Annotated in this window: 100 protein-coding genes and 5 pseudogenes (2 of these 105 running past the window's edge); 58 read left to right on the top strand and 47 right to left on the bottom strand. The window is 34.7% G+C overall.

Translation table 11 applies throughout. The features are described 5' to 3' along the window. The 13 genes from QWY91_RS05990 to QWY91_RS05930 all read left to right on the top strand — a co-directional run. Nucleotides 1-1126 carry the 3' portion of a glycoside hydrolase family 43 protein gene (locus tag QWY91_RS05990; RefSeq protein WP_290232579.1) on the top strand. The gene continues 431 nt to the left of window position 1, outside the view, so the window shows 1126 of its 1557 coding nt (coding positions 432-1557); its start codon lies off the left edge, out of view; it ends in the stop codon at nt 1124-1126. Between the two features lie 1634 nt (nt 1127-2760). Then, on the top strand, nt 2761-5937 hold the full coding sequence (locus tag QWY91_RS05985; RefSeq protein WP_290232577.1) for a SusC/RagA family TonB-linked outer membrane protein: 3177 nt from the start codon (nt 2761-2763) through the stop codon (nt 5935-5937). 11 nt (nt 5938-5948) lie between these two features. Further along, nucleotides 5949-7847: a RagB/SusD family nutrient uptake outer membrane protein gene (locus tag QWY91_RS05980; protein ID WP_290232575.1), complete on the top strand. Its 1899-nt coding sequence runs from the start codon at nt 5949-5951 to the stop codon at nt 7845-7847. A gap of 31 nt (nt 7848-7878) precedes the next feature. After that, a complete protein-coding gene (locus tag QWY91_RS05975; RefSeq protein ID WP_290232573.1) occupies nt 7879-10905 on the top strand; it encodes a SusC/RagA family TonB-linked outer membrane protein in 3027 nt (1008 codons plus the stop codon). Between the two features lie 20 nt (nt 10906-10925). Then, a complete protein-coding gene (locus QWY91_RS05970; RefSeq protein WP_290232571.1) occupies nt 10926-12659 on the top strand; it encodes a RagB/SusD family nutrient uptake outer membrane protein in 1734 nt (577 codons plus the stop codon). Between the two features lie 26 nt (nt 12660-12685). Then, on the top strand, nt 12686-13717 hold the full coding sequence (locus QWY91_RS05965) for a DUF5627 domain-containing protein (RefSeq protein WP_290232569.1): 1032 nt from the start codon (nt 12686-12688) through the stop codon (nt 13715-13717). Between the two features lie 19 nt (nt 13718-13736). Next, the gene (locus QWY91_RS05960; protein WP_290232568.1) at nt 13737-15872 is read left to right on the top strand and encodes an endo-1,4-beta-xylanase; all 2136 of its coding nucleotides are present in this window, start codon (nt 13737-13739) and stop codon (nt 15870-15872) included. Nucleotides 15873-16130: 258 nt separating this feature from the next. Next, complete coding sequence (locus QWY91_RS05955; RefSeq protein WP_290232565.1) at nt 16131-17267, top strand: endo-1,4-beta-xylanase; 1137 nt, start codon at nt 16131-16133, stop codon at nt 17265-17267. 117 nt (nt 17268-17384) lie between these two features. Next, a complete protein-coding gene (locus QWY91_RS05950) occupies nt 17385-18710 on the top strand; it encodes a glucuronyl esterase domain-containing protein (protein WP_290232563.1) in 1326 nt (441 codons plus the stop codon). 239 nt (nt 18711-18949) lie between these two features. After that, a complete protein-coding gene (locus QWY91_RS05945) occupies nt 18950-20218 on the top strand; it encodes a family 43 glycosylhydrolase (protein ID WP_290232561.1) in 1269 nt (422 codons plus the stop codon). A 6-nt stretch (nt 20219-20224) separates the two neighbouring features. Beyond that, a complete protein-coding gene (locus QWY91_RS05940; protein ID WP_290232559.1) occupies nt 20225-20446 on the top strand; it encodes a hypothetical protein in 222 nt (73 codons plus the stop codon). 71 nt (nt 20447-20517) lie between these two features. After that, on the top strand, nt 20518-20769 hold the full coding sequence (locus QWY91_RS05935; protein ID WP_290232557.1) for a hypothetical protein: 252 nt from the start codon (nt 20518-20520) through the stop codon (nt 20767-20769). Nucleotides 20770-21669: 900 nt separating this feature from the next. Further along, nucleotides 21670-22977, top strand: a complete 1308-nt coding sequence (locus QWY91_RS05930; RefSeq protein WP_290232556.1) for a family 8 glycosyl hydrolase — start codon at nt 21670-21672, stop codon at nt 22975-22977. Nucleotides 22978-23409: 432 nt separating this feature from the next. On the opposite strand, the gene QWY91_RS05925 is transcribed toward QWY91_RS05930, so the two are convergent. From QWY91_RS05925 to QWY91_RS05915, 3 genes are all read right to left on the bottom strand, one after another. After that, complete coding sequence (locus QWY91_RS05925) at nt 23410-27471, bottom strand: two-component regulator propeller domain-containing protein (protein ID WP_290232553.1); 4062 nt, start codon at nt 27469-27471, stop codon at nt 23410-23412. 188 nt (nt 27472-27659) lie between these two features. After that, nucleotides 27660-27743: a JAB domain-containing protein gene (locus QWY91_RS05920; RefSeq protein WP_290237064.1), complete on the bottom strand. Its 84-nt coding sequence runs from the start codon at nt 27741-27743 to the stop codon at nt 27660-27662. A gap of 26 nt (nt 27744-27769) precedes the next feature. Beyond that, entirely contained in the window at nt 27770-28018 is a 249-nt protein-coding gene (locus QWY91_RS05915; RefSeq protein ID WP_290232551.1) for a hypothetical protein, read from the bottom strand. Between the two features lie 198 nt (nt 28019-28216). On the opposite strand from QWY91_RS05915, the pseudogene QWY91_RS05910 reads away from it, so the two are divergent. Together QWY91_RS05910 and QWY91_RS05905 are read left to right on the top strand one after the other, a co-directional pair. Then, nucleotides 28217-29166: pseudogene (locus QWY91_RS05910) on the top strand (IS3 family transposase); the annotation flags it as partial. A gap of 294 nt (nt 29167-29460) precedes the next feature. Beyond that, on the top strand, nt 29461-30108 hold the full coding sequence (locus tag QWY91_RS05905; RefSeq protein ID WP_290232549.1) for an OmpW/AlkL family protein: 648 nt from the start codon (nt 29461-29463) through the stop codon (nt 30106-30108). Nucleotides 30109-30300: 192 nt separating this feature from the next. Here the strand turns inward: QWY91_RS05905 and QWY91_RS05900 are convergent, their stop codons facing one another. Together QWY91_RS05900 and QWY91_RS05895 are read right to left on the bottom strand one after the other, a co-directional pair. After that, nucleotides 30301-30552 (bottom strand): SDR family NAD(P)-dependent oxidoreductase, encoded by a 252-nt coding sequence (locus QWY91_RS05900; RefSeq protein ID WP_290232547.1) that lies wholly within the window; start codon nt 30550-30552, stop codon nt 30301-30303. Nucleotides 30553-30758: 206 nt separating this feature from the next. Further along, entirely contained in the window at nt 30759-31322 is a 564-nt protein-coding gene (locus QWY91_RS05895) for a Crp/Fnr family transcriptional regulator (protein ID WP_290232545.1), read from the bottom strand. A gap of 237 nt (nt 31323-31559) precedes the next feature. Here QWY91_RS05895 and QWY91_RS05890 point away from each other — a divergent pair, with 237 nt between their 5' ends. The 3 genes from QWY91_RS05890 (at nt 31560) to QWY91_RS05880 (ending at nt 33546) form a co-directional block, all read left to right on the top strand. After that, nucleotides 31560-32174: a TetR/AcrR family transcriptional regulator gene (locus QWY91_RS05890; RefSeq protein ID WP_290232543.1), complete on the top strand. Its 615-nt coding sequence runs from the start codon at nt 31560-31562 to the stop codon at nt 32172-32174. A 224-nt stretch (nt 32175-32398) separates the two neighbouring features. Beyond that, the gene (locus QWY91_RS05885; protein ID WP_290232541.1) at nt 32399-32590 is read left to right on the top strand and encodes a TolC family protein; all 192 of its coding nucleotides are present in this window, start codon (nt 32399-32401) and stop codon (nt 32588-32590) included. Nucleotides 32591-32676: 86 nt separating this feature from the next. Continuing rightward, on the top strand, nt 32677-33546 hold the full coding sequence (locus tag QWY91_RS05880) for an SDR family oxidoreductase (RefSeq protein WP_290232539.1): 870 nt from the start codon (nt 32677-32679) through the stop codon (nt 33544-33546). A gap of 150 nt (nt 33547-33696) precedes the next feature. On the opposite strand, the gene QWY91_RS05875 is transcribed toward QWY91_RS05880, so the two are convergent. The 4 genes from QWY91_RS05875 to QWY91_RS05860 all read right to left on the bottom strand — a co-directional run bounded on the left by QWY91_RS05875 (nt 33697) and on the right by QWY91_RS05860 (nt 37043). Further along, a complete protein-coding gene (locus QWY91_RS05875) occupies nt 33697-34608 on the bottom strand; it encodes an alpha/beta fold hydrolase (RefSeq protein WP_290232537.1) in 912 nt (303 codons plus the stop codon). 6 nt (nt 34609-34614) lie between these two features. Continuing rightward, on the bottom strand, nt 34615-35505 hold the full coding sequence (locus tag QWY91_RS05870) for an NmrA family NAD(P)-binding protein (protein ID WP_290232536.1): 891 nt from the start codon (nt 35503-35505) through the stop codon (nt 34615-34617). 850 nt (nt 35506-36355) lie between these two features. Beyond that, a complete protein-coding gene (locus tag QWY91_RS05865; RefSeq protein ID WP_290232534.1) occupies nt 36356-36748 on the bottom strand; it encodes a DUF4138 domain-containing protein in 393 nt (130 codons plus the stop codon). A 7-nt stretch (nt 36749-36755) separates the two neighbouring features. Then, entirely contained in the window at nt 36756-37043 is a 288-nt protein-coding gene (locus QWY91_RS05860) for a hypothetical protein (protein ID WP_290232532.1), read from the bottom strand. Between the two features lie 355 nt (nt 37044-37398). Here QWY91_RS05860 and QWY91_RS05855 point away from each other — a divergent pair, with 355 nt between their 5' ends. The 4 genes and pseudogenes from QWY91_RS05855 to QWY91_RS05835 all read left to right on the top strand — a co-directional run bounded on the left by QWY91_RS05855 (nt 37399) and on the right by QWY91_RS05835 (nt 40805). Beyond that, nucleotides 37399-38235 (top strand): DUF932 domain-containing protein, encoded by an 837-nt coding sequence (locus QWY91_RS05855; protein WP_290232530.1) that lies wholly within the window; start codon nt 37399-37401, stop codon nt 38233-38235. Nucleotides 38236-38438: 203 nt separating this feature from the next. Beyond that, nucleotides 38439-38638, top strand: a pseudogene (locus QWY91_RS05850) (IS110 family transposase); the annotation flags it as partial. A 258-nt stretch (nt 38639-38896) separates the two neighbouring features. Beyond that, nucleotides 38897-39648: pseudogene (locus QWY91_RS19365) on the top strand (tyrosine-type recombinase/integrase). Between the two features lie 2 nt (nt 39649-39650). Then, a pseudogene (locus tag QWY91_RS05835) lies at nt 39651-40805 on the top strand (IS91 family transposase). Between the two features lie 270 nt (nt 40806-41075). On the opposite strand, the gene QWY91_RS05830 reads toward QWY91_RS05835, so the two are convergent. The 3 genes from QWY91_RS05830 to QWY91_RS05820 all read right to left on the bottom strand — a co-directional run bounded on the left by QWY91_RS05830 (nt 41076) and on the right by QWY91_RS05820 (nt 43034). Next, nucleotides 41076-41690 (bottom strand): hypothetical protein, encoded by a 615-nt coding sequence (locus tag QWY91_RS05830; RefSeq protein WP_290232527.1) that lies wholly within the window; start codon nt 41688-41690, stop codon nt 41076-41078. Nucleotides 41691-41853: 163 nt separating this feature from the next. Next, on the bottom strand, nt 41854-42519 hold the full coding sequence (locus QWY91_RS05825; protein ID WP_290232525.1) for a hypothetical protein: 666 nt from the start codon (nt 42517-42519) through the stop codon (nt 41854-41856). A 122-nt stretch (nt 42520-42641) separates the two neighbouring features. Beyond that, the gene (locus QWY91_RS05820) at nt 42642-43034 is read right to left on the bottom strand and encodes a hypothetical protein (protein WP_290232523.1); all 393 of its coding nucleotides are present in this window, start codon (nt 43032-43034) and stop codon (nt 42642-42644) included. A 177-nt stretch (nt 43035-43211) separates the two neighbouring features. On the opposite strand from QWY91_RS05820, the gene dndC reads away from it, so the two are divergent. The 5 genes from dndC to QWY91_RS05795 are packed head-to-tail and all read left to right on the top strand — an operon-like array spanning nt 43212 to nt 49725. Beyond that, nucleotides 43212-44576, top strand: coding sequence for a DNA phosphorothioation system sulfurtransferase DndC (gene dndC / locus QWY91_RS05815; RefSeq protein ID WP_290232521.1), 1365 nt, complete (start codon nt 43212-43214; stop codon nt 44574-44576). Beyond that, the gene (gene dndD / locus QWY91_RS05810; protein WP_290232520.1) at nt 44577-46643 is read left to right on the top strand and encodes a DNA sulfur modification protein DndD; all 2067 of its coding nucleotides are present in this window, start codon (nt 44577-44579) and stop codon (nt 46641-46643) included. It begins immediately after the preceding gene. Between the two features lie 10 nt (nt 46644-46653). Further along, nucleotides 46654-47055 (top strand): DndE family protein, encoded by a 402-nt coding sequence (locus QWY91_RS05805; RefSeq protein WP_290232518.1) that lies wholly within the window; start codon nt 46654-46656, stop codon nt 47053-47055. A gap of 1 nt (nt 47056) precedes the next feature. Continuing rightward, entirely contained in the window at nt 47057-48559 is a 1503-nt protein-coding gene (locus tag QWY91_RS05800; protein ID WP_290232516.1) for a RelA/SpoT-related domain-containing protein, read from the top strand. Beyond that, on the top strand, nt 48556-49725 hold the full coding sequence (locus QWY91_RS05795) for a DGQHR domain-containing protein (protein WP_290232514.1): 1170 nt from the start codon (nt 48556-48558) through the stop codon (nt 49723-49725). Before QWY91_RS05800 ends, QWY91_RS05795 begins: the two co-directional genes overlap by 4 nt. Nucleotides 49726-49767: 42 nt before the next feature. On the opposite strand, the gene QWY91_RS05790 is transcribed toward QWY91_RS05795, so the two are convergent. After that, on the bottom strand, nt 49768-50121 hold the full coding sequence (locus QWY91_RS05790) for a helix-turn-helix domain-containing protein (protein ID WP_290232512.1): 354 nt from the start codon (nt 50119-50121) through the stop codon (nt 49768-49770). 949 nt (nt 50122-51070) lie between these two features. On the opposite strand from QWY91_RS05790, the gene QWY91_RS05785 reads away from it, so the two are divergent. The 3 genes from QWY91_RS05785 to QWY91_RS05775 are packed head-to-tail and all read left to right on the top strand — an operon-like array spanning nt 51071 to nt 58330. Then, entirely contained in the window at nt 51071-54082 is a 3012-nt protein-coding gene (locus QWY91_RS05785) for a SusC/RagA family TonB-linked outer membrane protein (protein ID WP_290232510.1), read from the top strand. 5 nt (nt 54083-54087) lie between these two features. Beyond that, nucleotides 54088-55482, top strand: coding sequence for a RagB/SusD family nutrient uptake outer membrane protein (locus QWY91_RS05780; RefSeq protein WP_290232509.1), 1395 nt, complete (start codon nt 54088-54090; stop codon nt 55480-55482). A 49-nt stretch (nt 55483-55531) separates the two neighbouring features. Continuing rightward, the gene (locus tag QWY91_RS05775; RefSeq protein ID WP_290232507.1) at nt 55532-58330 is read left to right on the top strand and encodes a M16 family metallopeptidase; all 2799 of its coding nucleotides are present in this window, start codon (nt 55532-55534) and stop codon (nt 58328-58330) included. 58 nt (nt 58331-58388) lie between these two features. On the opposite strand, the gene QWY91_RS05770 is transcribed toward QWY91_RS05775, so the two are convergent. The 4 genes from QWY91_RS05770 to QWY91_RS05755 all read right to left on the bottom strand — a co-directional run bounded on the left by QWY91_RS05770 (nt 58389) and on the right by QWY91_RS05755 (nt 60658). Further along, a complete protein-coding gene (locus QWY91_RS05770; protein ID WP_290232505.1) occupies nt 58389-58643 on the bottom strand; it encodes a DUF6520 family protein in 255 nt (84 codons plus the stop codon). Nucleotides 58644-58768: 125 nt separating this feature from the next. Further along, nucleotides 58769-59236, bottom strand: coding sequence for a MauE/DoxX family redox-associated membrane protein (locus QWY91_RS05765; RefSeq protein WP_290232503.1), 468 nt, complete (start codon nt 59234-59236; stop codon nt 58769-58771). Nucleotides 59237-59384: 148 nt separating this feature from the next. Beyond that, entirely contained in the window at nt 59385-60275 is an 891-nt protein-coding gene (locus QWY91_RS05760) for a helix-turn-helix domain-containing protein (RefSeq protein WP_290232502.1), read from the bottom strand. Beyond that, complete coding sequence (locus QWY91_RS05755; protein ID WP_290232500.1) at nt 60272-60658, bottom strand: DUF7793 family protein; 387 nt, start codon at nt 60656-60658, stop codon at nt 60272-60274. Before QWY91_RS05755 ends, QWY91_RS05760 begins: the two co-directional genes overlap by 4 nt. A 186-nt stretch (nt 60659-60844) precedes the next feature. Here QWY91_RS05755 and QWY91_RS05750 point away from each other — a divergent pair, with 186 nt between their 5' ends. Together QWY91_RS05750 and QWY91_RS05745 are read left to right on the top strand one after the other, a co-directional pair. Beyond that, a complete protein-coding gene (locus QWY91_RS05750; RefSeq protein ID WP_290232498.1) occupies nt 60845-63307 on the top strand; it encodes an aminotransferase class I/II-fold pyridoxal phosphate-dependent enzyme in 2463 nt (820 codons plus the stop codon). A gap of 15 nt (nt 63308-63322) precedes the next feature. Further along, nucleotides 63323-64156: an RteC domain-containing protein gene (locus QWY91_RS05745; RefSeq protein ID WP_290232496.1), complete on the top strand. Its 834-nt coding sequence runs from the start codon at nt 63323-63325 to the stop codon at nt 64154-64156. 21 nt (nt 64157-64177) lie between these two features. Here the strand turns inward: QWY91_RS05745 and QWY91_RS05740 are convergent, their stop codons facing one another. Together QWY91_RS05740 and QWY91_RS05735 are read right to left on the bottom strand one after the other, a co-directional pair. Next, the gene (locus tag QWY91_RS05740) at nt 64178-64609 is read right to left on the bottom strand and encodes a hypothetical protein (RefSeq protein ID WP_290232494.1); all 432 of its coding nucleotides are present in this window, start codon (nt 64607-64609) and stop codon (nt 64178-64180) included. An 11-nt stretch (nt 64610-64620) separates the two neighbouring features. Next, the gene (locus QWY91_RS05735) at nt 64621-65349 is read right to left on the bottom strand and encodes an SOS response-associated peptidase (protein ID WP_290232493.1); all 729 of its coding nucleotides are present in this window, start codon (nt 65347-65349) and stop codon (nt 64621-64623) included. A 71-nt stretch (nt 65350-65420) separates the two neighbouring features. Here QWY91_RS05735 and QWY91_RS05730 point away from each other — a divergent pair, with 71 nt between their 5' ends. The 5 genes from QWY91_RS05730 (at nt 65421) to QWY91_RS05710 (ending at nt 69176) form a co-directional block, all read left to right on the top strand. Continuing rightward, entirely contained in the window at nt 65421-65837 is a 417-nt protein-coding gene (locus tag QWY91_RS05730; protein WP_290232492.1) for a LexA family protein, read from the top strand. A 19-nt stretch (nt 65838-65856) separates the two neighbouring features. Next, a complete protein-coding gene (locus QWY91_RS05725; RefSeq protein WP_290232490.1) occupies nt 65857-67113 on the top strand; it encodes a Y-family DNA polymerase in 1257 nt (418 codons plus the stop codon). Nucleotides 67114-67565: 452 nt separating this feature from the next. Continuing rightward, nucleotides 67566-67856, top strand: coding sequence for a helix-turn-helix domain-containing protein (locus QWY91_RS05720; protein WP_290232489.1), 291 nt, complete (start codon nt 67566-67568; stop codon nt 67854-67856). Further along, a complete protein-coding gene (locus QWY91_RS05715; RefSeq protein WP_290232487.1) occupies nt 67853-68530 on the top strand; it encodes a hypothetical protein in 678 nt (225 codons plus the stop codon). Before QWY91_RS05720 ends, QWY91_RS05715 begins: the two co-directional genes overlap by 4 nt. Beyond that, entirely contained in the window at nt 68514-69176 is a 663-nt protein-coding gene (locus QWY91_RS05710) for an ATPase (RefSeq protein ID WP_290232485.1), read from the top strand. Before QWY91_RS05715 ends, QWY91_RS05710 begins: the two co-directional genes overlap by 17 nt. A 12-nt stretch (nt 69177-69188) precedes the next feature. Here QWY91_RS05710 and QWY91_RS05705 read toward each other — a convergent pair whose 3' ends face one another. Further along, nucleotides 69189-69671, bottom strand: a complete 483-nt coding sequence (locus QWY91_RS05705; protein WP_290232483.1) for a hypothetical protein — start codon at nt 69669-69671, stop codon at nt 69189-69191. Nucleotides 69672-70223: 552 nt separating this feature from the next. Between QWY91_RS05705 and QWY91_RS05700 the strand changes: the two genes are divergently transcribed. The 9 genes from QWY91_RS05700 (at nt 70224) to QWY91_RS19405 (ending at nt 78000) form a co-directional block, all read left to right on the top strand. Then, nucleotides 70224-70517 (top strand): hypothetical protein, encoded by a 294-nt coding sequence (locus tag QWY91_RS05700; protein WP_290232482.1) that lies wholly within the window; start codon nt 70224-70226, stop codon nt 70515-70517. Further along, complete coding sequence (locus tag QWY91_RS05695; protein ID WP_290232480.1) at nt 70517-70819, top strand: hypothetical protein; 303 nt, start codon at nt 70517-70519, stop codon at nt 70817-70819. Before QWY91_RS05700 ends, QWY91_RS05695 begins: the two co-directional genes overlap by 1 nt. Continuing rightward, nucleotides 70806-73208 carry a TraG family conjugative transposon ATPase gene (locus QWY91_RS05690; RefSeq protein WP_290232479.1) on the top strand — a complete coding sequence of 801 codons (2403 nt, stop codon included), beginning with the start codon at nt 70806-70808 and terminating at the stop codon, nt 73206-73208. Before QWY91_RS05695 ends, QWY91_RS05690 begins: the two co-directional genes overlap by 14 nt. A gap of 123 nt (nt 73209-73331) precedes the next feature. Further along, complete coding sequence (locus QWY91_RS05685) at nt 73332-74009, top strand: conjugal transfer protein (protein WP_290232477.1); 678 nt, start codon at nt 73332-73334, stop codon at nt 74007-74009. Between the two features lie 50 nt (nt 74010-74059). After that, nucleotides 74060-74884 (top strand): hypothetical protein, encoded by an 825-nt coding sequence (locus tag QWY91_RS05680; protein ID WP_290232475.1) that lies wholly within the window; start codon nt 74060-74062, stop codon nt 74882-74884. A 22-nt stretch (nt 74885-74906) separates the two neighbouring features. Then, the gene (locus QWY91_RS05675; protein ID WP_290232473.1) at nt 74907-75539 is read left to right on the top strand and encodes a conjugal transfer protein TraK; all 633 of its coding nucleotides are present in this window, start codon (nt 74907-74909) and stop codon (nt 75537-75539) included. Between the two features lie 18 nt (nt 75540-75557). Then, nucleotides 75558-76538 (top strand): conjugative transposon protein TraM, encoded by a 981-nt coding sequence (gene traM / locus QWY91_RS05670; RefSeq protein WP_290232471.1) that lies wholly within the window; start codon nt 75558-75560, stop codon nt 76536-76538. Between the two features lie 19 nt (nt 76539-76557). Then, the gene (locus tag QWY91_RS05665; protein ID WP_290232469.1) at nt 76558-77421 is read left to right on the top strand and encodes a DUF4138 domain-containing protein; all 864 of its coding nucleotides are present in this window, start codon (nt 76558-76560) and stop codon (nt 77419-77421) included. A 318-nt stretch (nt 77422-77739) separates the two neighbouring features. After that, nucleotides 77740-78000, top strand: a complete 261-nt coding sequence (locus tag QWY91_RS19405) for a CBU_0592 family membrane protein (RefSeq protein WP_435433330.1) — start codon at nt 77740-77742, stop codon at nt 77998-78000. On the opposite strand, the gene QWY91_RS05660 is transcribed toward QWY91_RS19405, so the two are convergent. Next, on the bottom strand, nt 77963-78574 hold the full coding sequence (locus tag QWY91_RS05660) for a TetR family transcriptional regulator (protein WP_290232467.1): 612 nt from the start codon (nt 78572-78574) through the stop codon (nt 77963-77965). The genes QWY91_RS19405 and QWY91_RS05660 overlap by 38 nt on opposite strands. 165 nt (nt 78575-78739) lie before the next feature. Between QWY91_RS05660 and QWY91_RS05655 the strand changes: the two genes are divergently transcribed. From QWY91_RS05655 to QWY91_RS05645, 3 genes are read left to right on the top strand one after another with little or no spacing between them, the layout of a single operon-like run. Further along, complete coding sequence (locus QWY91_RS05655; RefSeq protein WP_290232465.1) at nt 78740-79996, top strand: alkaline phosphatase family protein; 1257 nt, start codon at nt 78740-78742, stop codon at nt 79994-79996. Between the two features lie 4 nt (nt 79997-80000). Next, a complete protein-coding gene (locus QWY91_RS05650) occupies nt 80001-83102 on the top strand; it encodes a SusC/RagA family TonB-linked outer membrane protein (protein ID WP_290232463.1) in 3102 nt (1033 codons plus the stop codon). Between the two features lie 3 nt (nt 83103-83105). Continuing rightward, complete coding sequence (locus QWY91_RS05645) at nt 83106-84557, top strand: SusD/RagB family nutrient-binding outer membrane lipoprotein (protein WP_290232462.1); 1452 nt, start codon at nt 83106-83108, stop codon at nt 84555-84557. A 195-nt stretch (nt 84558-84752) separates the two neighbouring features. Here QWY91_RS05645 and QWY91_RS05640 read toward each other — a convergent pair whose 3' ends face one another. Then, the gene (locus QWY91_RS05640; RefSeq protein WP_290232460.1) at nt 84753-86099 is read right to left on the bottom strand and encodes an alpha/beta fold hydrolase; all 1347 of its coding nucleotides are present in this window, start codon (nt 86097-86099) and stop codon (nt 84753-84755) included. A 661-nt stretch (nt 86100-86760) separates the two neighbouring features. On the opposite strand from QWY91_RS05640, the gene QWY91_RS05635 reads away from it, so the two are divergent. The 6 genes and pseudogenes from QWY91_RS05635 to QWY91_RS05610 all read left to right on the top strand — a co-directional run bounded on the left by QWY91_RS05635 (nt 86761) and on the right by QWY91_RS05610 (nt 91669). Continuing rightward, entirely contained in the window at nt 86761-87096 is a 336-nt protein-coding gene (locus tag QWY91_RS05635; protein ID WP_290232458.1) for a single-stranded DNA-binding protein, read from the top strand. A gap of 67 nt (nt 87097-87163) precedes the next feature. Beyond that, nucleotides 87164-87607 carry a JAB domain-containing protein gene (locus QWY91_RS05630; protein WP_290232456.1) on the top strand — a complete coding sequence of 148 codons (444 nt, stop codon included), beginning with the start codon at nt 87164-87166 and terminating at the stop codon, nt 87605-87607. Between the two features lie 375 nt (nt 87608-87982). Further along, nucleotides 87983-88162, top strand: coding sequence for a hypothetical protein (locus tag QWY91_RS05625; RefSeq protein ID WP_290232454.1), 180 nt, complete (start codon nt 87983-87985; stop codon nt 88160-88162). A 439-nt stretch (nt 88163-88601) separates the two neighbouring features. Further along, on the top strand, nt 88602-88976 hold the full coding sequence (locus QWY91_RS05620; RefSeq protein ID WP_290232452.1) for a BfmA/BtgA family mobilization protein: 375 nt from the start codon (nt 88602-88604) through the stop codon (nt 88974-88976). A 45-nt stretch (nt 88977-89021) separates the two neighbouring features. After that, a pseudogene (mobB, locus tag QWY91_RS05615) lies at nt 89022-90046 on the top strand (MobB family relaxase). Nucleotides 90047-90076: 30 nt separating this feature from the next. Continuing rightward, complete coding sequence (locus QWY91_RS05610) at nt 90077-91669, top strand: type IV secretory system conjugative DNA transfer family protein (RefSeq protein WP_386270436.1); 1593 nt, start codon at nt 90077-90079, stop codon at nt 91667-91669. 210 nt (nt 91670-91879) lie between these two features. On the opposite strand, the gene QWY91_RS05605 is transcribed toward QWY91_RS05610, so the two are convergent. Next, a complete protein-coding gene (locus QWY91_RS05605) occupies nt 91880-92788 on the bottom strand; it encodes an AraC family transcriptional regulator (protein WP_290232450.1) in 909 nt (302 codons plus the stop codon). Nucleotides 92789-92884: 96 nt separating this feature from the next. Here QWY91_RS05605 and QWY91_RS05600 point away from each other — a divergent pair, with 96 nt between their 5' ends. Then, a complete protein-coding gene (locus QWY91_RS05600) occupies nt 92885-93235 on the top strand; it encodes a DUF983 domain-containing protein (RefSeq protein ID WP_290232448.1) in 351 nt (116 codons plus the stop codon). Between the two features lie 116 nt (nt 93236-93351). Here QWY91_RS05600 and QWY91_RS05595 read toward each other — a convergent pair whose 3' ends face one another. The 6 genes from QWY91_RS05595 to QWY91_RS05570 all read right to left on the bottom strand — a co-directional run bounded on the left by QWY91_RS05595 (nt 93352) and on the right by QWY91_RS05570 (nt 97784). Further along, on the bottom strand, nt 93352-93660 hold the full coding sequence (locus tag QWY91_RS05595) for an antibiotic biosynthesis monooxygenase family protein (protein ID WP_290232446.1): 309 nt from the start codon (nt 93658-93660) through the stop codon (nt 93352-93354). Nucleotides 93661-93819: 159 nt separating this feature from the next. Further along, entirely contained in the window at nt 93820-94257 is a 438-nt protein-coding gene (locus QWY91_RS05590) for an integrase core domain-containing protein (RefSeq protein WP_290237061.1), read from the bottom strand. 406 nt (nt 94258-94663) lie between these two features. After that, complete coding sequence (locus tag QWY91_RS05585) at nt 94664-95050, bottom strand: transposase (protein ID WP_290232445.1); 387 nt, start codon at nt 95048-95050, stop codon at nt 94664-94666. Nucleotides 95051-95220: 170 nt separating this feature from the next. Then, entirely contained in the window at nt 95221-96033 is an 813-nt protein-coding gene (locus QWY91_RS05580) for a helix-turn-helix domain-containing protein (protein WP_290232443.1), read from the bottom strand. 6 nt (nt 96034-96039) lie between these two features. Next, nucleotides 96040-96852 carry an oxidoreductase gene (locus QWY91_RS05575; protein ID WP_290232441.1) on the bottom strand — a complete coding sequence of 271 codons (813 nt, stop codon included), beginning with the start codon at nt 96850-96852 and terminating at the stop codon, nt 96040-96042. A 203-nt stretch (nt 96853-97055) separates the two neighbouring features. After that, on the bottom strand, nt 97056-97784 hold the full coding sequence (locus QWY91_RS05570; protein WP_290232439.1) for an IS3 family transposase: 729 nt from the start codon (nt 97782-97784) through the stop codon (nt 97056-97058). 43 nt (nt 97785-97827) lie between these two features. Here QWY91_RS05570 and QWY91_RS05565 point away from each other — a divergent pair, with 43 nt between their 5' ends. Further along, complete coding sequence (locus tag QWY91_RS05565; protein WP_290232437.1) at nt 97828-97989, top strand: hypothetical protein; 162 nt, start codon at nt 97828-97830, stop codon at nt 97987-97989. A 364-nt stretch (nt 97990-98353) separates the two neighbouring features. Then, nucleotides 98354-99583: an EthD family reductase gene (locus tag QWY91_RS05560; protein WP_290232435.1), complete on the top strand. Its 1230-nt coding sequence runs from the start codon at nt 98354-98356 to the stop codon at nt 99581-99583. A gap of 12 nt (nt 99584-99595) precedes the next feature. Here the strand turns inward: QWY91_RS05560 and QWY91_RS05555 are convergent, their stop codons facing one another. From QWY91_RS05555 to QWY91_RS05470, 18 genes are all read right to left on the bottom strand, one after another. Beyond that, the gene (locus QWY91_RS05555) at nt 99596-100465 is read right to left on the bottom strand and encodes a helix-turn-helix domain-containing protein (protein ID WP_290232433.1); all 870 of its coding nucleotides are present in this window, start codon (nt 100463-100465) and stop codon (nt 99596-99598) included. 151 nt (nt 100466-100616) lie between these two features. Next, nucleotides 100617-101471, bottom strand: a complete 855-nt coding sequence (locus tag QWY91_RS05550; RefSeq protein WP_290232431.1) for an IS3 family transposase — start codon at nt 101469-101471, stop codon at nt 100617-100619. After that, complete coding sequence (locus tag QWY91_RS05545) at nt 101468-101839, bottom strand: transposase (protein ID WP_290232429.1); 372 nt, start codon at nt 101837-101839, stop codon at nt 101468-101470. Before QWY91_RS05545 ends, QWY91_RS05550 begins: the two co-directional genes overlap by 4 nt. A 482-nt stretch (nt 101840-102321) precedes the next feature. Next, the gene (locus tag QWY91_RS05540) at nt 102322-103188 is read right to left on the bottom strand and encodes an IS3 family transposase (protein WP_290232401.1); all 867 of its coding nucleotides are present in this window, start codon (nt 103186-103188) and stop codon (nt 102322-102324) included. Beyond that, complete coding sequence (locus tag QWY91_RS05535; protein ID WP_290232399.1) at nt 103185-103574, bottom strand: DNA-binding protein; 390 nt, start codon at nt 103572-103574, stop codon at nt 103185-103187. Before QWY91_RS05535 ends, QWY91_RS05540 begins: the two co-directional genes overlap by 4 nt. A gap of 270 nt (nt 103575-103844) precedes the next feature. Further along, nucleotides 103845-104381 (bottom strand): hypothetical protein, encoded by a 537-nt coding sequence (locus QWY91_RS05530; RefSeq protein ID WP_290232427.1) that lies wholly within the window; start codon nt 104379-104381, stop codon nt 103845-103847. A 222-nt stretch (nt 104382-104603) separates the two neighbouring features. Then, nucleotides 104604-105161: a DUF1572 family protein gene (locus tag QWY91_RS05525; protein WP_290232425.1), complete on the bottom strand. Its 558-nt coding sequence runs from the start codon at nt 105159-105161 to the stop codon at nt 104604-104606. A 1070-nt stretch (nt 105162-106231) separates the two neighbouring features. Then, nucleotides 106232-106414, bottom strand: coding sequence for a hypothetical protein (locus QWY91_RS05520; RefSeq protein ID WP_290232423.1), 183 nt, complete (start codon nt 106412-106414; stop codon nt 106232-106234). A gap of 168 nt (nt 106415-106582) precedes the next feature. Further along, nucleotides 106583-107449: an IS3 family transposase gene (locus tag QWY91_RS05515; RefSeq protein WP_290232401.1), complete on the bottom strand. Its 867-nt coding sequence runs from the start codon at nt 107447-107449 to the stop codon at nt 106583-106585. After that, entirely contained in the window at nt 107446-107835 is a 390-nt protein-coding gene (locus QWY91_RS05510; protein ID WP_290232399.1) for a DNA-binding protein, read from the bottom strand. Before QWY91_RS05510 ends, QWY91_RS05515 begins: the two co-directional genes overlap by 4 nt. 237 nt (nt 107836-108072) lie before the next feature. Further along, complete coding sequence (locus QWY91_RS05505) at nt 108073-108654, bottom strand: hypothetical protein (protein ID WP_290232421.1); 582 nt, start codon at nt 108652-108654, stop codon at nt 108073-108075. 185 nt (nt 108655-108839) lie between these two features. Beyond that, a complete protein-coding gene (locus QWY91_RS05500; RefSeq protein WP_290232419.1) occupies nt 108840-109289 on the bottom strand; it encodes a hypothetical protein in 450 nt (149 codons plus the stop codon). A 155-nt stretch (nt 109290-109444) separates the two neighbouring features. After that, nucleotides 109445-110140: a hypothetical protein gene (locus QWY91_RS05495; protein ID WP_290232416.1), complete on the bottom strand. Its 696-nt coding sequence runs from the start codon at nt 110138-110140 to the stop codon at nt 109445-109447. 169 nt (nt 110141-110309) lie between these two features. After that, on the bottom strand, nt 110310-111227 hold the full coding sequence (locus tag QWY91_RS05490; RefSeq protein WP_290232413.1) for a helix-turn-helix domain-containing protein: 918 nt from the start codon (nt 111225-111227) through the stop codon (nt 110310-110312). 82 nt (nt 111228-111309) lie between these two features. Continuing rightward, nucleotides 111310-112032, bottom strand: a complete 723-nt coding sequence (locus tag QWY91_RS05485; protein ID WP_290232411.1) for an SDR family NAD(P)-dependent oxidoreductase — start codon at nt 112030-112032, stop codon at nt 111310-111312. A 267-nt stretch (nt 112033-112299) separates the two neighbouring features. Then, nucleotides 112300-113172 (bottom strand): XAC2610-related protein, encoded by an 873-nt coding sequence (locus tag QWY91_RS05480; RefSeq protein WP_290232409.1) that lies wholly within the window; start codon nt 113170-113172, stop codon nt 112300-112302. A 240-nt stretch (nt 113173-113412) separates the two neighbouring features. Continuing rightward, complete coding sequence (locus tag QWY91_RS05475; RefSeq protein ID WP_290232407.1) at nt 113413-114321, bottom strand: hypothetical protein; 909 nt, start codon at nt 114319-114321, stop codon at nt 113413-113415. Between the two features lie 199 nt (nt 114322-114520). Next, nucleotides 114521-115343, bottom strand: the 3' portion of a protein-coding gene (locus QWY91_RS05470) for a hypothetical protein (protein ID WP_290232405.1). It continues 158 nt past the right edge of the window; 823 of the gene's 981 nt are visible here — the last part of the coding sequence; its start codon lies off the right edge, out of view — the gene reads right to left on this strand; the stop codon is at nt 114521-114523.

The raw sequence follows: 115343 nt of genomic DNA, 5'->3' as shown, positions 1-115343 counted from the left end.
AAGTTTGCATGATAATACGCTGTTTTTTGATGATGATGGTAAAATTTATATGATCTATGCCGCGGGTGAACTTAGAATTGTCCAATTAAAAAATGACCTTTCTGGTATTGTATCTGGCAGCGGTAAAGTTTTGATTGAAAATGCGAGTGCGCCTGCGGGAGAAAATATCATGTTAAAGGCAGAAGGTTCTCAGCTCTTTAAAATAGATGGTAAATATTACTTATTTAATATAACCTGGCCACAGGGAATCATGCGAACTGTTGTTATTCATCGTGCTGACAATATTATGGGACCTTACAAAGGGAAACTGGCTTTACAAGATAAAGGTGTGGCACAAGGAGGTTTAATAGATACCCCTTCAGGTGACTGGTATGCGTATTTATTCCGGGATAATGGAGCGGTAGGCAGAATTCCTTACCTCGTTCCGGTTAAATGGAAAAATGACTGGCCTATTTTGGGTGAAGATGGTAAAGTCCCTATGGAACTTGATCTTCCTGCTAACACAAGTCTTATTCCAGATATTGTAAATTCAGATAATTTCAGTAGAAACAAAAATGATAAAAAATTGCCGTTGGTTTGGCAATGGAACCATAATCCAAAAAATGATTTATGGAGTCTTGATGAGCGTGAAGGTTATCTAAGGCTTACCACTGGTAGGATTGATACTTCCTTTATAACCACCAGAAATACGTTGACTCAACGTACCATTGGCCCTAAGAGTACAGGAGAAACTTCGTTAGATCTTACTGGATTAAAAGATGGCGATATTGCTGGTTTTGGTGTGCTTCAGGATAAATATGCTTATGTGGCAGTCAAGTTAGAAAATGATAAAAAAAGCATTCAAATGGTTAAGGGACGTGATGGAAAAGTGATAGAAGAAATTCCCTATAACGGAAACGATATATGCTTTAAAATTACCTGTGATTTTAAAAATAGGAAAGACATCGCACGCTTTTATTATTCTGAAAATGGCAAAAACTGGAAAGAAATTGGAGAACCTTTAAAAATGGAGTATAGTTTAGGCCAATTTATGGGATATCGATATGCACTTTTTAACTATGCTACCAAAACTTCCGGAGGTTATGCCGATTTTGATTATTTCAGGATCGATGATGAGTTATATTAAAAAAATTGGAATATAATTATAAGTTTTTGTTGCCTTTTGGTATCTAATTTGGTGTATTCAAAACCCATTTTAAATTTGATTTCTTAATTTTTACGCATTAATTTGAAAGAAATAAAAAGAGCATTGAAGTTATATACGATTCTCAACTTAAGATTTTGTAAATAGTTGAAATTCCCTCTCTTTTCTACTTAAATGTCGTTTAGTTTAATGAGCCCTGCATTTCGTTTTTAAATAGATGAAAAACAGAGTAGCAGTTCGTTCTTAAACATTCTTAATTCAAAACCATGTTTACAGGCTTCAAAGACTTTTAAAGAGTTTAGGTAAAGAAAATTTGGTGGACATAGAAGCCCAGAGTTGTAACATTATCAACTTGCAAAGTTTCTTTACAAAAATGGTTTATCGGTAGTAAACCCTTTGTCATTCAAGAGGGTAATAACTGAAGTAAAAGTATATTTAAATAGCCTTTTTCTAACAGAAGGTTTATAAATGCTATCCGTTCAATAATTATCACAGCAGTGCTTACTTCGCTTTTAGCATATCTTCAATTACTCCTAAAACATATTTGGTAATGCTCTCAAATCAAACTCGACCTTAGAAGATATGATTTATCTACATTGAATATGTTTTCAGAACCAAGAATAAATTCGACCATTAGACCCTTCAAATGAATATAATTTTTGCTGAATTAAATGAAGGTAAATATTTTTTAAAACTTAGAATCCAAAATTGAAATTTAAAATAAGGAAGTCGATTAGATACATTTCTCTAAAAAGGCTAATTTATTTTTGATAATTTTTCAATGTTGATTTTATATAAATATCAAAACAAATAATCTTCAATTTCTTCCCATTTGATTGAATAAACCCAATAATTGTTCTCAATCACTTGACTTACTAAATTGGGAATAAATTTTATAGAAATAAAAATTGATAAAATTCAGTTAAGAATTCGCGATATTTTGTTTTAAAAACTCTTTAGGAAACAACGAATTTTAAATGATTTCTACAAAATAATCATGTAAGAATGGTTTCTGATACCACTTCTTTAGAAAATAGACATTTCTTCATAACTGATCATAGTCAAAGTTACAATAATTCGATCAGTATAGGTTTTATAGGGGTTCGCATTAGTAAATTAGCTTGAAATATGTACTGTATTAAGCCAGTTAACAATCATTTTACCATAATTTTTTCATCATGTAACATAACGTAAAGTATTTGTAACACCACAATTATCTATAAGATGAAATAACGGATATATTTGGCAGAGATTTTTTAATGAATAATTCACAATTAGAGGTATTATAACTTATCAAAATCTTAAAATTACTGGGTTTTTAATTATAAGTTAATAAAAATCGAAGTCCTGTTTCTGAAAAATATCCTAAGCAATAACAGTGAATAACGTTCTATTCTAAAATTTCAAATAATACTGAAAATGAAATATTAATTGAGGAATGAAAAACTATTACCAAAAAGAAAGAAAGCGATGCCTGCCTATTATGGTTAGGAGGTTTTATTCAAGAGATATGGTACTTCAAATGTTACTTTTTTTATTCTTAAACACGAAAACGTTATCGAGTATGAATGGCAAGCCAACTAGAATGATTATGAATCATTTTAAAATATTTTAATATGAAAATAAATTTACTAAATCATCCTTTCTCAACTAGAATAGTGTTTATTCTACTATTGATTCATCTAGTTTTTTTTTCTTCGGCTTACGCTAGTTATAATAACCCAAACAGTGGAAGTGAACAACAAACAATTAGTGGAACGGTTACTTCATCAGAAGATAACCTTAGCATACCGGGAGTGAATATTCTTGTGAAGGAAGTACCAAATCTTGGTGCTGTTACCGATATGGATGGAAATTTTACCATAAAGGCTCCAGCAAATGCTACCCTGGTTTTTAGTTTTATAGGTTATAAAACTATCGAAAGAAAAGTTAATGATCTATCTGAAATTAATGTGATAATGGATCCAGACCAAGATGCCCTTGAAGAAGTGGTTATTGTAGGTTACGGTAAACAAAAAAGAGAGACAGTTGTAGCCTCTATTGCAGAAGTTAGTGGTGACGTTTTGGAGAGAGCAGGAGGGGTAACCAATATTGGTTCAGCACTAACAGGAAACGTACCTGGCGTTATAACCAGTGCCAGTACTGGGATGCCAGGAGAAGAAGATCCTAGGATTTTAATTCGAGGACAAAGTACTTGGAACGATTCTTCTCCACTTATCTTGGTAGATGGGGTGGAGCGCCCAATGTCTAGTGTTGCAATAAGCTCTGTAGAATCAATTTCTGTATTAAAAGATGCTTCTGCAACTGCAGTTTACGGGGTTAGAGGTGCAAATGGAGTTATTCTTATAACTACCAAAAGAGGTGAGAAAGGTAAAGCCACAATAAGGGCACGAGTAAACACTACCATGAAAAGACCATCAAAATTGCCAGGAAAATATGATGCTTATGATGCCTTAAAAGTTCGTAACCAAGCTATTGAAAATGAACTTGCTTTAAATCCCAATGCGTGGAGCGATTATATGCCATTAGATATTATTGATAAATATAGAAATCCAGCAAACCAATCAGAGCGAGAGCGATATCCAAATGTTGACTGGGCGAATACACTTTTTCGTGATTATACAATGTCCTATAATGCTAACTTAAATGTTAGTGGAGGAACCGATTTTGTAAAATACTTTGCAACTGCGGACTTTCTTAGAGAAGGTGACTTAATGGAGCAATATGATAATGACAGAGGCTATGAACCTGGATATGGTTTCAATAGACTAAATGTTAGGGGGAATTTGGATTTTCAAATAACACCAACCACATTATTTCAGGTCAATTTGGCTGGATCTCATGGCGTAAAGAAAAGTCCTTGGGGAGCTACCGGTAACGAATATACCATGTGGCTAGCAGCATATACAACAGCACCTGATGTCTTTTTACCGCAATATTCTGATGGTACTTGGGGATATTACGCACCTAATGAAGGTGTGGCCACCAACTCTGTAAGATCTTTAGCTATTAGTGGTATACAGTATATGACAACTACTCGCTTAACTACTAATTTCACAATAAACCAAAAACTTGATATGATTCTTGATGGTCTTAATTTTAACGGTACCATTGCTCTGGATAATACCTTTGTTGAAGCTGATCGTGGAGTTAACGATTTAAATAACGGAACACAAGAAAAGTGGATCGACCCAGATACAGGAACTGTTTTATATCAGCAAGCTTATGATCCTAATAGTAGATTTGATTTTCAAGAGGGTGTTAGATGGACTACAAGTCCAGGAGCTGTTCAAAATTGGTCATCTTACAGAAAATTATTTTATCAACTCCAATTAGGGTATAATCAAACTTTTGATGGTAGACATGATGTCTCATTAATGGGTCTTATGAATAGGAATGAGAATGCAACAGGAAGTCAATTACCACAATATCGTGAAGATTGGGTGTTTAGGACAACTTATACGTTGGATGATAAGTATACCTTCGAGTATAATGGTGCCTATAATGGGTCTGAAAAATTTAGTTCCGAAAATCGTTTTGCATTTTTCTCTTCAGGTGGTATTGGCTGGATTTTGTCCAGAGAGAATTTGATGAAAAATCTTTCCTTCCTTGATATGCTTAAGATTAGAGCGAACTACGGAGAAATAGGTGATGATAATGTAAATGGTCGTTTCCTTTACATGACGCAATGGGGTTATGGGGGTGCATCGAGAATGGGGGTTACTGGAGTTAATGCTGAAGAGAGTCCATATACCTGGTATTTAGAGGATTCCGTAGGTAACCCTGAAGTAAGCTGGGAGAAGGTTAAGAAAACTAATTTGGGGCTTGACTTCGGTTTTTTTGATGGATTTATAAAAGGTAGCTTTGATTATTTTAGAGATGAAAGAACTGATATTCTCATCAATGGAGGGGATCGTGCGATACCTTCCTATTTTGGGACAGAAGCACCAGTAGCTAATTTGGGGCGTGTTAAAAACGAAGGTTTTGAATTTGATTTAAACCTAAGTTATAGGTTTGAAAATGGCTTAAGATTATGGTCAAATATCAATATGACTCATGCTCAAAACGAAGTTATAAATGCGGATGATCCTACTTTATTGCCAGATTATCAACAAAGAGCGGGATTACAAATAGGCCAGGCTTATTCGCATGTTACGCCAGGTTATTATAATACTTGGGATGATCTCTATGCTAGTACAATTCACAATGCGAATGATGGTCAGAAACTACCTGGAAATTATCATATTATCGATTTTAATGGTGATGGAGTTATAGATTCCTATGATAATATTCCATTTGGTTTTACTGGTTCACCACAAAATACCTATAACACTACCGTGGGATTTGATTGGAAAGGTTTCAGTAGTTATGTGCAGTTCTATGGGGTAAATAATGTAACCCGTCAGGTAGTATTAGGTAGCTTGGGAAGTCAAAATAACGTGGTGTACGAAGAAGGTAGTTATTGGTCTAAGGATAATTTTAATGCAGACTCCCCGGTGCCACGCTGGTTGACTACACCATCAGAGTATAATGATGCTAATAGATATATGTACGATGGGTCTTACTTAAGACTAAAAAATGCAGAAATAGCTTATACTTTCGATGCAAACTCAGGTTTATCGGAAAACCTGGGTATAAAAAACCTGAGAATATTCTTAAATGGTAACAACCTTTTCCTATGGTCTGATATGCCAGATGACAGGGAGTCTAATTTTGCTGGCACGGGTTGGGCTTCTCAGGGAGCATACCCTACTGTGAAACGATACAATTTAGGAGTAAATATTACTTTTTAAAAAATAGCATTATGAAAAATTGTTTCAAAAACATAATAAAATTCAATTTAGCAATCAGTCTTTTAATGATAGTTTCTTCCTGTGAAGATTATCTAGACAGGGAAGCCGATTCCATTGTCTCTGAAGAAGAAGCATTTAAAAACTTCACTAATTTTCAGGGTTTTACCGAAGAGCTTTACCATTGTATACCTAATTTTACCAACGCATATTGGACCAATTCTTGGAATTGGGGAGACGATGAAATTCAATCTACGGCACGAGATTTTCACATTTTACCAAAGTTTGAAAACGGAAACTTTTGGGCCTGGCAACACGAATTTGATGGTTGGGATGCTGGCTGGATGAACAGAAATGATGCTTCTACTAATGATCCTAATGATCAACGTATGAGCAAGGATTTATGGACATTAGGCTGGTATGGAATACGAAAGGTCAACTTAGGACTTGCCAATATGGATAAGCTTACCGACGCCACTCAGGAAGAAAAAGATTTAATTAAAGGGCAACTTTTATTTTTTAGAGGATGGTTTCACTTTCAGTTTATACAATATTTTGGTGGCTTACCTTATATAGACGAAGTATTGCCCAGTGATGAACAGCTCCAGCTTCCTCGTCTTAGCTATCATGAAGCTGCAGATCTGGCAGCAAAGGATCTAAGGGCCGCAGCAGATTTACTTCCAGTAGATTGGGACGATACGGAAGCCGGTACCGCTACTTTAGGGAAAAATCAATTACGTATTAATAAAATTATGGCTTTAGGCTATCTAGGGAAAAATTATTTATGGGCAGCTAGCCCACTTATGAATCAGGAATCTACTGGTAGTTCTCAGTTTAATACCAACTACGCAGAGCAAGCTGCAAATTCTTTTGCAGAATTGTTGAACCTTACAGAATCGGGAGAAGCAGACTATTCGTTATTACCATTTTCAGATTATTATTTAAATTTTTACACCAGTGGCCAAAACTGGCAAATGCCAGGAAGTAACGAAGCAATTTTTAGGGGACCCTACTTTGATGCACATGGTTCTAGTTATGGAACAGCAAAGCAATATCAACCGGCTCCTATTTTAACCGATGGCGATGTTAAGTTCTTACCTACTGCCAATTACGTAGATTTTTATGGGATGGCTAACGGCATGCCTATAGAAGACATAACTCAAGCAGATCCAGAATCTGGTTATGATCCCGAGTACCCATGGAGGAATAGAGATCCCCGGTTCTATAATGATATAGTTTATGATGGAGTACAAACGGTACAGGGGTCTATGCCTGAAGATGAAGAATATAATCGTTATGCTAATCTATTTACCGATGGAAGTTACAGAAATATAAGAACCGGTAGTAGAACTGGTTATTTACTATACAAATTTATTCCAAGGACTGCCAATAAATATGATGAAGGATATGGCTATGGTAATAGCCTAAATATTCATATTCCATGGATGCGGTTGGCTGATGTATATCTAATGTATGCTGAAGCAGCGGCACAAGCTTACGGTTCAGCAACCGGGCAGGCTCCAGGATACAGTAAAACTGCGGTTGATGCTATTAATGTTGTAAGAGAAAGAGCTGGCGTTGGTCAGGTAGCAGATGAATTTTTAGGATCTCTAGAAGGTTTTATGAGTGAAGTACGCCGGGAGCGATCAGTAGAGCTGGCTTTTGAAAGACACAGGTTTAACGATTTAAGAAGATGGTTATTATTAACCGAAAGCCCATACACTTTAAAGAAATCTGTAGAGTTTGATCGCGCAGGAGAACTGAATACCGATGATCCTTCCCAAAACAGGGTTTTAAATTTAAGGGAGGAAATAATTCTGGAAAGAAATTACAGTAGTAAACACTATTGGCTTCCTTTAAAAAATGTGGATGTAAACATGTATTTGGAATTTAGTCAGAATCCTGGCTGGTAACCACATTGTGTTCAATTTAAACCTATAAAGAATGAATTATATAAAATTTAAATTAGTTTTTTGTGCACTAATTGGCTTTTTGCCTTTTGCAGGTGTTTCACAAACATCTGAGAATATACAGGTGGAAGCTACTGTTCGAGGTAAGGATAACAACCCTATAATAGGTGCTAGCGTTAGCTCAGCGGATAATAGTGTTTTTACCGATTCAGTAGGTAGTTTCTCTATTTCAATAGACTTGTATTCCATACTTAAAATAGAAGCTCCTGAATATAGCGCAAAGACGGTAATTGCTAACCCAGAAGTGAATACGATTAAACTAGATCCATTAGAGGATTATAAGAATGTAAATGTTGCTTTCCGAAAAGTCGAAAAAAGAAATTTAATAAACGGAGTTTCTTCTGTGGATCTGGAATCTTTGATGAAAAAAAATTACAATATTGCGACTTTGCAGAATATGGAAGGCTTCGCAAATGGTTTTCACGGTAACATTTGGGGAATGGATGAGTATCTAGTACTTATTGACGGAGTGCCAAGAGATGTTGGTAGTGTGATGCCCACTGAAATTGAACAAATAACTTTTTTAAAAGGAGTTTCAGCTGTGGCTTTATATGGTAGTCAAGCTGCAAAAGGGGTAGTTCAAATTACCACAAAAAGGGGAGAAATTCAGAAACAGGAAATAGACGTTAGGATAAATGCCGGATTGAATGTTCCTAAAAGTTACCCAAAATATCTTGGATCTGCAGAATACATGAGTCTTTATAATGAAGCTAGAGCTAACGATGGTTTAAGTCAACTGTATGACGAGGAAACTATTTACAACTATGCTTCTGGGGATAATCCTTATAGATATCCTGACGTTAATTATTATTCTTCAGATTACTTACAGCGAACCTATAATCGTTATGATGCTACAGCTCAAATTACCGGTGGTAATGAAACTGCTCAATATTATACTAATCTTGGTTTTTTTACTGCAGGCTCACTTCTTGATTTTGGAGAAGCTGAAAATAACAGAACTCAAAGATTTAATATTCGCGGAAATGTTGATATCGATATCACCGATTTTCTTTATGCTACTGTCAATGCATCAGCCGTTTATTATAATGGTTGGGGCGTGAATCAAGCAAATGATACCGATTACTGGGGAAATGCTGCAAGTTTAAGACCAAACCGATTTTCCCCACTCATTCCAACAAACATGATTGAGGAAAATGATGAGAACTCTATGCAGTTTGTAGAAAATAGTAGCTTCCTTATTGATGGAAAATATCTTCTGGGAGGTACTCAATTAGACCAGACAAATCCTTTTGCAGCAATTTATGCGGGAGGAAGAACTAATTTCACCAATCGAGAATTTCAGTTTAATACAGGGATTGGTGCAGATTTGGGAGGTATAATCAAAGGCTTAAGTTTTCATTCCAATTTTGGGGTAGATTATTCAACATCCTATAATCAGTCATATAACAATGAATACGCTGTATATCAACCTAGTTGGACAAATTACAATGGCTCTGACATGATTTCAGGTCTTACTCAGTTTGGTCAAGATGCTAGATCGGGAGTCCAAAATATAAGTGATAGTTGGTACAGGCAGACACTATCATTTTCAGGACAGTTTGATTACGAAACCAAAATAGAAGAAGATCATAATATATCTGCAATGCTTATTGCTAACGGTTTTCAGCAATCTATTTCTCAGGAATATCATCGTACTAGTAATGCTAACCTTGGTATATATTTGGGTTATGATTACTTAGATAAATATTTTGCAAACTTTAGTGGTGCCTTTGTCCATTCGGCCAAATTGCCTGAAGGAAATCGACAGGCTTTTTCTCCAACTCTTACCTTCGGATGGCGTTTAAGTGAAGAAAATTTTCTTCGAAATTCTAATGTAATAGATAATTTAAAACTTACCGCTTCTGCAGGAATTTTGCATACCGATATAGATATACAGGATTACTTTCTTTACCAAAGTATCTATACTCAAACAGATGGAGCTTGGTTTAACTGGCGAGATGGTGCTTTAAGCCGTTCGATAGATTCAAGAAGAGGACAAAATGATGATTTAACTTTTGCTAAGAGAGAAGAAATTAATTTTGGAGTAGAGGCGTCGTTATTTGATAAGCTTTTTCAGATTCAGGGATCATTTTTTGCGAACAGGATGACAGGAGGTATCGTACAGGCTTCTATCTTATACCCAAACTATTTCAGTACAGGTTGGCCAAACTCTTCTTTTATTCCTTATGTCAACTATAATGATGACCAAAGGATCGGATTTGATTTCCGAGCAGATTGGAATCAACAATTTGGAAATATAGAGACTAAACTTGGAATAGTGGGGACCTACTATGAAACTAAGGCCACAAAAAGAGCTGAATTGTTTGAGGATGCCTATCAAAATAGACAGGGAAATCCTTTAGACGCTATTTGGGGATTGGAGAGTGAAGGCTTGTTTAGTAATGATGAAGAAATCGATAACTCAGCATCGCAAAGTTTTGGTGAGGTTGCACCGGGAGATATAAAATATGTCGATCAAAATGGAGATGGAGTTATAGATAATCAAGATGAGGTATACCTAGGCAAAGGTGGTTGGTATGGTGCTCCTTTTACCTTAGGTGTTAACTTTACTGCAAAATGGAAGAATCTTACTTTCTTTGCACTGGGTATAGGACGATTTGGAGCTCATGCCATGAAAAATAACTCTTATTTTTGGATGGATGGCGAAGATAAATATTCAGTAATAGCTCGAGATCGTTGGACACCGGAAACCAGTGAAACGGCAACATATCCAAGATTAACAACAACCAATAGCAATAATAATTTTAGGTCTTCAGATTTCTGGCTTTATAGTACAGATCGTTTTGATCTGGCAAAAGTTCAAATATCCTATAACTTGCCAAAAGCGTTATTTCGTAAGTCTTTTGTAGAGGAGTTGGGTGTATATGTTAATGGGGCTAATCTTTTAACCATATCTCCTGAAAGAGAAATTTTGGAGTTAAACGTTGGAAGTGCGCCTCAAAACAGGTTTTATAATCTGGGTTTAAAAGCAATATTTTAAAAAATTTAAACATAAAGGAAATGAAAAGTAAATTACTACTTCTTTTATTTATAGGCTTTACAATTGTAAGTTGTGATGATCTTATAGAGCCTGCCATAGAAAATAACCGTAGTCTGGAAGATATGTATTCTGAGGCCGAGTTTGCCCAGGGTATTTTACTAAATGGATATACACGGCTTCCTAATAATAATTATACCTTTAGTGATGTAGCTACCGATGATGCCGTGAGCAACGTGAATGACAATCCTTACCGTGAGATTGCTACCGGACAATGGACTGCTCAAAACAATCCGTTTGATCAATGGCAAAATGCTAATGCAGCCATACAGTACCTCAATATTTTTCTGCGAGAAGCCGATAAAGTGACTTGGGCTGAAGATGAGGAAGTTAGTGAAATGTTTAATAACAGACTTAAAGGAGAGGCTTATGGGCTAAGAGCTTTATTTATGTACTATCTTTTACGCCAGCATGCAGGCTGGGCAAATGGAGAACTCTTGGGCGTTCCAATTTTATTAGAACCAGAGGAAACAGGTTCTGAATTTAACCAACCACGAGCAACTTTTGAAGCTTGCATGCAACAACTATATGCAGATGTCGGAGAAGCTGAAGCATTATTACCATTAGACTATGAAACACTTTCCAATTTGCCAGAAGGCTATACAGATTTGGCAGATTATAATAGAGTTTTTGGAGAATATGCCAAGCAAAGGATGACTGGACGTATAGCTAAAACCATAAGAGCAAAAGCTGCTTTATTGGCTGCCAGTCCTGCTTATGCCGATGGGAATAGTACTACCTGGACTGATGTTGCAAACTATGCGGGTGAGGTTCTTGCACAAAATGGTGGTGTAGATGGAATAGCTGAAAACGGTCATACCTGGTATAAAAATGATTCCCAAATAAGCAGTATTGGGGGAGGGGACAATCCACCCGAAATTATTTGGAGGACAGATGTAGTTCAAACAAGCGATTTGGAACAACAACATTTTCCGCCCACGTTATTTGGAGATGGGCAGCTAAATCCATCACAGAACCTAGTAAATTCATTTCCTATGGCTAATGGTTATCCAATTTCAGATCCTGCAAGCGGTTATGATCCGTCAAACCCTTACACAAACAGAGATCCAAGACTAGACCATTATGTAGTAGTCAATCAAAGTACAGTAGGACCAAATAATTCTACGATAATAACAGCGGTAGATGGTACTACTAATGATGCCTTAAATGCCGCAGAAACTTCTACTAGAACAGGATTTTATTTAAGAAAATTATTGAGACAGGATGTCAACTTGGATCCTGTTATTAATAATACTCAGCAGCATTATACGGCACGCATGAGGTATACTGAATTATATCTGATTTATGCGGAAGCGGCTAACGAAGCTTGGGGCCCCCGTGGTAACGGAACAGTTGGCTTTTCAGCCTACGATGTTATTTCTGGAATACGTGAACGAGCCGGGATAACGCAACCCGATCAATATTTAGAAACTATAGGTTCAGATAAAAATGCGATGCAGGAGTTAATAAGAAATGAACGCCGATTAGAACTTTGTTTTGAAGGATTCCGATTTTGGGATTTACGTCGATGGGATAGTGATTTAACAGTGCCAGCAAAAGGGGTAAGTATTCTTAATGGCAGTCATGAAACTATAAATGTTGAAAGTAGACTTTATGAAGAATATATGCGCTATGGTCCAATTCCTTTTAGTGAAGTTCTAAAATATGATGCCCTTGTCCAAAACCAGGGTTGGTAATTAATTTAATTCCTAAAAAATAGAAAATGAAAAACAAAATATATGTAGTGGCCGTAATTATTTTCTCAATGCTTACTTCCTGTGAAAATAATAGTTGGGAGTTTGATGATTATGAATTTCAGACGGTTTATTTTGCTTACCAATATCCAGTTAGGACAATTACTCTTGGAGAAGATATTTTTGATACCTCATTGGATAATGAAGGTAAAGCGAAAATCATGGCGACTACGGGAGGTACTTATGATAATGATCAGGATGTCTTTATAGATATCGTTGTCAATAATTCATTAACTGATGGTCTTATATTTGATGATAATAATATGCCTATTCAAGCTATGCCAGAGAGTTATTATACTTTAGAATCTAATGAAATTATAATTCCAAAAGGAGAACTTACAGGTGGGGTGGAATTTCAGTTAACCGATGCATTTTTCGAGGATACTCTTGCTATTGGTAGAAATTATGTTATACCAGTTCAAATGACCAATGTTGTTAGTGCAGATTCTATTCTTTCTGGCATTCCGCTCGCAACAAATCCAAGAAGACCATTGCCACAAGACTGGGATGTATTACCTAAAGACTTTATTTTATATGCAGTAAAGTATGTAAACCCCTGGCATGGTAATTACTTAAGACGGGGAGTGGATATAATAGAAGGAACTGCGGGTAATGAAAATCTGGATGAGACAGTAAATAGGCGAGAGGAATATGTAGTAGATGACGAAGTAGTTTCTTTAGAAACTAATGCTCTGGATCAAGTACTATTGGATTTAGTGTTTAGAAATAGTGATGGTTATGAAGTGAACTGTACACTTATCCTAAGTTTTGATGATTCCGGTAATTGTACCGTAAGTGCTGCATCTGATGATTATACCGCAAGTGGAAGTGGTAAATTTATAAAAGATGGAGAAGAAAATAGTTGGGGGGGGAAAGACCGTGACGCACTTTACTTAGATTATGAAGTTAATCTGGACGAAGTAAATGTTAGTACTATAGACACGCTAGTACTTAGGGATCGCGGTGTTACTATGGAAACTTTCTCTCCAATACTAGAATAAATTATAAAATAAATCGATTATGAAATATTTAGATCGTTTACTTTTTTGTGGTGGATTGTTTGCTCTGGTTTCTTCCTGCGCAGATCCAGATCCATTAGAATTTAATGTTCAAAAACCTGAAGGCATAGAGGCCCAGGAAAAAATTAATGAATATGCACCTCTAAAAAGCTATTTAGATAGTACTTCTAACTCAAATTTCAAATTAGGAGGGGCTGTTTCAATTTCCGACTATATTAATAAAGGATTGATGTATAGGTTGATCAATAGAAATTTTGATGAATTTACTGTGGGTTACGGTATGAAGCATGGCGCAATTGTACAGGCAGATGGTTCTATGGCACTTTCTCAGCTTAAAGAGCTTATTACAGCTGCAAAAGAAGCAGGTACTTCTATTTACGGCCATACCCTCACCTGGCATGCCAATCAAAATGCTAGTTATTTAAATAGTTTGCTTCAACCACTAATTATTGAATCACCATCCATTCCCAATGATTTAAATAAAACAGGATTAATAGATAGCACTTTTACAGGTTTTTCAACTAATCCTGAAAATGCTTTAACAATTATTGAAAATGAAGGAATAGGAGAAGGTAGTCACGCTATTAAATTAACGGCACCTTCAACCGCAACCGAACCCGAAGATCTTCGATTTTCTACTTCGCAAATACCAATAGTAGAAGGTCACGAGTATGAAGTTATCTTTTATATAAAGTCAGATAAGCAGGGAGAAGGACGGATATCTTTTGAAGGCTTAAATGAAAATTTACCACTGATAGATTATACAGGAGAAGGAACCAGTACAGAAACGTTCCAAACCGATTTTTCTTGGAAAGAAGTTAGATTTAGGGTAAGTGATTTCGTAGGAGAATCTTTCAGCTTAAATTTTGATTTAGGCTATCAGCCTGGAGTAACTTATTACATAGATATTAATAACCTATACATTTATGATACGCAGGGAGATCCAATAGTAAGTAATCTTGTAGAAAATGGAGATTTTGAAACCGGCACCGGTTGGGGAGGCTGGGGAAATGGTTCATCGAGAGGAGTAACCGAAGATGGACTTGGTTTTGGAAATGAAGGAAGCGCTTTTTTCGTTACTAATCCAACGCTTGCAGATTACTATTTAGTGCAATCAGTTTATGAATTTTCAGAAAATTTAGATAATGCCGAAACTTATACGCTTAGTTTTTGGGTAAAGGGTGATGCAGAAGGTATCATTAGACCAGAATTGCAGAGTCCCGATTATAGTGCTGACAGTTTTGGTCAAATCACAGTAAATCAGGATTGGAAAAGAGTGGAATTAGAAACCACAGTTACTGCTGATGATCGTGGTCGGCTACTCTTTAGTTATGGAGAATTTGCAGGTACGGTTTATATAGATAATGTTAGTCTTGTTAGTGCTTCTGGAGGTGGTGGTTCTACTACTATTTTAAATAGAGAACCGGCCGTAAAACAAGCTATTATTGAAGAAGAATTAGAACGTTGGATTTCTACAATGGTAACTACCGCTTCCTATATAGATGCTTGGGATGTGGTAAACGAACCGATGGACGATGGGAACCCATACGAATTAAAAAGTAGAGAAAACGATTCAGATATTACTAGTGACGAATTCTATTGGCAAGATTATCTTGGTAAAGATTATGCTGTTAAAGCTTTTAAACTAGCTAGACAATATGGGAAACCCGAAGATCTCTTATTTATAAATGATTATAATCTGGAATATAATTTAGATAAGACCAAAGGACTTATTGAATATGTAGAATACATAGAAAGCAATGGTGCCACAGTAGATGGTATTGGTACACAGATGCATATAAGCATAGATTCTGAAAGAAGTAATATAGCTGAAATGTTTCAGCTTCTTGCTGAAACCGGTAAACTCATAAAAGTTTCCGAGTTGGATGTTAAAACCAACGTTTCTGAACCAACAGCTGACGTTTTGCAACAGCAAGCCGAGATGTATAGATATGTTGTAGAGGCTTACAAAGAACATGTTCCACATTCTCAAAGATATGGAATAACCATCTGGGGAATATCTGATAGTGGCGAAGATGCAAGTTGGTTGCCGGGAGAATTTCAGGGTTTGTGGGATGAGAATTTTAATCGAAAGCCCGCTTATAAAAGTTTTGCTGAAGCTCTGGAAGAATTATAAAATTGCTATAAATAAGTACTAAAAATTTTTCAAGAATGATTGCGTTGCTATCCGTTTTGATTTATAAGTGTTTGAATTTTACTGATTAGTTCTCCTAACAAAAAAAGTCTGTATACCGGCTGGATGGCAACGCTTATCCGGTGTGAATTAGCCTTTTTTAGAAGTTAGGGGAACTTTTTTTTATTAAGAAATTATAAATTATTGAAAACTAATTTTTTGAAGTTTTAAAATATTACTGCTATGTGCAAAAGAAAAAAAATGTCTATTTTTATATTAATTTTAAGTGTGTTTTTTACATTTTACAGCTGTAATTCTCATAAAAATGCAGTTGATAATAGTGGTAAGTACAAATTGAGCCTAAAAAATGCCTTTAAGGATAATTTTTATATTGGAACAGCGCTTAATGCATGGCAAATTACGGGACGGCAGCCTGAAGAACTTAAGGTTGCCACACAGAATTTTAATTCTATAGTTGCCGAGAATATAATGAAAAGTGCACAAATTCAACCAAAGGAAGGGAAATTCAATTTTGAACTTGCAGATAAATTTGTGAAGCTCGGCGAAGAAAACGATATGCATATTCACGGACATACCCTAATATGGCACTCCCAGGCTCCCGATTGGTTTTTTACCGGTAAAGATGGGAATACGGTTTCAGAAGAAGTGCTTATTCAAAGAATAAGAGATCATATTCATACAGTTGTGGGTAGGTACAAAGGGAGAGTTCACTCTTGGGATGTGGTCAATGAGGCTATTGAAGACGATGGGAGTTATAGAGATAGTAAGTTCTATCAAATATTAGGTGAAGATTTTATCAAATTGGCATTTGAATTTGCGCATGAAGCCGATCCAGAAGCCAAGCTTTATTACAATGATTATTCTATGGCGGTACCGGAAAAACGCCGCGGAGTAGTGCGAATGGTAGAAAGGCTTAAAAATGATAATGTTCAAATCGATGGGATTGGAATGCAGGGGCATATTGGATTAAAGCATCCTGATATTATGGAGTTTGAAAAAAGTCTGGAAGCTTATGGAAATCTAGTAAAAGTGATGATCACAGAATTAGACCTTAGTGTTTTACCTTCACCGTGGGGAGATGCAGGAGCAGAAATTTCTGATAATTATGAGTACGATGATAAAATGAATCCTTTCCCAGATGAGCTACCAGCTTATGTTGAGAAACAGTTTACGAAAAGGTATGTAGAATTTTTTGAATTATTCCTGAAACATCATGATAAAATTGAAAGAGTTACTCTTTGGGGAGTAAACGATGGAAATTCATGGAAAAACAATTGGCCGGTAAGAGGAAGGATCGATTATCCGTTGCTATTTGATCGTAAAAACCAGGCTAAGCCTGTGGTAAATGAGCTTATAACTTTGGCTGAGGTAAAGTAAGCCTACAAAATTTGAAATTATAAAAGAAAAAGTCTGTTTACTTATCTGTGTATTTGGCATTTTTCCATGTAGTGATTACAAATTAAAATAGGTTAATTCTACTGTAAAATTTTAAAAATGAAACGATTATTTATCATTGCATTTTTCTTTGGTTTCATCAGTCAATCGATGGGACAGTTTTCTCAGCAGGAGCGGGACAGTATTTATCGCCTAAGCGTGAAGGATCATCAATTAATGCTTCAGAAACTACAAATAGAGTTCCTAAGGCCGGGACCGTCCGGAAATCCGAACGATCCTAATGCTGCGAATGCAGATGAATCCAAAGTAAAAGATTACAGTTTGCCAGAACTCTTGATTTCTAAAGGTGGATCAAAAGTCACTTCAGTTTCTGCATGGGAAAAACGCAAACAGGAAATTAAAGAATATTTTAATGCTGAGGTTTATGGACACATCCCTGAAAATATTCCCGCTGTAAATTGGAAGGTTATTTCTCAAAAAGATTCAGTTATTGGCAAATATGAGGTTCAGATTAATAAACTTTTGGGAGTAGTAGATAATTCTGCTTATCCAGAGATCGATGTGGAGATCCAGATGACTTTAACCCTTCCAAAAAATACAGAAAAAAAAATACCCTTAGTTTTAAAATTCGATTGGAATTTTCCAGCAGGCTTCAACCCAAATGCTGACCAAGAAAATCCCTGGCAGCAACAATTGCTAGCTCAAAATTGGGGTTATGCCAGTTTAATTCCTACAAGTTATCAAGCAGACAATGGTGCAGGACTAAGGGAAGGTATTATTGGTCTTGTAAATAAAGGAGAACCACGAAAATTGGATGACTGGGGAACTTTAAGAGCTTGGGCCTGGGGTGCTAGCCGTGCTATGGATTATTTTGAAAAGCATCCAGAAATTAATGCAAAGCATGTCGCTATAGAAGGACTTTCTCGTTATGGAAAGGCCGCAATGGTCGCTATGGCGTATGAAGATCGATTTGCAGTTGGATTTATAGGATCTGCTGGGGCGGGTGGAACAAAAATCCTTCGACGTAATTTTGGAGAACAATTAGAGAATCTGATCTCCAGTTCCCAATATCATTGGTTTACTCCTAATTTTATAAAATACGGTGGCCCTTTAAAAACAAAAGATCTTGCTGTAGATGCCCATCATCTAATTGCACTTGCAGCGCCGCGTCCGATTTTTATAAGTAGCGGAGATCCTAAAGTTGAAGGAAACTGGATTGATGCCAGGGGAATGTTCTTAGCCGGCGTTCACGCGAGTCCGGCTTACGAAATTTATGAAGAAAAAGGACTGTCAAAAACCGAATTTCCTGAAGTAGGAGAATTTTTATCTGAAGGCAAAATTGTTTTCAGAATTCATAAAGGCGGTCATACCGAAGTACCTAACTGGCCTTTTTTTATAGAATTTGCCAAATTCTATTTCAAATAAAGATTATGGAAAAGAAAAAAATTTACACTTTATAATTTTCAATCTGTTTACGGGATATAGGTTTGCGCTATTCAATTATCCTACAAAAGAAGCAGGAGGGTAGGTAGATTTCGATTACTTGAAAATTGAAACTGAAAAAAATAATTAAAATGAAAAATATAAATATTCTGAAAACGATATTTCTAAATCTGTTAATACTTTTCCTTTCGTTGAATGCTTTTGCACAAAATCCGCTGATAATGGATCAGTTTACTGCAGATCCTACAGCAAGAGTATTTAACGGGAAAGTATATGTATTTCCTTCCCATGATATTGTGCAGCCGGATGGCGAAGGCCGTGCAGAATGGTTTAATATGGCTGACTACCACGTTTTTTCTTCGGAAAACCTAACGGATTGGACAGACCACGGAAAAATTCTGGATCAAAAAGATGTTCCCTGGGCAGATTCTAAGGCTTACAGTATGTGGGCACCTGATGCAATATCCAAAAACGGCAAATTTTATTTGTATTTTCCTACCAGACTCAAAGAAGCCGGAGACGGAGAAAAAGGCTTCTCCATTGGGGTGGCAGTTGCTAATAGGCCTGAAGGTCCCTATAAGCCGCAGCCAAACCATATTGAAGGCGTGGAAGGCATAGATCCCAATGTTTTTATCGATAAAGACGGACAGGCTTACTTGTATTGGTCACGCGGAAAAATCTATGGCGCAAAACTGAAGGATAATATGTTGGAATTAGATTCTAAAGCAAAAACTTTCAATGAGATTCCTCAAAAAGGGCATATTGAAGGACCTTTTGTGTTTGAGAGAAATAGCACTTACTATATGACTTATCCGCACGTTGCCAATAATACTGAAAGACTGGAATATAGCATAGCCGATAATCCGATGGGACCTTTTACCCATCAGGGTGTGATTATGGATGAATCGGCTTCGGGTACCTGGACCAACCACCATTCCGTCGTAAATTATGACGATCAGTGGTACTTATTTTATCACGATAATGATCTTTCTCCCGATTTTGATAAAAATCGTTCTATTCGCGCTGATAGTTTGTTTTTTGTAGAGAATGGAAACATTAAAAAAGTGATTCCAACTAAACGCGGAGTGGGAATTACCTCCAGCACTTCTGAAATTCAAATAGACCGATATAGCGAAAAAGGCAATTATGGAGCTGAAGCCGTTTTCTTAGACCGGCTTGATCCTTTTCAGGGTTGGAAAGTAGTATTGAATAAACCTGATGCCTGGATCAGATATAATCGTATTGATTTTGGCTCCAAAAAATCAAAAAATGTTAAAATTAGGGCAAGATCATTAACCGGCGGTACTGTAGCGCTGAAACTGACAGGTGAGAATGCTAAGAAACTTGCTGAAATAAATATCCAAAAAGGGGGAAATTGGGATGTTTTTTCAGTTCCGATAAAATTCGATATAACCGCCGTTCAGGATTTAATAGTGCAACTGCAAAGTGGAGAAGGGGTTGAAGTCGACTGGATTCAATTTGATAAATAGAAAGGTATGGGTATTGGTAAGATTATAATTTTAAAAAATAGTACTTCTGTTTTCTTTGTTTCCACAATTTTTGGGATACTTTTTTTGATTTTACCTTTCCAATCCTGGAGTCAGGAAGATTCCCAATTAAAACTCTGGTATGATAAGCCTGCTGAAAAATGGGTAGAGGCACTGCCCGTAGGAAATGAACGATTGGATCCACTACTAAAGGAAAGCAACATAAAATAGAACTTAAAAAATGACCAAAATCGTAAATTGTGAAACAAAAGATTAATATCCCCACATTAATGGGAATCTAGATGTTGCTTACTTCCCATTTTTTAATTGCCCAAAACCCAATTATTACTGATGTGTTTACTGCAGATCCTACTCCGTTGGTTTATGAGGACACCGTTTATTTATATACCAGTCATGATACGGCATCATTATCTTCCACCAATTATGAAATGAAGGATTGGTTGGTTGGTTTTCTCTTCAACCAACATGATGCATTGCATCAATCATGGTCCAATGCTTTCACCAAAAAAGTTTTTCTGGGCAACTGGAGATGACTATGCGGCAGAGGTGGTAGAAAGATATGATAAATTTTATTTTTATGTATCCACATTTCAAAAAGATGATGAAAGAGGTGATGGAGCGGCAGCCATAGGAGTAGCGATTGCTAACTCCATTAGGTCCATTTAAGTATGCTAAAGTAGAAGCCTTTCGTAGAGGAGGATGGTCAGGCATATTTGTACGGGGTAATGGTAGCCTTAAACTTGAAGGATAATATGATCGAATTGGATGTACAAATCCACTATTGCAATCCAAAGAATTTTATAGAGGGTCCCTGGGTTTACAAAAGAAAAGGCTTTATTATTTAGTGTATGTAAGCAAGGTAGAAGAACGAGATAGAATTGAATAAGCTACTTCTAATAGTCCGGAAGGACCTTGGAAATACCGTGAAATACTTACAGATAGCGCTCCCAATGGTTCTACGATTCATCAGTATTATTGAATAAAGGGGAAAGATAATTGCTTTTACCATAAGGGGATATTACCAAGTGGAGGAAGCTATCGGCGATCAATTAAGGTAGATTATATATATTACAATGAAGACGGCATCATTAAGAAAGTAGAACAAAAAGAAGAAGGGGTAAAGTAAAATAATTTTGCTCTTCAGCTAATTGCTGTTTTAAAAAATAAAGTAACAATCATAGTGAAGAGAATAAATATTAATAGTAAGCTTTTATTTGCAGGTAAATTGATCTCTTGGAAAATTCAGCTATGTTTTCGATAGCTAAAATTTCAAAAATTTGCGAGATATCGTTTCAGGAGATTTTCTTTTAACTAACAAAGATAGCCGGAAGCATTACCGTGAATATAATTGATCTTTGCGTAACATCGGCAAACGAAGCAGAGCCAGAATAAGAAGCTGTAAAAACTTCTAATTTGAATTAAAAAATAGGAATATGAATAAAAAAATTTATTTATCGCTGGTATTTATCATCGGCTTGATGTTATTAACAGAAAATATCATCGCGCAAGATTGTGATGAGAAAGTACAGGATTCGCGTGGTGAAATGGTGCCTTGGACTAAAGGTGCTTCGGAAACCGGAGAGTATAGAAACCTATTTTTAGAAGCTGGTTATTCTCAAGCGGATATTGATGTAAAACTAGAAAAGGCCTATTATGATGTTTTTGAAGGTCCAAATAGAGTATATTTTGAAGTAGAGGATTCTTTGGCTTACGTTTCTGATCTTAAAAATAAAGATGCTCGTACCGAAGGACTGTCTTACGGGTTAATGGTGGCAGTTCAGTTAAATAAGAAAGAAGTTTTTGACAAATTATGGCGCTGGACGGTTAAATACATGCAGCACCAGAAAGGACCCAATGAAGCTTATTTTGCATGGAGCGTAGACCCTAAAACGGGAATTAAAAATTCGGGAGGATCAGCTTCAGATGGAGAATTATTTTTTATTACTTCATTACTTTTCGCTTCGAATCTTTGGGGGAATGAAACGGGAATAGATTATTACGGTGAAGCCAGAAGGATTCTGGATGCGATGTGGAGCAAAGATGGTACTGGAGGTGTTAGGAATATACTAAATGAGGAACATAAACAAATAACTTTTGTCCCTCATAATGGCGGATATGACTGGACAGACCCTTCTTATCATGTTCCTGCCTTCTTTGAAATTTGGGCAGAATATGCCAAAGACGGCCACGAAGAATTTTACCAGACAACTGCCGATACCGCAAGGGCTTTTCTACACCGTACTACACACCCCGAAACAGGTTTAAATCCAGATTACGCCGAATTTAGTGGGGCACCTCATAGTCGTGGAAAAATGGGGGACGCATTTAGGTACGATTCCTGGCGGGTTCCTTTTAATATCGCTATGGATTATAGTTGGTTTGCTAAAGACAGGGAATGGCAGCAACAATATGCGCACCGATTCCAAAACTTTTTGTACTGTGAGGGTATAGAAAATTACGTAGATCAATATAATATAGATGGCTCTACTCCAGATTGGATACTTCCAGCGGGAGACTTTCAGAAGTTAAGACATTCGCTTGGTCTTGTTTCTACTGCTGCTACAACTTCCCTAATGACTACCCATCCTAAGGGGTGGAAATTTTTAGACGAAATCTGGGATGCAAAACTAGAACCTTATGAAGATGGCTATTTTGACCCTTATTTTGATGGGCTGCTTCACCTATTTAGCCTCATGCAATTAGGTGGTAAATATCGGATTATTACTCCGCAAGTAAACTAAAATCTAATTGATAAACTATCAGGAATGTAAAATATGCTCTATAGCATTTTTAATAGCACGATACTTCGATTTTGACAGTTTACAGTTTTACCTTTATTTAAGATTTGGTTAGCTCAACAATCAAGTTCCAAATTTGAAGAATAATATGTTGATTTTTAGAAAAAAAAGAGATTCGATAATATTAAATAATGTAGCCGTAATAGAGTTTGCATAGAAGCTCAATAAAAGTGTAGTATATGAATACTTCTGCATTAATGGAATCTAATACCGGGAACGTATACTATTATTAAAAAGGTATTTGTTATAGTCTGAAGTTTAAATCTAAAAAAATACTTTAATGGTACACGAGAAATTGTTTCAGGAGAAACTATACGGATATTTACTAATATTAATACTTTAAGCAGTGATCAATTTATTTAGAGATTCATTAAATTAAATATTATTATGCTCTTTTCGGTAGCTTGTGGGGGACATTCCATACAAGTCTTTAAACTTAGTAGAAAATTTTGATGTGCTGGAAAAACCTACGGCATACGCTATTTCAGCTATATTAATATTTTTGGAAATCAGTAAATTAGCAGCTTCTTTCAACCTTATATTGGTAATTAATTCTCCGGCAGATTGGTTGGTGAGCTGTTTTAATTTCCGATAAAGATGAACTCTGCTTATACCTAATTCTGAAGCAACCATTTCTACGTTTAATTCTGAATTACTAATGTTAGCATTTACAACATCCATAAATTTTTCAACCAAACTTTCATCACCAGATTTTAAATCTATATGTTTAATTTTTTCTTCATTCAGTTGATTTCCAGAATAAGTGTTCTTTAAAATATTCCTGTTTTTAATAAGGTTTTTTACAGTCTTTTTTAAAATTTCTATATTAAAAGGTTTGTTGATATAAGCATCAGCTCCAATTTCTAAGCCTTCAAGGTTAGTTTCTTTATCGGTTTTACCGGTTAAAAGGATAATAGGAATATGGTTTGTATGAATATTTTTCTTGATTTTTCTGGTAAATAGTATGCCGTCCATTTCAGGCATTACGACGTCACTAATTATTAAATCGGGAGCCTGTGAAATCACTTCAGGAACAGCTAATTTTCCGTTTTCTTTCTTTATGATGTTGTAATGGCTTTTTAATTCAATAGCGATATAATTTCTTATTTCACTATCATCATCCACGATTAGGACGGTGGGTTTATTTTTTTCAGAAGTATTTGTTATGTCCTCTTGATCATCAATAGTATCTATAATGCGATATTCATTGCTAGTAAAGGTAGTAGCATAATTTTCTCCAGTAATCTCACTTTCCTTTAAGTGGCTTTTCCCCAAAGGTGCACTAACGATAAACGTACAACCCTGCTGATTCCTATTGTTCTCCGCCTTAACAGTGCCGTGGTGCAGTTCGGCTATAGACTTGGTTAAGTGTAAGCCAATACCAGTACCTTCAAATTGCCGACTTACATCATTAGAGATTTGGTAAAAACGGTTAAAAATATTGTGTAGTTCACTTTCTTTAATTCCCACTCCATTATCTTTAACGATAATATAAAATTGGTTTTTATTTTCCTGAGTGCCTATTTTCACTTCAATAGTTCCATTTTTTGAAATAAATTTTATGGCGTTGGAAATTAAATTTTGAATTATCTTATCAAAATGATTTGGATCGATAAAGGCTTCTATTGCTGAATTTGGATGATTAATTTCGAATTTAATTCCTTTACTTTTTAATTGGTCTTCAAAAAGTATGGTGATAGACTTTACAAAACTTATTATTTCAATCTTTTGAAACTTTAATTCAATTTTTCCCTGGTCAATTTTCCGAGCATTAATTAATTGGTTTAAAAGATGCAAGATTCTTTCAGAATTTCGTTCCATCACTCTATAGAGTTGCTGTCTGTCTTCTTCAGGATCGGTTTTTATAAGTTTTTTTAAGGGATTTATAATCAGTGATATTGGCGTCTTAATATCGTGGGAAATATTAGTTAGGAATTGAAGTTTAGACTCGTTTATTTGTTCTGCTCTCAAGTGCTCTTGTAGTTCATTTTTTATTTTTCGACGTCGAAGAACTTCCTGCACAATCACATAGGAAATTACGATTAGTAATAATAAATAAGCCAATTTTGCCCAATTGGAAAAATACCATGGCGGATAAATAATTATGTTAAGTCTCTGCTCGTTAGAATATTCTCCGTACTCTTTGCCCCTTACTTTAAAATTATAAATTCCAGGTTCAAGATTATTAAAGGTAACAGCATTTATACCTGGCCTTAATTTAATCCAGTTTTCTGAATTAAGAGAATAAGAATATGTAATCCATTGCTGATTTTTGAATGCAAACGATGAGAATTCAATGCTGAAATCGTTATCGTTATGGGCAAGTTCAATAGTATCAGCATCAATAATAGCTTTTTCTATAATAGAATGAGAACCAGATTTCATTCCCTTTTTTACCGGTTCATCTTGAATATAAAATCCTGTAATTCTTAAATCTAAGTTACTCCCTTTTGAAGTTATTTCAGAGGGATCAAAAAAAGTGACACCGTTGTTGCTTCCAAAATATAAATGGCCATTGGCTTCAGAATATGAAGCGTTTTTATTGAATTCGTTTCCCTGAAGCCCATCACGGAAGTAATAATTTGTAAACTCTTTAGCTGCAGGTTCAAATTTCGAAATACCATTATTAGTACTTATCCATAGATTATTTTGGCTGTCTTGCTCTATTGCGCTTATAACATTACTTGGCAGCCCTTGCTTGATAGTATAATTTGGGAGAATACTATCATTATTTGGTTTGTAAAATAGACCTTCCGAGGTTCCAATCCATAAATTATTAGTATCATCTTCATAAAGGCTGTAAACAATCTTATTAGATAAAATATGATTTTTTCCATCTTTATCAAAAAAGCTATTTTTTTCTAAATCCAACACGGAAAGACCGTCATAGGTACCTATGTAAAGTTTATTTGATTTGGATAGGAGTAAACAATTTATCCACTTATTGTGTAAACGATCCTTTTCGTTATTTCCCTCAATTATATTGTGACGTACGGCTGTTTCTGTTTCAATATTGTAAGAATAGAGTCCGTATCCCAAAGTTCCAATCCAGAGATTCTTTTTTGTGTCTTCAGTAATACTATAGATACGTTCTACAGTATTATTCTGTTCGTCTTTAAAAGGCTCAATATATTGTAAGTTCTTGTCTTTCTTATTTATTTTTGCCAGACCGTTAAGATATGTACCAATCCATAATTGATTCTCTGAATCCTGAAAAATACTCATAATACTGGCCGATTTCTGTATGCCATGGTGCCCAAGATGAAAATTTTGTTTTTTTTCTCTAGTGATACCATATAACCCATCGCCATCAGTACCTACCCACAAAATATCTTGGTTGTCTTTAAATATAGATACTACACTGTTATTACCTATTATATTATTTTTCACAGATTGGTAGCCTATGTACTTAAAATTATTGGTTTTGTCTGGGATTAGTAAAACTCCTTTTTGATAAATGCCGAGCCAGATATTATTTGCTCTGTCCTGCATTATAGAGTGTACTTTAGTTTTCTTAAAATCGAAATTAGCAATACTAAAATCGTTAACACTCATTTCTTGCTTTATAGGGTCATAAATCTTTAGACCTCTCCCGTCTGTGCCTACTAAAATTTCATTAGCTTTATTTACTAAGAGTGTTTTTACCGGTAGGTTTTCAGAGTCTTCTATCAAGCTAAAATTATCTTTTTCACGGCTATATCTAAACAAGCCGGCACTTAAGCTTCCCACATATAAATTACCACTCTGATCTTGGGCAATACTGGAAATATGAGTTTCATAATCATTTTTATAAAAATACTCATTGATTTTATCCTTTTTACTTATTTTAAATAGTCCTTTATCTTGGCTAAGAACCCATAGATTTTCATTTCTATCTTCAAAAATTTTTTCAACAAACGAAGTGCGGACCATTTCTGGTAATTTTCGTGCTACTGGTTTGTTATTCTCTTGAGTTAATTTTAAAATGCCCTGGCCAGATGTACCTATCAAAATTTCTCCGTTTTTTCTTTCAAGCATAGTAGTAACGTGAGCTGGATAAGCAGAACTGTCTTCTATTAAGAGTGGGATTTTATGGAATTTTTCTGTAGCGTGATCAAAATATTGTAAACCGTTAAAAAATCCGAAATATAGAACATCGTGACTATCTTGAAATATAGACTTCACATAATTATTTAAAATTGAAGTAGAATCTTTTCGCTTTTGTTTGAAAATTGAAAATTTTGCGCCATCATATCTGGCCAAACCATCTTCGGTAGCGATCCAGATATAACCTTTGTCATCCTGATAAATTTGATTTATTAAGCTGTTGGAAAGTTCTGCATCTGTAGAAAATAGTTTTCCTACTTGGCCCAAACCAACCAAAGGGAATAATAGAAAAAAAGTAATATATATAAGATTTCTACTCAAAAAGGCTATATCTAAATTCGATTCTTTCATATTGATTAGTAATACTTTGCAAAACCAAATTTATACTAATTAGTTTTTTTGAATTTTAGCAAATGATCAGGGTAAGTTATTACTTATAGTTTTTATGACTATAGCACAAGTTAATTTTTTTTTAGTAAATTAAAAACTGCTAATGAAAAAGGGACTAAAGAAGCCCGTTTAAAATTGTTATTATAAATTTAAAGTGTTCCTTCATCGGCAAAACTCAGATAGATTCCTTCACTGTTTATAATCAAATGATCAAGGAGCTTAATCTCTGAAATTTTAAAAACCTTTTTTATTTTGTCGGTTAGTCGCTTATCGACTTCACTCGCTTGTAATTTCCGGTAGGATAATTATAGCAAAAGATAATAGCAATAAAAAGATTTAAGATCAGTGCAAATAAGATGCGCATATCCACTAAAATAGCCATATGTCCACCCGAGGAAATCTGGCAAATTCCTTTTAAGATATTAGAATCATCGGGTCTGTAAATTAAACTCCGTCTGATGTTCCAATTCCACTGAGGAGTACCAGTGGAATTAGCGTTTATGTCCAATAGTTTCTGTCTCCAAATTTAATATAAAATTGCTGAATCGTGAAGCTCCATTTATGCGAAGGAGCGGTCCTTTTCTTCTCGATATTCCTTGTTGAACTTACTACATTAGCTTGGACGGTAAGTTGAGTTAAAAGTTGTTGGTTATTATCCATACAGAGATGAAACGAAAACCAAAACATTACACCTTAGAATTGAAACAAAAAGCAGCTAAAAGATGCTGAATTGGAACGGGATATCTTAAAAAAGGCGATTGGCATCTGCTCCAAGAGTGACAGGATAAGTACCGGTTCATAAAACAACACCTTATAAGATTTACAGTCGAGATAATGTGCAAAGTATTAGAAGTAAGTAAAAGCAGCTATTATCATCGGTTGAAGTCGGGGCCGAGTAAGCTCTGGAACGAAAAACAGAAACTTTCTACCCTGATCACCTACCTATTTGAGCAGAGTTATCATAATTATGGCGCTCCCAAGGATAAACTCAGAGCTACAAGCTATGGGACTTAATGTGTCCAGGCCACGGATAGCACGATCATGAAAGCAAATTATTTATATGCCAAGAGTAAGCAAAAATTTAAAGCGACTACCAACAGTAAGCATAATTACCCTATCGCACCAAATTTACTGAACCAGTGCTTTAAAGTAGATAGACCAAACCAGATATGGGTAAGCGACATCATCTACATCCAAACCAGGCAAGGCTGGTACTACCTAACAGTAATTATCGATCTGTTTAATAGAAAGGTAATTGGGGACTTTAAGTGGTTACCTTACTACCGAAGGTAACATTGTAAAAGCGTAGGAGATGGGTACTAAGAACACAGTGCTAGAACAACCGCTCATATTCAATTCAGACCGAGGTGTCCAATATGCCATACCAGCATCCTCAAAAGCTATAAGGGCTTAATACGACAGTCCATGAGCCGGAAAGGGAACTGCCGGGAAAATGCCGTAGCAGAATCATTCTTTAAATCCTTAAAATTAGAATGGGTTTACTGGAACAGGTACAACCTTAGATCTGAAGCGGAATTATCCATCTTTCAATGGATCGAGACCTAGTACAATACCAGAAGAAGACATTCTTATTTAGGAAACAAAACCATTAAAGAATTTGAATTAGATATGTATAATCAAAAGCTAGCAGTTTAGTCACTCAACTTAAAGTGCAATTTTTTGTTGCAAGTCCATAAATACAGGGAATTTAGTGCTGCAAATAATGAAAGATATAAAAATAACATCTTCTTTTACTATTTTAATTTCACCAATAGTATATAAATTCTATTTGAACGAATTACAAATAACAAAGTTAGTCTCGTGACATGCTAATAATTTTCCATTTAATGGATGGCTGATAAGCGTAAAAATTATAGTTATAACTGACCTTTATCATCTTCTGAAGACAATTTTCGAAATATTTTTGAACAGCAATAAAATTTAAAAATTATGAGAAAATTTGTATTCACATCAATTGCCGCATTATTACTAAGTTTTTCGTTTCAAGCTCAGGAGAGTAAAAACCTTCAGGATAATCCGTGGCAGTTTAGGTTAAGAGGCGTAGTGATTTCACCCGATGAAAAAGCATCTATAGAGGCTATAGGAGGTGATGCCGATATCTCTACTTCGGTTATTCCTGAACTGGATATTACTTATTATTTTACTAAAAATTGGTCACTAGAGCTTATACTTGGAACCACAAAACACGATGTAGAAGCTATAAATACTTCTGTAGCAAATATTGACCTAGGAAGTGTTTGGCTTTTACCTCCAACACTAACTTTTCAATATCACCTTACTGAATTAGGTAATTTTAAACCGTATATAGGTGCAGGTTTAAATTATACTATTTTTTATAGCGTGGACGAAGGTCCTGTTGCAGACGATTTAGACTATGACAACAGTTTTGGTTTTGCAGGGCAAGTAGGTATAGATTATATGATTAGTGATAAGTGGTTTATTAACCTAGATGTCAAAAAATTATTTCTTCAAACCGATGTTACGGTAAATGCTACTACAGCATTAGATGCGACCGTTAATGCTGATGTAGACATCAACCCTTGGCTTTTTGGAGTTGGTATTGGAGTGAAGCTGTAATCATTTAATTCATTTGAAAATAAAAAGTTTACTTAAGAATAGACACTTGGAGTGCTAAAGATTATTTTAGTTATAGATAAGCCATTTATAGAAATAAGTGTAATAAAAATTCTTTTATGCCAAAAAATAAATTTTTAAATCATTTTAAAAAACTTAATAATAAAAGACTGGATGAAATTCCGGTCTTTTTTCTTACGCAATGTATTTATTTCTAGAGCTATATATTTTCAAAATTAAATTAAGCAAACGTTTAAGGCTATTTGTTACATCAATCTCAATAAGGCCTACGTTTGTAATTCCTCTATTTTTAAAATTTTCTAATGCTTTCTGTCCTTTCGTTTTATTCCTACTTCCTACATTAACCATATAACCTAATTCAGCCAACTGTTTAGACGTTTCTAATCCGATTCCTTTGTTAGCTCCTGTTATAAATACTGTTTTCATTATTATAAATTGGAATTGATTAAGCATTGCAAACTTATCGATGATTAAATGCTAAAAAGTAGTTGACATTACGCAATTTTGTAGCTAAATGTATACTCTCGTTTAGCTAATGTTTTTTTTTTCGATCAAAAAGTAATGTATAAGTGAGTAAATTCGAGAGCTAACTATTTATCCTTTTTTAGCATACTGGAGAAATGAAATTTTCATTATTTTATATTCCTCCTAATCCTGCTCAATGCATTGGGAGTAATCCCCAAAATACTGGCCAACTGTTTTACCGGCATTTTTTGAATAAACTCCCTGTTTTCCATTAGTTTTAAATAAATGCCTTCCGCCGTTAAGGTCTGATAATTTACATTTTGCTCAATTTGCTGAATACAAATATCCTCCCAAATTTTACGTCCAAACTCCTGCCATATAGGAAATCGCGCATACAGCACATCCATATCAGTGCGTGCGATAACCAATAACCGGGTTTTACCAATCGATTCAATCGTAAAACGTGTAGGTTTACGAGGTGCCAGACTACTAATTTCCGTAATGAATTCCCCATCAAAAAAAGCCCAAGCTGTATGTTCATTTTCGTTTTCTCCTGAAAAGAAACGTAATCCTCCCGAAATGATAAAATAATACTGATTAGCAATCTGTCCCCGTTTAAGCAGCACCTGATGGGGCGCATATTCTTTTTCCTGAAATTTAGTAAGCACTTCCCGTAATAGTTCCTCTGTAATAAAAACTTTTGATTGTATAAATTCAGTAAATGATTTCATAAGTTGAAAACGCTTTATGTTCATTTTTAATGCAGCTATGGATAGTCATCTGCATCGTATTCAAAAATAGGGAAATTAGCCAGAGGATGTTGGAGAAAATCTTGAAGACCAAGAGACTCCCCCAGAATAATTTAGTATTGAAGTTTACAAGAGTTAAGTAAGCGTTAAAATTTTAAATGGAAAAATAGCGTTATCCTAAAAATTATATATTTGTAGTGACTAACAGTCATTTTTTATATGATAGACACTAAAAAACAGCTTCGTTCAACTTCACGCCATACGCAGATAGTAAATGGTGCCGATATTGTTCTTAAGGAAAATGGGGTACAGCAATTTACCATCGATAAGGTAGTGGATTATTTAGGGATTGCTAAAGGAACATTTTATAAATATTTTGAAAGTAAGGATGATGTTTTAGCCGAGGTAAGTATAAAAGCATTAAGCTTAATGTTGAATTATTTTAAGCTAAGCCAGCGTGAAGATCAGGTGGGTATTGAAAATACCAAAGCCTTTATTCTTTCCAGTTACGCATTTTCACTAGATTATCCTGCTTATTTCGAACTCATCATATATATGGAGCGACCAGAATTTAAAAGTGAAGTCGATGGTTATAAAAAAATAAGCGATAAAGTTACCGGTTTTGTGATCGATCATTTAAAAAATCAACAAGAAAAAGGAATCATCAGGAAAGATATAGATCCAGTATATGGAACTTTTGTCTTATGGGGCAGTTCTATGGGGGTGATGCAGTTTATGGAAGCTAAAAAAGTTTTTATTGAGGATGTAAAGCACCTGAGCCAGAACGAAATGATGAAAACCTATGTCGATATGATTATCAACGGAGTTACTTAAAAAATTTTAAATTAAAATGACTGTTAGTCATTTTCGCATTAAGTAGTTGTTTAAAATGTAAGGAGTTCTGAAATGCCTATGCTTGAATATTAAAAACTAAAAAGTTGGCCTATCTAATTTTCGATTAACTCCTTTACAGTAATTCCTTTAAGTTTTATAAGTAAGTATTGTCAATTAAATTTTTTTAAACAAAAAATGACTGTTAGTCACTAAATAATATTGGTATGTTTGAAGAAACCTTCAGCAGGACACAAGATCGCTATTACAATGGGCAGACCACTGCACTCGATTTGCGAGATACACAAATCGCGCTGTTTAATGCCAAAGTTCAGGTAAATGAAATCAAGCTACAACTGGTGAATAGTAGAATACGCTTAGAAAGCTTGAAAGGGACGCTGATGAGTGCAATTCAATGACTAGGCTTTGATAAAAAGCAGAAATAATCAGATTAGCGATTGAATTTCGAGTTTGTATTATTTAATAATGAATTAAAAAATAAGATATGATTTTAGTAACCGGAGCAACAAGTGATATAGGGCAAAAACTTTGTCAATTATTGACCGAATCCAATATCAATTTTCAGGCGATGTGCCGAAAAGAAAAACAAATCAAAGACTTTAAGCAGCAAGGAATAAACGCCGTGCTAGGTGATTTTCAACATCCTGAAAGTTTGAAAGCTGCTATGAAGGGCTGTGAAAGTTTAATTTTAATAACGCCACCCACACAAGAACAGGTAGAATGGGAGAAAGCGGCCATAGATGCTGCCAAAACAAGCGCTATAAAATATATTGTCAAGGTTTCGGCCTCAGATGCCAACATTAGGTCAGCCGTACCCTGGGCAAAATCACACGCCACTATCGATCATTACCTACGTGGTTCTGGCATAGCGTGGACTATTCTGAAACCTACGGCTTTTATGCAGAATTTCCTTTCTTCAAATAAACCGATTTCTCGAGGTTATCTGCCTCAGGTAGCAGGAGATGGAAAAGTAGCGTATATCGATTCACGCGATGTTGCCTATGTGGCTTTAGAGGTTTTAAAAGACAAAGAGAATCATAGATTTGCTACTTATTATCTCACAGGGCCTGAAACTTTGGATATGAAAGAAATTGCAGGTCAATTGTCTGGCGTTCTAGATATGAAAGTACGCTATCTGAATCTTCCCAAGCTTGTTTTCCGAACTATCTTAGGACTTTCTGGAGCTTCGAGTTGGTTCGCTAGTGGAATTGTGGTTCAATTTGCAGATGTTGTGGCTGGAGCTCACGCTTTAGATATTTCTTATGAAGTGAAGCGTATTGGCAAACGTGAACCAAATTCGTTTGTAGCGTTTGCTCGGGAGCATAAGAAAACCTTCAGCGATGAACTGTCTTAAACTAAATAAGAGGCTGTCTAAAAAATTGTTCTGTATTGGATTGTTAGTCCGATCCTGACGAAGATCATTTGGTTATTAATATCTTAAGAACTTCGATAAATTCAGTTTTACAGCTTAAAGTTACTTTTTATATAGCCTCTTTTCAATACATTAGTTTAGAAATTGAAGCACGGCATCAATGACGGCCTGTGGATTTTCTTCATTAAAATAGTGCCCGGAACCTTCTACCTTAATCACCTCTACATTTTTTGCAATATAGGGCAATCCTTGCTTCATAAATTCGTAGCTGCTTTCGCTGGCCATTCCCAGAACTGGCATTTGCAGGGTGGCGTAAGTATTCATATCCTTGATGTCCCGTTCAAAAGTCTGGTACCAGGCATTAGATGCCCTAATGTTTTCAGGCCGATTATAATGGTAGGCGGCAACTTCCCGGTCAAAATCACTCATTTTAGCATCATCCAACATTACGTAAGAAAACAACCAATCTAATAGGTACCTAAACCGGCCTTCCAATAGCTGTTCTGGTAATTCCTTTACCTGATTAAAAGCCATCCACCATAAAAATGGCATTTTATCATTTATTTTATCTCCAAAAGTTCCCGGCATAGGGAGCAGGCGCATTTCCCGCATTGCTTCGCTCGGGTGGGCGCCGTCCATCAGGATAAGTTTATCCACGGCCTGCGGATAATTAAAAGCAAGACTTGAAGCCACCATTCCACCAATATCGTGTCCCAATACATGTGCTTTTTGAATCCCTAGTTTTTGGATCAGTTCAAAAATATCCTTGGCCATCGTTTTTTTGTCGTAGCCATTGAAGGGTTTATCTGAGCTGCCCATTCCCCGAATATCGACTACAATAACAGTATATTTTTTTGCTAGCTCCGGCATTACCTTATGAAAAGAATACCAGGTTTGCGGCCAGCCGGGAAGGCAAATAAGCGGTTGCCCAGTACCACCTGCAACATAATGTAATTGAATATTATTTGCCGTGATCAGGTGGCTGGTAAATCCCGGTAATTGCTTGACCAATTCTTTATCTGAATATTGAGCTTGAGTTTCCATAGATTCTTACTTTTTAATTACTTGTGCCATAGAAGCCCATTGCAGGTCTTGATAACGGTTATTGTTCAGTTCTAAATGATGCACCAAAAACATACTGTGCAGGTATTGCATTTGTTGCCAATCGGCATACAGTTCCTGTTCGCTCTTCGGATTAGCTTTTCTTTTTTCCTGAATTACGGTAGCGAAATCTTCTAAGGATCCGCCATTGATCAGTTCAAAATCTTTATCAAAAAATTGTTTTCCAATGGCTCCAAAATCCTTTGGACTCGGACTAAAACTGGCAATATTCAGGTTTCGAGGAGTCTTATCGTCCAAAGCTACTTTTGCGGTATATTGTGCGGTATCTTCTACCGTCGTAAAATCGATTGAAAAATCCTGTTTTTCTCCGTAAAAAAGTACTCTTCCTTCTTTTACATTGAATAATGGAAGGTTGTAGTTTAAGAGGTAGGCAAAAGCCCCGTTAAAAATAGAAGTCGACTGTATTGGTTGCTGATCCAAATACACTTTAAATTCTTTCCTGAGGTCGAAGTTTCGATTGAAACCTTTATCCATTTGCGTAAAATCTGTCGAAAAATCGGAAGGAATAAAACGGGGAACCTTAGCAGCAATGGCCGCATCTAACAGGCGCGACTGAAAATCAATAATGGTTTCACCTAAACCGGCTACTGCTGAAATTACGCAGGAAACTCCTTCGCATGCTCTTTGGAGCGCTAGGCGATCTTCCATTTGAAGTGGAATGATGGTTGCCCCACTATACTTTAACTGGCTAATTTTTTCTGTCTTGCTGGACTCCCGAACAATGGCGATGACTTCAGCTCCTTGTTGTAAAAGATAGTCTGCGATTTTACTCCCCAGCATCCCGGTGGCACCGGCAATTAAAATTTTCTTCTTCATCATTATAGATTTTCTTGCTACTATAGTTCAAATGTATGCCGGAATACTATTGCTAAAACTACCATTTGGTAGGAAAATTTTACGATGAAAGTTGAGACTTATGGACTTGTGGCACTTCTTATGCTTAATAAACTGAGAAAAAAAGTAAGTTAATCATTATTAGAAATCTATAATTTCTTTTTATAAAATACCTTCCTACCTTTATTCAACTACTCTAATTCCAGTCTCAATTTTTCCTTATTCTAGAGTACAAATTTGGGTAGTACATATAAAACCGTAGCGATTGGCTGTTGTGGATCTTAGAAGGTATTTTGTAGGTATAGATTGGTTTCATTTACAGTTTTTGAAAGAAAGGTTTTTTTTATCTGTTGCCACTAACCCGGTAAACTTCCGGTAAATCTACTTCTAAGGTAATTCCGAAAGTCTTGTTGATTTTTCAATTACATATCGTTTTCCGAACCAAAATAGACTTTCCCTCGTAAATGAATCTTGATGCCATTATTGCGTTTGGTCTTTGAATTTCTTGATCGGGGTTTAAGTATATGCATTCCAAACCGCATAAATTTCACATCTGGCTTTATTGGGCTATCCATGATGCTAGAGTTTTAGATCACAAGTTAAATGAAGATATGTCAATAATAATATAAATTAAAAATTTTCGAATTTGAATGAGGTCTATAATCATTATTAGACCTCTTTAATAACATGGACCCATATTTTGGCAATGTATAATAACCTAAAAAATTGATCTAATTCTATTTTGGATAACTTATAAATCTTGATTTTTTAATGTTAGTATTTATAAATTCGGAAAGTTGACCACTCTACTATTCACTTTTAGATCGATATGTCGTTAACCATTAGCTTCGATGAGATCAATAAAAAGCCGTTTATCTTTAACGATGGAAAACTTATCAAAAGCGACGACAAAACTCGCTGTTGCTCCACCAATTATTTTCTTTGGTAAGTGGAAGGAGTCAATAGGTTTTTTCAGAACACTTTGCATAGATTTTTTCTTTCCCCTTTGCTTCGTTTGTATATATAGTTTAAGAAAATTAAAATCATAGTCCAGAGTAGAGGTATTGCTTAATTGAAATTTAAAATACAGCTTATGATCCCTAAACAGAATATTTTGAAGCTTCAAGTTGGTACCATACTTACTTTTTTTCTTTTTTCGAATATGCTCTTGACTATTTAAGATTGCCTTGCATGTTGGTTTATAATCAATACTATCATTTTTAATCATAGGAGAATCACTTGTAATATTCTGGTTCTTTTGCTGTTCCGATATTCCTTTTTGATACCGTTCGTTTCCAATACTTGATGCCGGACTTAAAAAAATAAGTAAGTTTGGAAAGATCTTTTTTATACTTTAGAATATAGTTATATACGGAACCATCGCTGCAGATCACCAGTAAATTGGTAAGATTACCTCGTCTGGCCTGTAAAAGTCCAAGATTTTGTTGCTGATCACAATTAAATGTAAAAGCAAAATTTTCAGCTTCGGAAATTCCCTGACGAATTGGTTTTGGAAAAAACAACGCTACATTATAGGTTTCGTTGGCATAAAGGGTATCCAGAGCTCTTGAATTTTCTGCTTGGATACTTCCATAGAAGAGGATATGAAAAAGAGTAAATACAATTTTCGTGGTTTTAAATTTTAGAAGGTTTTAAAAGAAGCTTATAGTTATTGCTAATGGTGATTTTGATATTGCGGTAATTGATTTTAATAGTCAATAGTTTAAACCAAAGCTAAACTCGCAAAATATCCCTTTCCATAAGACTACGGCATAAACCGCTCGATGCCTTGCTATTTATTCCGTTTCCTTCTGGTTTGGAATTTTGTCTTCCGTTTGTGATGAGGTTAAAATTATTGTTTAACTAAATTCACATATTATGTATTTATCAAATCTTCAACAAGACAACCTTTACTTACCGAATGAGATGGTAGCCCTTGATCTGCTAACCGGTTATCCATCACGAAAAGGTCTTGAGAATGCTATTCTAAGTAATGGAAAGATCGTTAATGTAGTCTCCAAAAGTTATGGACATCTATCAAATCGTTTGTTTTTTGAAAAAGCAGAAAACATGCTGATTGAAGCTGGTTTGAGCTTTCAAAGACGGAGTATTAATCGTAACGAACGCTCTTTTGTACTCGACTTGATCATTGAGGATCAAAACCAGTTTAGAGTTAAAAATGAAAATGATCAGATCTTACCCATGCTTAGATTTACAAATTCTTACGATGGAAGTGAGAACACAACTGGACACTTTGGCTTCTTTCGTAAAGTATGTAGTAATGGTTTACATGTAGCAGATACATCAATAGCTTTTTCAGTGAGACATACCCGAAATAATACTGAATTAGTAGTGCCCAAAATGAGTGATCTTTTTGAAAAGTTTCTAGAGAATGAGTATTATAGTATTATTACAAAATTTGGTAAACTTCAAACCGTAAAACTTCTGGATACTAAGCAATTCGTAATGGATATTTTAAAGCAAACAAAGTTGTTTAAATATGAGTGTAGCGATAAAAATCCATCACCTTCTAAAAAGTCCAAAGAAGTACTCGAAATTATAGATCAGGAATCTTTGTTGCTTGATGAAGCGCCTAATCTTTGGCTAGGCTATAATGCATTCAACCGTGTATTGCATACAACGCTTAAAAAAAGTTTTCAAAGGCAAAAGCAGTTAGATCAAAAGCTATTCAATACCGTATTAGAAATGGTATAGTCTTTAAAAGGTTCATCCAGTACCTTAAACTGGATATTTTAATTCAAGCCTTTTTGATAAACCCGCCTTAGTGACTATCGCGACTAAAAATCACCGAATAATCTAAGTATTAACCTTTCTTGATACGTAAGTAGGTAGGAATCACGAATTCTTAGATACTGAGTTTTAATAACCTCTTCTCACTTACCTGAGTTTAAACTCAAAGAAATCTTCTATTTCTTGCAGCTTTACCGCTTTTAAACATAACAAGGCCTGCAGGGAGATCTATGAACGCATAATTGCCAAGGGTAAAAGTAAAAAGCTTGCACTTATTGCCGTTTGTAACAAGTTACTTAAACTGGCATTTGCTGTGGCTACATCAGGTTTGCCCTACGATGAAAATTATGTATCACAATTGGGATAATATACTTGGAAGTTAGCTTAGTTCTTTGTTGAACTAAACCTAAAGGTAGCTTCAAGAGATTTAGATCACTATTCACTACCTTTAGGTATTGTGTAATTAATTCATTGAAAGTTATGAAAAAAAAGTAGTACCCTTATTGAAAGGGCCTGTAATTCTATTCCTGAGTTCGATGAACTCTACCGCAAGTTAAAGCGTTCCGTAGCACTCGCCGGTAAAAGTCAAAGCACCCTTACCAACTATGCCCGTTGCCTCGCGTACATGACCCTCCATTTTAACTATAGTCCGCTTGCTCTCGATGAAGAACAGGTTTTGGACTACCTGTATGTTTTAAAGTCCCAGCACAATATACCATCGGATAGTTTCTTTAAGTATACTGTTTACGGTCTTCGCTATGCCTATCGTATCTTTGGGATGAAAGAGATGCGGATCATGCTACCTTCCATAGAACGGCCCCAAAAACTTCCAGTGGTATTAAGTCGTAGTGAGATTAAGCAACTGCTTAAAACACCCAAACTGCTCAAACACCGATTGGTACTGGCGATGCACTATGGCTGTGGCCTTCGCTGTTTTGAACTTCGTGGCCTGGAACTCAAGGACCTGGATTTTGATCGCGGGATGCTCCACATCCGCCAAGGTAAAGGAAAGACCGTTATTTTCCTTTATCCCAGATGCAGGTGCGTGGCCTAAAAAAATATGTTGCTGCTGAACATCCCATCACCTGGTGTTTTAATGGCAACAACAGCAAAGGTGATCCAGTCCAGTTATCGGCTATGGGAGTGCAATGGATCGTTCGGGAAGCCCGGAAACATAGTGGGATCCAAAAAGAGATCACTACCCATAGCCTTCGGCACAGTTATGCTACCCATCTTTTGGAAATGGGACTGGATATTATGAGTGTCAAGGATCTGCTGGGACATGCAGATATCCAAACTACGCTGACCTACCTTCACGTGGCACAACTCGGTAGGCAGAAGCCCTTCAGTCCGCTGGATCGGCTCTACAAGGTATAGCCGTGAAACCTGCTGCTCACGATGTGGCCCAGGTTCTGGAGCGGAACACGGAATCTTTATCCCGCTATTGTTACAACAGCTGGCAGACAAGAACCCTGCACGCCTTGCGCAAATGCCGTACTGCTGCCCTGGGTGGCCATATTGACCGCTGTAACAATCCTTGCTGCCATAGGCTTCATCTTAGTTACAATAGTTGCCGCAACCGCCATTGTCCCAAGTGCCAGGAGCATAAAAAGGAGCAGTGGATCCGTGCGCGGGAAGAAGAACTTCTAAACGTGCCTTACTTCCACGTGGTCTTTACCCTGACATCAGCGCTCAATCACCTATGCCTGTACGAATCTAAAAAAATGTATGGCCTACTGTTTAAAATATCATGGCGGGTAATCCATGGTTTTTCATCCAACCATAAATTTTTGGGTGCCAATCCCGGAATGATCGCCATCCTGCATACCTGGGGACAGAACCTGTCCTTACACCCACATTTACATTGTATCGTGCCCGGTGGTGGGGTAAATAAAATCGGTCAATGGAAATCTGCAAAAAGCAATGGAAAATACCTGTTCCCGGTTAAGGCTATGAGCACCGTTTTTAGAGCTCGTTTTGTAGCTTCTATTCGCACTGAACTTCCACCACAATCCACGGACTTTTATGACACCCTGTTCAAACACAACTGAGTAGTTTACTGCAAACGCCCATTTTTAGGCCCCGCCTAGGTGGTAGAATACCGTGGCCGCTATACCCATAAGATCGCCATCAGTAACCATCGGATAAAAAACCTGGATAATGAAAGCGTTATATTTTCTGTGAAAGATTACCGACACGGGGGAAGGAAATCCCTGTTACCTCTATCCGATCCAGAGTTCATCAGGGGTTTTGCCCTCCACATCCTTCCTAAAGGTTTTGTGCGCATCCGTCATTATGGGATCTTGAGTGCATACCATAAAAAAATTACGCTTACAGAACTACGACAAAGCCTTGGACAGGTCAAACTCAAAGAGCGTAAACCATTACAACACCAGCTTTGCCCGGTGTGCAAGAAAGGAAATTTGGTTATCCTGCATACCTTTACGGCACGTGGCCCGCCGGAATACTGGATGAAAAAATTAAAAAGCCAAAATAATAGTGACCAGAAGAAAAACAGCTCTCAAAAAGCGTAAGGGGTGACCTATGGCTTAAAACCAACGATGATGTTATAATTTAATAATGAATTGTAGAAATATTCATTCTGAACTTTATACTTTATCCTCTGGCTGCAATAACTCAACCTGCTAGAGGTAAAGAAGGACTAACGGTTCTTCATAAATTAAATTCCTAAAAGAGAGTAATCCCCATAGAAGACCAACCGGCAAAGAACCGGTTTAGTCAACAATGCGTTCATGTTGGGCCGTACCGACCACACGAACGCTTAGTTATTGCCACACGTTTTTTTACGCTAACTCTTCGGAAACTATTTCCGTTTTAATTCCACTTTTATTAATCGCCCAAATTTGCAAAGAATCAAATCCGTTTCGTTTTACAATATTGAATGCCACGTTTAATCCATTAATCAGCTCAATATTTCCGTTTTTGTCAACTTCGTCTCTGAATTCATCTTCGTAATCTATTCCGTTACGTGTAGAAATTACTATTTCAAATTGGTCATTTCCTGTTTTATCGGTATAAATTTTTACAGCTATTCTATTATTAATTTGGTTATTAGAATATTTGTCGCAGAACATTGAATTATATCCGTGATTACAACCATCAAATAATAAAATTTCATTTCCGTTCGTAACGTCAACAGCGAAAATTTTTGCAGGTGCAAAATCAGTTCCCACAATCAAATTCTTATAATCTTGATGAAGTTGTCCGTAATATTTTATCTGAAATTTATTTTGACCGAGTTTCGTTTTTAGCTTTCTTCTCCATTCAATAGATTCCAATTTTACAGGATTTGGTATCTGCTCAGTAATTCCCTCAAGATATGTTGGTCCTAAAATTCCGTTATCCGTAGTTGATGGGGAATCATTTTTTCCTTTACCAAAAATATCAAATAATCCCATATTTTTTAATTAAGCACGATTTTAAATGTGTGGCAAAGTCTCGTATAAAAACTGTGCGAGCTGGTGAGCGTGATTGTCCGAAAGACAATCTGCTGAGCAAGCTAGCAGGGAGTTTCGATTTGAGAACAAATTAAGCATTGTTTTTATATGTTGTTACCCCCTGTTATTCTGTTATATTTATCCTTCTATTAACTTCCCTTTTAAGGCTATCATTTTTAATGTCAATATCGTAACCATACTCATCAAGCCAATTCCTTTTCGCTAGTTGATATTCCTTCATAACGTCTGGCAAAGCTCCCAAATAAACTAGCGTTAAATATTTCAATTTTGGCAAGCTCATTAAACCTTCAGTGTCAGTTATAGCAGATTCGATTATGGAGTTGTCAAATCCCTCTATAATAGATTGTGCGTAGTAAATATTGGTTAAAGACTTTGCTAATTCGAAATCAACATTATCGATTATATTGGAGTTGAGATAGGTTTGATATGCTGTGGAACGGAGCATAGGCGTTTGTAAACCTTTCCAGTTTCTTAAATCACTACCGTCTAATTGCATCCAATTTGAATCGTTTTGTCCTTCTAAGCTATCAATTTCTGTAAGCAAATTCGAATGATATTCATAAATATATTCAATTCTATTGTGATTATACTGTATTTCGGAAGCAATATATTTTATAGAAACCTCAAGAGTTTTAGCATCTTTTTGCGTTTCTCTATATTCTGTAAGCCAGAAAGCAAAAAAGACACTTAGAAAAATCAAGAAGCCTTGAATTAAATGATCACTAATTCTTTGGCTTATCTTCAATTTAATCTTATTATTTTTTGCCATAAATTAATTTTCTCTTGTCTGTGTTATATATCCTGATTCTAATAGTGGGTAACCTACGGATGGCACAACTAGTTGTGTTATCTATTTTATTAAGGGTCTAATCTAAGGGATTTTTAATCGATTTAAAAGAACACTCTTGTTTTATAGGGATCAAAACAGACTGCGCTATTCCACCAATCAAAACCAGTAGGTTTTTTAAAGTGTTCATCTAAAAATAAAAGGGATTGAGTAGTCGGAAACTCATGTTTTAAATTATTTAAAATAATTTTTTCTAACTCTGTATTATTTTTAACTAGCGAGATATTAGCTTCTTCTTTTTCATTATTTCTTCTGGGGTTCGCGATTAATAAATATATATTGGCATCTTTGTTTCCCATAAAAGGTTCGGGGAAGTCCTTCGTGCTAACTTGTAAGCTATTTCTATATTTATCATTGTGTGATGTAATAATTTTTTTCTCGATCGCTAAGATATTATCATTAGAAGATGGTGTAAATAAACTCCACGAATTTTTCATGTTTTATTCTAATTTGAATTATTAATTTTGCAAGACAAATTTCCTAGGATAGAATAAGATATGGTTTTCCGTAATCTGATTTGCTCATAGGGTTTTGAAAAAAATACTATTAATACCTGAAAAAAGTGGTTTTAAACACCACTTTTTCCATATTTTTATAGTTGAAAGAAAACATTCATGCAAAAATTAAAAAGTCCGAAAATAGAAGGCATTATCGAAGAGATAATCGATCAATATGCTTATTCGGATACTTCAAAAACGCCTTGGATAATTGGTTTTAGCGGAGGTAAAGATTCTACTGTTTTGCTAACGCTAGTTTGGATCGCTATTAAAAGATTTCGAGAACAGACTGATCATCCCTTTCAATCTGGTAGACCAGTTTACGTTGTGAATAATGATACTTTGGTAGAGAATCCTATAATTTCGTCGTATGTGGATGAAGTTTTAGATAAGATTGAGAAAGAAGCTAGAGAGCAAAATTTGCCTATATATGTAAGAAAGACTACTCCTAAGCTAGAAGAGTCATTCTGGGTAAATATTCTTGGAAAGGGGTATCCAGTGCCGAACAACAAATTTCGCTGGTGTACAGATAAAATGAAAATCAAACCCACGTCTGCTTTTCTTTCAGACCAAATAGACGAAATGGGGAAAGCCATCATTTTATTAGGTACTCGATATGAGGAAAGTCAAAGTAGAGAGCGTTCTATGAAAAAGCATGAAATGTATCAGAGCCGTCTATCAAGGCATGCTAATGAAAGAAATGCCTTTGTGTATGCTCCGCTAAAGGATTTGATGTTAGAGGAGGTCTGGTATATTATTAACGCTGTACCCTCGCCGTGGGGTGCTGACAATTCTTTATTGTTTAAAATCTATGCGGATGCAAGTGCCGATGATTATGAATGTCCAACGGTTGTAACAAATGAATCTCATAAATCTTGTGGGAAAAGTCGATTTGGATGCTGGACATGTACGGTGGTTAAGAAAGATAAATCTATGTCTGGATTAATTGAAAATGGACAGGAATGGTTACGACCACTATTAAATTTCAGAGATAGGCTAATCGATAATAGAAATATTAGCGACAATAGGATGGATATAAGACGAAACGGCACTTCTGCAATTGATGCCGATGGTCATAAAAAAGGAACTTATGCACTTAAATATAGAGCAGATACTTTAAAAGAACTATTAGAGCTTCAAAAAAATATTCAAATTGAGAAACCTTATTTAACGCTGATTACCAATCAGGAACTAATTGCCATACAGGTAAATTGGAATCGCGACATGTATTTTGATCGGAATGTTGGTGACATTTATAGAGAGGTTTTTGACACCAATTTGAGTACCAGCAATATGCATAATACCTTAGATGCAACAGAAAGAAGACTACTCAAAGACGTATGCGATGGGGAAGTAGAATATATTTCTCTTATAAATAACCTGCTTTCTATACAGGAGACTAAAAGTTTAATGCTTTCAAAATATGGACTACATAATGATGTGGAAAGAAGAATTGAGCATTTTGTGGAAAAGGGAAAGTAGATGAAAGTTCAAAAAATCACACTTCATAATTTTAGGGTTTATAAAGGGGAAAACTCCATCGAGTTTTTGACTGAAAAGGCTGAAAATTTAACTCTTATTGCGGGGAAAAATGGGTTTGGTAAAACTACATTCTTAACCTCTCTAGTTTGGGCTTTTTATGGTAAAATGATGTCTCAGGTAGAAGATAAGTACCGTAGAGATCTTAAAGCAAGTGAGGGTTATGAAAATTACAGAAAATCCTTAATTAATAATTCAGTAATAAGAAACGCTAATTCTTCAGAAGAGGAGGTTAAATGCTTTGTAGAAATTAAGCTGATAGACTTATCAATTCCCTCTATACCCTGTAAATCGATCACTATTAAAAGAGAATTCATTCTAAATTCTAATGAGGAACGATTATTGGTTTTAATTGATGGTGCTGAAAATGAATTAACCAAGGAGGTAGGTTACGAAACTTTTATTAATGATTTTATTCTGCCTAGAGAGATAGCTAAATTTTTCTTTTTTGATGCTGAAAAAATAGTTTCATTAGCTGAAGCGAAATCGAAAGCAGAGCTAAGAAGTCTGAGTAGAGCATATTCTGAAGTGCTGGGTATAAAAAAATATGAAGAACTTAAGAAAAACTTAGATTCTCTACTTTCCAAATTACGAAGAAACGGTATAGATGAATACGAGAAAGAAAAACTTGAGAGTTTAGAAAGCAAGAAAGAAGAATTGCAAAAGCTTATAGATTTAAACCAGTCTAACCAGGACGATATAGAAATTGAACTTTCCCAGTTAAGACAGAAGATTGATGAGTTGCAGGAAAACCTAATTAGGGGAGGCAATAGTATTTCAGTAGAAGAGCTAAATAAATTAGTAGCCGAGCAGAAAAGTTTAAAAGATGATGCTATTGAAATAAAACGGGATTTTAAAAAGCTTCTGGAGTTGGCTCCACTGGTTATTGCAGGAAAACAGTTAATTGCACTAGAAGAACAGCTTAAAAAAGAACAAAGTTTAAAATCGCAATCCATAAACTCTGAAGCACTAGGAATTGAATTACAAGAATTCAAAAAAAGTTTGTTTAAGAATTTAGATAAGCTCGATAAAAGGATAAAAGCACAAATTGAAAAATCAGTTGAGCTTACAGTAGAGGAGACCTTAAAGAAAAAAACGCATCAGCAACTAGAAGGAACTATATTACTGAATTTTTCTGATGAAGAATTTCGTGATTTCCAGGTTCTTTTAAAATATTTGAGAACTTCTTATAAAGAAGAATTTGAAAGAGTTACAAAACTGGAGAATGATAATAAAACCAGGCTAAGTATAGTTGGAAAGAAAATCAGGGAGGCAGAAGCGCGAAAAGACGATCCAGTTGCAGTAAAATTAAGAGCTCAAAAGAACGAATATTCTGAAAAGTATGAGAAAGCTTGGATAAAGAGGGATGACCTGAAAGAAGAATTTGGAAGACTTAATACAGAATTGAATAGACATACTGCGGTACTTTCTGAATATGAAAAGAAATTTAAGTTGCAGAAAATCGATAAGAAAAAGTATCAGGTAACTGAAAACCTTTTAAAGAAGGTTAATCAATTAATTAAGAAAATAAAAGAAGAAAAGAGATTTACCCTCCAAAAAACCATTGCTTTAGGCCTTAAAAACCTTATGCATAAAAAGAACTTTATTGAAGACGTGAAGGTTGATATTAGTGAAGAGGTAATGGATGTTAGTTTGCTTGATGGTGACGGTTTAGTAATTAGTAAAGAAAATTTGAGCAAGGGAGAGCAGCAATTATATGCAACAGCATTATTAAAAGCCTTGGTAGATGAATCTGGAATAAACTTTCCTGTTTTTATTGATAGTCCTTTACAAAAATTTGATAAATTACACTCTGAAAAAATTATCCGGGAATTCTACCCTACCGTTTCTGATCAGGTCGTGCTTTTTCCATTGCTGGAAAAAGAATTGTCAGAAAATGAATTCCGGGCATTGGAACCAAATTTGAATAAAGTTATACAGATAGAAAATTCCGAAAATGGATCTTTTTTCCGACCACTGAATAAAAATCAATTATTTCCAGTAGCTTAAAAATTATAGTGTGTTTAAAAGTATTCGTACAAGTGAGGAAAATAAGGAAATTATTTCCAAATTGACCAGGAAGTTAAATCTAGGTTCGGAGAATGTCATTGCCAGAATAGCATTGGCTTATTCATTATCAGTAAATGAGAAACTTGATGTAGAGCAAATTAAAGATTCGCAAGGAAAGGAATATTCTTCAAAAGTTTTATTTGGTCAATATACAGATTTATATCTAGTTTTAATGGCAAACCATTATGAAATACAGAAAAACGATAAAGACCTTCCAAAATATTTTAAGCTTCATATTGATAGAGGATTAGAGTCTTTTAAATCTCAAATCTCTGGAAATTCGATAAATGGAATAGAATTTTTAAATGAATTTATGCTAGAAGGTTTAAATAATTTAAACAAAGAGTTTTAGGATGATTGAAGATGAAATTTCCCTATTGGATAAAATAAGTGATTATTATGGGAACACAATTTTAAAAGAACTAAAATCCAAAAAAAAAGAGATTCAGAAGGTTTTTAATATCTTAATTGAGAAGGAAGCTAAAAAGTTCAATCTAGTTTCAGAAAACTCTGTTCACAATTCAAGATATGTTCAGGTTATTTCTAGAGTTAAGAAAAAGAATAGTTTTCGAGAAAAATTGATTAGAAGGAATATTGGATCTAAGATAATCAATAACCTGAAACTTACAGAGCAAAATTTTGATAGGAGTAAAGCTAAAATCAGTAATGAAGTTGAAAATTTGGATGATGTTATCGGTTTACGTTTGGTTTGTGATTTAAATAAGGATTGTCCGGGAGCCTTAGAAATGATTTCTAACAATTTAGGTTTTCTAAAGGAGCATAAAATCAGCTTCAAAACAGGTGAAATCGAAAGTCAACCACAAAAAATGAAAAATGGTTTAAGTATATACCGATTAAAGGGGGTCTTTGATGACCGGATTGGTTTTGAACTTCAAATTAAAAGTAAAATTGATGAGGCCTGGGGAGAATTGGATCATTTTATCTTTTATAAAGATTATAGCTTCTTTCCCTCGAAAACGTCTGTTCAACAAACTATGAATAATGTTGGAAAATTATTAGACAAAATTGAAGATCTCTTATATGATTTGCGAAGATCAAAGGACGACTATAATAAAAATTTAAAAAACCTGCTATTCACCCAGGAATTATCGGAAGCATATAGTTCTAAGATCAAAGATATCTTGGGTTTTTCATATCAAGTAGAGAAACTTGCACCTACATTGAGATTTTTTATTGAAAATTATTATCCAACTTTCAATATTAAAGATGAGGAAAACTCCGAAATGTCTTTTAAGTTTTTAAAATATGAAACTTCAAATGAAAACTATAAATATTATAGAAACAGAAGTATAGAATTAAAATTAATTGAAGCAATTTATATAAATGTTTGGGAGTGTGAAACTAAACAAAAGCTCACAAGTGAAAATTATAAGAAGTTTTCCAGTCATTTATGTGAAGCCTTATTAGAGAATATTAAAGAGGAGATTTTACAAGCTGATACCCTGTCAGATTATGATCAGGATTTAATAGAAAATAATTTCAATCTTTTAATCAAATTTAATTCTAATGAAAATCCGTGGATTTCAGGAAGATTATTCTCAGAATTCTCAAAAATTCGAAGAGAAGTATTAGATTTTATATCCGAGAATTTTGAATCCGAAATGGAGGACGAAATTTTAGGTGAGGATGAAATTGAACAAATTTATTCTATTTTTTTACTGTGCCAGTTTGATGCTAACCTTGAAGAGTTTTTAGATAATTTAACGGAAAGAAATTATACTCAGCAAGTCATTATTAAACTTAAGGAAAAGTATTCAAACAGCATTTCATTAAATATAATTGAAAAGAAAATTAATGTATTTAGCCTTCAAATTTTAAATCATTTGGCAATATGAAAATAGAATCTATAGTTTTTAAACAAAATAATCAGAAGTATTTAAGTTTTGTTCTGCCATATTCAGAGTTGCACCGAATTAGCAAAGTTTTGGTTTATGAGCAAGATGATAATGGCTATCAAAGGAAACCTAACAAATTACATATAAATAGAATCAAGAAATTTATTACAGATGATATTACGAATTTTAAATTACCTACTTCGATAATTCTTGGTGTAGATTCTTCTGATGTTGAAATGGTAAGGACAACGGAAAATGGTCTTATTTCTATTGATTTCGATAAATTCAAAAATAAACCTTTTAGAATTGTTGATGGTCAACATAGAATTTTGGGTATGGAAAAAGCACTGGAAAATGTTGGAAGTGCCGAGGAAGTTAAAAAACTAAATGAATATCCATTTAACATAGTTACTGTAGTAACGGATGAAAATAATAGGTCTGTTGAGCTAGATATTTTTATAGATATTAATTCTAAGGGTAAGAAGGTTAGTACAGATTTGGCTGAATTAGCTCGTTATAATTACCGTATTAAGGAGAAATCTATTGAAAATAATATCACAAATATTTCTGAGCATATTGCAATGAAAGCATCCAAAAATTTAAGAGAAGATAAATCAAGTATCTGGAGCTATGCAATAAAATTTGATATCCATTCTGATACAAATATTGGGATTATTGGAGTAAGTGCTTTTAGAAAATCAATTACCGGAATAATAAAGAATTACTTAACCAAGAAGAATGCCTATGGTTTATTAAAATTAGATGATGAAGATTTAATTAAAGAATGTGATGAACACGCAAAAATCATTAAAGATTTTCTTGGAAAATGCTGGGATGAGTCAGTAAGGAAAAAATGGTCTGGTTGTTTTAAAGAAAATTTGAAACAAAATGATTATGAAGAATTAGTAAAGGTTTACTTTAGCAGAGATTATTATATACAGAAACCATTAGGTGCTAAGTCCATTAATAAGATGATAGAATTGGCAGTATCTGATACTAATAACTTGGATGAAGCTTATAAAAAATTTGATGAAAAAATTGTTTCCAGTAACGTCACCAGCAAAACATGGAAAGTAGGAGATGTTTTATCTGGTTTAAATTCCGAAAGTGGATTTAAAAAAATTAGAGAAATGATTTCTAATGAGAGAAATATTCCAGTTAATTAAGATATTGATTATTTCTATACTTTTTCGAAAAACAACTAAGCATTAGATAGAATGTATTTCTAAAATTCTTTCTTCTAATTGTTTACTTTCGCTCCCGTCCTTATTTTTCTTAGGAACTTTTTGATATTTTATCTCAATAATATCTTCTTTAGGAATGAACTTTGGCAAAAGTTCATATAGAGATTTTAGTTTTAATGCTTTTGCAATTAAAGCTAAATGTCTAATACTATATTTGTCGGGTTGTCCTAAAGCTTCAACTTTTCCTACAAAGCTTTTACTTAACTTCATAAGTTGACTTAATTCACGTTGAGAAATGCCATTTTTCTCACGCAATTTTCGAACCCGAATTATAATATCGTAGTCAAGTTTAGATATTTTAACTGAAAATTTATTCATAAATATGCTCCGATCATTTGGAGCGTTTGTTTTTTGTTATTATCTTTGGTTCAGTTATATAAGCGACAATTAGAAGAAAGAGTTTTTAACTCTCTCTTAATACGATGTCACTCATAAACGAAAACCGTCAATTTTCCCTATGAGTAGACCGTGAGCTCGCTGTCTATTGGATTTTGTATCTTCGCGATATAAACCAATAGGGCGGGTCTCATGTTAGTCTTTGGGGAACCAAGTTTCGGCTTGGCGGTTCTTGACGGTACCACGTTCAAAGCATTGAGGCTCGCTTTATTGGTTTTTAACCTTTAAAGCACTTCAATGACTTCTTGAGTATACATCGTTACATAATAACCGTCAAGATTATGAAAACGAGTAAAAGAAATCTATTAAAGCACCTCTGCTGCAAATCATTTCTTGCCGGCTTTACCCATTGTCATCCCGAAAAGGTACAATCTCATCCCCATCAATCTATCTTAAAGAACATAATTTGTGCGCCAGAATAATTTGGGCGTAGCCGGTAGCAAAACGCCCTGCCTTTTGCCGGTATAACCGGCCTGGTGCCAGTGCAAACCACATGGGTATAGACCTCCATATTTTTCTAGTACTCGCAATGCTAAAAATAGGACGTTTTTCTTTGTTGTACAAATCCAATATTTGCTATTACAGGCAAGCTGGGTCGGTTTTTAAAAATTGAAGTTGGAAAGTCGAAAGTAAAAAGTAAGGATTTGGAAAGCTGAGGATTGATCGCTAAAAGCTAAATTAAAAATGTTAGCTGTTAACGCTAAACTGTGAGTTATTAATGTAACCCCTAAAACCAATATCTATAAGAGCGAAAAACAAAACCACACAATTTGAATTAGTAGCTAAATGCCTACCCCTCGGGTTTGACAGCAGGAGGGGAAGGCTGATGGCTTGTTAACTTATTAAAGACAAACAAAACCAAAGCTAAATTATGAAAAATAATTACAAGCGCTGCAATATTGTAGTGCTAATACCCCTTTTATATTCATTTTTCTTTCTGGGAAAGATGAATGCCAGTCCTTTTTATTATCATTTTACCTATAAACCTAAACTTTTTGTTCAACAACAAATCACCGGAATTGTTAGGGATCAAAAAGGTGTTCCTATTCCCGGAGTTAATGTCATTGTCGCGGGATCATCTATCGGTACTATGACCAATCTGGATGGTGAATATACCATTACCACCAGTGTAGGGGATACCCTGCTGTACTCTTATATTGGCTTTAAAGCATTTAAAGTTCAGGTAACTGAAACCTTTTCTGGTGATATCACACTTCAGGCGTCTATTGATGCGCTGGAGGAGGTGGTCATCAATGCCGGGTATTATAATACAACAAAGCGGGAGCGTACCGGGAATATCGTAAAAGTAAGTGCTGCTGAGATAGAAAATCAGCCGTTAGTTAATCCCTTGCAGGCCTTGCAGGGTAGAATGGCCGGGGTAGAAATTACACCAACTGTTGGAATTCCGGGAGCGTCTTCCACCATTCAAATCCGCGGAACTAATAGTCTTAGAGAAGAAGGGAATCGGCCTCTTTATATAGTTGATGGTATTCCCATTAATTCAGCGCCAATTGATGGCGTTTCTCTGATAGGCCAATATGGCGGAGGGGCAGATCCCTTAAATACTATAGGACTATATAATATCAAAAGTATTGAAGTGCTTAAAGATGCCGATGCTACCGCTATTTACGGTTCCCGGGGTGCTAATGGAGTAATCCTTATAACGACTAAAAAAGAAACGACCGCTAAGAGTCAGCTGGAAGCGCATTTCTATACCGGAGCGTCAAGTCTTCCGAATCGTATGGAAATGCTTAATACCCAGGAATATTTAAAGGTTCGAAAGGCTGCTTTTGAAAATGATGGGGTAGAACCTACCAACTCGAATGCTTATGATCTTTTGGTGTGGGATCAAAATAAATATACCGATTGGCAGGAATACTTTTTAGGGGGGACCGCCCCGGTTACTAATGCGAGCTTGCAATATTCGGGGGGAAGTAGTCAAACTGGTTTTCGCCTTGGGGGATCTTATTTTAATCAGGGCACGATTTATCCTACTGATTTTAAGTATGAAAAAGTAACCGGGAATTTAAATCTAAATCATAGAAGCAATGATGATAAACTTCAGCTTAACCTTGCCGTAAATTATGGAATTGACCGTAATGATCTGGTAGGAGCAACCAGCCTTCTATCTTTTCCTTTTTCGATTCCGCCTAACGCGCCATCAGTTTTAAATAGAGATGGTAGTCTTAATTGGGATGACTGGCTCGCGGTTGGACAAAATAATCCACTATCAGGCTATTTTAATAATACTACAAGCCGTGTGAATAACTTTATTGCTAATCTAAGTATTTCCTATCGACTGCAGGAAGGATTAAACTTTAAAACCAGTATGGGATATACCAACCTGCAAAGCAGGGAAATTCAAAAAATGCCTTCTTATTCTTACAATCCCAATTATAATAGGGCACACCAATCAACCCATACGAATGTTAACCGAACTTCCTGGATTCTTGAGCCTCAATTGTTATATGAAAAGAACCTCTTAGGAGGAACTGTAAATGCCATTTTAGGAACGACATTCCAGAAAAATACAGGTACCTCGGAGCAACTAACCGGTGTTGGCTATGTTTCAGATGTTCTTATCGGAAACCTGGCTGCTGCAGAATCTGTCACAGGAAATTCTTATCTGGATACAGAGTATAAGTACAATGCAGTTTTTGGTCGACTTGGTTTTAAATGGCAGGATAAATATTACCTCAACTTAACCGGAAGACGGGACGGCTCTTCTCGCTTTGGCCCCGGAAAGCGCTTCGCTAATTTTGGAGCTGTGGGGGCAGCATGGATTTTTTCTGAAGAGAAATTTATCAAAGATGAAATCTCCTGGTGGAGCTTTGGAAAATTTAGAGGAAGCTACGGTACGACAGGGAATGATCAAATAGGGGATTATGGATATCTGGATGCTTATGAAGTAACCACGGGGCCTTCGGGATTATATCCTACACAACTTTTTAATCCTAACTATTCCTGGGAAACAAATAAAAAGTTAGAACTGGCAATCGAACTTGGTTTTTTGAAAGATCGAATCAATTTGGCCGTCAATTGGTATCGTAATCGATCTTCCAATCAATTGGTCGGGCTATCATTACCTGCAATGACTGGTTTTAATTCTGTTCAGGCCAATCTGCCGGCTAGTGTAGAGAATAAGGGATGGGAGATTGAATTGAATACCCGTAATATTCAATCCAAAGGCTTCAATTGGCAGACATCCTTTAATATAAGTTTTCCTAAAAATAAGCTTATCGCTTTTCCTGATCTGGAAAATTCCAGCTATCAGAATACGTATCAGATAGGAAAACCTTTAAATATTAGATGGCTTTATGAATATGATGGTATAGATCCCGAAACGGGATACTACGCTATAGCCGATATAAACGGTGATGGCCGTTATGATTATAATGACCGTATAGAATCTAAAGCACTGGTAAGGGAATATTATGGTGGAATAAACAATTCGATTACCTATAAAAATTTTTCTTTAGACTTTTTGTGGCAGTTTGTAAAGCAGGAGGGAACGCTCCTTTTTATGGACGCTGGTCGAATTGGCAATCAACGCCAAGAGGCATTGGAAACTTTAAATGCTGACAGCCCATATCAAATGGCCTCACAATCGATATTTGGTCTTATTGCTTATGCCAATGTACAGAACAGTCCTTTTTTCTATACAGACGCTTCTTTTCTGAGGCTAAAAACGCTTTCTCTTAATTATGAAATACCAAAGAGTATATTGGAGTTTTTGGCAGTACAACAAGCGAATCTATTTATTCATGGACAAAATTTAATTACCATCACACCGTACAAAGGTCTTGATCCGGAAAGCCCCCAGACAGGTAATTCCTATGGGGGACTTAGGACTTTAACCGCCGGAATTCAACTTAATTTTTAATAGCTATGAATATAACAAACATTGCAAAATATATCGCTATATTCCTATGTGTAGTCCTGGCGGGCTGTGAAGACTTTGTGAGTATCGAGGCACCTAATAATAAAATGGTGCGAGCTGATATTTTCGAAGATGAAACCGCTGCTGAAAGTGCTATGCAAGGCATATATAATCAACTTTTCGTACTTGCTTTCAGTAATGGATTTGAGAATAGCGTCACCAATCTCACCGCATTATCTGCTGATAATCTTCGATTAATTCGTGAAAGTAATCCTACCTATTTAGAATTTCAGGAAAATGAAATTTTACCGGATAACAGCAGAAACCTTTCTTTATGGTCAAGCGCATATAATTTGATCTATTTAACTAACTCCTTACTGGAAGGCATAGAAAAATCATCCTTAGATGAAAACTTCAAGCAAGCCTTGGAGGGACAGGCACTTTTTATTCGAGCATTCACCTATTTCAATCTGGTGAACCTTTACGGAGATGTGCCATTACTGTTAACTACAGACTACACATATAATGCTAAAGCTCCAAGAATTTCAGCAACGGAAGTATATGACCAGATCATTAGCGATATGGAAGATGCAGCACCTTTACTTTCCGAGGAATATGTTCAGAATCAAAGAACCTACGTTAATCAAAATGTGGTTTATGCTTTGATGGCCAGGGTTTATTTATACCTGGAAAACTGGGAAATGGCATTAGAATACAGTAATCGTGTGATCTCAAAAACAAGTTCTTATGAATTGTTAACTGATTTGAATGAAGTGTTTCTGATGAATAGTATGGAAGCCATATGGCAAATTTCTCCATTGGGAAATGGCGTGGTTACTACACAGACCTTTGAGGGAGCGCTTTACATCATTGAGCCGAGAGCGTCAGCAAGTTATAACCTGGCACTTACCCAGGATTTAATAGATACGTTTGCGGAAAATGATTCGCGGCTGATCAAATGGATAGGCTTTAGTGAAGTAGAGTCTGTCTATTTCGCACATAAATATAAAGATCGCTACAGCACAGGGAATATTAGCGAATATTCAATGATTCTTCGTTTGGCTGAACAATATTTAATTCGTGCCGAAGCCAGGGTAATGAAAAATGAGATCAATCTTGCTATAGATGATATTAACAAAATACGAACTAGGGCAGGTATTGAGGCTTTAGATCAGAATAGTTCTTGGAATAAGGAAGCCCTACAATCCCTACTACTGGAAGAACGACGAAGGGAGCTTTTTACCGAATGGGGACATCGATGGTTTGATTTAAAAAGAATGAATAAAACTACCGAGGTGTTATCCCCTAAGAAAACCTCTTGGCAATCCATCGATAGTTACTATCCAATTCCTGATGAGGAACGCAGGATAAATTCCAATCTAACTCAAAATGAGGGATACTAGAATGATGAGCAAAACAAATACAGGCATAGTGAGATTTATTTCCCTTCTGATGATACTAGGATTAGTTTTTCCGGTGGAGAGCATAGCCCAGGTGACCAAAGCTAAAGATAGCCTGATTCAGGGAAGTCTATCCAATGGTTTACGGTATTATATAAAAGCTATCCCATCAGAAACTAAATTGCATATGAATCTTATAGTTAAAGCAGGGGCGATATTTCAAGATAAAAATCAGTACGAAGTAGCCCACCTTCTTGAACATTTGTCATTAAGGGAAAGTGAACATTTTCCGAATGGCATCGCAAATTCCGATAGTTTACTCACGGCAATAGGAAATCGAGGCATAGGAAGAGATTTTTATGCTTTTACAGGCTATGAAGAGGTTTCCTATACATATAATGCAAATGTCGAAAATAATCAAAGTATAGAGACGGGACTCATCTGGTTTAGGGATATTGCAGGGGGACTAAAATTAGCACCAAAAGATATAAAAATTGAGAAGGAATTAATTAAGCAGGAAAATGTACATAAATCCTCCGGAAAATCAGTCAATAAATCTCTTTTGTTTCAGACCATATTTCCTTGTATGGCCAATAAAAATGAATATAATAAGAAAGTAGAAGCTGTAAAAATTAGTGATATTAAAAGCTTTTACAAAGATTATTATCAGCCGCAAAACCTGGCTATAAGAATCGTTGGGAATGTGGATCAACCGGAAATCCTTGAAAATAAGATCAAGCTTATGTTTGGGGAATTGAAAAGTTCAATTTCCAAAGTAAAATTAGAAGCTTACAGCGTTATTAATCCATCTGGGGTGTCAAAATTTGAAGTTTTGGAACGCTTGGTACCCTTAGAGGTAGATGACCAGAAGCTTAGTATAAACTTGTTTTATAGAGGTGAAACTTATATAGATAAACCATTATCTACTCAGGAAAGGATCGATAGATTAAAACAGAAAATTATACAAGAATTAATGGCCGAAGCCTTCCAAAAGGAAATGGCATCTTTGAGAGAAGTTTATAATCCGAAATTTGATTTTTTAATAAAGAGCTATTCTAATTTTATGAACTCACCATCACTTATCTGGATGGAGATTATGACAGATCCCGAGGATGTAGAATACACCTTGGAAAGGGTATTTGACAACATAAATATGTTTACATCTTTTGGGGTTTCAAAGGAAGAGTGGGATGTTCTTAAAAAACAAAAATTAGCAATGCTCAAAAAGAAGGAAAATGCATCGCTATATTATTGGGAAAAAGAAATCCTAAATAATTTCTTGCATGAAGAATTGCTTGTAGATGGAAAAGAAGCAATGATTAAGGACTGGTTGCAAAAATTGTCATACAGGGATTTTAACTCCCAAATCGAAACATATTTTGGGAAAAAACCAAAGAATATAATGATTATGGTGGCTAAGGGGCAAAAGAAATCTATTGATAAAAATTATATATCAAACCTAATTGACAACAAACTGAAAGAACATAAAACTTCAAATAGAAAAAACAATGAAATTTCTGAAGTTCTAATGTCCGATTCATTGAAACAAAGTTTGATGCCAAAGGCATATACCCAAATTCAGGATTCCACGAAATATAATCGCTACAGGTTAAATAATGGACTAGAGGTTATCTTGGTTAAGGATTCCACTGTAAAAAACAAAGTTGAAATTCATGGCTTTAGCCCTATAGGAGCCTTAAGCTTGCCGGAGCGAGATTTTTACGCTGCTTCGTATGCACCCAGATTGATAAAGCACTCCGGGATTGGAAATTTTGATAAATTTCAACTAGAGCATCTTACCAACAAATATAAGGGGTTAAATTACTACCAGTATATAAATCCCAATGAGACAGGCATAAAAGCTACAGCAAATAGTAGAGATGTTGAAAGTTTAATGCAACTAATTTTTTTATCCGTATCCAAACCACTTAAGAATAAAGCTGCATTTGACGATTGGAAGAACAGCATAGCAAAAAGCTTATTGGATCCTACATATTACCTTCGGGGAATTAACTTTTCAAATCATATTAAGGACTATATGAAACCCCACGATATTGCTTTCCATATGGGAAGTACTTTTGTAGAACAGGTACAAAATCTTCAGTTCGATAGGATACTAGAGGCTTATAGAAAATTGTTCTCTCAAAGTGAGCGGTTCACTTATATCATTTATGGGGATTATGATGAAGAAATTATGCTAAAATTGTCACAGAAGTATCTGGGGAATTTACCGGTAATTCCAGAAAAGTTAAATGAAATTGATATTTATAACGAAAAAGATTCTATCGCATTAAAAAGTCACGAAGTTGAATTTCAATCCCTTAGATGCAGTGATAATATTATGTTTTCTATGATCTCTTTTTCTGAGCCTAAACCCTTCTCCTGGAAAGAAAACTTAAAAGTTCAATTTCTTGGGAATATATTGCTAGAAAAGACTTTTGCGCTGAGATTCGATAAAGATTTCGCATTGTATGATCTAATAGGGGGTGGGTTTTATGATGACGTTCTACACCGATATAAATTGATGACAAAAATGGATTGTACCCAGGAAGAATTTGAGCAGGTTAAAGAAGCTACCGGGATAATTTTTAAGGACTTACGATCAGGAAAAATAGAAAATCATTTATATACAAAAGTATACCAGGAAATTGAAAAAAGAATCAGTTTAGCATCAGAAAGTCCGCAATCTTTAAATGATATTTATAAATATTATAGTAAGAATTATCATCAAGAATTTCCAAAAAAAGCAGAGAAACTCGAATTTCTGCAATCATTGACCATTGATGAAATTAAAAGCTTTGCTGAAGATTTTTTGAAGGAAGAACACCTATTTAAATTTATTATGTATTAAACAATAAGAGGCACACTGTTATGTAGTGTGCCTCATTTTTTAAAAAATTAGATTATTTTTAAGGTAAAACAGTAATGCTACCGTCTCCTTCTTTCTTGGAGTTTAAATCCATGGTATCATAAACATCAAATGGTCCTTCACCCCCTCTTACTACCCGACAATCATTGGATTGTGGCGAACAATTAATTTCAGGAATAGCTTCCCATTGATCATCAACACGAATATAATCGCTTTCTTGCTGATTCGCTGTTGTAAACGACATTCCGATAGCACTAACAAAAGCTAGTGCTGGGATTAAAAATTTGGTTTTCATAACATAAAGTTTTGAATTTGTAAAATAGTCCTAGTTTAAACAGATAGACCTTCTCGCTGTAATCACGCGTGAAATTCTTTATATGGCATGCTTATATAATTATATCTTTTTTTTTGGTATTCGTTTTAATCTTTTGGTTCTGTAATATACCAGGCTGTTAAGGCTAGTAAAAGATTGATAAGATTAAATAACACATGTTGCTTCCAGCTTAGTAACGAAATCAATCCGCCACAACTACAGGGTTTGTTGGGTAAAAACCAGTTAATCCAGCCGGAATATAGACTAAGGAGAATAAATAAAGATGTAATGCCTAAATAGCCGATCTTTCTGGTTTTTTTAAAACTGATGCTTAATGCTAGTGCTATTTCTGAAATAGGAATTAACCATTGTCCGATAGTTGCTAGTTCATTATCTAAATATAAAGGGGCGTTTATAAGCGTAGTATATAAGGTTTTCAACTCAGTGATCTTGCTAATTCCTGTGTAGGTTAATAACAATACAAAATAGAATAGTAGTACTTTAGAGACATAGGAAAATAGCTGCTGTCTACTCCGAGTTTCTCTTAATCTCCAGTTTTTACTATTCGGTTTCATCTGCTAAATTTTTATATAGGATTTAGGCCTATTGGAATTGATTTAGTGTAAAACTCGGGATTGTAAATTATTAAAAGGAATTCATTGTTTATTAAAAACTAGAGATTGCTTATCCAATAAAATAAGATTAATGGGTATTGTGAAAAATCTATTGCAAATAGTCAGAGGGATTTTGTCCAAAATATTTTTTGAAGGCAGCACTAAATTGGGTGTAACTTTTAAAATTTAAATCGGAAGCAATGAGCTTTAATGGTTGATGCGTATTCTCTATTCTCGCTTTTGCTTCTTCCAGACGTATTTTATTATAAAACATGAAAGGACTCATGCCGAATAACTGCTTGAAACCATGTTTTAGTCGATTTGTAGATAGCTTGAATTTTTCAGCGAGTTCTGTATCTGATAATTTTGGTTCTCCTACATGATACAATAGGTAATCATAGGCTTCCTGAAGGGAAATAGTATCCCATCTGGAAAGCGACGGTCTTTCGTTATCTATTTTTGCACTATTAGAATAAATACCATTCTGAAAAAAACTAATACTTAAATAGCATTCTTTTCTAATGGTTTGTAGTGGCTTTACGTAACAATCCATTAGTCCACTGGATTGAAGTTGATGTTTAAATTGAATCCGAAACGATAGCTTTTCCTTTTTCTTCCTCTTGATAGTATTAAAATGACCTTGGAAATCTTTTTTAGATTTTTTAGTCAAGTATTTTAGGAATTTTGTGCCAATGATTTCATGATGCCCATCGGAAATCGTTTTTGATGATGGAGTGCAGGCAGCAATAATTCCTTCCTGATCTAATATAATTGTGGAATGCGTGATAAACTTATAGGATAAATGTGGATTGACATATGCAAAATGTTTAAAATTTTCACGGAGTTCCTGCGCCATTAAGTTCAGTTGATGGCGTAGGGTATTCAATAAATCTCGCTCCTCATCCAAAGGTATTTCATAATTGAAATTTCCAGAGGCTACCTGATTGATCATTTCAAAGATATGCTTGGTATTTTTTAAACTCAGTGTTCTTTCAGTCATGGCGATTTTGTTTTAAAAGCTCTGAGGAAATTTAATGCCGCAAATTTGTGACGAAAGACCTTACTTGGAATTCGAGGTTTACTATTGCGGATAAAAAAACTGATCATTTTATAAGAATAATCATCTGGTGCGATATAAGCTACTGCACTAGCGAGTATAGATCCTTCTCTGGCAAGATAGTCTCTGGCCATTTTATGGGAATCTACCAGACCACTGGTATCGCAACAGATAGGATAATATTTATCCTTTTGTATACTTAATCTGTATTTTACGGTTTGCTGGGCTTTTTCTAAGCTTAATACGGTATTTGGATGATATTCAAAATATAATATACCATCATCAATCCAAATTTTAGCCACCCTCTTTTTTCCTGATCTATCCATGAGTTTTCATTTTGGGAGTTAAAAATGGGAGTAGGGTCAGTGTAAAATTAGATGCAATTTCAATTGTAAGCTTATTAAATATATACAATTGCTTATTAAAAATGAAAGAAAACCATGGAAGATGAGATTTTTTGGAGGCATTTATAAATGTTTACTATAGCTTGATTATTCTTTAATTTTCTACTTATGGCAAAAATTAAGCACAATAACTTTTTAGATACCGTAGATGATTACTTCTTACAGGCTCAGGAAAAAGGTATACTTCATCTCTATGCTGAAGATAAAAGCCTCACCGGAAGATTTATTACGGTAAAAGGAAAATCGCTGTATCATTTTGGGACTACCGGTTATCTTGGCCTGGAACAAGATCAGCGATTAAAAGCTGAAGCCATAGAGGGGATAAAGAAATATGGTACCCAATTTCCGCTGAGTAAAACGTATATCTCTCATCCTTTGTATGCAGAACTTGAAACTAGCCTTAAAGCGCTTTTTAATTCACCGGTCATTATAACTAAAAATAGTACGTTGGGACATATTGGCGTCATTCCGGGACTGGTACAGGATCAGGATGCTGTTATTCTAGATCATCAGGTGCACTGGAGCGTACATAACGCTGTACAATTATTAAAACCAAGAGGAATTAGTGTTAAAATGATCCCTCATAATGACAGTAAAGCTCTGGAAGAGCTAATAAAAGATCTCAAAGGAACTCATGAGAAGATATGGTTTTTTGCGGACGGGATATATTCCATGTTTGGGGATTGTGCTCCAATAGCCGATTTATTTTTGCTCCTAGAGAAATATTCTCAACTACATTTATATTTTGATGATGTGCATGGAATGAGCTGGACTGGTACTAATGGTGCAGGTTTTATTCTTCAGTCATGTGAAGAACTAGGATTTTCTGAATTGCCTGATCGGGTGATGTTTATGGCCACCCTAAGTAAGACGTTCGGTGCTAACGGATCAGTATTTATTTGTCCTAATGAAGAGCTTCACCGCAAACTTAAGCTATATGGAGGACCACTTACATTTTCGGCCCAGTTGGATCCGGCATCTGTAGCAGCAGCAATTGCCTCTGCCAAAATTCATCTTTCTGATGAAATTAAAGGTTTACAAGACGAACTCAAGGGAAAGATAAAACTTTGCAGTCGACTATTGAAGGATACGGCTTTGCCAATTGTAAATCTTAATAATACGCCTGTTTTTTATATAGCTTGTGGACTTCCGATTACCGGTTATGAAATGATTGAACGGCTCTTTAAAAAAGGTTTTTTTGTGAATTTAGGATTATTCCCAGCGGTACCGGTTAAAAATACAGGAATTCGGTTTACGATCTCAAGACATAATAATCAAAAGGATATACGAAAACTTGTGAAAGCACTGGCAGAAGCTTTTGAGGAGGCAATTATCGTTAGCGATAGTAGTAGGCGAAGAATTGCAGAACTTTTTAAAAATTACAATTGGAATGCTTCTTATATAAAGCAATTGGAAAAAGAATCTAAAAGTAGTTCTAAAAGTAATTTGAATTCGAATTTAGTTTTGCAATGTTTTAAAAGTATAGATGACATTGATAAAGAGGAATGGAATACACATATTGGTCATGGGCTTTTTGATTTTAGTGGACAGCAATGGCTTGAAAAAGTCCTCTCTGCTTCTTTTATGGATGAAAGCGGGCTTAACCATAAAACAAATTTTTTCTATTTCCGTATAGTGGATCAATCGAATCGCTTGGTATTATTGACCTATTTTTCACTGGAGCGTTTAAAGGATGATATGCTCGCACCGGAATCGGTATCAATAGCATATGAAAAGCAACGTATGCTTCAACCAGATTATATGACCTCTAGGGTGTTATCAATGGGAAGTATTTTTTCTGAAGGAAAACATTTCTACGCTGATGTAAATCATTCCGCTATAAATGATGCCTGGAGACTGCTCTTTAAAAATCTTGAAGAATTGAAAAGAGAAAAGAATGGGCAAATGATCTTATTACGAGATTTTCCAGATGATCATATACACGAGCATCTTTTTAAACAACAGGGTTTTATCAAGATTGGAATGCCCCGTAGTTGTAAAATGTTGCTAGCAGATTGCCATTCAATAAAAGAATGGTTTTCAAAACTATCTAAACGTAATCGTCGCCATTTTAGGGTCGATATAGAACCTTATCTAAAGGATTGTGAGTTAGTCATAAGCCAAGAGGCAACTAAAGATCTAATTCATCAATATTATGTGCTATATCAAAATGTTCAAAAGGAAAATATTGCAATCAATTTATTCCCTTATCCAGAGCAATTGTTCTTTGAGATGAATACACATCCGGCATGGGAGTTTCTGGAACTAAGGACTAGAGATAAGGAGGGAAAGCTGCTAGGAGTCGTTTTTTGTTATACCTCAAAAGAATGCTATTCTCCTGCACTTATTGGTATCGATTACAACTACAATGCATCTCATGCTGTATATCGACAGTTATTATATTATATCATTCAACAGGGCATAGCCAAAAATGTATCGGAAATTGATCTTGGTTTAAGTGCTGCTTTTGAAAAAAGAAAGTTGGGAGCCAACATTTACAATACGTATGCCTACCTGCAAAGCGACGACAATTTTAAATTGGATGTGCTCGAATTGACTCAAAATGAATAACTAAATACATAGCCTATGAAAAGATTCAATGACCTATTAACTAAATTTCATGAGGAGCGTCAAACGATGGAAAAGATACCTTCCATACTACAGCGATCCTCCAACTTGTTGAAATTTTGTAACGAGATATTGTCAGAGATGAAAAATGTTGTGGAGGATATAGATTTTGAGACCGTAGGAGAGGAAATCTACTTCTTTAAAGAAGTAAAGCCCATACCTATGAGTTATTTTATTTACTATACCCATATTCAAAATTGTGAGCTGCATCGGCCCAAAGCGGGAAAACAGTATAAAATTAGGTTTTTGGAAAAAGAAATGCGAAAAGTAAATAAGTTCTTTTTTAAAAATACGGACTTCACCTACTATATGGAACAGGGATATTCCTATCTGGATCATACCTTTTTCACGAGACGTGGGGTTGAAAAATTTCCCATGAATCCTACTGAAAATCAATACTTCTATCCTGAGTTTAGTAGTTCTCATGATTTACTATGGGCTAAAATAAAGGCGATGTACCGATATATTCATTATCTGAGAGAACAGCTTCAAAAACTAAATGGAGGACCGCTGGAATTTACTCAGGATTCTTCTCATCGGGTCATCGTCTGGACCGGTTCCAAAACTGCATTGGTAGAATTAGTATACGCACTGTATGTGGATGGCTCCCTAAATCATGGAAAATTAGACCTTAAAACAATAGCAAGTTCTTTTGAGGCTTTTTTTAATATACGACTGGATAATGTTTCTAAAACTTATATGGAGATAAAATCAAGGAAAGGAAGTAAAACAAAATTTCTGGATGATCTAGGGATGCAGTTTCAATTGAAAATGGAACGAGAGGATGCTTGATTATCGTTCTTTTTTGATCTATTAAATAGATTCCAGCTTAAATCCTTCTTTGTATTTATCTAATAGCAAATAGAAATCCTTGAATTTCTTGGTCTCCCAATTTAGGCTAGTGACGAAGATGGTGTCTATGTTTTTTTTATTTTTTAACCTGATGTCAAAAACAAATTGATGGTTGGCCGACATGGCTTCATAAACCCGACAGGTATCTCGATCAGGAGTACCGTCCATATAAGTGGCCGTCACGATAATTATTTGAGTATCTATATTTACACTTCCCTTGGAATGTATGACAATCGTTTGGGGATTTATTTCAATCAGACGTTCAATATATTCCGAAGTGTCGATATCTTTATAGTAGGTACGATTACTGTAAAATTTCTTCGTAGTCGATGCTTGGCTATATTGCCGTAATGGTAGCATTAAAATTAGTAGTATGATAAACAAGGTTTTCATAACTTTTAGTATTAGAATAAACTTCCCTGAACACCTTCAGGATCGCTTATGGGTTCTAAAAATTCCGCAGTATTAGTATCAAAATCTCTCTTATAAAAATTTTTTATAGAATGCGCCTCAAATGCTTCTTTGGTACTTCCGGTATAAACCAACTCCATAATCTCATCATCGTTCATCGAGGAATCAAGCCATGTAGACGTAAATGCTTCATCCAATACTAAAGGCATTCTTCGCTTCTTATTGTGAAGGGCAGCGAAAAAAGGATTGGCATCAACTGTTACTATACTACAGTTTAGTTGTCCGTTATCCGCTTCATTGTATAGGCCGGCAAAACAGAATAGTTTTTTGTTGGGTAAATAACAGTATTTTGGAACAACTGGCCCTCTGAATTGATTTCCTGGATAATGCGGTTCTATAAAACCATCGGCCAGAATCAAGCATCTTCTAGATCTCGCTGCCTGAGAAAATGTAGGCAAGTCGAGCATGGTTTCTCCTTTAGCGTTCCAGTTCTTATTTTTCTTTCGATAATTTTCAATATCATTCGTTCCCCAGGGTGCGATCATGCCCCACTCCATAGTAGTAATGGTTTTCTTATAATCATCCGTGATACCGTATAAGCTAGGGAAATTGAAAGACGAAGCATGATAATAAGGTCTATAATCTACCTGATCTATAAAACGAGCTCCGGTTCTCTTTTCAATCTGCTTTGCTGATTTCGTTAATGATGTTTCGTAACACATAAATATTAATTTAGGATTTAATCCAAAATTATGGAATAATACCTAATTTTGAAGGAAATATTGAAACGAATATGAAAATTTACGAAAAATATTCTTTACATACCCTTCTTATTCCGCTCGTAAATTCCGGAATATCAGCAGGTTTTCCTTCTCCAGCCGATGATCATCTTGAGGATCGTATCGATCTTAATCATGAATTTATCCGAGATAAAGAGGCTACGTTCTTCGGCAGAGTAGAAGGAGATAGTATGGAAGGTGCAGGAATTCATGATGGTGATCTCTTAATTATCAATAAAAGTTTGCCACCAAAAGATGGAAAAATTGCCGTTTGTTTTATCGATGGAGAATTTACGGTAAAACGTATTCGTATCGAAAAAGATACAATATGGCTGATCGCCGAGAATAAAAAGTATAAGCCTATCAAAGTTACTCAAGATAATGAATTTCTAATCTGGGGTATCGTAACTAATGTTATTAAATACTTCTAGAGCCATCTAAATCGCACTCATGTTTGCACTTATCGACTGTAATAACTTTTATGCCTCCTGTGAACGGGTTTTTAATCCTTCTCTTCGTGATAAACCCGTAGTGGTCCTCTCCAATAATGATGGTTGTGTTATTGCCAGAAGTAATGAAGCAAAAGCACTTGGAATTCCTATGGGTGCGCCAGCATTTCAATATGAGGAACTTTTCATACGTCATAATATTCATGTGTTCTCCTCTAATTATACGCTTTACGGAGATATGAGCAATCGTGTAATGGAAATGCTTTCTCAGTTTACTCCAGAAATTGAAATTTACTCGATTGACGAATCTTTTCTGAAATTTTATGGTTTTGAGTTATATGACCTTCAGGAACTTGGTGCTGATATTATTCAAAAAGTATATAAGAGCACTGGCATACCAATTAGTATTGGGCTTGCTCCAACTAAATCACTGGCTAAAGTGGCGAATAAAATTGCTAAGAAATTTCCAGAACGTACGGGTGGAGTATATGTCTTAGATACATCGGATAAAATAAAAAAGGCTTTGCGATGGACTAAAATCGGTGATGTTTGGGGAATTGGGCGCCAATATGAAAAACGTCTTTTAGCTATTAAGGTTTTCAATGCATGGCAATTTATCCAACTGCCGCACGAGTATGTCCGAAAAGAATTTTCAGTAGTAGGACTGCGTTTGTATCGTGATTTATCCGGAGAATCTACCTTGGATTTTGAAGTGGTTAGAAGTAAAAAGAATATTGCAGTAACCCGATCTTTTGAGAAAATGTATACGCAGTTTTCTGATTTAAAAGAGCGCATAGCCACCTATGCAGCCAAAGCAGCCTTTAAGCTGCGAAAGCAAGATTCCTGTTGTAGTATGATTCATGTATTTCTAATCACTAATAAATTTCGTACGGACCTAAATCAATATAAAGCCAGTCGCGCGGTAAGCTTGTCATTCCCGACTAATTCTACCATAGTATTGACCAAAGCAGCGATATACGGATTGAAGTCTATTTATAAGGCGGGCTATCAGTATAAAAAAGCAGGAGTGATCATTATGGGAATTAGCCCACAGTCCAATCGGCAGCTGGCGCTTTTTACCAACGAAAACCCTAAACATCAACAACTAATGAAAACCATAGATGTGTTAAACAGAACTCAAAATGGAAAATTAAAATTTGCCGGACAGGATATTGGTCGTACCTGGAAAATGAAACAGGAACGACTATCCCCACGCTTTACCAGTAGATTGGATGAAATTATTAAAGTGAAGGTTTAATGAAAAAATAGAATTTCACTTTTTTTTGAGGACTCTTTCAATTCCAAAATCTGTTTGTGGGATATATGCCTGTTACTTTTAGGTATGTTTTGATAAATAGGGATTTCATGCTTTATATTTTCTTGTTTTCCCTTCTTCTAAAAAACAGGATGAACCTGTATTTAATTATGTTAAACCTTTTCGAACTACGATAATATTCGAAAAGGAGTAGTACTGTATTTTTCTTGTATTATTTAGAGCAATTTGATGATCGACTTCAGAACGGAGTACCATCAAATTCCCTCATTTTACTTCCTTTCTTTTACTGTTAAAGTTTTTCGTAGTCTGTTTCGAACTACGAAAGATTCCTAATTCTTCTTTTCAGCTTTGTAGTGAAAGTCAAATCAACCTATCCCACCGTTTTGATGTCAAGGTCTTTAAAATATACGGTGGGATTTTTAAAACCTAAACTTATGCCAGCAACAATTCTTACAACTGATGATCTAAGGGAGTTTAAACGACAACTGTTCAAAGAACTCCGCGAGTTAATGAAAAAAAGAGAAGGAGGAACACTCAAAAAATATCTCAAATCTTCGGAGGTCATGGAGCTCTTGCAAATCAGCCCTGGAACTTTACAGCAGCTTCGGCTCAATGGTACCTTGCCATTTGTGAAAATCAAAGGACTGCTCTATTATGAAGCTGCAGATATCCAAAAGGCAATGGATGCCCACCGTATCCACCGTAATACCGGTTTTTCCAAATGAACTATATCCGACACCTTCAACTGGTGTACCAGCAGTTTTTGGAAGATGAACGTCTAAATCCATCGCATATTAGCCTTTATATGGCACTATTTCAGGAATGGAATGCAGCAAGATTCCCGGGAGAACTCTATATCAATAGGCAACAGCTGATGCGATCTTCCAAGGTTCGTTCCAGATCCGGGTATCATCGTTGCATCCGCGAACTGGATTGTTTTGGCTATCTGGAGTATATGCCCTCACACAATCCTTATCAGGGTAGCCGCGTGAAGATGTTCACTTTTAGGACAAGTAGCAAACCAGTACAAGATCACAGGGATCCCATATTGGAACAAGTAGCCGATCACTACTATCCCAAATATGAACCAGTAGACGAACCTTATATAAACAATAATAAACATAAAACTATAACAAACATAAACAATACAATTACCCCTGTTAAAAATGAAGTTTTTAAGTTTTTTAAAACTCAAAATTGGCCATTGGAAGAAGCAAAAAAATACTATGCTTATTACCAGCAAGAGCATTGGAAAACAGCCAAAGGGATTTTGATCACCGATTGGAAAGGGGCGGCCAAAAAATGGATGAACCGTTATTATCGCTGGCGTAAAGAAAAAAAGGAACAACCCGATTATTTGAAAATCTCGAAAAATAAAAATTATGGACAACCCCTCTAATATTGTGGAAAATGGCGTAACCTATAGCCTGGGTGATTTTGATGGAACTACCGTACATTATGATTTTTATAGAATTCTTGAATATTTGGAAGTGAAAGGAAAAACGTTATACGGTGAGGATTTTAAAATCTATAAAAAAGATCGTCCCCTGATCCGAAAACTATGCGCCTATTTTATCAAGGATCAAAAATCCTGTAAGCGCTATAATATGATCCTTGAAAAAGGAATATTGCTCAGTGGTCCTGTCGGATGTGGAAAAACCAGTCTAATGAAATTATTGCGCTACATTGTTCCGAAAAAAATGCCTTACGAAATGATTCCCTCAAGAAATGTGGTGTTTAGTTTTAATCATTTGGGTTTTAAAACGGTACAAGAGTACGGGGATTCAGGAAGTTTTTGTTTTGATGATCTGGGACTTGAACCGTATGGGCGATTTTATGGAAAAGATGCTAACGTGATGGGGGAGGTGTTACTTTCCAGATATGAGCTTTTTATACATACAAAAGGACGTTTAAGAACATATGCCACAACGAACCTTAACGCAGCAGAACTTGAAGAACGATATGGCAATCGGGTGCGTAGCCGAATGCGGGAGCTCTTTAATCTGATAGCTTTTGATGACAAGAGTTCAGATAAGCGGAAGTGATTTTTCTGTAGCCTATTTTATCCGTTCAAAGAATAAATCTGGCTTTGGAACTCCTGTGCTTAATTTATCTAGTTTCATTCCCGCTGATAAGCTTATAATACCTTTTCTATTACTTTCAAAAATGAGCATAGGATATCCCTGTGTTGAAATGCTGGATAATGTTTTGGTTTGCCAGTTGTAAATTTTGGCTACCTTCTCATGTGCTGATTCTTTATTTGGAAACCATTCTGGATTATTATTGCTTCCACAAATCACTTTGCCGTTTCGACTTAGACCGGTAGGGAATACGGGCTCTCCAAATGTGGCAAATACCTCGAAATGATCAGAAGAATAAACTGCATTTTTGGAAATATTAACCATCACATTTCCTTGTGGGGGTATAGTTTTCGTATCAGAATAGGCGGAAGCATAAGAATAATTAATTTGTTCTGCTGTTTCCTGAATGCTTCCATTATCGCTTATGGCATAAAGATGACTAGTAGGTTCAGGATACACATTTAGTAAAAAACGTTGATTGTCTAATTTCAGTAATTGATGATTTTCGTCGCTGTTAGAAACTAACTTTTTAGCCTCTAAACGTGTCGTTTTACTATTTTGGCGTGCATATGTATATAAAGAATCATGAGTAGTAAAAAGCCAGATATTGGAATTATTGAATGGGAAGTCATCATACCTACTCAGATTAGGAATTTAATTGTAGGAAGAAAAATTTTATCTCTAAAAGTTAAAATTCATGTGAGCTGTAAAAGGATGTTTTTTACTAATTAAATGGTTTGTTTTTAAAGACTTATCGAAGTTTTTTTCTGCTTTAAAAAGCAAATTTGACGTTTTGTGATTGGATTACAATTCTATGATTTTTAGTTATCAACAAAATTTTTGTTTGGTGAGCTATAATTTGTATTTCATTGCCATTATTTCTATTCAAATACCATTGAAAAATATGTTATTCACAGATTTATAAGGTATTATGTTTTGAGTGTTGGCTTTTGGTAGCTTAAGATCAGTAAATCATTTATGAATTATTGTTTAACCTAAAACCTTGTACTCATGAAAAAATTACTATCCTTTAGCGCTATTATTTTTAGCTTGCTTTTTACATCATCGGCTTCTGCTCAAATCGGAGGTATTGAAGATTCTGTAGCGGAGATTTCAGATACGATCCGAGCGATTTTTCCCATTCTTCTTGGGGTCATCTTTCTGGTAGGTTTTCTATTCAATGCTGGACACTTCTTTGGGGAAAATGCTGATCTCAAAAAAGGAATTAGCCGGGTACTAGTCTTCGTGCTGATTACTGGTGCCGTAGTGGGCATTTTTACATATCTGATTAGTATGGCAGTATAATGAAAAAATATATACCATACCGTGATATTCGAAAGGAAGCATTAATCTTTGGACTTACCGTCTATCTTTTTGCCGTGCAAATGATCGCCGTAATTATTGGCTTACTGGTCATTATTTTTGCTTTTGGATGGATGGCGCTGATTATTGGGTGCAGTAGCAATATCCTGCTGTACCTGATTTTAATGAACCTCAAGAAACTCATGGCCCACTTGCAGTTTTTTCGCGTATTTCCTAAGCATGTGAGTGCCAAACAAATTACGGTGTTTCATCAAAAACTTATCGAGCCTTATGAATCTCTATAAATATCCCCCTATTGCGGATGTACAGAACAATACTGTATTTTTTGCAAATGGTAATTTTTGTCTGGCTTATCGGGTGCATTTGCCAGAGGTTTATTCGCTGTCTGAAAATGATTTTGATCAGTTACACTCTAGTTGGTTTCAAGCGATTAAAAGTTTGCCGGTAGGTACTTATATTCATAAACAGGATGTGTATTTAAAAAAAGCTTATCAAGCAAAAGATCTTCCAACGAAAAGTTTTTTGCAGCAGGCAACCCATAATTATTTTAAAGGAAGGGAACATCTGGATCACCAATGTTTGCTTTTTTTTAGTCTGCCTAAAAACAATAAACTGGCCGGTTCAAAATATCGAAATCCTTTTGCTGCATTGTCTAAAGCTAAAGTGGATCAATCCAATCAGGAATGGAAACATTTTGAACGCCATGTCATCGATGTCGTAGCCTATTTAAATCAATCCGGAAAATTAAAAGTACATCGAATGACCGCTCAGGAAATAACAGCTTTTAGTAAGGATTTTTGGAATGGCTTTGTAGCTGATTATGATACTGATATCCAAATCGGCTCTAATGCACTTCAATTAGGGAATCAGTACTTTCAATCTCTGGTATTCCAGCATGAATCCAGCTTTCAGGATGAGCTTAAAAGTTCTCGCCCACATGCGACATTTACGGCTGATGATTTTAATTTTTATCAGGGGTTTATCGATGGCTTTGGATTACAGCTTTATGAACATCATATGGTCAATCAATTGCTGATTATTGAGGACTCTAAAAAATGGCAACGAGCATTAGAAAAGCGCATAGAATCCTTAAAGAAGAGTGCTAATTTTAGCTCCCAGAATGTGATTACCTGTGAGAAACTGGAAGCCGTGCTCGATACTATTGTGCGTGATGAGCAATCTCGATTGGTACGCGGTCAATTTAATGTTATTTTTTGGCATGAGCATAAAGAGCATCTTAAGGAGATCACCGGGAAATTAATGGCGGAATGTAAGCAGTTGGATATTCGACCTTATCTGCCCTCAGGTCAGGCGCTTCCACATTACGTGCTGAATAGTTACTTTGGTTTTACCTCTAACTTTGGAGCCAGTGATACCTACGTTACAGATCTGAAACATGCCCTCTGTCTCTGGCTTCATACCGGAAATTATCAGTCCGATACTACCGGCATCATCTTTAATGATCGGCAGTATAACCTACCGGTTAAAAAGGATGTTTGGGACGAGGCTAAAAACCGAATTAAAGCTAGAAACTTTGCGATTTTTGCGCCAACAGGAGAGGGGAAATCTTTTTTAGCGAATAATATACTTCGTCAGTATTTTGAAGAACAGATCCGGTTGGTGATTATTGATCTGGGAGGTTCCTATTCAAAATTTGCCCAATTATATCCGAAGGAGCATCTGATCTTACGTTTTGAGCCCGGAAAATCTCTCGGAATTAATCCTTTTTATTGTGATGATGGGAATCCGTCACCAGAACTATTGGAAGAACTAAGTGTATTCCTACTGGAACTAACGGCTTTTGATACCAATTCTAAAGCGCAAAGTGTAACACTAAAAAACTGGCTAAGGAGGTATTATAAGAATAGTCCCGCTCCCTATAACATGTACGCCTTTTATAATTTTCTGATTCACATGGGAGAGAAGAATGTTACTGATGAAATAACTAAATCAGCTGATAAAGAAACTTTTCTTGATCGTAACCGATTTTTGCATATTCTCTCAGAGTATGTTGGGGATGGGATTTATAGTTATTTATTTCAGCCGGGAAAAAAGGAGTACCGATTGGAAGATAAACGCCTGATTATTTTTGAACTCGATGAAGTTAGAGATAACAAAGAGATTTTGGCGGTGATGCTAAAACTTATTAAAACAGCAGTGCAGCGCTCGATATGGAGCAAGCGAGAAGAAAAAGGGATTATACTGTTTGATGAGTTTGCTAAACAATTAAAGTTTCCTAATGTACTAGAGAGTGTAGAGTTCTATTATCAGGCTATACGTAAGCAAAATGGAGCTATTGGTATAATTCTACAGTCTATAAATCAGCTTCCTCATAATAGTACCGCGGCTAGTATTCTGGAGAATACTCAGGTCATTTACAGCTTGCGTAATGAGAAAGGCTATGAGGAATTGGTATCCCGATTGAAATTATCATCTCATGATCATAACCAGCTAAAATCGATTACTAATAAGCTAAGCGGCAAGCAAAAATATACGGAGGTCTTTATCAAAATAGGAAGACAAAGTAATGTTTATCGATTAGAAGTGCCTCCCGAGGCTTATGCAGCCTATCTGACCGATGGGAAAGAGAATGAGGAAATCTTAAGAGCGTATCGAAAGTTAGGAAATATGGAAAAGGCCATCACTCAGTTTTTATCAAAGCCTTCATCTTAATTAGAGCAACTACATCACATCACTCGATTCATAGCATCCCTTGTTTGATAGTGATGACGAACTCCACGTCTTTTTTGAACAACCTATTGCTTGTATTATGAATCTTTTAAAATCTTATATGTCATGAATTTACTTTTTGAAAATAGAACAGACCGTCAGGATATGCCTATTTTTAGCAGTGCTGGTCGATCAATTTATTTGAATACTTCGGATTTCAGCACTCGTTTCCGATCGATGCTGGTCATTGGTATAATGCTTCTTATGCTTTTAATCTCGCATAACGCTTCTTCTCAGGGAATGCCTGTTTATGACAACACCAATTTCCTTAGCCTTGCCAAACAATTAATCGAGTCGGCTAAACAAACCTCAAACCTTTTAAAAACAGTAGAATTTTTAAAGAAGCAAAAGGAAAATATTGAAAAAGTCAGTCGGGTAGTGCAACAGCTTCAGGCAGTTCGTGAACTTACCAATAGTCATCAACGACTGTATGAAACGATACGTACTGATGTTAGGGAGCTTATTGATTCTCCTTATATGCATCCCAATGAGGCTCGTCGTATCTCTGATCATTTTGAGGCCATGATTGAACTCTCCTTGAAAGATCTGGATTTTATTGATCAGGTACTTTCCAGTAACGTATTTAAAATGAGCGATAATGATCGCACACAATTACTCCAAAAGAAGGAGCAAAAGTCCTGTGAACTACTTGCTCAGGTTAAACAACAATTACGCCAATATCGAAATATTATCGCTTTTAGAGAACTTCAGGATATAATGAATACCAGGGTGCCCATGAATTAATGATTGCAAACCTATTGCTTTTTGTTCAACATTTTAATCTGCTTCCCATTATGAATTTAGGTCTGGAGTATATCGATAGCATTTTTCAAACCCTTAAAGAAACCAGCCTGATTAGCTATACCCTTACCGGTATGAAAACACTGGCAGTGCTTTTATTTCTGGTCAACCTTCTCAAAAAATATCAGGAAGGTGCAGCTAAACAGGAGGGAGCAACCTGGGGATTACAACCTACTGATTTAATTAGGAATTTTGGTGTTGTGATCCTGGTTTTTGTAGCGCCTCAAGTCCTTAGTTTATTAGACGGGGTGCTGGTGAGTATAGAAACAGAATTTTTGGAGACGACTCCGGCACTGGTGCCCCTGCAATTGCAGGAAGTCCAAATGGAAGAAGAGATTGGCGCCTTCGATGCCATGACTAAGGCCATGACCGCGATTTATGAAGCTCTTGTAAGTCCGTTTTTTGCGCTGCAGATGCTGTCCTTTATAACCGGAGTGTTTTTATGGATATTGGATCTTTTTATTTATCCGCTTTTCTTGGCAGAACGCTTTTTCATTCTTGGGCTGCTTCAGGTCTTTTTCCCGCTTATTATTAGTCTGTGCGTATTTGAAAAATTCCGAGGAATGGCGTATACATTTTTCCGCTTATATATTGCAGTCTATATGCTCGTGCCTGCATTTTTCTTAGTCAATATTTTTATCAATACCCTGTATCTGGCTATCAATCAGGATTTTTTTGAATACCTGCTGGGAACCGTGCCCGATAATGTAATCATAAAAAGACTCATCGAAGCAGCATCAGTTGCCTTTATTGTCTTAATCAAATTTAAACTCTATAAAAGAGCGACCTCTTTTACCATGCGCTTATTTACAGCCTGATAACTCTTTAATTTTTATTGTAATGAACTATACAAAAAAATCTTCGTATCAAAATATATACTCCGTATTGCGTATCAATCGACTGGTTAGTATTTGCGTAAGTATCGGTGCATTTACGGCTTGCATCCTTTCCGGTTTTTTGATTTATAAAATGCACCAGGAAGCACTTCATAATGCCTTTGCAGTTACTGAAAGTGGACAGGTCATTCCGCTGATTTGGCAAGAACGAAGCAACCAGTTGGAAATTGAAGCTAAAGCACATCTGGAGCGATTTCATTATGCTTTTTATGGTCTGACTCCGGACACCTATGAGGATCAACTCGAAAAAGCATTATGGCTCGGTAATTCTTCCGTAGATGAAGTGTATCGACAGAAAAAAGCCGATGGCGTTTATAATCGTATCCTGCAATACGCACTGGTGCAAAAGGTGGATAGTATAAAATCTACTTTGGATTCTAAGCAGTCTCCATATCCTTTCCGTACTCAGGTGTTTTTTAGTATTCACCGCGGAAATGTAAAAGAGCACTATGTCCTTATGACCTCGGGCAAATTGTTGCCAGTAAAACGAAGTTTTCCCAGAAATCCTCATGGTCTTATGATCACAGATTTCTACGAAAACCGATTACAGAAAAGAACGGATACTGAAAATGAATAAGACTATAAATCGTTTGCCATGATAAAACTTGATAAAAAGACCATTGTATTTGGATCGGTACTGCTTTGTATTTTATTATTTACCCTCGCCTATACGGTGTTGGTTTGGACCGAGGATACAGAAGAACGAACTATAGAGAATGTGCCAAAAAATCCTAATATACCAGCGCTAAAAGATCCAGAAAACGGCTTTGATTCCAGAAGAGAAGCAGTGGATCAACTCAAAGAAAAGAAACCATCCACCGTACCAAGTCTATATGACGAGATTGAGGAGACTTCGGATTCTTTGCCTTATGAAACTACCATTCATGCGCAGCAGCAGAAAGATAATATCTATTCCAATGAAGAAATGCGAAATCAGCAAGGTTGGACTATGGATTCCTGGAGTTTTCAAGAGCAAGCTGAAGATACATTAAGTGCTGTAGAGATTCCTTCTACAGCAACTGGAAATGTATCCTTGGAAAAAAGGCTTAAAAGTGACACCGATTCTAGTGCTATATCAAAATCAAGGCAACAGGAAATCAGGCTTCGTCAGGAAGCTTTGTTTAGTTATAATCATGTGAATACTCATATCGCAGAGAATACGATGATTTCACCTATACCTGTAGCGGTTTCCAAAACGCAAAAGGTGCAATCCAATTCAAGAGTAGAACTTTACCTGCTCCGGGAAATTCAATTTAAAGGGAACGTGTATCCTGCATTCACGCCAATTTATGGATTTGTGAGTTTAGGTCCAAACCGGGTTTTCCTTAGGATTACCAATATAAAGGGGGATCCTGTAAGCTTGAGCGCTTATGACCTGCAGGATGGTAATGAAGGAATTTATGTAGTCAACAACTTTCGAGCGGAAGCTTCTCGCGAAATATTAGATGATGTTATTCAGGATATTAATATCCCTTCCGTACCTCAGGTGGGTGGGCTGAAAAATCTTTTCCGTAAGCATAATCGCAATATTAAAGTGACCATCGCAAATCATTATCGACTGTTTTTAAAACCATAATCTTCAAATATTTACAATCATGAAATTTTCTTATTCTTTTTTCTATCCATCTTTCCATGTGTCCTGTCGCTATAGTCGTTTCTGTTTCTTACTTCTTATGATTCCAGCATCGTATATTGGAATTGCTCAAAAGAAAAGTCTGGATACCTTATATGCCAATGAGCAGATGCAGGTTGCACTATTCTTTCCAAAGCCAATACAACAAGCTATTACCGGCGCTTCGCAAATGAGCTTTACGTATAATAAAGACTATCCTCAGCAATTTGGGGTTTTAAAAGCTACTCCCGGAAAATCAAGTAATCTACTGGTGATTGATCAGGATCAAAATGTATATTCCTTTTTGCTACAATATCAGTCGACACTCTCGACCCTGAACTATTTTTTTACCCTCGATGATGCTATTTTTAAGCTAAAGGATACCTTGACTGCAACGAACTCATTAAGTAATCTGCAAATAGCATCTTACGATTCTTTGAAAGCGTTCAAAAAATTTGCTAGATATCTTTTAGATCGTGATCTGAAAGTGATGAAAAGAACTCATAAAGATGGCATGCGCATGAAATTATATACAGTTCAATATTTCAATGAGAAAGCTTTTATAAAAATAAATTTGAGCAATAGATCTGAGGTTAGTTTTAGACCTGGAGAAATTACAATTTCACTCCAAACCAAGAAACAGGGTAAGCGAAAATCAATGCAGCGTCAGCTTTTGCCAATCGATTACAAACTTCAGGTTCCTGAAATTATTTATAAAGGAGATGAGTTTAATTTCATTCTTATGGTTCCAAAATTTACTATACCTAAAAATTGGCAGCTTACTATTGAAATAAAAGAAAACGGTGGACGAAGGAATATTCAGCTAGTAAAGAAAAAGGCTTTATAGCCTATTTTTGGTGGTTCTTATCCTTTTTTTTAATAATTTTCTTTAAACAGAAGGAATAGCAATGGAATTTGATATAAAGTCATCTGTAATCAGCAATAGGTAACTTTCAAGTAACATTTATCATCGTGATTACTTTATTTTAGCAGAAAATACTATTAGAATTCTTTAAGGTGGATGAATGTCTTTTTAAGAATTTAATGGAAGAATTAGATGATCTGTTTATAAAGGTGTTTTCAATACGTGATGCTTATTAAAAGCATGTACGTAAGGAAAAATAGAAAAATATGCAGAGATCTAGTCTTTTAATCTATTTATAAAATGACTCTTATAAGTTTAATAGGTTGGCTTGGAGCAATACTGTTTATTATTGCTTATTTTCTTTTGAGCACCGGAAAGTTATCGGCTAAACGACCAACATATCATTTGCTAAATGTTATTGGTGGTATTTGTTTAGTTGTGAATGCTTCAAAATTGGATGATTTTCCCAATATTGTAGTAAATATAGTCTGGGCATTGATAGCGCTATTTGCATTATATAGAATTATATGGAATTCGAAGAAAAATTCAGAAGTTGAATAGCATACTTTATATAAAGTTCTTCCTGTTTATTATAACTGTCATCTTTTTGATCAAACATTCCCAGGTAATAATAAGCTCCGTCAATCAAAGCAAAAATGACTTCGGTTATTTCGGATATATTATCATTTAATATTACTCCGTAGCTTTTTGCTTCATGAAGTTTCAATTGGAGCACCTGATGAAGTTTTTCCAGGTAATTTCTAAAGCTATGGTTAAAATCTTCTTTTCTATAAATTAAAGCATAACAACTATAGAAAACGCCGTCATCAAAATATGTATTCCATTTTCTAGAAAACAAGCTTGTGATGAAACTTTCAAGACTTTTTCTATTATCCATAGCCCCATATTCTATGGAGTTGACAATTTTTAGGTGTTTTTCCAATATATATGCATTAAGACCAATTAAAAGCTCATCCTTGGTTTTAAAATAATGCATAACCAATCCATTGCTGATTGCCATATCCTCGGCCACCTTGGCAATCGAAGTATTTTCAAGGCCTATTTTTTTTGCTATGCGATAGAAAGATTGAATAATCTCTTTTCGCCTTTTAACACTTAAATTTTTACGTCCCACAAAGCCTTTTCCGCAAATATACCAAATTGATTTACAAAAGCTAATGGGCGCTTTTTAGTAACATAAGGGGAACATTAATGTAAACTTTTATTAATTGAACATTCATTCAATTTATTTTTTACTGATATACATTTGAAATGCAAAATCTAACTTAAAATAATTGCAATGAAATCTAAAATTACCATGCTGGCTATTCTTCTTTTGGTCAGTAGTTTTCGGGTATTAGGACAAACTGATGACGAAAAACACAAAAAAGTTGTATTCATTATCGTTGATGGTATTGCTGCGGATATGATCGAAAAGGTTGCAACTCCTCAAATCAATCGAATTGGTAAAGAAGGTTCCTATTCAGAAGCTTATGTTGGTGGGGAAAAAGGAGCTTATTCTGAAACTCCAACAATATCTGCTGTGGGATACAATAGCTTACTCACGGGCGTTTGGGTAAATAAGCATAATGTTTACGGAAATGAAATTAAGCAACCTAACTACAATTACCCAAGTATATTTAGGCTATATAAAAATAAGTATCCAAGAAAAAAAACGGCAATATTTTCCACTTGGGAGGATAATCGAACCAAGCTCTTAGGAGAAAATCTGGTGGGAACAAACTTCCTGAAAGTAGACTTTGCTTTTGATGGATTTGAAAAGGATACCATAAGCTTCCCTCATGATCGTTACCGTGAGTATATTAAAAATATTGATAAAAAGGTAGCTTATAAAGCTGGAGAGTATATTAAAAAGGAAGCCCCAGATTTAAGTTGGGTTTATCTAGAATTCTCTGATGATATGGGACATGGCTATGGAGATAGCCCAAAGTTATATGAGGCTATTACCTATGAGGATAGTCTTATCGGGAATATTTATAATGCTGTAAAATTCCGAGAAGAAAACTTTAATGAGGACTGGCTGTTTCTAGTGACCACAGATCATGGTCGTACCCTAAAAGATGGAAAGCATCACGGAGGGCAGACAGACCGTGAGCGTAGTACATGGATTGCGATGAATAGGAAGGGTAATACATACTTAACAAAGAGTACTCCCGCTATTGTTGATATTTTACCAACCATGATGGATTTTCTTCAAATAGAACCAGAAGACTCCGTAAAACAAGAGTGGGATGGGATCTCCCTTCTAGGACAGATCGATGCACAAGGGCTCAAAGCAAATCTTCAGAATGAAACAATTACACTGAACTGGAGTGCAATTGGAAATGAAAATAATACTGCCAAATTTTATATAACAACGACCAATAATGTCAAATATGGTGCAAAAGACGATTATAGATTTTTAGGCGAAGCAAATATTAAAAAAGAGTTTGCCAAATTCTCTGTAAAAGAGAAATCTGATTTCTTTAAGATTCTTATGGAAACTCCAAATCATCAATTAAACACATGGATCATACCAATCAAATCTAATAACTAAAATCATGACAAAAACGATTACTCTATTGTTGTTTTTAGTAACAACGACGCTATGTTTTTCTCAAAACCGTCGAGTAACTGGAGAAATAACCGATAAGGATGGAATCCCTTTAGGAGGGGTAAATGTCTTAATTCTCAATTCTTCTAAAGGAACGATCTCTGATTTTGATGGTAATTATGATATCGGAACGGTGTCCTCCCAAGATACTTTGGAATTTTCATTTATGGGTTTTCGAACTCAGCGGATAGCTGTTGGAAATCAAAAATTAATTAATGTTACTCTTGCTGAGGATGCATCGCAATTAAATGAAGTCGTAGTGACCGCCTTGGGAATAAAGAAAGAGAAAAAAGCGCTGGGATATGCTATTCAGGAAGTAGACGGTCAGAAATTGCAAAAGGCTAAAGAGCCTAATTTTGTAAGTTCCCTAACGGGTAGGGTAGCAGGACTTAATATCCAAAATTCTACAGATTTATTTCAGGATCCACAAATTAGTTTACGAGGTGCTAGTCCTTTATTAGTGATAGATGGTATTCCAGACCGGACTACTGATTTATGGAAAGTAAATTCAGATGATATCGAAAGTATTAGCGTCTTGAAAGGAGCCACGGCATCAGCATTATACGGTTCAGTCGGAAGAAATGGAGCTATTATGATTACAACAAAAAAAGGAAAGAAAGGCAAGCTGACGGTTACGGTTAACAATTCGACGATGTTTCAGCCATCTTTTATTAAAGTTCCTGATGTTCAAACTACCTATGGTAACGGAAATCAAGGTGTATATGCATATGTTAATGGAAGTGGTTCCGGAACAGAAGGAGGCGGCTGGATTTGGGGGCCTAAATTAGATCAGTTAGATCCTGATACTCCAAGTGGATATGTAGAAACTACACAATATAATAGTGAAATAGACCCCGAAACGGGAGAACTTATTCCATTACCATATCTCTCTAGAGGTTCTGATAATATTGATAATTTTTTCAATACAGGACTCATTCAATCTAATAATGTTAGTGTTGCTTGGGGAAGTGAAAAGGCAAGCTTAAGAACTTCAATTTCTAATGTATATCAAAAAGGAATTGTTCCGAATACTGACCTAAATAATACATCTTTTAATATTGGAGGTTCCTTAAATCCTTCTAAAAATCTATCTATTAATTCTTCCTTAACTTACAACAAACAGTACACTGATAATTTCCCTGAGGTTGGTTATGGACCGACTAACTATCTTTATAATTTAATATTATGGACAGGAGCAGATGTGGATATTCGCGATTTAAGAAATTACTGGAGAGAAGAGGAGGTGGGTTATCAACAACGTCATTTTAATATCTCATATTATAACAATCCCTATTTTCAAGCGTATGAATATGAAAGAGGATACAGCAAGGATAATATCTTTGGAAATATAAACCTAGAGTATAAAATTAGTCCGCATTTAAGTTTTAAAGGAAGGGGCGGAACAAATGTTTATAGCTTACATCGCACTTACAAGGAACCTAAAAGTTATATTGGATACGGTGATCGTTCAAGAGGGAATTTTACAGTTTCTGATGTTACTTATTTTGATATAACCACGGATTTTGGGTTAAAATATGAAAACCAGATTACGGATAAAATAGGTGTTTCAGGTGAACTTGCCTATGTGAATTATTTTCGCCAATCAACCAGTCATTCTACAGCTACAGATGGATTAAATATACCAGGTTTTTATAATCTTGATAATAATGCCGGAGTTACCTTTATAGCTAATAATCGCGAGGAGAAAGAAACGATACATAGCGTGTACGGTTTTGTGGATTTCGATTTTTATAAAACTTTCTATTTATCCTTATCAGGAAGAAATGATAAAGTGTCCACCTTACCGGAAGCTAATAACTCTTTCTTTTATCCATCGGTCTCAGCATCCATTGTCTTTACGGAACTTTTCAGTATGCCGGAATGGATAACTTTTGGTAAAGTGAGAGGTTCATGGTCACAGGTTTCTGAAGGTAAAATAGGAGATAATCCCTATAGCCATATTCAAGCTTACGAAAAAGGGGCGAGTTGGAATGGTACACCTTCAACTTATTTTGGAAATGAACTGTTGTCCTCTAGCCTGAAACCAGAGACTTCGGATACATGGGAAGTAGGTCTGAATGCAAGATTTCTGAAAAGCCGTTTTGGTGTGGATGTCGCGTATTATCAAACCCGTGATTACAATAATTTAATTTATAATTCTATTTCCCAAAGTAGCGGCTATAACAGTATTTTGTTAAATGGAGATGAATATAAGCGTAGAGGTATAGAGCTCGTTTTGGATGGTACACCTGTAAAGTCAGAAAATTTCAGATGGGATGCGCAAATTAACTTGAGTCAGTACAGAAAATACCAAGAAGAAATTTATGGTGATCGTGAACAAACCGATGGTTTCATAAAGGTTGGAGATCGAACAGATAGAATTTACGATGATGTGTATCAAACCAATGAGTTAGGTCAGGTGATTTTTGAAAATGGATATCCAGTTTCAGATCCGTATGCAAGATTCATTGGATATGACGAGCCAGATCTTACCTATGGTATTTCCAATACATTATCCTATAAAAATTTAGCACTTTCTTTTCTTTTTGATGGTCGTTTAGGAGGTTTAATGTATTCGAGTACCAATCAAAAAATGTGGTGGGGAGGAACTTCGCCAGGAACAGTTAATCAGTATCGAGACGATGCTAATAATGGGGAAAGTACGTTTATTGGCAAAGGAGTTAAAGTTACCGGAGGAAGCGTTGAATATGATGTTAACGGAAATATTCTAAATGACTCTAGGCAATATACTGCTAATGACATACCCGTAAACTATATTAATTTTATGCAGACGACCAGTAATGGTTACAATAAGAATTATCATTACTATAAAGAAGATTTTATAAAACTTCGAGAGGTGACATTGACATATAATTTTTCAGAAAACCTATTATCAACTTTACCTTTTAATAATCTAAGTCTATCTCTTATAGGTCGTAATCTTTGGCTTTCTTCTAACATACCTAATGTAGATCCGGATCCGGGAAGAGATAATTTACAAGCACCGGCAACGAGAAGTATAGGTATCAATCTAAACGCAAAATTTTAAATTATGAATCGCATCATATCAGTAATTTTCTTCGTTTTTCTTACTTTTTCCTTTACTAATTGTAGTAAGATTGAAGACTTACAAGAGGACCCTAACAGAGCAACTTCAGTAAGTCCAGAATTGCTATTGACCAATATAGAGGAAAGAGCATTTAATAACGTTAGTTTATCTGCCGCACTTGCAAGTCGTTATTTGTCGTATACAAATGGAGTGAATTCAAACCAATACTATAACTGGCAGCGATCTAGTTTTGATGGGTACGATGATTTAAAGCAAGTACAGAAGATGGTAGAAGCATCCGAAAACGCTGGCATAGAAGTTTATAAGATTTTAGGTGATTTTTTTAATTCCTATTTTATAATAAATATTACAAGAACTTTCGGCGATGTACCCTATTCAGAAGCTATTTTAGCGACGGAAAGCATTTATCAACCAGCGTATGATTCACAAAAAAGTATTTATTTGAAAGTACTCAATGATTTGAAATCAGCGTCTGATGCTTTAGCTTTAAATACAGAACAAATCACCGGCGATGTTGTATTTAACGGAGATAAACTAAAATGGCGAAAGCTTATCAACTCTTATTACTTACGAGTACTTATGAGTTTATCGAATAAAACAGAGGATAACGATTTAAATATTATTGAAAGATTCCAAGAAATAGTCAATAACCAATCGAAGTATCCTTTGATGGCCTCGAACCAGGATAATGCTGCTTTAAATTTTTATAATATCCAAGGGAATAGGTATCCTTATTTTAATGATAATGATCTCCAAACTGCATATTTTATGGAGAAAAATTTCGTAGAAAAATTACAGGAATTTCAAGATCCTAGATTATTTATATTTGCGGAACGTAAGCCAAATGCAGCAGATGCAACTATAGATGACTTCACAGCTTATGGAGGATTGAAGGGAAGCGAGGATCTAAATATAAATACTTCTATAGCAGTTTCAGGGGAAGCAAGTAGGATTGCGGAACGTTATTTTTTTGATCCTGTAAACGAGCCGAGTATTCTACTAAGTTACTGGGAACAGGAATTCATTCTTTCCGAAGCAGCAGTTCGCTCTTGGATTACTGGAGATGCAACTGAATATTATAGAAATGGTATATCAGCGTCTTTTGATTTTTTTGAAACTGAAATACCAGAGGACTATTTTGATAACGAGGCTATAGCGTTGAATACGGATGACCCAATTCAAAGGATCATGCAACAGAAATATATTTCCATGTTTATGAATACTGGATGGCAAATATTTTTCGAACAACGACGCACTGGGTTTCCTGATTTTAATACTGATGGTTCAGGTATTTTAAATAATGGGCAAATTCCTAAGCGATGGATGTACCCGGTGGAAGAAGCGACTAACAATGAAGAGAATTTAGAGGATGCTATACGTAGACAGTTTCCCCAAGGAGATAATGTCAATGGAAAAATGTGGTTGCTAAATTAGAACAGAAATAGAATAATTATAATTTATTTTATTCCTTTTTTTATTCAACTTGATTATCGATAAAATATAAAAAGAAAGACCATGAGACCATGGTTTTTCTTTTTTACAACTACTTTTTTTCTATTACACCAGCTGGTATCGTCGAAGAATTATGATCTTTTTAGCATTGATGTTTGGATGCTTTACATTATTTTTTTAATTCCTATTTGCTTGAAAAAAAATATTTACCGTGGTGTTGAAGATTTCTGGGATTTCTTCGGGGGCTTCATGTCCTGCACCTTTGAAAATTTTTAAATTAGCATGGGGTATTTTTTCTGCAATCAACTGGCTATGTTTTTCCTTTACAATATCGTGTTGGCCAGCCATTACTAAAGTTGGAGCCTGAATTTGTCTTAAAGATTCAGGGTCGATATTAGGTTCGTTGAGCAATAAGAGTTTTAATCTATAACTCATGTCATCTTTAGAGATGCCCTGTTTTTCCATTTCTGCTATTTGTGTTCTTAGAATCTTATTGATTTTTGCTGGAACAGAAGTCTTGTTGTTATAGATAACACTACCCATTATCGCCATGGTCTTTACTTGTTCTGGATGATTCATAGCCAAAATTAAAGCAATATTACCACCGTCACTCCAACCGATGATATTTACCTTTTCCAGTCCAAGCTCCTTAATGAACTTACTTACATCTTCTGCCATTAGTTCATAAGTTAAAGGCGTATCACTGGAAGTAGATTTACCCTGTCCTCGACTATCCAAACCAATCACACGATAGTTTTCTTTGAAATAGTCAAGTTGGTTTTGGAACCGGGACATGGAGCTATTATTTCCATGAAGTAATAATAGCGGCTCGCCTTTACCGTAAATCTCATAATAAAGCTTAATATCGTCGATATCTACAAACTTCCCGATATTTGCATTAGAACCAAAACCTGATGCCGATGATGCTGCAGAATAATCGAAATATAAAGATTGGGAACCACTAAACGATTTTTCTGAAGAAATAGAAACGATTCCTTCTTCAGGAATCTGACTTTGTTGCCAGATGCCAAGAGAGTCATTTTCAAAACCAGCATTTTTTAACGGAATAATAATTTCTTTTTTGCCATCTTTTACAAGCAATTCGAAGTCATCTGCGTAATAATTATTTGTTCCTGAAATGGTCATTCCTACGCCGAAATATTTTGCATGTTTATCTATTTTTCCAGTGAGTTCATAGGAACTCCAGGATCCATATTTATAAAATGTTCCTGCATCATCATTATATATAGGAGCATTTATCATTTTGGCTGCGCTACTAACTGAAAATGCCGATAATACTGCATAGGAGCCATTTTCAATTGTATTTTCGTAATAAATCTTTCCTTTTAAAATAAATTTCTTGCCTTGATATTCCTCAATTTCCACTGTTTGAAAAATATAAGAGAGTTGGCCATAAGAGGTTTTGCTCAGCATTAAAAGAAAAGTGAGCAGAAGAAAAATGATGAATTTGGAAGGTGTGTAAGAGTTTTTTGTGATTTGATTAGATGTAGTTCTTGTGGTCATTTTTGATGTGCATTAAATATTGTGATGTAAATAATAATCTTCAATTTCGAGTAGCTCCTTATCCTAGGAGCCCTTATACAAATTCTGAGGGCTTTCAATATAGATTAACTTACTTGTATCAGCATGCCCTATTGGTACAATAGGTATTCATTACTTTTCTATGATCAAATTTAGTGCCTTTATTAATTGAAGTAGTCAGCTTTCAGTTATCTAGTTCTTATTTTAATTCGTAGACCTTCTATCAGTAATCGGATGTTTATTGCTGCATTTCCCTGGCTTCCGGTTGTTTTTCAATTTCAGTGTTGTTATTTCCTTCCCGGCCGTGGCTGTTCTCTCCCTTTTTTACTATGCAAAATACCAGCATTTAGAAGTTAGTCCACATTGCATAAGCCAGTCATGCTTCCTTTTTATAAATGCTCCCTAATTCTAAATGCTGAAAATGTATCAGCATCAAAAAAAGGAACAGCTCACGGCACTATAGGAAGTAAATCAAAATAAAACACTTATGAAATCATCTCAAAACAACATACTCGAAAGCCAGGAAAAAAATCAAAAAAAGAAAACGCTTCGGATATAAAAAGTAAATCAGGCTTTAGAAATGGTTTCTTAAACAAAATGTGGAAGGAATGTAATCAATGTTTAATCTATAAAATTTTTAATTATGAGTACGCTAAAAAATAAAGTTCAATTAATCGGAAATGTGGGAAATACTCCCGAAATCAACACTCTTGACAATAGTAAAAAAGTAGCACGCCTTAGTCTGGCTACCAATGATTATTACCGCAATCAGAAGGGAGAATCAGTAAAGGATACGCAATGGCACAATCTTGTAGCCTGGAATAGAAAAGCGGAACTAATCGAAAATTATGTGCCTAAGGGAAAAGAAATTGCTATTGAGGGAAAACTAATTTCCAGATCCTATGAGGATAAAGAAGGAAATACCAAGTATATCACCGAAATACTGGTGCATGAGATTCAACTTCTAGGAAATAAATAAATTAAAAAAGGGGCGAATCCTAACCAGAAATAACGCCCCTTATTAGTAACTATAAAAATTTATAATTATGAAAGTTAACGAAATAAAACTATGCTACAAAGAACGGGTAAGCATTTCCAAATGTCCAAAAATTTCCTGTTCTAAAGATGCGGCTAATATCTATTATAAAAACTGGGATAAAAACGAAATTCAGTTGCAGGAATCTTTTAAAGTGATGCTACTGAATAATTCTAATATCGTAAAAGGAATTTGCCAGATTTCTAGCGGAGGGCTAACCGCAACTTTAGTAGATATGCGTATCTTATTTGCACTGATCTTAAAAAGTCTTTCTACTGCTATCATCGTTTGCCATAATCATCCCTCAGGAAAATTACAAGCGAGTGAAGCCGATAGGCGCCTAACCAATAAAATAAAAAAGGCTTGTGATTTTCTTGATATTAAATTATTGGATCACCTCATTGTAACCAGTGATGGGAGTTATATGAGCTTTGCCGATGAGGGATTAATATAATCATCTTAATTATTAGGGCTGCCTGTATTGATTTGAGTTAAATCAGCCTCTTGAAATACAGGCGGCATTTTACAAATATTGGCGCTAAAAAAATTGAATCCTCTCAACTTTCATTTACACCTGTTGTTTGCTTTAAAAGCGTATCGAACGCATTCAAAGCAATCTGGGACGTATTCAAATCTAAAAACTGTCTACCGGCACCGGTATTTGTAATCACTTATTGCGCCGTAAAGTTCGGATTTTAAAAATATTCCCATCAAAAGACTACGGCATAAAGCCGTTCGTACCTCACTTTTTATTCCGTTTCCTTTTGAGCCGAAATTTTTAAAATGTCGGTCAAAACGGCAAATAATTAATAACTTAAAACTTGATGTTATGAAAAGTACCGTTAAAAAATCATTGGAAATTCCAGCTAGAAAAAAAATGAATAAGGAAAAAACTGAAAAAACGCAAAATCCAGAAACTGAGAAAACATTTTCTTTCATTCTCAATCTCTGGATCATACGATATGAATATTATAGGGTAGATTCTTCCTCACCTTCTGAAAAGAAATAATTGAAACTTAAAAAGAGCCTCTCACTAATGAGGCTTTTTTTTTGCCGTTAAAATAGGAAAGGTCTTTCCCCTAAAACCTAAGTAATTTAATAATAATAAACATTACTATTTATCAATAAAACTTTTTCCTTTTAATAATTATCATTAAATTAAACCTCACATTACCAGAGTGATTAAGCTCTTGTAGTGGTGATTTGACTTTCCTTTAAATAGACAGCATTTCAGCACATACCGGGATGGATGTCTAAAATTTTTAACCCTGGTGTGATCGGAAATGGAATAGCAAGAGGATAACACGCTGCGCGATGTTATAGGCCTTTCTTATTTGCTGATCGCCCGTGGAATCATAGGTTTGAGTTTTATTTATTTTCTATAATTGGAGATTTTTCCATGAAAAAGTGACTCAGCCCTTTGTTTTCGGTAAATTTTTCACGAAAAAATGGATGAAGATTTTAAAAAGGATCGTTTTACGAATCTCAGTATTAAAACTCCTGTTGCCAAAAAATTCCGAAAGTATGCCAGGCATCTCGGATGCTCTCAATCTATGTGCCTTCTATTAATGTTGGAATTTTTTGAGACTAACAGACTTTCTCCCAAAGAACAAATGGGACCACATATGCAAACGCTGGAACGCCTGGTTAAAAAAAGAATTAGTGCGCTCATTGCCATTGTTCGTAATATCGAAAAACACCAAACGAAGCCTACCGCACTAATGCTGCAAACCCTTTTTGAGAATGACCAAATTCCGGAGGATTCTCCCTCGGATACGCCAAAGTTTGTGGAGCGAAAATTTCAAAAAAAGCAGCAGCCATAAATTCAGTTTCGGAAAAAAAGTATAACCCTTAACCCGTTGCTCTATATGTATGTAACTATAAGCCCACAGAAATCAGGTGGACATTTCGCAACTTCCAGTGCCGACTATGTGAATTACCTGGAGAAAGAAAACCAACAATTGCCTGATCAGGAAAAAGAACTATTCTTTGATGCCGAGTCCGATAGTATTTCTCCAGAAACTGTCACTGCAGAAATCGATCAGAATACCGCAAAGCTTAAAACAAGCGAAGCTCGATTTTATTCCATTACCATAAATCCCAGTGCACGGGAACTGGGAAAATTAACTTCAAAAGAGCAGTTGAAAGACTATACACGGGAGCTTATGAAAACGTATGCGCAATGCTTTAATCGCGAAATCGATGGTCGAGGGGTACAGGCTAATGATATTAAATATTATGCGAAACTGGAGACTCAGCGTCATTTCAAAGGTACCGACTGGCAGGTTAAAGAGAACCAACCTTTTGCGAATCAGATTATTCAACTCAAAAGTCAGCAGCAACGGATTAATCGCGGAGAAGAGCAGGGGAGTATCCAACAATTACAACAGCAAATATCTAAACTAGAAGAACAGGCACCACATAAGGTTAATGGCGTTCGTATTACTCAGGGAATGCTAAAACCCGGAGATCAATCGCATGTACATATCATCGTTTCGAGAAAGGATGCGTCTAACCGTTATAGCCTCTCCCGGGAAGTAAATACAAAGCTTCCGAGGTGATGATGAACGGTAAACTGGTTAAACGCGGATTCGATAGGGATCGCTTTTTTACCGCTGCTGAAAAGATTTTTGATCAAAAGTTTCAGTATCAACGAAATTTTGTGGAGTCGTATGCGTCTCGAAAATTATTTAACCAAAAACCGAAAGCTTATTTTCAGCAGCTCTCCAGATTATCTGCTCCTCAAAAGAAACTGGCGTTTCAATTGCTACGGCAATCCGGACTGAAAGTACCAGCCATTCCTGCCAATAAAGTTCAACTGGCCGTAAAGACCTTTAATCGCCTGCGCAAGGGATTAAAAGTGGCTATCAAGTCGTCTTCTATTGGCTATTAAACCATTTTTCAATAATTAAATACGATCGTCATGATTGAATTATTTCATCCCCTTATCATTCTGGCCAGCTGCCTTATCATTGGTGGCTCCTTTTATGGTTTCCTGAAATTCTATAGCGAAGGTTTTTGGATGAATCTTGGATTGCTTATTATAAGTATCGGAATACTCCTATATTATTTTAACCTGGATAGCCAGCGCATCAGAATTATATTGTTTTATGCCTGCCCTTTATTACTCATCAATATTGTTTTATATGTATTCTTTGGTTCAGGCGAGCTAGATACTCGCGCTCCTAAAAAATATAAGGTACGGTTTAAAACAACCACGGGCGACTTCTATATCGATAATGTTCGACGCGGAGTATCAATAACAGGTGCGGCAGGTTCTGGTAAAACAGAAAGTGTCGTTTATCCTTTTTTAGAACATTTCAGGAAATATAATTTTTCTGGTGTGATCCATGATTATAAGGACTTTGAGTTAACAGAAATGGCCTATCCACTCTATAAGGATAGTGATATCCCCTTCTATATTATATCCTTTGATACGATTGTACACCGGGTAAATCCTATAGCCCCGCGTTATCTGCCTAACGAAGAGAGTGTCAATGAAGTGTCCCGTGTTTTATTGGAAAATCTGCTGGAACTTAAAGAGTCAGGAAGTCATGGAACTAGTAAGTTTTTTAATGATGCTGTGGAGGGCCTGATTGCGGGATTGATATGGCGATTGAAAACTGATTATCCGCATTGCTGTACGCTTCCACATTTGATCAACTTATATCAAAAGTTGGATACCGATAGCTTGATTCATTTTCTATCGGCTAATCCGATCTCTAAAGCCATGGCTAGTGCCTTTATTCAAGGAAAAGATTCAGCGAAACAAACCGCAGGGGTGAAAAGTACCCTGGCTAATGCGTTTAAGAAAATTACTTCCGAGAAAATATTTTATGTGCTCTCCGGGGATCAGGTGCCTCTTGATGTGAATAATCCGGAACATCCGGCCGTAGTGTCTATCGTTAATAATCCGAAATATGACGCCTCGTTTTCTCCCGTGATCGCTACCATCATCCATACCATGGTTAAGCAAATGAGTGTGCGAAATCGCGAGTCGTCGTTTATCATGTTGGAAGAAGCGCCTACAATTCGTCTGCTCAATATGCACCGCATTCCCGCTACCCTTAGAAGTTATGATATTGCAACGATTTATGTCATGCAGGATAAGATTCAAAATGATATGATGTATGGTGATAAAGGTTCGAAATCAATTCTTAGTAACCTTTCTTACCAGTTCTTTGGGAAAGCCAATGATCCCGATACCGCAAAATACTATGAACGATTTTTTGAATTAGTACTCCAAAAAACAACCAGCGTGAGTAGGAGTGATGGGTTAGATTTTGATACCCGAATTACTAGAGGAGAGCGGGAGGTTGCAAAAATACGTGCCAGTAGTTTCTTTAAATTAAAACCTGGTCAATTCGTTATATATGCAGACGGGAATACGCAATTTATATGCTTTAAATCGCAAAAATTCGCACGAAGAACTTTTAAAAATATTGCAGGAGAAGAATTATTATATCATAGACAATATCAGTTAATCAGAGAAGATTTGGATGATATTTTTGATTAGATAAGTTAAATGTTAAAGCACTATTTCCTCATAATAATAAAATTTAATTTTCAAGTGTTTACATTCTCTTCAATGTTAAATGACATTGTGCATTATTCTATCTTAAAATTAACGATGAAAGAAAAATAAGTATAGCAGCCAGTTATATGAGTTGGTTCAAATATTGCAAAAGCGATCTATTCTCTAATTTCATTACTAAAAAATTAGCTTTTATTTCAGTTTTTTTTGAATAGTATTTATTTCATCCTCCTTATATCTTTTTCTAAAATTCATAGGTGTTGAACCTGTTTTTAATTTAAAAAATTTAGAAAAATAGGAATACTCGGAAAATTCTAAATTGTAAGAAATAGTTGATAGACTTTCACTAGAGTGAACAATTAATCTTTTAGCTTCTAGAACTATTCTTTCTGAGATCAATTCAGAAGTAGTTTTATTTGTAGTTTCTTTTATAACTCGATTAAGGTGTTTTGTAGTGATATTCAAACGATTTGCATAGAATTTTGGTAGTTTCTCATTTTTAAAATTTTCATTTATTAAAATAACAAGCTTCTCAAGGATATTTAAATAACTTGAAGGAAATAGTTTCGTAAGTTCAATATTATGAGTGTAATTTTTTGAAAATTCTATATAAATCAAATTTACTAAACTAACAATCTTTAATTTTTTAAAAGATTTTAATTCTAAATATTCAGTGTGTATTTCATCAAAAAGCTGGCTTAGAATTTCTATTTTTTTTGCAGATAACTTTAAAAATGGGGGATTCTGAAAGGAATAATAAAAAGGAAATTCGCTAAGCTTATGCTCTAAAAATTGTAGCTCATAAAATTCTTGGGAATGAAAAAAAATAAAGCCTTCTGGTTGGGTATCAAACTTCCAAAAATGTGTTTGACCAGGACTTAAAAAGAATGCATTACCAGGTTCTATTTTATAAGAATTAAAATCAATCTCGTGTATTCCTGTACCTTTTGTAAATAAAACACATAAATAAAAATTGTGTTTGTGAGGTCTTGAAATCAATTTTTTATTTAGATGTAAATGGTCTGAAAATGAATTTATATAAAAATCACTTAACGGTATTGTTTCTTTAAATTGATTGATATTTAATATTGGAGTTTTCATAGCCTATGTCCTAATATTACAAAAATAAGTGATAATAATATAAAGTCCCATATTGCTAAAACTAATAGTTTTGCTTTAATAAAAATTATTAGTGTTATGGGTAAATTCTTTAGTATTTTAAAATGTAAATGTCCGAATTGTAATAAGGGAGACATGTTCATTAATAAGGGAAATATATTTCTATTCAAAATGCCAGAAATGAACAAACGCTGTGAAAATTGTAATTTTAAATTTGAAAAAGAAACTGGTTTCTTTTTTGGTGCTATGTTTGTAAGTTACGCCCTGGGAGCGGCAGAAATGATTGCAAGTCTTGTTTTATTTTGGTACTTAGTAGATTTATCTCCGCTTATTGTATTTTCAATAATTGCAATAATTGCGGTTATATCAAGCACATTTAATTTTAGACTTTCAAGATCTATTTGGACGCATATATTTTACAAAAATTAATATATTTTTGAAGTATATTTTTAATATTAGCATAACGGAAGCTTGCCTAAAATATACCTTTTATTTTTTGAATTTTCGATGCAAATTATTTAGTAATTAATGTGGTTAAATATTACTCAATCAACTTTTGGTAAATATTCAAATTCATAAAAAGTTTCTCTTATCGGATTGAAAAACTCAATTTTCTTGGAAATATTAGATTTTGAAACAATATTCTGAGCAAAATTTTCAAACTTTTGTTTTGATTCCCAAGTGGCATAATTGATGACCAATGTTTTATCTTCATTCGTTAAAATTTTAGAAGATATAAATCCAGGACAAGAATTCACCTCCTTTTCAAAAAACTCTTTAATCAGGTAATATAATTCTTGAAATTTTTCGGTCTCTATGTTGAAACGCACCAGTACGTAATAGTTATCACTCATTTTATTTAATTTGTATTATCAAGTATTAAAGGTTTTTTTAGGGCAAATTAGTAAGATTTTTAATTCATTCAAATCTTAACTAAAAATTGTAAATTCTTTTGTCTTAAATTTAAAATGACATTTTATACTCCTAAAATATGGCTACAGATTAAAATTGATTTATGCTGTTAATTTATACACCATATTTGGTGTTTGATAGTCTAAAGATAAATGTAATCTTATTTCATTATACAAAGTAATTACATTTTTTGTAGCTCTTTTTCCATGTTGCAGGCTATCAAAGGTCTGATCGAGATAGAATTCGTCTTTTAATATGCCATTTAGACGTTCTGCCATCGCGTTTTCATAGCAATGGTTCTCCTGGGTCATACTGATTCCTATGTTATTTCTTTTAAGGATCTGTGTGTATACATTGCTGCAATACTGGATACCTCTGTAAGAATGGTGTATTGGCCTGGTAGTATCTTTAGCTTGATATAAGGCTTTGTTCAAAGCTCTCTGACAGCGTTTAAGTTCTAGGCTATTGCTTATGTCATAACCAACTATTTTACGACTGTGCATATCAGTAATTAGCGTCAGGTAACAAAAGCCCTTTATGGTCCTTATATATCACTTACCCAAACTTGGTTGGTTTTTGTTACTTTAAGGTCTTTGATATTGTTTTTGTATTTGTAGAACCTGTGCAATGAGTTGGTGGTTCTGGAACTGTATTTTTTTCTAAGAGTAAGCATATTATGTTTTCTAAGAATGTTGAATAAGGTATCCCTGCATATTTTTAAATCGGCATTTGTAAACTCTTTGCTCAGTGATCTGGCAAGTTTTCTAACCCCTTCTCTGGGAAGTGATCTGCGCCTTTTCTTGACAATGTCAACAACCTTATTTTCTAGTTCTAAACGTTTGTCCTCTCTACTTTTGTATTTGTAGTAGGCGTCACGTTTAAGACCAAAATAGGCTGTTATGGCTGAGAGGGATGCAGATCCTCTGGATTTCTGCTTGGCCTTTATTAAGGCTTGATACTTAGTTTTTTTTTAAGTTCAAGCACTGATTTATACCCCAGCTGTTCTGCTGCTACTTCAAGATAAGAATCTTCTATAAGGGCTTCCATATCCTTTTTCAAAAGAAGTTTCTTCAGCTGTTCAATTTCTTTTTGAAGCTGTTTGATACGTGTTATCTCATCTTTTGTTTTCACAGTCACTCTGGTGTTCATAAGGTCTTTACGGTTATATTTCCTAATCCACTCGTTGATGGTTGTTGGAGCAATACCGTAAGCTTTCCCTAGTTGATACTTGTTTAGTTTTCCTGCCGTAAGTTCGTCTAAAATTTTTAGTTTGAACGATTCGGAATACCGTCTGATTAGTCTATCATTTTTATACATAATGTTTGAAATCATATAGCCTTTATTCAGGACGAGTCATAATTACAGCTAACGGAATTATATATGATACGTTGCGTGTGTAAGCAACTAATTTAGGTAATAAAAACTAGATAGAAAATACGCAAGGATTTTCGTAAGGAGGCTAGAACTAGCAATGGATTATATATGTTGTTAGCTGTTCGCCTTTATTTTTTTTTCAGATCTGTAGGTGTTCCCCCAAATTGTTTTTTGAAAGCATAAGAAAAATGTGATAAACTTTCAAAGCCAACTTCTAAATATATTTCAGACGGACGTTTGTTCTTTTGCTTGATAAGGAAATATGCTTGTTCTAATCTTTGTTTCTTTAACCACTTTTCGGGTGTTGTTTCAAATATCGCTCTAAAATCCCTCTTAAATGTGGAAAGGCTTCGTCCAGAGAGCTTCGCAAAAGATGATATCGGAATATTATACTTATAATTGTGGTTCATATACGCCTCTAAATCTATCTTATGTGGTTCTTGAAAATCAAACAAAAAATTTCGAAAGTTATCACTTGTTTGAAGCAACAATTCAATTGCCTCCCAGATTTTTAGCTTCGCAATTTTTGCATTAAGTATTTTTGGATTATCTAGATAAGGCAGCAATGATTCAAAAAAACCTTTTAAAAATATATTCTCTGTTAGGTCGACCATTGGTTTACCTTTATAAGCACTTTGTTTTGAGATGTTATTTTCTATTGCATATTGATGTAAATTTTTTTGGTCAAGAAATATGCTGATTAATGCAATGGGTTCCCCATTTGGGCCAAGGTTTTTCTGTTTTTTGAATAACTGATTTCTACGCATCAAACAAATTGCACCTTCTTTCATTACAAATGTTCCCTCGTTTGTAAAATAATGTGATTCCCCCGATAGCATTATTCCTAAAGCGTGTTCTGGAAAATAATGTTCGGTACTTTTTATTTTTTGATTACTTCGAGAATAAACGATGTTATGATGAAGACTGACAGTGTTTTCCATAGTTTGTTACTTTGTCTGGCTCATTATTAATCTTTCTAACATTTTATCAGACAAAATACTTCGTAAAAACAACAAAGGTTTTGCCATAGAACCACCAGAATATCGTGTTTTCGGCTTGTTTGCTTCAATTCCTTTTTTAATTAATCTTGCAATTACTATAGGTTCGGAGTTGTTGCTTTCCGTTTTTCTAAAACCTTTTTCTGTTCCCTTCACCATTTCTTTGTACGCGGAGTTCCCTGAAACACGAACCAAGCTTTCCAAAGCGATATCACCCCATTCTGATTTTATTCCACCTGGTTCAATCACAATTACATCTATACCAAATTGTTTTACTTCCATTCGTAGTGTGTCACTTAATGCTTCAATCGCAAATTTACTTGCATGATACCAACCGCCCAAAGGCAAAGCAATTTTTCCGCCAACCGAAGAAATGTTTACGACCTTACCGTAATTGTTTTCTCGCATTTTTGGTAAAACTAATTGAGTTAAACGCATTGCACCGAACACGTTTACTTCCATTTGGTATTTTGCGTCCTGCATTGTAACGTCTTCAATAGCACCTTCCGAGCCGAAACCTGCATTGTTCACCAATACGTCAATGCTACCAGCTTGATTGAAAATCTGTTCAAAACAAACCGTAATGCTTTCGTCCTTTGTAACGTCCAAAGCAATAGGTTTAATCCCGTAATTTTTAAGGTCTTGCATTTTTTCTATTCTGCGGGCAGCACCATAAACATTGTACCCGTTTTGTGCTAAATAAATAGCGGTTGCTTTTCCAATTCCCGCCGAAGCTCCTGTTACTAAAACTGTTTTTGCCATAATTATTGTTTTTATATGGGGCAAAGTTAGTTTGAGTCCTACAACAAAGGTTTCGCGAAACGTTCAAAATGGTGTCTTGAGACGTCCATTTTTACAAATTTTTGGTTAAGCTTTTTTTAAGTTTTGTCGTCTTTTGATTTTTGCACGGTGGATGTGTATTATACTGAAATAGGTTGACCATTTTTGGTTCAATTTTCGACATTTTAAATGGTCAATACTCCTAAATTCTGTTTGTTCCTTTTGTAGGAATGATAGTCTACATTTTTATTCAAATGAACAAAGTTAGGGGTGTTCAATTTGAGACTAAAATGTGGTCGCTTGTTATTATAAATTTCCAAGGCTCGTTTGACCATCTTCTTTGCTAATTTAGTATTTTTTATGGTACGTTTTAAATCGTATTCATATTTGAGTGTTCTGTTGATTCTTTCTGCTATCGCATTTTCGTAAGGATCATACTTTTCGGTCATACTCATAAGTATTCCGTTTTGCTCAGCGAAGCTGGTATATAAAGGGTTACAATACTGGATTCCGCGATCGGAATGATGGATGAGTTTCTGATTCTTGTATTTTCTATTTTTAAGCGCCATTTTAAGGGCATCTACACAAAGTGAGGTTCTTATATGGCTTGCTAGTTTGTACCCCATAATTTGCTTTGAATAGGCTTCTGTGAACAGAACCAGGTAACTATGGCCGCTCTGTGTTTTGATATAGGTGATATCACTTACCCAAAGTTGTTCAGGTCTACTAGGTACTTTATTCTTTATCAGGTTTTTGTATTTAAAGAATCGATGTTTTGAATCGGTTGTGATATGGAATCGCTTTGTTTTAGGTACTAAAAGATTGTTGATACGCATTACTCGATAGAATTTATCCCTTCCTATTTTAATACCTTTATATGCCCGCAATGACTGCTGTTCGGTGTAATCCAACACTTAAACATTTTATGACCTGCTAAAACCTAGAAAAGCCAAACCTATGATTGCTTTGGTGGCAGTTGAGCGAAAATTATTGGTGTTGATGTATAGTTTATGGAAAAATGAAATGGATTATGATATGGAGTATGAACAAAAAAAGACAGCAAGAACCGAAGTCCTTGCTGCACAGGATAGAAGCAAAATAATATTAACTTCTTCCTAAAATTTTCCTCAAAAAATTTGTTTTATAACACAGTACCTCGCAAGTTGCGGGAGTAGGGACACGGACTTGTCGGCTTAACAATTTTCTTTCCTAATTTCTAAAATTACACTTTTTCACTGATACCCGTCATTTGCGATGAACCGATGTTGTGCAAAGTTTGATATGTTCGAAATTTCATAAAAAATTACTAATCAAGTAAATGTGCAACTTTTTGTGAAATTTGTACCAGTTTTTTGATTCAGGGCCTGTCTACATTTGTATTTCAAAGGAAATAATTATGAAGTACAAAATAATTTGCATTATTATGGGATTTCTTTCCTTTTGTTTACAACCCATAACTGCTCAAAACAACAAAAACATACATATGAAAAAAGACAAGAATTTTATTAGAGGTATTGATCATATAGGTATAACGGTTCCAGATATTGAAGCTGCAACTAAATTTTTTCAAAACGCCTTTCAAGCTGAAACATTATATGATGTACAACCGAAAAATCAAGAACCAATGATGGGTTCGGAAGTTGAAAATCAATTGGGATTACCAAAGGGAAGTAAGGTTATACATATGAGACTTCTTCAAATTGGCGAATCTATAACTATTGAATTATTTAGGATCGAAAATGCTACTCAGGACGATGCCGCTTCATTAAATGATTATGGTCTACAACATTTAGCAATTTATGTTGACGATATAAAAGAAACTGTTAGGCTGTTTACAGCCGCAGGAGGGGAACTGCTATCTCAACCTCATAGTTTAGCAAATATGGAGAATCAGCCCGGTAATGCCGGAGTCTATGGAAAAGCACCTTGGGGAACTTTAATTGAGTTGATTACATACCCAGGAGGTTTGAAAGATAAATCTATCACTAGATGGACTCCAAATCCCCAGGGGAATATCACGCAGACTGGCGCTCAACGGATGGTGAAAATGACCATGTTGTTAAAAAGGAAACCGGAAATAAGTCACGACGAATTTGTTAAACATCATATAAAAAAGCATGGGCCACTTTTTCAACAAATACCCGAAGCTCAAAGTCATGTAATACGCTATATTCAAACACATCCTATAAAAAAGAAAACAGATGCTGTAGAAACTAATTCGTATGACGGAACAGCCGAAATTTGGTTTGATAGTCTTGATGGTTTAAAAACTGTTCTCACATCAGATTTTTATAAAAACAGAGTATTTCCAGACGAAAAAACATTTCTAGATCACGAAAATACCTTAATAACAATTGGATATCAGGATGTAATTATAGGAGGTGATTTTGAGACAATTGAAAATAAATCATTAGACACATCAGAGAGAGAAAGCAAGATTACGGCAATTACGACTTTAGAATATAGTGAGGAAAATTCTGAAGAAAAGATTTTAGAAGCATTGAAGCAGCTAAAGTCGCATGTATTAATGGAAAAAGGTTGTCTTTCTTTCTCACTTTCACAAGTAGATAGTAAATTCATCATTTATGAAACGTTTAAATCTAGGAAAGATTTAAAAACTCATAAGTCTCAATCTTACGCAAAAACTTTTGAGGAAAAACTTAGTAACATGAATATTAGTAGTAAAGTTCAAATCCTAAACTCTATTAACTAAGTTAAATTTCACTTATTGATCACCTTCTTTATTATTCTGAGGGTGATTTTTTTTATATTGGGATGGAGACATTTTGGTACAATTCTTAAAGAACTTACTGAAATGACTGGCATCTGCAAAATTAAATTCTAAAGAAATTTCTTTAATACTCTTTCGGTTAGCAATAAGACGTTTTTTAATTAACTCTATCTTATATCTATTCGCATATTGGCTTAAGTTCATACCAAAATTTCTTTTAAACCACATACTAAAATAGTTTGTAGATATGTTGAATTCACCACTTAAGTGATTTGCTCTTATTTTTTCAGGAAAGTAAATATTTTCATGAATGAAGGAAATGAGGGAATCTTTATCTAATTCTTGATTTTGAATGGCATTGATTTCGTTTTTCATTGTCTCTTGAATAATGCCAAATACAGCAAGAATATGTGTGTATATTATTGATGAGGGCATGATATTCGAAGGAGATTTCAAATTATAGTATGCAATATTCTCCATGATATTTTTCATCATAGTCTTTTGGGCATCACTCAACGCTATCTTCGTTTCCTTTAGAAATTTTATTTTCATAAATTCTACTGGAGAAATTTTTATTATGCCAGAATTTTTATACAGAGCGCCATCTTGGAAATAGTTTTCAGTGAATTTGATAAAAATGAAATGTGTATATTCCACAATATCGAAATAGTGCTCATCATTAGGAGATAGAACAAATACATCACCTCGAGAATACTTATTTTTAATACTGTTTACGAAATGTTCTCCACGTCCGCTGAATATATAAATTAGCTCATAATAAGTATGACTGTGTGAAGGAAGATGAAAGCTTTCTTCTGCATAATCGTGAATAACAAGAGATTGGAATTGTTTAAGTTTAATCAAATCTTATTTGGTTTTTAAAAATTCTATGGTACAATTTCAATCAAGTGTAAAACATAATAATAACCTATTACAAAATATTTAAAAAATGTTTGAAATGTAGCTTGAAATCAAATGTCTAGTCCTGAAATATGGCTACAGTTTAAAAATTGATTTAAGCTGTTAATTTATATACCATATTTGGTGTTTGATAGTCTAAAGATAAATGTAATCTTATTTCATTATACAAATTAATTGCATTTTTTGTAGCCCTCTTAGCGTGTTGTAGGCTATCAAAGGTCTGGTCGAGATAGAACTCGTCTTTTAATATGCCATTTACACGTTCTGCCATCGCGTTTTCATAGCAATGATTCTCTTGGGTCATACTGATTCCTATGTCATTTCTTTTAAGGATCTGTGTGTATACATTGCTGCAATACTGAATACCTCGGTCTGAATGGTGTATAAGTGCGTCAATATCTTTAGCTTGATATAAAGCTTTATTCAAAGCTCTTACACATCCTTTGAGTTCCAAGCTGTCGCTGATGTCATAGCCAACAATTTTGCGACTATGCATATCTGTAATGAGTGCCAGGTAACAAAAGCCTTTTATAGTTCTGATGTAAGTGATATCGCTCACCCATACTTGGTTTGGTCTAGTTGTTTCTACATCTTTAATGATATTCTTATACTTGTAGAACCTGTGTAATGAGTTCGTTGTTCTAGAGCTGTATTTTTTTCTAAGTGTGAGCATATCGTGTTTTCTAAGAATGTTGAATAAAGTATCTCTACCTATTTTTAAATTGGCATTTTTAAACTCTTTGTCGAGTGATCTGGTCAGTTTTCTAACACCTTCCCTAGGAAGGGATCTGCGCCTTTTCTTGACTATGGCAACAACCTTATTTTCTACTTCTGAACGTTGGTCTTCTCTATGTTTGTATTTATAGTAAGCATCACGTTTAAGCCCAAAATAGGCTATTATGGCTGAAAGTGATGCAGATCCTCTGGATTTCTCCTTGGCCTTGATCAAGGCTTGATACTTAGTTTTTTTTTAAGTTCAAGTACTGATTTATAGCCCAGTTGTTCTGCCGCCACTTCAAGATAAGAATCTTCTATTAGGGCATCCATATCCTTTTTTAAAAGGAGTTTCTTGAGTTGTTCAATTTCTTTTTGAAGCTGTTTGATCCGTGTAATCTCATCTTTTGTTTTCACAGTCACTCTGGTGTTCATAAGGTCTTTACGGTTATATTTCCTGATCCACTCGTTGATGGTTGTTGGAGCAATACCGTAAGCTTTACCTAGTTGATACTTGTTTAATTTTCCTGCCGTAAGTTCGTCTAAAATTTTTAGTTTGAACGATTCGGAATACCGTCTGATTACTCTGTCATTTTTATACATAATGTTTGAAATTATGTAGCCTTTATTCAGGACGGGTCAAAATTTTGCACAACGTGTTTGTATATGGTTTGTTGCGTGGTTTAAGCAACTAATTTAGTAAATAATTACCGACCAAGAAAGTCCGCGAGGACTTTCGTAAGTAAGCTAGAACTAGCCATTAATTTTATACGTCTTAAGTTTGATTCTTATTAGATTTATAGTATAAATCAGAAAGAACAAAGAGAGGATTAAGGTTATGATATACGGTGAAGCGTTAGACTTCGGCAACATTGATAATCCCCTCTCTTTAACTACTTTGATTACGTTCAGTTCTTTGAGGCTTTAGACCTCGTTTTCAAGTTGTTGTGATCACGATAGTATGCTCTTTCATAAAATCAGTTCTTATGGATAAATATAAAGAAACTTTTGGAGTTGATATCAGTAAAGATGTTTTTGTATTATACTGAAATAGGTTGACCATTTTTGGTTCAATTTTGGACATTTTAAATGGTCAATACTTCTAAATTCTGTTTGTTCCTTTTGTAGGAATGATAGTCTACATTTTTGTTCAAATGAACAAAGTTAGGGGTGTTCAATTTGAGACTAAAATGTGGTCGCTTATTGTTATAAATTTCCACGGCTCGTTTGACCATCTTCTTGGCTAATTTAGTGTTTTTTATGGTACGTTTTAAATCGTATTCATATTTGAGTGTTCTGTTAATGCGTTCTGCTATCGCATTTTCATAAGGATCATACTTTTCGGTCATACTCATAAGTATTCCTTCTTGCTCAGCGAAGCCGGTATATAGTGGATTACAATACTGAATTCCTCGATCGGAATGATGGATGAGTTTCTGATTTTTGTATTTTCTATTTTTAAGCGCCATTTTAAGTGCATCTATACAAAGAGAGGTTTTCATATGGCTTGCTAGTTTATACCCCATAATTTGCTTTGAATAGGCGTCTGTGACCAGAGCCAGGTAACTATGGCCACTCTGTGTTTTGATATAGGTGATATCGCTTACCCAAAGTTGTTCAGGTCTACTAGGTACTTTATTCTTTATCAAGTTTTTGTATTTAAAGAATCGATGTTTTGAATCGGTTGTAATATGGGATCGCTTTAATTTAGGAACGAGTAGGTTATTCATTCGCATTACTCGATAGAATTTATCTCTTCCTATTTTGATACCGAGTCGGTTCATATCATCCTTTAATTCTTTATAGAGTTTAATCCCACCGGTACGCATTCCATACTTACTTCGGTAGTCTTTTATAAGCCGAATGATCAGCTGTTGCTGAACTTGTCTGGTCTTTTGAGATCTTAATTGTTTATAAAAAGCTTGTTTAGAAATCCCAAAACATTTGATCAACCATTTTCTTTTGAACGGTTTAGTTTCTTTTTTTCGATCTCGTCTGCTAATGTTTTGGGCAAAGACTTTTTTGCCATATCAACTCCTGTAATAAGTTCCATGTCAGCAATAATATCTTGCTGGAAGTCTTTTACAAACTCGAGTTCCTCTATTTTTTCTTTAAGTTTCTTGATTTCATCTTTCTTGCTCATCACTAGTTTCTTTTGTTCTAAAGTACTGTATTTTTTTAACCAGTAATAGATGGAAGCTCTGGAAACTTGATATTTAATAGCAGCACGATTAATAGAAATCTGTGCATTTTGGATCTGATCGATGATCAGCAGTTTAAGATCGTAACCTACTTTTTTGTAGGAATTTTTTCGACAGTGTTCATTTTGTTCATTCATTAGGTATAGTACTAAAAGGTTTAATTTTTAGTCAACCTATTTCAGGAAAGTACATTCTTTTCACTTGCAGCTAACGTGATTGTATATGAAAAGTAGCTTAGAAATTAGTAATTAACTTTTCTCCATAAAACAAGCCAAATCTTTTGCATTTTGTTTTTAACTTTACTTTTTAAAAGCCAAATCAAAAGATTTGGTGACTAACCAAATATACCAAAAATTTCAGTTTAAACAGACCTAGCTATTTTTTATATACGTTGTTGTAAAACGTTTTTATTTGCTGTCAAATAATCCTCTCGCAGACAAATATCCGTTCTTCTGTTCAGTAAATAGTTTTTCTATACTTTCTCCTTTTAAGCCTTTCCAATTTCCATTTCTGTCTTTTTCAATTGGGTCAAATATATATTTTTGATGATAGTATTTGTTTTTTTCTTCGCTATAAGATAAGTAGAGTAGTACGTTTTGGTAATCTTCAAATGCAGGTCTTCCATAATGGTCGTATGCATCAAATTCAACCGTATCTGTTCTCAGTTCGTTGTAAACATTCCTTATTACTTTGTATTTATTTCTGAAACCTTTATCCATAACATAACTTTTAAATATCAAAGTGTCTCCTGTTATTGAGTCAATTTCCATTCGTTCATTGTTTTCATTTGGGTCAAATTCAGTTACAGATATTTTTTCTCCGATAAATGCATATAGATTTACAGAGTCATTTGTAATTTTGAATTCAGATTCTGTATCAATTTTAGTCGACTTACAACTAATTAATATTATTAAAATCCCTAAAGTTGTTAGGATGCGGTTCATTTTGTTCAAATGTTTTACAACGTGATTGTATATGGCTCGTAGCGTGCAAATTCGCAATTACTTTTCGGTTGAGCACGAGCCGAATTTTTCAATTTTCTTATTACCTTTTTTTCAATAAGCCAAATTAAAAAATTTGGCGGACTTCGCAAATATGCCGAAACTTCGATTAAGCAACTGCCCAGCTATGAGCTATATACGGTGTTGTGCAACGTTTTTTATCCGTTATATTATATCATCTGAAAAATGTCCACCGTGTTTTCCTTTCGAGAATTTGGCTTTATTAAAATCCGATGAATTTCCTTTTGGGATTGTCAAACTTTTCCATTCTTTTTCTTTAATCATTCGCCCGATATAAACGATTTGTCCAATGTGATATGAATAATGAGCAAATTGTCGATTTATAGCCTCTAAAATTGAATGAGATTGATTTCTAATAAATATTTCCGTATCAAAATTCTCTTTATTTATCGAGTTCAAGGCGTCAAATAAGCATTCCCAACCGTCATTCCATTTTAATAATAATTGTTCTTTTGTTTTAATTACTGATTCAAATTCCAAATCACGATTCCGCCATTCTTTTTCGCCGTCAGAAGTAAGGAAATCAGTCCAACGTGATTTCATATTTCCTGAAAGATGATTCACTATTATCGCGATTGAATTCGATTCTTCGTTGAACTGCCAAAAAAAATCCTTTTCATCAAGTTGCGAAAATGTTTTTTCTCCTACAGATTTGTAATATTCAAACTGCTTTTTAATGCTATTCAAATATTTTAATTCCATTCTCGATTTTTTTTCAAATGTTGCACAACGGTTTGGGTTATGATTATGTTGCGTTGAAAATCCGCTAGGATTTTCAATTGTGGAAATAAATTTAGCAAAAAAGCTTGAATTTTCGGTAGAAAATTCAGTAGCAATTAATTATAACCATTGTTGCCTTTCTGTTGCGACACGTTTTGCTGAGAACGAGCCGCTTTTACGTTTCATTATTTTATTAAAAGTCATTGAATTTTCATTTGTTACTCAATAAACGAGTAGGAGAGAAGTTAAATTAGAAAATCGACTTTAAAATCATCCGTTTTGAATTAATTTTTTTTGGATTCTAGAGTTTCATCAATTTTATTTTCGGTTTGAGTAAGCTTTTTTTCTTTAGATTTTGTTTGTCAGAATTAATTTTCATCATTTTTTTCCAGAAGATTGAATTTTAGAAAAAACGACTGAATTTTATCAATTTTCGCTTGTTTAGATTTATTTTTTCTATCAAATTGAGTTTAAATTGTTCTTTTTAAACTATTAATTATTAGAAATCTTTATCAAATAGTTTTTATTTTCTATAATTTTTGATTTAAAAAAAAGTGATTGAATTTAATCGATTTTGGATTGTTTTAATCCGATATTTTATCAATTAATATCCGCATAGTTTTTTGTTATGAGCAATTGAAGGCAACGGTCTCGGTTAACACAAGTTGCGGAGTTAGGGACGCGGATTTGTCGACTGAGAACTTTGTTTATTAGAACTTTAAAATACACTTTTTTACGAAATACCGCTATTTGTGATAACCGTTGTTATATACTGTGGCGACACGTATTGTATTGTATAAGAATTCCAATTTTTTAAATCGATTCAATTTGACATTAATTAATATCAAAGAAAGTATTTATTATTGATCAATTTAATTAGAGTTTTTTCATTCAGATATTGCGGTTTCCAGAGCAAAATCTAAAAATATTAGAGTCCCAGTAATTGAAAAAAATGCCTAAGATCTTTGAAATTTACTTTTAATTAATCATTGAATTTATTTATTTTTTTTAATTGGAACTTATATAGTAAAATACTATGATTAATTAGTCAACTAATTGGAGTGGCTTAAATGATAAATAGCTTGTCCGATTTGTTCTCCAGATAAATAAGCAAATCCAATTATAAATATGGAAGCATATAATCCGATAAATATTTTTTTTAATTTTTTTGTTTTAGATTCTTTTATACTGTAAAAAGCTCCTATTGCAATTAAACCCCAAAAGAAATAATCCATATCTATTTTTAAATTATAATTTATTTTTCATTTTCATTACTGAAGTATTAGTTGGCTTTTTTTAAAAAAAGTTACATTTTTATCAAAATTTGGAACTTAAAAATTTCATTTTTCGTTTTTGTATTATACTGAAATAGGTTGACCATTTTTGGTTCAATTTTGGACATTTTAAATGGTCAATACTTCTAAATTCTGTTTGTTCCTTTTGTAGGAATGATAGTCTACATTTTTGTTCAAATGAACAAAGTTAGGGGTGTTCAATTTGAGACTAAAATGTGGTCGCTTATTGTTATAAATTTCCACGGCTCGTTTGACCATCTTCTTGGCTAATTTAGTGTTTTTTATGGTACGTTTTAAATCGTATTCATATTTGAGTGTTCTGTTAATGCGTTCTGCTATCGCATTTTCATAAGGATCATACTTTTCGGTCATACTCATAAGTATTCCTTCTTGCTCAGCGAAGCCGGTATATAGTGGATTACAATACTGAATTCCTCGATCGGAATGATGGATGAGTTTCTGATTTTTGTATTTTCTATTTTTAAGCGCCATTTTAAGTGCATCTATACAAAGAGAGGTTTTCATATGGCTTGCTAGTTTATACCCCATAATTTGCTTTGAATAGGCGTCTGTGACCAGAGCCAGGTAACTATGGCCACTCTGTGTTTTGATATAGGTGATATCGCTTACCCAAAGTTGTTCAGGTCTACTAGGTACTTTATTCTTTATCAAGTTTTTGTATTTAAAGAATCGATGTTTTGAATCGGTTGTAATATGGGATCGCTTTAATTTAGGAACGAGTAGGTTATTCATTCGCATTACTCGATAGAATTTATCTCTTCCTATTTTGATACCGAGTCGGTTCATATCATCCTTTAATTCTTTATAGAGTTTAATCCCACCGGTACGCATTCCATACTTACTTCGGTAGTCTTTTATAAGCCGAATGATCAGCTGTTGCTGAACTTGTCTGGTCTTTTGAGATCTTAATTGTTTATAAAAAGCTTGTTTAGAAATCCCAAAACATTTGATCAACCATTTTCTTTTGAACGGTTTAGTTTCTTTTTTTCGATCTCGTCTGCTAATGTTTTGGGCAAAGACTTTTTTGCCATATCAACTCCTGTAATAAGTTCCATGTCAGCAATAATATCTTGCTGGAAGTCTTTTACAAACTCGAGTTCCTCTATTTTTTCTTTAAGTTTCTTGATTTCATCTTTCTTGCTCATCACTAGTTTCTTTTGTTCTAAAGTACTGTATTTTTTTAACCAGTAATAGATGGAAGCTCTGGAAACTTGATATTTAATAGCAGCACGATTAATAGAAATCTGTGCATTTTGGATCTGATCGATGATCAGCAGTTTAAGATCGTAACCTACTTTTTTGTAGGAATTTTTTCGACAGTGTTCATTTTGTTCATTCATTAGGTATAGTACTAAAAGGTTTAATTTTTAGTCAACCTATTTCAGGAAAGTACATTTGGAGCCATTGTATATAACGGTTACGGTTAAGGACAAGTTGCCGGAGTAGGGGACACGGATTTGTCGGCTTATCGAATAAATTTAATTAGTTTCTAAAATAACAATTTTAGCGCTTTACCGGCTATTTGCCTTAACCGATGTTGTGTGTAGTTTTACTTCTCTAACTTTCTTATTTAGTTGCTATAAATCATCTCTATTCAGTTTCGTATCAAAAACTCTTTCGAACTCCGAAATATGTTTTTTGACATTCGGTGAATTTTGGAACAATTTCCATATATCAGTAGCACCTTTAAAACGATTTATTATTTTTCTTTCTTTATACCAGTCGAACAATTTTATCGCACTTTTTCCAGCTACTTTACCAACATTTAAATCTTCAATTATGTTTGTAGCACTATTAGAATCAATAGCATTATCTAAAGATTCTTCAAAATTTGATTCTTTTGCAACTTCCCAGAATTGATAAATTAGTCTACTATCCTTATTGTATTTCTTATTGAAAGTTGTCCAAAACTCATTTAGCTCATCGATAGCATCAAGTTGTTCTTTAATGTTCCCAGCTTCGTTTATTTTACATTCATATTTGACGATTGATTCTCTTAGTTGTGTAAAATCTTCTCTTAATTGCAACATTTTATCAGGAATGTCTGATATGTTCTGACATTGAGAAAGTAATATGTTTACTAGTGGAGGAATTGTCTGATTTGAATAACCAAAATACTGATTTATTTCATTCTGTTTTTCTTGAAATGAATCTGTCAACTTTTTAATAATTTCTCTGCCAATACCTCTCGATTGAATTTCTTTTACCTGAAAATTATAACTATAAAATGGAAGAGTAGATTGAATATTTGTGCTTTTAGTTACTTCACAAAATTTTGAATAGAATTTTTGTGGAGAATTTTTACTTACTGTTGCGACATATCCATCGTCGACTCGACCAATATTTAAATATGGAATTTCTTTATTTCTTTATCTACAAAAGTAAGAATGAGATATTTTTCTCGAGTTTCTTTTGCATGAAGCCCATTTTCTATAAAATCTTTTATTCTTTCTTGATAAGATTTCGGATTTTCTGGATCAAAACTTCCTAATGCTACTACTTGTCCAATTTCATTTCCAATTCCTCCAATCGCACTTAATTTTTGAGTTTTAGAAAGTAATTCTAAAATTGGTCTACCATTTGGAAAAATAGCTTTAGAAACTATCTGTAGATGTTTAAATTCTTGACTAGATAAATAAAATGAACTATTTAATATAAATGCTTCTAAAAAGGTATTTAAAGAGTAAATAAAAATAGCATTTGGTTTTCCATAACCTCCAATTACATAATCTAATTCATCAATCAAATTGATGCTTATGTAAGTCGAATTATAATTCAGATTTATATTTGTCATTCTGTAAAATTACACACAACGGTCTCGTATAACCGTCAGTTACGGGTTAAATTAGCGATTATTTTTGGTTTAGCACTGACGCTCGCAATTCCGAGTGGATTCGGACGTAGTCGAATCCGCCGTAATTGCGGTTATACATTGTTGTACAACGTACTTTATTTTTCATTATCGATAAGCCAAGGTTGTTCAAATTCTGTTGTTTTTGTCAATTCCTTTCTTAATTTTTCTCGGTCTAATTCCAATTCCGAATATTCTGCTCGTTCATAGAGTAGGTTATAAGCTGATTGATTAAATCCGTATTTTTTTAATGTGTAAAAGTCAGTTACCGCTTTTTTAGAATTCAGATTTTCGTTATCAAACTCAATTTTCAATAAGTCAACTAAAGTGTCATTTTCAAACTGATTTTGATAATTCAGTGGTTTTTTATCAGATTTCATTGAGTTAAATTCTCGGATAATTTCATAAACGATTGAGTCATTTTGTTCTGCTTTTCTCCGATTCCAAAATTCAACGTAATATTTTGTTTGTATTTCTGGTTTGCTGTAAGTCAATTCCAAACTGTCCATTAAATTCTCGAAATTCCGTTTTATATAAATTCCTTGAATTAAAAATTCATTGTCATTTTTAAAAATCAGGTTTTTGAGTTTGTCGTAACCAAATTTTTTAAATGATTCGTGAACAATTTTTAGATTTTCAGGTTTTCTAATCCACGAATTTTTTGTCCAATCTCCATTTCTTAAATCGAAAAATGAGGTTTGGTTTTCCACATAAAATTCCAATTCAGATTTCTTATCGTTTTTACAAGACAGAAATAAGAAAATCAGAAGTAAAATTGTTAGCAGTTTGTTCATTTCGGGTATGTTGTACAACGGGATAGTATAACAATCAGTTGCGGATTGGTTAGAAACTAATATAAATAAAATTACCGACTTTTATGTTTGCGCTGTTGTGTCCGCAGCCCGCAATTGTTGTTATACGGTGTTGGCAGCTGTCTTTCTTGTAGAGGAAACGGAAGTATAATTATTGAAAAAATGATTTTCTAAATTGAATAGGGGATTGTTCCGTCTTTCTTTTAAATAACTTATGGAATGATTGAGCATGTGTAAATCCTAAATTATAGGCTATTTCGTTTACTGATTCTTCTGTGGTAGATAATTTTAATTTTGCAATTTCAATTATCTTTTCTTGAATATGTTGCTGCGGGGTTTGTCCTGTTATTTCTTTTAAGAGCCTGCTTAAATATTTAGATGTAATATGGAGTTTTTCTGCTAAAAGTTGTACACTAGGTAGACCTTTTTGCAACGCGATGTCTGATTTAAAATAGTTTAACAATGAGTTTTCAAACCGTTCAACAATATCATAATTAGTTATTTTTCTGGTATTAAATTGACGTTTATAAAAACGCTCAGAATATTGAAGTAAAGTCTCTATATGAGCGATAATAATGTTTTGACTGTATTGGTCAATATTCGTTTGATATTCTTTCTTTATTGCATCCAAAACAGATTCCAGTGTTACTTCCTCTTCTTCTGAAAGGAACAAAGCTTCATTTATGGCATAGTCAAAAAAATCATATTTCGATATTGTTTTAGCCAAAGAAGTATTCCAGATAAAATCAGGATGAATCAATAACATCCATCCTGATCTTTCTTCATTACTACTTGGGTCAGGCTGAATGCGAAACACTTGTTTAGGTGCTACAAAAAACATAATGCCATTATCGCAATCATACCGTTGTTGACCATAATACATTTTACCTTGCAGACCACGTTTTATAGCAATAAGATAAAAATCAAGCATCCAGCTAGAATCCCGTTCTCTTTGAGAAACATTCAACCCAGCATAATTAATAATACTTACTAAAGGATGCTGTGGAGCTTCTAAACCCGATAATGAATGAAACTCTTCTATCGTTTTTACTTTACAAATCTTCTGCATTTAGATACTTACTTACAATAAATACAAAATTAAGCATATAATTATCATATTAGCGAACTAAAAATTAAATCTATTAGGTAACTTACCAAGAAACTTCTCCCTGATCACCATAAAACTTTCCAGAAGTAAAAAGAGTTGGTTTATTAGCTATTTTAACAATAGGAGTGGCACCTTCTTCAACCGTTTTTGTTCCTTGATGATCATTGAGATCGGTTGATGTATAGCCTGGTGTTACGCTAAATACCTTGAAGGGGCTATCTTCTAATTCATTGGCAAGCATCACCGTAAATGCATTTACAGCAGTTTTTGATGCTCCATAAGCACTCCAAATTTCCAAATTAGGATCTTTTCCTGTTGACGAATGGATTTCTAGAGATGCAACTTCACTGGAAATATTAATGATAATTGGCTGTTCTGCTTTCTTCAGTAAAGAAAAAAATTCTTGAGTTACTTCAACAGTACCAAAGAAATTAGTGTCAAATATATTTCTTAACGTTTTGATATTATTATGACAAAACTTTTGTGGTTGAATACCACTAATACCAGCATTATTGATTAAAATATCTAAAGAATCAATTTTTGACGCTAGCTCAATTTTACCTTGCTCTATTGATTTGCTATCTGCTACATCGAGCTGAATCCAATCAACACTATTTAATCCTTGGTTTTTAAGACTTTTCAGAGCTTCCAATGCATTATTTTCACTTCTGCAGCCTATGTAAACTTTATATCCAAGCTTACTCAACTGTTTAGCCGTTTCAAATCCTATTCCTTTGTTGCCTCCTGTTATTAAAACTGTTTTCATCTTGATAAATTTTATAATGATTATTTGTTACAAATTTATCAAGGTTTGGATGGTTAAAAGTAGCTGAATAACACAAGTTTGTAGCCTAATGTAAGAATATTTGTAGCCTAATGTAAGAATAATAGATTGCAGCCAACGGTTTTGTATAACAATCAGTTGCGGATTGATTAAACACTAAGATAGCTAAAATTCCCGATTTTGTGCTTGCGTGGTCGTATCCGCAATAGACAAATCCGCAATTGTTGTTATACGGTGTTAGCACCAGTTTTATTCACATTCAACTTCAATAAAATCTTTTTGCTTTTCATCATAATCAAGGCATTCTTCTTCTATTAAAACCATTTCATTATCGACCACTTTATAAGTAGCGTTCCTATGACTTCTACCAGCACAACATTGATTATGTTCGTAAATGAGTTTTGATTCATTATCAAATTCTAAAGAAGTCCCGCTAAAATTACTTTTTATATACTGGTTTGAATTTGGGTCCCTTAAGATGTAAATACTCGAGGTATTTGGTCCAGCATAACTGGCCTCAAAAACGGAAAAATCTTCAATACCGTCAAAGTTGTAATCTCCAACACTCACGTTATCAATTCCGAACAGTTGGCAATCTAATTCTATAGTTTGTATTAGTTTGTCTGACTTTTTTTCAAATATTTTCACACCAGAAATTCTTCCATAGAGTTGTCCTTTTTCTTTTGTGATTATCGTTTTGAAATAATGTTCCTCTGTAGTGTTTGATTGAATAAGTTCCCTAGTTTTCCATTCAACATTATTACCATAATCAATTTCAAAATCTTTTTTTAATGAAATTGGATAAGTTTTAGATCCATCAATACTAATCCATTTTCCTTTAATGGTTTTATCACTTTCTTTGAAATCTTTAAAAATCAAAATGGCAGATTTTTTTTCGGAATAATCTTTTTCAAAAAGTTTTAATTCTCCATCTTCTAATCTACCATTAATTGTAATTGGAGTATCAAATTTGTCATAAACATAGTAAGCACGTGAATCGCCATCTTTGTAATGATACATTATTAATGTTATGTTATACTTTCCTAAATTACCAGAATAGCTAGATTGACTATTTCCAGAAATTGAAGTTAGTATCATTAATAATAAAAGTTGTATTTTCATTTTTGTCAAATTGGTGCTAACGGTTGTGTATAAGAATAGTAGGGCTGAAAAAAGGTGACTACCATTCGGTTGGACACAAGCCGAATTTTTAAATTTTTCTTATTATCTTTTTTTCTCAATAAGCCAAATTTAAAAATTTGGCGACCTTGCAAAACCACTATTGCCATTGGGTTAAGCACTTATTGCCCTATTATTTTTATACGTTGTTGTGCTTAGTGCTTTCCGCAAACTTGCTCAAATTTACATTTCAAAAAAGCGCACATAGATATTTCCAGTTTCGTTCGCTTTTCTTCTTTTTCTATAAAGCAAATCCGTTAGTTTTACTCGTCCTTCTAAGATTGCCATAATATCAGAGCCATCCATAATTATTATTGACTTAAAATCCGGTGAAATTGCTTGAGGTGTCAATCCATCCATTGTTATTAAAAGCCCCATTGCAATTTTTAATTTGCTTTCAACTTTGTAAGTAAACGAAGCTAAATCTCCTCTATTAACTTGTTGTTTCCATTTTGCTTCAAGTAAATAGTCCGTTTTATCAAACGTAAATGCGCCATCAATCTGCTCGCCATAATTTTTAAAAGAGCCTTTTGGGTCTAACTCATACAAATAAAACAAATCATTTAAAAAAGATTCTAATTCGAAACCTCTTTTTTGTTTGTCTTTTATCATTGATATAGTCGTAAACCTATCCTTTAAGATGTTCAGTTCGTCATCAAGTGATTTATTTTGAGCAATTCGTTTTTCAACTTCTAATTTTCTCTTTCTTGATTCGTCTTGTTCTTGTGTTATTTGAATGTATCCTTTAGTATGTTTCCTCAATTTCTCAACAGCAGCTTTAGCTTTCTTTTTCATCGAGCCGTCATCATCCCAAAAGTCCAAATGCGAAAAATCATTAAAATCTGTTACAGCCAGAAGTAAATTCATCAAATCGTCGTGATAGATGTCAGTTCGATTCGTCATTCTTTCAACCAATTCCTTTACGCTTTCTCGTTTTGTAACAGTCCAATCAACAGTACTAACAATAGCCGAATTATTTAAAGTCAATTTTACAAAATCTCTTAAATTGTCTTTCTTCCAATAAATAACAGATAAAGCTTCCTTTAGAGCTAAAATTCCGTGTGCAGATATTTTTTTTGAGGTTACATTCATAAAAGGTAAAATATATTTAAATACAAAGATATAATTTTATGAATAGGCTTTTTTCAGCATTAAGCACAACGTGTTTGTATATAGTTTGTTGCGTGGTTTAAGTACCCAATTTAGCAAATAAAAACCGAATAGAAAATCTGCGAGGATTTTCGTAAGTAGGCTAGAACTAGCAATAAATTATATACGGTGTTGTGCGTAGTTATTTTTCCGTTTGCTTATTTATCCAATCCATTAATTCATCTTTATTTATTTCATTCCAAGTTGTCTGTGTATTCCGATTTTCGGATTGATTATATTCCGGTTGTAAAACAATTAATTCCGTATTTTCATTTCCTGCAAGTTCTAATTCAGCTAAAAATCCAACTATGTCAGTCGAATTGTTTTCATATAAGGTTCTGTAGTATTTTTTTAGTCTATATTTTATTTTAGGCTCAATGTAAGCTCTAACAGCATAATTTTTGTAAAATTTAATATTTTCATTATTTTCATCAGAGTAACTATAAGTCGAGAAATTGTGGTAATTATCTTTTGCAGTTTTGGGCGTGCCTTTCAAATAGGTTTCCAACATAAAATTCATAAATATTGGCTCCCAAAGGTTAATTCGATTTATTTTTATATCTCGTTTGTGTTGTTGCCATTTTCTTATCCAATCTAATGTGAAATCACAAATAACAACTCCTTCTATGTTAACCTGAAAATCATAATCTCCCTTTTTGATAAATTCAATATACTTCATCGCTCTATGACCTACTAAACTTGCACCTAAAAAGAAAATATTTTCATTAGGTAAATTATGTTTATTAAAAACCTTTTGAATTAAATTATGAGTATAATTCATAGATGATTTAGAAAAGTAAAAGTCTAAAGGGATTTCGGTTGAAATTGACAATACCGCAAAGTTATTTTCAGATGCTTGACTATACATCTGCTTTGAACTAAAATTCTTTTTGTCATACTTTGAGTCTTCGAGGAAAATAAGTACACCTTTAATCTCTTTATTTTCAGGAAGCATTAGAGTATAA

The organism is Zunongwangia endophytica, from assembly GCF_030409505.1.
GTDB lineage: Bacteria > Bacteroidota > Bacteroidia > Flavobacteriales > Flavobacteriaceae > Zunongwangia > Zunongwangia endophytica.
Note: the sequence above shows the minus strand (reverse complement) of the source record. Positions and strands in the feature narration are given on the sequence as shown.

What these genes read in the sequence shown, in the direction of transcription:
- QWY91_RS05985 (WP_290232577.1), top strand. Translation starts at nt 2,761, where the DNA reads ATGAAAATAAATTTACTAAATCATCCTTTCTCAACTAGAATAGTGTTT.
- QWY91_RS05980 (WP_290232575.1), top strand. Translation starts at nt 5,949, where the DNA reads ATGAAAAATTGTTTCAAAAACATAATAAAATTCAATTTAGCAATCAGT.
- QWY91_RS05975 (WP_290232573.1), top strand. Translation starts at nt 7,879, where the DNA reads ATGAATTATATAAAATTTAAATTAGTTTTTTGTGCACTAATTGGCTTT.
- QWY91_RS05970 (WP_290232571.1), top strand. Translation starts at nt 10,926, where the DNA reads ATGAAAAGTAAATTACTACTTCTTTTATTTATAGGCTTTACAATTGTA.
- QWY91_RS05965 (WP_290232569.1), top strand. Translation starts at nt 12,686, where the DNA reads ATGAAAAACAAAATATATGTAGTGGCCGTAATTATTTTCTCAATGCTT.
- QWY91_RS05960 (WP_290232568.1), top strand. Translation starts at nt 13,737, where the DNA reads ATGAAATATTTAGATCGTTTACTTTTTTGTGGTGGATTGTTTGCTCTG.
- QWY91_RS05955 (WP_290232565.1), top strand. Translation starts at nt 16,131, where the DNA reads ATGTCTATTTTTATATTAATTTTAAGTGTGTTTTTTACATTTTACAGC.
- QWY91_RS05950 (WP_290232563.1), top strand. Translation starts at nt 17,385, where the DNA reads ATGAAACGATTATTTATCATTGCATTTTTCTTTGGTTTCATCAGTCAA.
- QWY91_RS05945 (WP_290232561.1), top strand. Translation starts at nt 18,950, where the DNA reads ATGGATCAGTTTACTGCAGATCCTACAGCAAGAGTATTTAACGGGAAA.
- QWY91_RS05940 (WP_290232559.1), top strand. Translation starts at nt 20,225, where the DNA reads ATGGGTATTGGTAAGATTATAATTTTAAAAAATAGTACTTCTGTTTTC.
- QWY91_RS05935 (WP_290232557.1), top strand. Translation starts at nt 20,518, where the DNA reads ATGTTGCTTACTTCCCATTTTTTAATTGCCCAAAACCCAATTATTACT.
- QWY91_RS05930 (WP_290232556.1), top strand. Translation starts at nt 21,670, where the DNA reads ATGAATAAAAAAATTTATTTATCGCTGGTATTTATCATCGGCTTGATG.
- QWY91_RS05925 (WP_290232553.1), bottom strand. Translation starts at nt 27,471, where the DNA reads ATGAAAGAATCGAATTTAGATATAGCCTTTTTGAGTAGAAATCTTATA.
- QWY91_RS05905 (WP_290232549.1), top strand. Translation starts at nt 29,461, where the DNA reads ATGAGAAAATTTGTATTCACATCAATTGCCGCATTATTACTAAGTTTT.
- QWY91_RS05900 (WP_290232547.1), bottom strand. Translation starts at nt 30,552, where the DNA reads ATGAAAACAGTATTTATAACAGGAGCTAACAAAGGAATCGGATTAGAA.
- QWY91_RS05895 (WP_290232545.1), bottom strand. Translation starts at nt 31,322, where the DNA reads ATGAAATCATTTACTGAATTTATACAATCAAAAGTTTTTATTACAGAG.
- QWY91_RS05890 (WP_290232543.1), top strand. Translation starts at nt 31,560, where the DNA reads ATGATAGACACTAAAAAACAGCTTCGTTCAACTTCACGCCATACGCAG.
- QWY91_RS05885 (WP_290232541.1), top strand. Translation starts at nt 32,399, where the DNA reads ATGTTTGAAGAAACCTTCAGCAGGACACAAGATCGCTATTACAATGGG.
- QWY91_RS05880 (WP_290232539.1), top strand. Translation starts at nt 32,677, where the DNA reads ATGATTTTAGTAACCGGAGCAACAAGTGATATAGGGCAAAAACTTTGT.
- QWY91_RS05875 (WP_290232537.1), bottom strand. Translation starts at nt 34,608, where the DNA reads ATGGAAACTCAAGCTCAATATTCAGATAAAGAATTGGTCAAGCAATTA.
- QWY91_RS05870 (WP_290232536.1), bottom strand. Translation starts at nt 35,505, where the DNA reads ATGATGAAGAAGAAAATTTTAATTGCCGGTGCCACCGGGATGCTGGGG.
- QWY91_RS05865 (WP_290232534.1), bottom strand. Translation starts at nt 36,748, where the DNA reads ATGATTAAAAATGATAGTATTGATTATAAACCAACATGCAAGGCAATC.
- QWY91_RS05855 (WP_290232530.1), top strand. Translation starts at nt 37,399, where the DNA reads ATGTATTTATCAAATCTTCAACAAGACAACCTTTACTTACCGAATGAG.
- QWY91_RS05830 (WP_290232527.1), bottom strand. Translation starts at nt 41,690, where the DNA reads ATGGGATTATTTGATATTTTTGGTAAAGGAAAAAATGATTCCCCATCA.
- QWY91_RS05825 (WP_290232525.1), bottom strand. Translation starts at nt 42,519, where the DNA reads ATGGCAAAAAATAATAAGATTAAATTGAAGATAAGCCAAAGAATTAGT.
- QWY91_RS05820 (WP_290232523.1), bottom strand. Translation starts at nt 43,034, where the DNA reads ATGAAAAATTCGTGGAGTTTATTTACACCATCTTCTAATGATAATATC.
- dndC (WP_290232521.1), top strand. Translation starts at nt 43,212, where the DNA reads ATGCAAAAATTAAAAAGTCCGAAAATAGAAGGCATTATCGAAGAGATA.
- dndD (WP_290232520.1), top strand. Translation starts at nt 44,577, where the DNA reads ATGAAAGTTCAAAAAATCACACTTCATAATTTTAGGGTTTATAAAGGG.
- QWY91_RS05800 (WP_290232516.1), top strand. Translation starts at nt 47,057, where the DNA reads ATGATTGAAGATGAAATTTCCCTATTGGATAAAATAAGTGATTATTAT.
- QWY91_RS05795 (WP_290232514.1), top strand. Translation starts at nt 48,556, where the DNA reads ATGAAAATAGAATCTATAGTTTTTAAACAAAATAATCAGAAGTATTTA.
- QWY91_RS05790 (WP_290232512.1), bottom strand. Translation starts at nt 50,121, where the DNA reads ATGAATAAATTTTCAGTTAAAATATCTAAACTTGACTACGATATTATA.
- QWY91_RS05785 (WP_290232510.1), top strand. Translation starts at nt 51,071, where the DNA reads ATGAAAAATAATTACAAGCGCTGCAATATTGTAGTGCTAATACCCCTT.
- QWY91_RS05780 (WP_290232509.1), top strand. Translation starts at nt 54,088, where the DNA reads ATGAATATAACAAACATTGCAAAATATATCGCTATATTCCTATGTGTA.
- QWY91_RS05775 (WP_290232507.1), top strand. Translation starts at nt 55,532, where the DNA reads ATGATACTAGGATTAGTTTTTCCGGTGGAGAGCATAGCCCAGGTGACC.
- QWY91_RS05770 (WP_290232505.1), bottom strand. Translation starts at nt 58,643, where the DNA reads ATGAAAACCAAATTTTTAATCCCAGCACTAGCTTTTGTTAGTGCTATC.
- QWY91_RS05765 (WP_290232503.1), bottom strand. Translation starts at nt 59,236, where the DNA reads ATGAAACCGAATAGTAAAAACTGGAGATTAAGAGAAACTCGGAGTAGA.
- QWY91_RS05760 (WP_290232502.1), bottom strand. Translation starts at nt 60,275, where the DNA reads ATGACTGAAAGAACACTGAGTTTAAAAAATACCAAGCATATCTTTGAA.
- QWY91_RS05755 (WP_290232500.1), bottom strand. Translation starts at nt 60,658, where the DNA reads ATGGATAGATCAGGAAAAAAGAGGGTGGCTAAAATTTGGATTGATGAT.
- QWY91_RS05750 (WP_290232498.1), top strand. Translation starts at nt 60,845, where the DNA reads ATGGCAAAAATTAAGCACAATAACTTTTTAGATACCGTAGATGATTAC.
- QWY91_RS05745 (WP_290232496.1), top strand. Translation starts at nt 63,323, where the DNA reads ATGAAAAGATTCAATGACCTATTAACTAAATTTCATGAGGAGCGTCAA.
- QWY91_RS05740 (WP_290232494.1), bottom strand. Translation starts at nt 64,609, where the DNA reads ATGAAAACCTTGTTTATCATACTACTAATTTTAATGCTACCATTACGG.
- QWY91_RS05735 (WP_290232493.1), bottom strand. Translation starts at nt 65,349, where the DNA reads ATGTGTTACGAAACATCATTAACGAAATCAGCAAAGCAGATTGAAAAG.
- QWY91_RS05730 (WP_290232492.1), top strand. Translation starts at nt 65,421, where the DNA reads ATGAAAATTTACGAAAAATATTCTTTACATACCCTTCTTATTCCGCTC.
- QWY91_RS05725 (WP_290232490.1), top strand. Translation starts at nt 65,857, where the DNA reads ATGTTTGCACTTATCGACTGTAATAACTTTTATGCCTCCTGTGAACGG.
- QWY91_RS05720 (WP_290232489.1), top strand. Translation starts at nt 67,566, where the DNA reads ATGCCAGCAACAATTCTTACAACTGATGATCTAAGGGAGTTTAAACGA.
- QWY91_RS05715 (WP_290232487.1), top strand. Translation starts at nt 67,853, where the DNA reads ATGAACTATATCCGACACCTTCAACTGGTGTACCAGCAGTTTTTGGAA.
- QWY91_RS05710 (WP_290232485.1), top strand. Translation starts at nt 68,514, where the DNA reads ATGGACAACCCCTCTAATATTGTGGAAAATGGCGTAACCTATAGCCTG.
- QWY91_RS05700 (WP_290232482.1), top strand. Translation starts at nt 70,224, where the DNA reads ATGAAAAAATTACTATCCTTTAGCGCTATTATTTTTAGCTTGCTTTTT.
- QWY91_RS05695 (WP_290232480.1), top strand. Translation starts at nt 70,517, where the DNA reads ATGAAAAAATATATACCATACCGTGATATTCGAAAGGAAGCATTAATC.
- QWY91_RS05690 (WP_290232479.1), top strand. Translation starts at nt 70,806, where the DNA reads ATGAATCTCTATAAATATCCCCCTATTGCGGATGTACAGAACAATACT.
- QWY91_RS05685 (WP_290232477.1), top strand. Translation starts at nt 73,332, where the DNA reads ATGAATTTACTTTTTGAAAATAGAACAGACCGTCAGGATATGCCTATT.
- QWY91_RS05680 (WP_290232475.1), top strand. Translation starts at nt 74,060, where the DNA reads ATGAATTTAGGTCTGGAGTATATCGATAGCATTTTTCAAACCCTTAAA.
- QWY91_RS05675 (WP_290232473.1), top strand. Translation starts at nt 74,907, where the DNA reads ATGAACTATACAAAAAAATCTTCGTATCAAAATATATACTCCGTATTG.
- traM (WP_290232471.1), top strand. Translation starts at nt 75,558, where the DNA reads ATGATAAAACTTGATAAAAAGACCATTGTATTTGGATCGGTACTGCTT.
- QWY91_RS05665 (WP_290232469.1), top strand. Translation starts at nt 76,558, where the DNA reads ATGAAATTTTCTTATTCTTTTTTCTATCCATCTTTCCATGTGTCCTGT.
- QWY91_RS19405 (WP_435433330.1), top strand. Translation starts at nt 77,740, where the DNA reads ATGACTCTTATAAGTTTAATAGGTTGGCTTGGAGCAATACTGTTTATT.
- QWY91_RS05655 (WP_290232465.1), top strand. Translation starts at nt 78,740, where the DNA reads ATGAAATCTAAAATTACCATGCTGGCTATTCTTCTTTTGGTCAGTAGT.
- QWY91_RS05650 (WP_290232463.1), top strand. Translation starts at nt 80,001, where the DNA reads ATGACAAAAACGATTACTCTATTGTTGTTTTTAGTAACAACGACGCTA.
- QWY91_RS05645 (WP_290232462.1), top strand. Translation starts at nt 83,106, where the DNA reads ATGAATCGCATCATATCAGTAATTTTCTTCGTTTTTCTTACTTTTTCC.
- QWY91_RS05640 (WP_290232460.1), bottom strand. Translation starts at nt 86,099, where the DNA reads ATGACCACAAGAACTACATCTAATCAAATCACAAAAAACTCTTACACA.
- QWY91_RS05635 (WP_290232458.1), top strand. Translation starts at nt 86,761, where the DNA reads ATGAGTACGCTAAAAAATAAAGTTCAATTAATCGGAAATGTGGGAAAT.
- QWY91_RS05630 (WP_290232456.1), top strand. Translation starts at nt 87,164, where the DNA reads ATGAAAGTTAACGAAATAAAACTATGCTACAAAGAACGGGTAAGCATT.
- QWY91_RS05625 (WP_290232454.1), top strand. Translation starts at nt 87,983, where the DNA reads ATGAAAAGTACCGTTAAAAAATCATTGGAAATTCCAGCTAGAAAAAAA.
- QWY91_RS05620 (WP_290232452.1), top strand. Translation starts at nt 88,602, where the DNA reads ATGGATGAAGATTTTAAAAAGGATCGTTTTACGAATCTCAGTATTAAA.
- QWY91_RS05610 (WP_386270436.1), top strand. Translation starts at nt 90,077, where the DNA reads ATGATTGAATTATTTCATCCCCTTATCATTCTGGCCAGCTGCCTTATC.
- QWY91_RS05605 (WP_290232450.1), bottom strand. Translation starts at nt 92,788, where the DNA reads ATGAAAACTCCAATATTAAATATCAATCAATTTAAAGAAACAATACCG.
- QWY91_RS05600 (WP_290232448.1), top strand. Translation starts at nt 92,885, where the DNA reads ATGGGTAAATTCTTTAGTATTTTAAAATGTAAATGTCCGAATTGTAAT.
- QWY91_RS05595 (WP_290232446.1), bottom strand. Translation starts at nt 93,660, where the DNA reads ATGAGTGATAACTATTACGTACTGGTGCGTTTCAACATAGAGACCGAA.
- QWY91_RS05585 (WP_290232445.1), bottom strand. Translation starts at nt 95,050, where the DNA reads ATGATTTCAAACATTATGTATAAAAATGATAGACTAATCAGACGGTAT.
- QWY91_RS05580 (WP_290232443.1), bottom strand. Translation starts at nt 96,033, where the DNA reads ATGGAAAACACTGTCAGTCTTCATCATAACATCGTTTATTCTCGAAGT.
- QWY91_RS05575 (WP_290232441.1), bottom strand. Translation starts at nt 96,852, where the DNA reads ATGGCAAAAACAGTTTTAGTAACAGGAGCTTCGGCGGGAATTGGAAAA.
- QWY91_RS05565 (WP_290232437.1), top strand. Translation starts at nt 97,828, where the DNA reads ATGATTGCTTTGGTGGCAGTTGAGCGAAAATTATTGGTGTTGATGTAT.
- QWY91_RS05560 (WP_290232435.1), top strand. Translation starts at nt 98,354, where the DNA reads ATGAAAAAAGACAAGAATTTTATTAGAGGTATTGATCATATAGGTATA.
- QWY91_RS05545 (WP_290232429.1), bottom strand. Translation starts at nt 101,839, where the DNA reads ATGTATAAAAATGACAGAGTAATCAGACGGTATTCCGAATCGTTCAAA.
- QWY91_RS05535 (WP_290232399.1), bottom strand. Translation starts at nt 103,574, where the DNA reads ATGAATGAACAAAATGAACACTGTCGAAAAAATTCCTACAAAAAAGTA.
- QWY91_RS05530 (WP_290232427.1), bottom strand. Translation starts at nt 104,381, where the DNA reads ATGAACCGCATCCTAACAACTTTAGGGATTTTAATAATATTAATTAGT.
- QWY91_RS05525 (WP_290232425.1), bottom strand. Translation starts at nt 105,161, where the DNA reads ATGGAATTAAAATATTTGAATAGCATTAAAAAGCAGTTTGAATATTAC.
- QWY91_RS05520 (WP_290232423.1), bottom strand. Translation starts at nt 106,414, where the DNA reads ATGGATTATTTCTTTTGGGGTTTAATTGCAATAGGAGCTTTTTACAGT.
- QWY91_RS05510 (WP_290232399.1), bottom strand. Translation starts at nt 107,835, where the DNA reads ATGAATGAACAAAATGAACACTGTCGAAAAAATTCCTACAAAAAAGTA.
- QWY91_RS05500 (WP_290232419.1), bottom strand. Translation starts at nt 109,289, where the DNA reads ATGACAAATATAAATCTGAATTATAATTCGACTTACATAAGCATCAAT.
- QWY91_RS05495 (WP_290232416.1), bottom strand. Translation starts at nt 110,140, where the DNA reads ATGAACAAACTGCTAACAATTTTACTTCTGATTTTCTTATTTCTGTCT.
- QWY91_RS05490 (WP_290232413.1), bottom strand. Translation starts at nt 111,227, where the DNA reads ATGCAGAAGATTTGTAAAGTAAAAACGATAGAAGAGTTTCATTCATTA.
- QWY91_RS05485 (WP_290232411.1), bottom strand. Translation starts at nt 112,032, where the DNA reads ATGAAAACAGTTTTAATAACAGGAGGCAACAAAGGAATAGGATTTGAA.
- QWY91_RS05480 (WP_290232409.1), bottom strand. Translation starts at nt 113,172, where the DNA reads ATGAAAATACAACTTTTATTATTAATGATACTAACTTCAATTTCTGGA.
- QWY91_RS05475 (WP_290232407.1), bottom strand. Translation starts at nt 114,321, where the DNA reads ATGAATGTAACCTCAAAAAAAATATCTGCACACGGAATTTTAGCTCTA.